Genomic DNA, 114,722 nt, shown 5'->3' on the forward strand with positions numbered 1-114,722 from the left:
AATGGCATCCGTGCTCCCTAAACCGTCCACAAATATCAATTTGCTTCCTTTTTGCGTGCGTTTTATCAACAAGTTTACCATTTGCAAATCGCAAGGGATAATATTGTAACGGTAAATATAACAAAAAAAATCTTTCAAAAGTTGTAAAACCGCTGCTTTTACTTTTTTATCCGTGACATCAGCATCTTTTAGATATTGGTAGAGGGTGGGAGAAGGGGTCCCATCTTCATTCAACACCCTTTCTTGTAAAAAACAATGATATTCCGGTGTCCGTATTTCTTGAAAAAAATGAGGTAGATGCGTAAAAGGGACTTTTTTGTTTGCCAAAAATTTAAAATAATTAATTTCCCTGCGTGTTTGTTTATCAAAATTATCCTTGCTTATTTTTAATACTACTGTTGGATTATTAGGCAAGAAAAAACACAAGCGCTCCGTTCCTCTTCCGATTAAAAAAGGTTCGGAAAAAGATTTAACGGATACTTGTTGTAAAAAAGATAAGGCTTCCTGCAATAATGACATTAAAACCTCTTAGAAAATACTATAGAATCCCACATTAAGAGAATGAGGTAAGGCTTAACATTTCTATTATAACAAAATAAAATTGCTACAATAAACTATGCGACAAAAAATAATTTCTTTTTTGACTCTTTGTTTGCTGGCCCTTCCTTTGGCGGGGCAAGTGAGTGTTATTTCTGTTACGGACGAGGACAAGCACTCCCGCAAAGAAGATTTTTACCATACTTTTGAGTATTATATCCTGCCTCTAAAGGGAGAGGATAGCACTGCCGGTAAATGCCAGGCCACCCGTATCGGGCGGCGTTGGTTTGCCACGGCGGCGCACTGTGTGGAGAAAGCCTGTAAACAAGGCTGTACGATTCGCATGGATTTACTTGAGCAACCCGTTTCGGCCTTTGCCGAGGTTGTGCATACTCTCAAAAAGCCGGCGGTTTTTATACATCCGGCTTATACTTCTTCCCGATTTGTAAAGGATGACTTTGCCCTTATCCGCTTGGATTTGGACCGCACTTCACTTACCTATTACCGCCGTCCTACAGCCAAGCGGGCTTATAATTTGGCCATTTATCCCGCCCAATTTAATGCCTTTTTGGAGCGCAACAAAAAGGCGGCCAGTCAGTGGCATCGTATCAAAAGTCCTTCGTTTCCTTCTCTTGTTTTGTTTGATGAAGGGAATTATCTGCTCGACCGCAAACTGTCCGTCATTTCTATTTTTGACGGGAAACGCGATATCAAGAAAAACCCATACCCCGTACACTATGTTAAAAAATTGGGTTTTGCGTACACGCAGAATTTCGGTATTCGCAAAGGTATGAGCGGATCGGGCGTGATGACCAATACAGGGGAACTGGTAGGTATGATTTCGGCCAATGTGACGGTTTCTTCCAAGCAGGGCGAACAAGAAAAAGTGTCGGAGTTTTTTATGTTCCCTGTTTTTAATAAAAATATTTCATCGTTTATGGAAGAAACGATGGGAAGCGATTTTTATAAATTGGATTGGAAAGATTGTTATCCTTCTTTTGTTCACAAGTCCCGCCGAAACTATGCGGATATTATTTCGGTTGTGGAACAGTCTAATTTGAAAAGCCGATAAAAAACCCCGGGGATTTTCCCCGGGGTTTTTTTATTCTTCTTCTGTTTCGTCTAAAGAATCTTTTTTAGCCTGTCTGCGGGCTTTGCGTTTGGCTAAGCGCTCGGCCTTGGTGGTGCGCCGTTTATATCCGGCGTGTTCGGGCGTGGTGGGGGCTTCTTCGTCAAAGTCTCCGTTCCACTCAAATTCCCGTCCGCCTACAATCAGCGTATCTCCGTTTTCCACTCCGTATTTTAAGAGGGCTTTTTCCAGGCCGATTTTCTTAAAAATGCCGCGTAAACGGGCCACGGCTTCCGGTTGGCTGAAGTTCGTCATGGCGATAAATTCCACAATCTTTTTGCCGGAGATATGGATAATATCTTCCTCGTCGCGGGAAATGGTAAAAATGGGTTCTATTTTGTGGGTAACGGCTGTTTTTTCTTCTACCACGGGCATTTCCACTGGGGTAGTAGCCAAAATTTTTACCACTTCATCAAGCACTTTGTTGATGCCCTCGCCGGTAGCGGCGGACATTAACAGTACTTTTTGCTTTTTGAATTTCTTTTTAATGGTTTCGTAGGCTTTTTGGGCAGCCGGCAAGTCCATTTTATTAACAACAATAATGCGCGGTTTTTCAAACAGTTTTTTATCGAAGGTTTTTAATTCCTTTTCGATTACTTTTACAGATTTTTCCGCACTCATGCCGTCGAACCCATCGGGATCTACCAAATGGAGAAGCACGCGGGTGCGTTCAATGTGTTTAAGAAACTGATACCCAAGGCCTTTCCCTTCGCTGGCCCCTTCAATGATGCCGGGAATATCCGCCGTAGCAAAACTGATGCCTTTGTGAAGGGTAATACCCAAGTTCGGGTTTAAGGTTGTAAAAGGATAGTCCGCAATACGCGGGCGTGCGGCAGAAATGCGACTTAAAAAGGTACTTTTGCCTGCGTTGGGAAAACCGACCAAGCCCAAATCTGCCAATACTTTTAATTCCAAAATAAGCGTTACTTCTTCGCCGGGTTGTCCGTTTTCGGCGATGTGCGGAGCGGTATTATTGCGGGTTTTGAAAGATTGATTCCCTCTTCCGCCCATACCGCCGCGCGCTACCAAAAATTCTTGCCCGGGGTGGGTTAAGTCGGCAATGATTTGGCCGTCTCTTTTTACAATCGTTCCGCAAGGGACGAGAATATATCTATCCTCTCCGGCGCGGCCTGTTTTATTATAAGTGCCGCCTTTTTCGCCGTTTTGGGCTTCGATGTGCGGGTTGTAGGCAAGTTCCAATAAAGTGGTCAGGTTCGGCTCGGCTTTCAAAATAACATCGCCGCCTTTACCGCCGCAACCGCCGTTCGGGCCGCCGAATTCAATAAATTTTTCACGGCGGAAGGAAAGGCACCCGTCTCCGCCTTTTCCTGCGGTAATGTAGATTTTAACACGGTCTAAAAAACTTCCGGATTGCATAAATAGAATTCCTTATTTGAAAATCAAATTTTTTCGTCAGCTATTTCTTGGGCTAACAATTTTTTGGACAAACTGCGTTTGGCCTTCGTTCGCGCTCTTTTTACTTTGGTGCGGGCGGCGGACTTGGTGCAAGTGTAAAGCCACTCATCTTGTTTTACATGCAGTTCGTCTTTCTTCATACTTTAATTGTAGCAAACGGGCGGAATTTTGCCATTTCCTTTTTGGGTACACCACAAAAAAAGCGGCAGGATTGCTCCTGCCGCTTTTTAAACTGTGAAGCTTTTATTTGTCCGCTTTGGCCGTTTTGGCTTTGGCAGGAGTTTTTTTAGCAGCGGCTTTTTTGGCCGGAGCTTTGGCTTCTTTGGTTTCCGCAACTTTGGGGTACACGGAAATTTGTTGTTTGCCTCTTCTTACCCATTCAAAGGTAACAATACCCGACACGCGGGCGAAAAGGCTGTCGTCGCTGCTTCTGGAAACGTTGGTACCAGGCAAGAATTTGGTACCGCGTTGGCGGACGATGATTTCCCCAGCATTTACAAACTGGGAGCCATAGCGTTTAATGCCTAAACGTTGGCCGTGGCTGTCTCTTCCGTTGGAGGAAGAACCTTGAGCTTTTGTATGTGCCATAGTTTAGTCTCCCAATTAGAACTGGATATCCGTGATTTTAATTTGCGTTAAATCCTGTCTGTGGCCGATGGTTCTTTCGTAACCTTTTTTCGGTCTTTTTTTGAAGACGCGGATTTTGGGACCTCTCAAATGTTTTACCACTTGAGCGGTGACCTTAGCCGTGTTAGCGGCTTTGGTATCTGCCGAGGTACCTTCTTCGTTAGCGGCCCAGAGAACTTTAAGTTCTACATTGGCACCGACTTCCGCTTCCAGTTTTTCAACCTGCAGATCTTGACCGGGTTTCACCCAGTACTGTTTTCCACCAGTTTCAATGATTGCGTACATAAGTTTATTATACCAAATAAAGAGACAACACCCCACACCCGTTCCCTTTCGGGCCGGGTGGAAGAGTGCAACTCTCCCTTAATTTGTACATATATTATAGCATAAAAAAGCCCGCAGCGGGAGCCAATGTGCAGGGGAGGCCTAAAATTTCATAAAATATAACAAATAGAAATTTTATTTGGAATTATGCCTACTAAGATGAAAGAAGATTATTATCAAACCCTTGGGGTGGAACGAAACGCCAGTGAAGCGGAAATAAAATCCGCCTTCCGCCGCCAAGCCATGAAATACCACCCGGATCGCAACCCCGGTAATAAAGAAGCGGAAGAGCAATTCAAAAAAGTAAATGAAGCTTTTTCCGTTCTTTCTGACCCGCAAAAAAAACAAATGTACGACCAATACGGCCACGAAGGCATGAACGGCGCCGGCGGTTTCGGCGGGTTTAATGCGGGGGGCTTTGGCGATATCAACGATATTTTCGGCTCAGTTTTCGGGGATATTTTCGGCGGAGGTTTCGGTGGGGCCCGTGCCCGCGGTGGGGCTCCCCGCGCACAACGCGGTGAAGATTTGAAAATGGATGTAACCCTTACCTTGGAAGAAGCCTTTATGGGCAAAGAAGTTCCCGTAGAATATACCCGCTTGGATAACTGCTCCGAGTGCGACGGTACCGGGGCCGCTCCGGGAAGCGCTCGCAAGACTTGCCGTTCTTGTAACGGGACGGGCACGGTTACCTATTCCCAAGGATTTTTCAGCATGCGTCAAGTCTGCCCCGATTGCGGAGGCCGCGGGAGCGTGGTGGAAAAACCGTGTTCGGCCTGTCGCGGAAGCGGCACCAAACGCGTGAAGGAAAATATTACGGTAAAAATTCCTTCCGGGGTACGCAGCGGAATTACGCTGCGCGTATCTAACGGCGGGGATATCGGTACGAACGGCGGCGGCTTTGGCGATTTGTATGTGGAAGTGCGCGTAAAAGAACATAAAATTTTCCGACGGGAAGGGGATAATTTGGCCCTGGATGCGCAGATTTCCTACCCGCAGGCTGTATTAGGCGGGAGCATTAAAGTTCCCACGATTGAAGGTAAAGAAGTGGAACTTGATATCCCGAAAGGCACCCAGTTCGGCTCCGTGCTTAAAATGCAAGGTAACGGTATGCCGAAATTGGGCAAAAAAGGTTTTGGTGATTTGCTTGTGAATATTCAAATCGAGGTTCCCAAAAAGCCGACGGCACGCCAAAAAGAACTGCTGGAAGAACTTGCCAAAGAAACCGGCGGTAAAAAAAGTTTTTTCAAAGAGTTATTTTCTTAAAAACTTTTATTATCTTTCTCTTGACGGACCGCCAAGAATAAAAGAAACATACATTTACAATGTTTATTAGACAAAGAAACAAGCGACTTGTTAAAAGATTTTGCCGCTACACACGGCACTAGCAAAAATGAAGTAGTGATCCAAGCTATAAGAAAATTTATAAATGAGTATTAAACCGTTTTTTACCGGTACTTAAATTAAGGAAATAACAAAATAGAAACTATGAAAAATTTAATATCTTGGATTTCTGGCGGTATAGTTATAGCGATTTTTTTAGGCCTTATTATAAACGAATTATATAGGATAACTGATGACAAGAAAAAGACCAGCAAAGAAAAGGTGATACTTATTTTGGTTGTTATGGTTTGTATTTTATTTACTTTTTTTTGGAAGTAATGTGTTAGGATATAGAAAATGCGAGAAGTACAAAAATTAAAATAGTTAGTGTTAAAGTATGATAGAAGATCTTTTTAACTTTATAGATGAACTATACGCAAGTAATAACGGGGTTAAAGTATTTTGTGCTAACATTATTCTTTTGATTTTATCCCTTATAGAGGTGGTTATTGCATATTTCCTATTAAAGACAATAGGAACTCCCATTTTGAGAATTATTGTTTTGGTTTTTTTTGCTTTTCTTATTTGGAAAACAACTGGGAAAAAAAGATAAATAAAAATAACTATGAAAGATTTTTTAGAAGATATGAAAGGTTTTTTATTTGGCCTAGGGGTTTTGGCTATTTATGTAATATGCCTTGCTATTATTGACCAACTCCCAAGACTTATTATAGCAATATGGCCTATAATTTTTATCGGCTTGATATTTGCTCCTTTATTTTTGAAAGACGAAAAGAAAGATAAAAAGTAGGAAATAAAACAGATATAGCCTATTACGGGCTAAATTAAATAAAAGACCCAGTAAATGAAGTTAAATAAAGTTAAGATCCCGCCAATGTGTGGGGCCTTTTTTTGTGCATACCCCCCGCCCCCCTAATTTATCTAAATAATATCTAAACTTACTGATACAAAAGAAGCCCGGAAAAGTCTTGTTTATGATGTAAATTTGCTTTGGAATACAAGTATAAGATTTAAGAACGGGGATAAGATCCGCTTATTAGGTAAAACAAACGAAAAAGAATTATACAGCCGTGGCTTTGCCACAATACAGCAAGTCGGTAAATAAATCTCGTGCCGCACAGGCACTCCCTGTTATCAAGTCTTTAATGCAAGCCGTGGAAGTTTATTTTATGGCTAATGGGACTGCCCCCGAAAGTTTGGAAGAGCTGGCTAAAGAAACGGGCGGTAAAAAAAGTTTCTTTAAAGAACTTTTTTCCTGAAAATCAAAAAGTTTTTAAAACGGCGTTTTAGGACGCCGTTTTTTGTTATCTTTCTCTTGACGGACCGCCCCTATATAAAGCACAATACAAATATATGCTTTTTAGAGGGGAAAATTATGAAACGCAGTTTACTTCTTTTAGCCGTTTGTGCCTTGTCTTCTGCCGTCTATGCGCAGAGCGGGGCGGAACAATATACGCGCGAGCAGGTGTTGGAAGTTTTTTCCAATTATAATCCTGTCGTGCTGGAAAACGCCAAAAACAACGAGAATTACGAAGCCGTTTTGGAAGCCTTCATTTCTTCTTACGATAAACCGGTTACGGCGCAAAACCGCTTTGAACTTATTGCCGTAGCACGCAACTTCGATAATTCCTTACTGCTTCGCCTGTGGGAAAATTCCTATAAAGAAACCTTGTCCATGGGTTCCTATGCCGGGACGAATATTTCCGCGCAAAAGCAAACAGCCCGCCAAGATTTGCTCCTTATTTTCGGAAGAATCTGGGCCAACTCCGTCCAACTTCGCGAAATGCAACTGCAGGAAGCAAAAGAAACCTTAAAGAAAACTCGCAAAGACAAAACGATTTCCAAATCGCTTAAACAGGAAAAAACGGATTTTCTGAAAGATGAAATTGCCGACCTGAAAAGCGAAATAAAAGCCCTTCGCAAAAATCCGGGTGAGCAAATCCAGCAAATTACGGATAGTTATATGGCTCAACTGGAGCAGGAAGTGGCCGCTGCTTTTTCTTCCCGCAAAACCGAGGAAGAATCCTCTCAAACGGAAAACTTGCAAGTAAAAACCAACCACAAAAAACCCGTTGCCAAATAAAATAGGTTTTGTTTTTCACTCGTAGTTTTACCCTATTTTATTTTTGAGGATTGTATTTATTATGATAAGAACTGCTATAGACAAAATTTTTGGAACCAAAAGCGAACGCGACCTAAAAAAAATTCAACATTATGTAGATTCGGCCAATAAATTTACAGCCGAATTTGAACCTCTTACAGACGAACAATTAAAAGCCAAAACCCAAGAATTCAAAAACCGCTTGCAAGCCGGTGAAACGCTAAACGATATTTTGCCGGAAGCCTTTGCCGTGGTGCGCTTGGCGGCCCAACGCGTAATCGGGCTTCGCCCGTATGATGTACAAATGCTGGGCGGTATTGTGCTTCACCAAGGGAAAATTTCCGAAATGGGCACCGGGGAAGGGAAAACCTTGGTTGCCGTGTTGCCCTCTTACCTAAATGCCCTTACCGGCAAAGGTGTACATGTGGTAACGGTGAACGACTACCTCGCCCGCCGCGATCGCCAATGGATGGGCCCTATTCACGAATTTCTGGGCCTTACCGTCGGTTATATTAACCACGATATGAACAGTGCAGAACGCCGCGAAATGTATGCCAAAGATATTACCTATGTTACTAACAATGAATTGGGTTTTGATTACCTGCGCGATAACATGGTAGTGTCTCGGGAAGAACGCGTGCTTCGCCCGCTTAACTACTGTATCGTGGACGAAGTGGACTCTATTTTAATCGACGAGGCCCGCACCCCGCTTATTATTTCCGGCCCGTCCGACCAAAGCACCGACAAATACTATGTGGTCAACCGTTTGATTCCTGCTTTGAAGATTCGTTTAATTACAGAAAAAGACGAAGTCCGCGCCAAATACGAAGGCGTTAAGTTGGAAGACGGCGTGGATGCGGTTATCGACGAAAAAGCCCACACGGCTACACTTACCGATACAGGTATTGCCAAGGCAGAAAAATTTTTGAACGTTCCCAACCTCTACAATGATGTGGAATCGGAATGGGTACACCACATTAACCAAGCCTTGCGCGCGCATCACTTGTACGAACGCGATGTGGATTATGTGGTAAAAGATGGGGAAGTGGTAATCGTGGACGAATTTACCGGTCGCTTGATGCCGGGCCGCCGCTGGAGTGACGGTTTGCACCAAGCCGTGGAAGCCAAAGAAGGGTTACAAATTAAAGAAGAAAACCAAACCCTGGCCACCATTACTTTCCAAAACTTCTTTAAGTTATACAACAAACTTTCCGGTATGACGGGTACCGCCATGACGGAAGCCAACGAATTTTGGCAAATCTATAAATTAGATGTGGTGGAAATCCGCCCGAATCGTCCTTCTAAACGCAAAGATTTTTCGGACTTGGTTTACCTGAGTGAACGCGAAAAGTTTGCCGCCATTGTGGACGAGGTGGAAACCTTGTGGAAACAAGGGGCTCCCGTCTTGGTGGGCACGCGCTCTATTGAAAAGTCGGAAAAACTGAGCCATATGCTCCGCGCAAAAGGGATTCCCCATAAAGTATTAAACGCCAAATATCACGAAATGGAAGCCCAAATCATCAGCCAAGCCGGGCGTAAAGGAGCGGTAACTATCGCTACCAACATGGCCGGGCGCGGTACGGATATTGTGCTGGGCGGCAACCCGGCCGACCCGAAGGAGCAGGAAGAAGTCGTCAATTTGGGGGGGCTTCATGTAATCGGTAGCGAACGCCACGAATCTCGCCGTATTGATAATCAATTGCGCGGCCGTTGTGCGCGCCAAGGAGACCCCGGTTGCTCCCGTTTCTATATTTCGTTGGACGATGAATTGATGCGTTTGTTTGCCAACACTACCAAAATTGCCTCTATTTTAAGCACTATGGGTATGAAGGAAGGCGAAGCGATTGAATCTCGCTTGATGACCCGTCAAATTGAAGGGGCCCAACGCATGGTGGAAGGACGCAACTTCGATATCCGCAAACAACTGCTGGACTACGATAAAGTAATGAACCAGCAACGCACGGCTATCTACGGATTGCGTAATGCCATTTTAGACGGCGAAAATATGACTGAAAAGTCCGTCCAAATGATGGAAGAAGTGATAGACGATTTGGTAGAACAATACTATCACCCGTCTCATCCGCAACGCTCGGACTTTGATACCCTAAACATCAACTTGCGCAATTTCTTCCCGGCGGAATTTGCCTATACGGCTGAAAATGTGGGCCGTAAGTCGCAAGAGGCTTTGGCCGATGAAATTATCGCCAAAGTAAAAGATTTATACCAAGAACGCGTGCGTTATTTTACCGAACAAGGCATCAATTTCTCCGAAATCGAAAGAATGCTGTTGTTGCAATTGTTGGATAGCGCATGGAAACAAAACTTGTACGAACTTGACCAACTGCAAAGCAGTGTCAGCCTGCGCGGTTATGCTCAAAAAGACCCGTTGATTGAATACCAAAAAGAATCGTACAAACTCTACTCTTCTATGTTAAATCGCGTGCGCGATTTGATGGTAAGTTATATTTTCCGCCTCCAGTTGCCTCCCCGCCGCACCGCGGCCGAACGGGCGCAAGAGGCCGCCGCCAAAAACCCGGACAATAAAGGTAAGCCGCTTACCAAAACCATTGGCCGTAACGACCCTTGTCCGTGCGGAAGCGGGAAAAAGTATAAAAAATGCTGTGGAGCAAATTTATGAAAAATAAAATAAAAGCAGTCTTATACTTGTTAAGTGCGGTGGGTGTACTCGCTTTGGTGCCCGTATTCCTTTCCAAAGATGCTCCGATTGAGGTGGTTATCCCCAGTTTGAGTTTGCAGGAAATGAACGCCCAGGAAGCCAAACAAAAAGAACAAGCTACCCGTGCCGTAGTGCGTCGTATGTATCGTTGCGAAGTGGACGAAGATTGCATCATCGTGGACAAAGACCCGTGCGGTTGTTGGGCCGGCCCGTCCGGCGTAACGGCTATCAATGTGGGATATACGCTTGAGTTCAATAAAATGAACGAAAAATCTTTGGCTAAAGCATGCCCGGATACGGCCCCCTCTACGGAAAAAGAATGTAGCCCTTCCGCTCATGCCGTTTGCAAATCAAAAGTTTGCCGCATTGCCTATTAGTTTAAGATATGCGTCCGTTTCGCCAACGAATTTCCGACCAGGATAAACAGTCCAAAACGCCCTTTTCCGTTCATATGAAAAAATTCTTGCGAACGGTAGGGCGTTGGCTGTTTTTGTTGTTGTGTGCGTTGGGAACGGCTGCGTTGGTGGTAGTAAGTTATCCCAAATACTCCCACTCCTTTTTGGCTTGGTTGGCACTTGCGCCGTTTGTATGGGGGATTACCAAAACCCGTGGCTTTTGGTCTTCCTTTTTTTATAGTTGGCTCACCGGTATCCTTTTCAATGCCGGTGTTTTTTATTGGATTTATTACACCTGCTTACACGGAGGGGGGCTCTCCCAAGGATTATCTTTGGCCGCTTGGTTAGGGCTCAGCGGCCTTTTGGCATTACAGTTCGCTTGCTTCGGCGGCAGTTGTTTTTATTTAAGAAATTCCAAAGGATATTTCCCTCTTCTTGCGGCTTGCGGTTTTGTTACTTGGGAGTGGTTACACCAACTTCTTGCGTTTTATGGGTTGGGGTTTCCGTGGCTTATGTTGGGTTACACTCAATGGAACGCTCCGGAGTTTATCCAACTGGCCTCTTTTACCGGGGTTTATGGTGTTAGTTTTATAGTAGCGTTTACCGGGGCCAGTATCGGTTGGGCTTTTGCCGAACCCAGTATCAAGCGGGCTACGACGCATATGCTCTTGGCTGCCGCCGTCTTTTTGGGAACTTTCATGTACGGGCATTTCTCCCTTCCCGATGAAAAAGACCCGTCCTCCCGCCAATCTTTGTTAAGCCTTTCAACCGCGGTGTTGCAACCTAATATCGACCAATACAAAAAATGGAACGAAACTTTTGAAAAAGAAATTTTGGATACCATTACCTCCATGGGTAACGAATTGGAAGGCAAGGGCGTAATGCTTGCCGTTTGGCCGGAAAGCACCGTTCCCGGAACCTTGACGGAAGAGAAATATAAGCAGTTATTTGCGGGTATTTCTGCCCGTTCCGGAGCCCACCAATTGATAGGTTCCAATATCCCGCAGGCTACTTGGCAGTATGTGGGAAGTTATTTGATGAGCCCCGAACAAGAAAAACTGCAGGATTACCGCAAGGTAAAACTGGTTCCTTTCGGGGAATATATCCCGCTGGAAGATTTTGTTAAATCTCTTTTTCCCGATGTGGCTATTTTGGGTGAACTCGGCTCCTTTACGCCCGGAAATCGCGAGCAAAATTTATTGAATTTGGCCGGCGTTCCCTTGGGTTCTACCATTTGTTACGAATCTATTTTCCCGCAGTTGTGGTTAGCGCAAAACCGCCAAGGGGCTAAGTTATTTGTAAACTCCACTAACGATGCTTGGTTTTTTGATACGGCCGCTCCGTATCAGCATTTGGCGGTAAATGTTTTACGCGCGGCAGAGACGAGCCGCCCGGTCTTGCGCGCGGCGAATACGGGCTTTTCCGCCGTGATAGATTCTTATGGCCGTATTACGCAGAAAACGGATCTTTTTACGAGGGATACTTTGTTTGCATCCGTCCCGCTTTCTACGGGAGATTCGGTTAATTTTTACACCCAATGGGGGGAGTGGTTTGCCTGGGTGTGTGCGATTTTATATTTTACTTTGTTAATCTCTTTAATGGTTTTTTTCTATGAATAATATTGAATTCAAAGATGTAGAACAAAAAGTAGCGGAGCTGGCCGCCCGCGTTGCCAAAATTGAAACGATTGATGATATCCCCGGTAAAAAAGCAGAACTTGCCAAGCTGGAAAAAGAATCTGCCGACCCTTCTTTTTGGAACGATACCAAAAAAGCAAAAGAGGTCAGCCGGCAAATCGATTTTTTGAAAACCGCCATAGAAACCTTTTATGCGCTTCGCAAAAAAACGGACGATGACCAGGCTCTTTTTGAACTCTGCAAAGAAATGCAGGACGAAAGCGAACTGGCCGCGTTAGCGGAATCTTTGCAGGAAACGGAACGACAGGTGGAAAAGAAGGAAGGCGAAATCCGTTTGTCGGAACCGAACGACAAATTAAATGCTATTTTAACGATTCACGCCGGAGCGGGCGGGACGGAATCTTGCGATTGGGCACAGATGCTCGTGCGTATGTACACGCGCTGGGCCGAACAACACGGTTTCAACTTTTCCGTGCTGGACGCACAACCCGGTGATGAAGCCGGCATCAAAACTTTATCCGCCATGGTGGAAGGGCCCTTTGCGTATGGCTATTTGAAAGGCGAAAACGGCGTTCACCGTTTGGTGCGCGTTTCTCCTTTTGATGCCAATGCCCGCCGCCACACTTCGTTTGCTTCGTGCGATGTTTTGCCGGACATTGATGAAGATATTAATATTGAAATTCCGGAAAAGGATATTCAGTTGGAAACTTCCCGTGCCGGCGGCCACGGCGGCCAAAACGTAAACAAAGTGGAATCGGCCGTGCGTTTGTTGCATATTCCCACGGGGATAGTGGTTTCCTGCCGCATTGAGCGCAGCCAGTTGCAAAACCGTCAAACGGCTATGAAGATGCTAAAGGCCAAACTCTACGAAATGGAAATGGATAAAAAGCGCAGTGAAGCCGAAAAACGCTACGGTCAAAAAGGGGAAATCGCATGGGGGCATCAAATCCGTTCGTATGTGTTTATGCCTTATCAGTTGGTGAAAGATTTGCGCAGCGGGCATGAAACTTCCCAAATCAACGCCGTAATGGACGGAGATTTGGATCCGTTCATTTTTGCCTTTTTGAATCACGAAGCCGAAAATAAAAAATAATGAAAACCGGTCTTTATATTCATCTCCCGTTCTGCAAGCAGAAATGCAATTATTGTGATTTCGCTTCTTTTGCAGGGCGGGAATTTTTAATAGACAATTACCTTTCCGCCCTGGAAAAAGAGGCCGCGCTTTCTCCCGTGTCCCGATTCGAAACGCTGTATGTGGGCGGCGGTACCCCCAGTGTTCTTTCCGTAGAACAACTCGAACGCCTGTGTTCCGTTTTAACTAAAAAATTCGGCCCCGTTTCTTCCTTCGAAGAAAGCACCTGCGAGGCCAACCCCGAAAGTTTAACTCCCGAAAAAATTGCCGTACTGAAAAAAGCGGGTTTTAACCGCCTTAGTATGGGGCTGCAAAGTTTTAATGATAAAGAACTTAAAACCTTGGGGCGCGTGCATGATGCGGCCACTTTTTTAACAGCCTATCAAAATGCGCGAAGCGGCGGCTTTGAAAACATAAATGTAGATTTAATTGCAGGCTTGCCCGGCCAAACTTTAGAAAGTTTTAAGGCAAGTTTGCAGAGGCTTATTTCTTTGCAGCCCGAGCATATTTCCGTATATGGATTGCAAATAGAAGAAGGCACTCCCTTTTTTGAGCGGGGGATCGTGTGCGACCAACTTTTAATGCGCCAAATGCTGGAAGAAACGCGCCTGCGTTTGCAAGGGTTGGGATATCATCATTACGAAATTTCCAATTTTGCCCTGCCGGGTAAAGAAGCCCGCCACAATACCCATTATTGGCAGTATGGCGAATATATCGGCCTGGGCAGTTCGGCGGCTTCGTATCATGCGGGAGTGCGCTTTCAAAACACGGCAGATTTGCAGGAATATATCCGCCGGATAGAAAGCGGGCAAAGCCCCGTTTCTTTTCGCGAAAAGTTAGAAGGAAAAGAAAAAGAAGGCGAAAAACTGATGTTGGCTTTTCGCCGGTTAGACGGGGTGGAGTTATCCGCCGAGCAACAAGTATTTTTTGGTAAAGAAATAGAAAAACATCTCAAAAGCGGCCTTCTCTTGCAGGAGGGTAAAAAGGTAAAATTAAGTAATGAGGGGCTGTTTTTGGCAAACGAAGTTTTTTGCAGTTTCGTTGCCCCGTTTGATGAGGACGCATGAACTTAACTCCCGTTAGTACCGAAGTTTTTTCTCCGCGCCAAAACTTAGCGGACTTTATTGTTCGTTATATTCCGTCCGTGGAAGAAGGGTGCGTGTTGGCGGTGGCGTCCAAACTGTTTGCTCTTTGGAAAGGCGAAATTTTGCCTTATCAAAACACAACTCAAAAAGAAGATTTGATTTTGCGCGAAAGTACCCACGCGCTAAAAACACCGCTTGCCTGGTTTACCGTTAAAGACGGCATGGTGATGACCAACGCGGGGATAGATGAGTCCAATGCCGATGGGAAATTATTACTCTTGCCGAAGGATATGTATGCGTTGGCGCAGGAACTCCGCCAAGAGCTGCAAACCCGTTGGGGCGTAAAAAATCTAGGTGTTTTGGTAACCGACAGTATGATTTTGCCCCTGCGTGCAGGCGTAGTGGCGGCGGCGGTGGCGTATGCGGGTTTTAAGGGCGTGAAAGATTTGCGCGGACAGCCCGATATTTACGGCAAACCGCTGGAAGTAACTTTAGTAAATGTGGCCGATTCTTTGGCAACGGCGGCCGCTTTGTGTATGGGGGAAGGAAATAACAAAACCCCTCTTTGCTTGATTCAAAACGCACCTGCGGAATTTACGGACAAAACAAACGAAACGGAAATAAAATATCCCGTGGAAAACGATTTATATACCCCGCTTTTTCAGGCGGTGGGATTTATAAAAAAAGGAGACAAAAAAGCATGAAAAATATGATTGGTGAATTTAAAAAGTTCATCATGCGCGGCAATGTGATTGATATGGCTGTAGGTATCATCATCGGCGGCGCATTTACCAAAATTGTAAACTCCATGGTGGCCGATATTATGATGCCGCCGTTGGGGTTGTTGATGGGGAAAGTAGATTTTTCCAACTGGTTCGTAGTCATTAAACAAGGTGCTACCGAAGGCCCGTACGCTTCCTTGTCGGCGGCTCAAGCGGCCGGTGCTACCACCTTGAATATCGGCACCTTTTTGAACGCCGTTATCAGTTTTATCATCGTAGCGTTTTGTATTTTCCTTCTCATCAAAGGTATTAACAAATTAAACGCTCCGAAAAAAGAAGAAGCCCCCGCTGTTCCCACCACGAAGAAATGCCCCTTCTGCTGCAGCGAAATTGCGATTGAAGCCACCCGTTGCGCGCATTGTACTTCGGAACTCAAATAATAGTTTGTACCAAACTGTTTTTTACGCCCCGATTCTTTTTGAATCGGGGTTTTGTTTTTTGGGCCGTAAAAGAAGGGGTTTCTCGACGAGAGCTTGACCCGTTTTTTTTTTTTCTTACAATGTACCTAATCGGCAGGCAGGAAGAATTGTAGTGTTGTTTGTTTGCCGTAAACCTGTTTATAAGAGGTTTTGTATGAAAAAGGGTTTTACTTTGATAGAACTTTTAGTTGTAGTGTTAATCATCGGTATCTTGTCTTCCGTCGCATTTCCTATGTACGAAAAAGCGGTATGGAAGGCCCGGGCCGCTATTTTACAAACGGCAGTAAAAAATTTGGCCGATGCCCAGGAACGCTTCTATTTAGCAAACGGATATTATGCGCTATCTTTTGACGAGTTGGATATTTCCATGAATTCCTTATCACCTAAAACCTTTCCTAATGTTTGGATGATGTTTTACGCTTTGAAACAACCCCAGGATGGAGCCGCTTTTGGAAATGATGATTTTACTGTAGGTATTGCCGTTAGAGAAGGGACATACCGCAACAGCATGGTATGGTCGGTCGGATGGTTCAACAGAGGCCCCTACAAAATTCTCAACAGGGGAACAGGCTTTGCCTTTGCTCACGAAGATTATCGCATGGGAACCCGTCCTATGAAAACGATGCTTTGTTCGGAAGATGGGTTTGTGCAAGATAGGGGATATTTTTGCAAACGGGTGATGGGAGGAGAAGAACTCGGTAAGTTTCAGGATAGCTACCTTTATTCCCTTTAGAAAAAACCCCGCAAAAAGCGGGGTTTTTATTTCTCTGTTTGCTTCAATTTTACTACAAAATCACTCCACCGCCCAACACAATATCGCCCTGGTATAACACGGCGCTTTGCCCGGCGGTAACGGACATTTGTTCTTCTTCAAATTCAGCCTGTAATTTCCCGTCCGTCACGCGCACTCGCGCTTTGGCGGGATAGTGCAAGTTGCGAATTTTTATTTCACACTCAAATTCTTCCGCCGGCGGATATCCTGCCACCCAAGTAAGGTCGTCCGCCGTGAGTTGTTTGGAATACAAGGCTTCCTTCGGGCCGATAATCACTTGGTTTTTGGCGGCATCAATGCCTACCACATACATCGGCACGGGAAACCCGCTGATGCCGAGCCCTTTGCGCTTGCCGATAGTGTAACCCCAAATGCCGTTGTGGCGGGCAACCACTTTCCCGTCTTGCGTAACCATATCTCCGGGTTTGTTGGGGAAGTTTAACAAATCGTTATAATCGCCGCAGTAAAAGTCCTGGCTGTCTTCTTTATCCGCCACGGAAAGCCCCGCTTGGCGCGCGATTTCGCGTATTTCCGCCTTCTGCATACCACCCAACGGGAAAAGCGCGCAGGATAGTTGTTTTTGGCCCAAACGATGCAGGAAATAACTTTGGTCGCGGGCGATTTCCACCCCTTTTTTAAGCAAATAGGTATCGGTGGCAGCATCATGCACAATTTGGGCATAGTGCCCTGTGGCAAATTTATCAAATAAAATGCCTTGTTTGGCGGCCGCGGCGGGAAGTACACCGAATTTGATTTGGCTATTGCAACGCACGCACGGGTTGGGGGTGCGCCCTCGGGCGTATTCGTCGCGGAAATTATCCAACACTACTTGGCGGTAAGTTTCGCGGCAGTCCACGGCCATGTGTTCAATGCCCAGTTTATCGGCAATGGCTTTAATTTCGCTCATATCTTCTTTTTCGGGAGATAAACAGGCGTTTTTTTGATAAATTCCTTGCGGAACGGGGAGGGAAGGATCCCAAATTTGCATGGTAGCCCCGATCACGCGGTAGCCCTGCTGTTGCAAAATAACGGCCGCGGCGGCGGAATCTACCCCGCCGGAAAGGCCTACTAAAACGGTCTCTTTTTCCATCATAACCTCGTTGATAAAAAATTGTACTTAAGGTTGAAAGCCAAAAGGACACTATATTGTAGTATTTTTGCTTGCCGTACGGACAGATAAAGAAAAACCCCGAAGTTTTCGGGGTTTTTAAGAAGGTTTTTGTTCCGTTACATCAGCCGTTTGGTTTTCCGGCTGGTTAACGGAAATGTGCGCGTAGAGTTTGCGTACGGAAGGATAAATCTTTTTGAAGGCCGCCACGCATCTGGGGTCGAACGACTTGCCCGACTCTCCTAAAATATAGGCGTAGGCATCGTCCGTTTTCCACGCTTTTTTATACACGCGGAACACGCACAACGCATCAAACACATCGGCTACGGTAATAATACGGGCTTCTATCGGTATTTCTTCTTCTTTTAAGCCTTTGGGATAGCCGGCACCGTTCCATTTTTCGTGGTGATACAGGCTCATCTTGTGGGCAATTTTTAATACCTTGGAGTGGGCCCCTTCCAAAATGCGCCCGCCGTAAACGGTGTGCGATTTCATAATTTCAAATTCTTCGGGGGTCAGTTTCCCGGGTTTTAACAAAATGTTATCCGCCAGGGCCACTTTGCCGATATCATGGAGCGGGCTGGCGTTTTTAATCAGTTCCGCATCTTTTTTGCTCATACCCAAGGCAAGCGCCAAGAGGTAAGAAATAATGCTGATATTTTTTAAGTGGGCGCGTGTGTCTTGCTGGTCGCGGTATTCCGCGGTAACGGCCAAGCGGTAAATGGTTTCCAATTGCGCGACATGGACATCTTGGTAAAGTTTGGCAATTTCAATGGCACTGCCGGCTAAAGTAGCGAGCAACAATAAAATGCCTTCGTCTTTTTTATCAAAGGGGGTTCCGTCAGATTTATTGGCCACCTGAAAAACACCCAACACTTTTCCGGAGTTATTTTTCAGCGGAACGGCCAACATGGTGTGGGTGCGGAAATCGGTTACCATGTCCACATCCATGGAAAAACGGGGGTCTTCGTAGGCATTGGCCAGGTTGATGGTTTCCCCGGTGCGCGCTACCATGGAGATAGCACCGCTCCCGTTAAGAGGCACACGAATTTCCGTATGTTCCAATCCGCGCCCTTGGGCGATTTTGGACCATAATTCGTTCTTTTCCACATCTTTGAGGTAAATGGTGCAGCGGCCGACATCGAGCATAGCGGTAATTTGCTGGGCAATAATATCCAGCAGTTTATCTAACCGCAATTCACTGGAAATACGCGTACCGAATTCTACCAACAGGTTTAATTTTTCTTCGGCAGAAAGTTTGGTGCTTTCCGGCTTAAAAGTATGCATGTCGTTACCCGTTTAAGCGTATGATATGTTCGGCCTTGGCGGACGGAAAAAACTTTTTGAGGCGGTAGTCCAATTCCAAAGCGGACAGCCCGGATAATGTAAACACAGTCCCTGTCTGTGTTCGGGCGACCGTACGCACGGCGCTTAGTGCGATTTTTTCATGCAACTCCAATTTAGCCAATGCGTACCCGAACGCGGGTATGTCCGCGTCCGTATAAGAACACTCTACAAAATTTTTTCTAAAAAGTGTTTTTAATATTGCTTCGCTTTTCTGCGCGGGGATACTTTCCCGAGTGAAAAGAGCCGACGGTTCCAACCGCACGGGAGTAGCGAAAGTTTTGGTTTGTAGCGGTTTTTTCGGTAATAATTCGGCCGCAAATGTAATTTTTTTAGCAAAGGCGGTGGCTTTTTTTTGCCAAAATTTATTGCCGGCAAACAGTTGAGGTGCTTTTTGTAAAAAATTATATACATCTATGCTATCGGTAATCAGGGGGAGTTTGGCTTTTTCCGTTTTTAAGTGGCGTACGATTAAACGGCGCACCGCCTTTTTGCTTTGGCGCAAATCTCCGTACACATATTCAAAAAGACCCGAGGACATATTGTGCCATAGAATTGTTCTTTCGCCTGCTGTTTTCAGCACGGACAGGGCCAACTGCGGCATAAAAAATTCGGCTTCCAAAGAAGGCAGATAAATTTTTTTGGGTGTACCTTCCGCAGGAGGAAGTTCTTTTAATAATTTTTTAAGAGAAGGAATTTTTTTCGGCAGCAGTTCGTCTGCGTAGGTTACCCAGTTTAGGCTTTTGAGTCGCAAGATTCCGCTTGCGCGTAATAAACCGATAAATCCAATCTTGCGCAACACAAGGCCCGTGCGCAAAAGACTCCCGAAAAGTGAAGGAGCGGCACTCCTTAAATGAAGAATTGCCTGTAACGGGCGGGGTAATACTCTTTTTTGTAATGCGCGCCGCATTTCCAAGATATGTTCTGCGGTGGGAATTTTCCCCGCGCAGGCCTGTGTGCATCTTCCGCAAAGCAGGCACGAATCTACCGATTGTAAGAGAAGATCCCGGTTGGCGGTAAGTTTCAGTTTCCCTTCTGCCAGTAACCGCAACGCCTGGTTGCGCCCGCGCGGGGAAAAAGTTTCTTGATGAAAGATTTGATAAGTGGGGCAGGCTTGTTGGCAACTGCCACAACGCGTGCAGTAGGCGGAAGAATCATACACGCTTCTTTCTCCGAAAGCGGTGTGCAGTTCGGTTAAATGGCGTTTAGGGTGCAGGGGGTCTATTTGTGGGGTATAAAACTCAGGCATGGGGCTCCTCCTGCAATGCAGGGAATAAGTCTTCCGGGTCTAATTGATGTTTTAGTTTTTTCCACAGAAGATTTGATTTTGCGAGGACAAAAGGTTTTTCCTGCGGAATTTCTTGCGGGGTGGCATAAACCTTAAAGGTGATTTGGGTAACCAGGCCCAGCGTTCCCTGTGCGCCCGCAAATAAGCGCGTTAGGTTGTACCCGGCGGCGTTTTTCATTAGTTTCCCGCCGTATCGTGCGAAAGAGCCGTCCGGCAAAATGGCTTCCAACCCTATCGCCTGGGAATAAAACACGGGAAAACAACCCGAAGAAAACAGCCCGCCCAAAGTCCCTTCTCCCGAGGGGAGCTTCGCATGGACTTGCCTGTCTTGCAAGGCTTTTTTAAGTTCGCTTAATTTTACGCCTGCCTGTGCGGTGACGGTATAGTTTCGGGTATCAATTTCTAAAATTTTGTCCAAGGTTTTTGCGGATACCAAGTTGTGCGCTTGTGTTTGTAGGCGCGTGTTGGCTCCCACTATGGAGGAAGGGAGCCTGCCTTCTCTGCGTTTTCGTATTTTGTCGGCCAAATGTTTTACTTCGGCCGTAAGTTCTGTCTGCTCGCGCGATTTTTCGGTATATCCAAAGGGGATAATTTTAAGGGGGTTGGATAGTTTTTCCGGGTCTATGGCTTGTTTGATGCGGGCCATCAGAGTAAGGGTCGGCTCTTCGTACTGATAAGACATAACGGCGCGTTTTTCCACCCCTACGCCATGCTCGCCGGATACGGTACCCCCGAAATCTACACAAGTTTGCAAAATTTGTTTTAACGCATGAGCTACTTGTTTAGTTTGCAGTTTGTTACGTTCATCGAAAATAATTTGCGGATGAAAATTTCCGTCTCCCGCGTGAAAAAGCAAACTGGCGGAAAGTTGGTGTTCTTGTAAAATTTGACGCACTTTTTTAAGTGCCGCAGGCAGTTCGCTGCGCGGGACGGTGCCGTCTCCCACTGCCACATTGGGGGCTAAACGCGCCATGGCGGCATAAGCGGCACGGCGGCCGGCCCATAAGCGTTGGCGTTCCTCGTCCGTTTTGGCCGTTATAAATTGAGTGGCCCCGTTTTGACGGCAGATTTCTTCCAGTATTTTTTCTTGCGTTTCTATTTGAAAAGGGTTTCCGTCCAGTTCCAAAATCAGCAGTGCGTCCGCTTCTTTGGGATATCCTGCTTTGGAAAAATCTTCTACCGCGTGGATAGTGGTTTTATCTAATGCTTCTACGCAACGCGGAATAATGCCCCGGGCGGTTAGGTCGGTTACGGTTTGCACACTGCTTTCCAAGGAAGTAAAAGTGGCTAAAAAAGTTTTAATATAAGCGGACGCAGGCAGAATTTTTACTTTTAAGCGGGTGATCAGGCCCAGGGTTCCTTCGCTCCCGGCAAGCAGACCCAAAAAATCCGGGCCGCCGTTTTCCCGCGAAAGGTGCACGGTTTCTCCGCCGGGTAAAACCACTTCGGCTTCCAGCACATGGTCTAAAGTGCCGCCGTATTTCATACACCGCGCGCCGCTTGCGTTTTGGGCAAGGTTTCCTCCCAGCGTGCAGACGCGCTCGCTGGCCGGGTCGGGAGCGTAAAAAAAGCCCAGTTTTTCCAGTTCCCGTTGCAAGTCCCCCGTAATCACGCCGGGTTCCACGATAGCAAACCCTTCTTGTGTGTTGATTTGCAAAATTTTGTTAAGCGCACACAGATTAAGAATTACCCCTCCGTGCAAAGTACTGCATCCGCCGGCATGGTTGGTGGCGGCGGCGCGGGGGACAAACGGAATTTTATGTTGATAAAGGGTGCGCAATAAATTGGGGATAATTTCCGCCCGTTGCACTAAAATCAACCCGTCCGGGCGTGTGCGGGAGAGGGAACAATCGTACGCGTGCAACAGCAAAGAAGCCTCGTCCGTAAGGACATTTTCTTTTCCGGCAATCTTTTTTAAGGCTTCCAGGGCGTGGGGGGGTATTTTCATAAATTGTTTGTCAGGTAAAACTTTTTGTATATTATTATTATATTATTTGTGTTAGGTTAAAATCATGCACAAACAAAAGCAAGGGAAAAGGTTGGTTGTAGTAGGAGATGTGCACGGACAGTTTGAACCGTTTGTAAAAATCTTGCGCCATGCGGGATTGATAGACGAGGAAAACAACTGGCTGGGTACGCACGACCGCTTACTGCAAATGGGTGATATTTTTGACCGCGGGCCTTTTTCCCGTAAAGTAGATGATTTGTTAGATAATCTGCAGAAACAGGCTTCTATGACGGACGGGGAAGTAATCCGTTTGGTGGGGAACCACGAGTTGGAACTTTTGCTTTCCAATTTTATTATTTCCGGTTTTAACAAAGAAGAAGCCAAATTTATGCGCGATAAATTAAGCCAACAAGTGCTGGACGGCGCTTGGAAGGCGGCTTATGCGTATAAAGGGTTTTTGTTTACGCACGCCGGGGTAACACGCAAACTCTTTAAGATTTTTCAAATGCAATTGGACGAAGCCACCGAAACCAATGTGGCGGTTCTTATCAATTTAATTTTCAAAGAATCTATTAAACACCAATTTTTTAAGCACCCTATTTTCAATATCAGCATCAGCCGCAAAGGGCCGGATAAATTCGGCGGAATTTTTTGGGAAGATTTGGAAGATTTGGTAAAGTCTTATCCCAAAAGCCCGCTGGTGCAAGTGGTGGGGCATACGCAAGTGGATAGAATTATTTTGGACAGAAGTGCCAATATTATTCCTGTAGATGTGGGCCTGCACCGCAAACTTCAATACTTGGTAATTACGGACGACGGCGTTCCGCACATTGTAGATGTTCCGGAAGAGAAGGAAAAATCTTCCGCGGAATAAAAAACGGTAAGGAGATAAAGGTGAAAAAAGGTTTTACTTTAATAGAACTATTGGTAGTCGTTTTAATTATCGGGATCTTGTCTGCGGTGGCGCTCCCGCAATACACCAGAGCAGTAGAAAAGAGCCGTGCCACCCAAGCCATGACATTGGTCAAAGCCATTGCGGATGCGCAAAAGGTTTATTACTTGGCAAACGGCACTTATGCTACCAAATTTGAAGATTTGGATATCAGTATGCCGTGGACTGAAACCGGAAATTCCGTTGCGTACGGGGACTTTCGGTACTATGCTCTTCTCAGCGCATCTCCCCGTTATTATATCCAGGCCACTTATATCAAAGATTCTTCCGCGGGTTGGTTGATAAACTATTATTTAGATACGAAAACCTTAGCCTGTGTTACCCCTAAATCTAACACGAAGGGGAATCACTTTTGTAAGGGGTTCTCTTCGGTTATTGTTCCATGTGCTACTTCCGGTTATAATTGCTATGTGATTTAACTTGTTATTTAATTAAAAAACCCCCGCTTATTGCGGGGGTTTTGTTTGTGTCTTTCTATTCTTCATCAATCTTTAACATGGCAACGAACGCTTCCTGCGGAATGTTCAAACTGCCGATGCTCTTCATGCGCTTTTTTCCTTCTTTTTGTTTTTCAAGCAGTTTACGCTTGCGGGAAATATCGCCCCCGTAACACTTGGCAATAACGTCTTTGCGGAAGGCGGGGATTGTTTCGCGCGCGATTACTTTGCCGTTAATGGCGGCTTGCACGGCCACTTCAAACTGTTGGCGGCCGATGAGTTCTTTTAGTTTGGCACACAGGGCACGGCCCATGGTTTGGGCTTTTTCTTTATGTACCACAACGGAAAGCGCATCTACGGGCGAGCCGTGGAGTAAAATTTCCATTAGCACCACATCGGAACTTCTAAACCCGGCTACTTCGTAATCAAAGGAAGCATACCCTTTGGAAACAGATTTGAGTTTATTGTAAAAATCAATTACCATTTCGCCCATGGGCATTTCGTATTTGATAATCACGCGCTGATTGGATAAGTGATCCATATTCATAAACACACCGCGTTTTTCCTTCAGCAGTGTCATCACGCCGTCCATAAATTCCACGGGCGTAACAATTGTGATGTGGATAACCGGTTCTTTGATATCAATGATATCGCCGTGCGGCGGGAAGTTGGCAGGGTTATCAATAATCTTATATCCGGGATCGTCGGGGGCGTCCGGCAGAGCGGAAAGTTCCTGCGGGTGCGATTTGCGCGGAGTAAATTTAACGTGATACACCACGTTGGGGCTGGTGGCAATCAGCGATAAGTTAAACTCGCGTTCCAATCTTTCTTTTACGATTTCAATGTGCAAAATTCCCATGAAACCCAAACGGAAACCAAAACCCAAGGCTTTGGAAGTTTCGCTTTGGTAATGGAAGGAAGAATCGGATAAATTTAATTTTTCCAAGGCTTTTCTTAAAAGCGGAAAATCGGTCGTTTCCACGGGGAAGATGCTGGCAAACACAACGGGTTTGGCATCTTCGTAGCCGGGGAGCGGGTCTTGCGCGGGGCGTTCGGCCAAGGTGACGGTATCCCCTACTTTTACTTGGTGAATATCTTTGATGCCTGCTACCAAATAACCTACTTCCCCTGCGGAAAGTTTATCGCATTTGTGGAGTTGTTTGGGGGTCATAAACCCGATTTCTTCCGTTTTGTAAGTGGCGCCGGAAGACATAAACTGAATCGTCTGCCCCGGTTTAACAGTGCCGTCCACTAAGCGGATATACATAATAACCCCGCGGAAGGGGTCGTAATAAGAATCAAAAATCAGGGCGCGAAGCGGAGCGGTGCTATCGCCTTGCGGAGCAGGCACATCAGCGATAATGCGGTCTAGCAAATGTTCTATCCCCATACCTGTTTTGGCGCTTACGCGTTCGGCTTCCACCGGTTCGTGCAAAATGTCCCACAGTTGTTCTTCCGAAGCATCTGCATCAGATTGGGATAAATCCACCTTGTTCATAACGGGGATAATGTGAAGGCCTAAACTTTGGGCCAAATGGGCATGCGCTACGGTTTGGGCTTCCACCCCTTGCGAGGCGTCCACCAAGAGGAGAACCCCTTCGCAGGCACGCAAGGAACGGGCCACTTCGTACGAAAAATCTACGTGGCCGGGAGTGTCAATTAGGTTTAGGATATAATCTTTATACTGAATACGCACCGCTTTGGCTTTAATGGTAATGCCGCGCTCGCGCTCTAAATCCATGCCGTCTAATAATTGCGCTTGCATTTTGCGCTTGGGAACGGTGCCGGTATCTTCTAAAATACGGTCGGAAAGGGTTGTTTTGCCGTGGTCAATATGGGCCACGATGGAAAAGTTACGAATCTTCATGTTTGTCGTTCTGCTCTATTAAATTACGGATTTCTTCCGAACTGCCCATGAGGAGTGCCGCTTGGGCCAGGTCGGAACATTGTTCAAAATTGGAATTGCGGATTACATTTTTAACACGCAAATACATACGCGGTGTAACGGAAAGTGCGTCCACCCCTAAACCCAGCAATAAAGCAAGCATGCGCGTATCGGAGGCTAATTCCCCGCAGATGCTCACTTCTTTACCGCGATTGTGTGCTGTTTGAATAATGTGGCTGAGTGTTCTGCCTACTGCCGGGTGGCAGGAGTCGTACATGTGGGCCACTTCTTGGTTGACGCGATCTACCGCTATTAAATATTGTATCAAGTCATTAGTGCCAATGGAAATAAAATCGAGTTCGCCTATCATGCCGTCCAACGCAATGGCGGCGGCGGGAACTTCAATCATAGCACCCAAAGCAATTTTGTTAATAGGCTTTTTGCCTTGTTGTTCAAACTCGGCCAGGACTTGATTGAAAGCTTTGCGTACATGGCGTACTTCTTCCACGGAAGAAACCATGGGAATCATAATGCGCACTTGGGCCGGTACGGCACAAGCGGTGCGTACAATGGCACGCAACTGCGTAAACAAAAGTTCCGGGTTTTTTAAGAATAAGCGAATCCCGCGGCAACCCATAAAGGGGTTGTCGTCTTGGTCAAATTCGTCTAACGGAAAATCGGGCATTTTATCGGCGCCGAGGTCTGCCAAACGGATTGTGGCCGGGCGCATATCAAAACGCTTAAAGACGGATAAATAAATTTGGTATTGTTCTTCCTCGGTTGGCGGAACAGGCGTGTTCATGAACAAAAACTCGGTACGCAAAAGGCCCAACCCGTCCGTAATTAAGCGTTTATTTTCTTTATTATCGGTACGGGGATCGTAATTGACATAGAGTTTTACTCTCCGCCCGTCCTGTGTAACTACGGGCAAGTGGTTGATTGTTTTTAAGAGAGATTCCGTCTTTTTGATTTCGCGCTGAATTTTTCGGTAATTAGCCAGGGTGTAACGGTCGGGATTGATGACCAGTAGCCCGTTTTCCCCGTCAATAATCAGGGTGTCTCCGGCGCGGACTTCTTTGGAAGCGGTAGAAAGCCCCACCACGGCAGGCAAATTTAAACTTTGCGCCAAAAGAGCCGTGTGGCTTGTTTTCCCGCCGACATCGGTGCAGAAACCGATTACTTGGTTTTCTTGCAGGTTAATCGTGTCGGAAGGGTAGAGGTTATGGGCTACAAGTAAGGAATTTTTTTGAATAGAGGCCAAAAATTCCCGCTTGCCTCCGTCTAAATTATTTACCAAACGCTTGCCGACGTCAAAAATATCGTTTCGGCGTTCTTTGAAAAAGGGGTCTTTGATTTTATCAAATCCGGCGGCCAGTTCCTGCAGGGTAATAAATAAGGCCGCTTGGGCGGAAAGATATTCCCCTTGTATTTTTTTGCATACGCTTTCGCGAAGGGCAGGGTCTTGCAGGATAAGTTTATGGGTGGACATTAAGTTGGCATATTCGGCCCCTAATTCGGTGAGGACTTTTTGTTCGCACTCGTCCAACTCTTCCAGCGTTTTTTGCATGGCGGAATTAAGTTTTTCAATTTCCGCCGGGATTTGGGCCGCATCAACATACTGGCGGGTAAGCGCAAATTTTTCACCCGGCATCAAAACGGCAGGGCCGATGGCTACTCCGGGGCTGGCGGCAATCCCTTTTAATACCAACATAATTAAAATTCCTCGTTAAATTTATTATCAAAAAGTTGTTTGATAGCGTCGAAGGCTTGCTGTTCGTCTTCCCCTTCCGTGGTAAGGCGAAGCGTAGAGCCGAATTCGGCCGCCAACATCATAACACCCATGATGCTTTTGGCATTTACGCGCACGGAGTCTTTTTCCAACAGCACTTCGCATGTAAACCCGGCGGCGGTTTGGGAAATCAGCGCAGCAGGGCGGGCATGGAGTCCTAAGCGGTTTGTAATTTTTAAGTCTTGTTGGATCACGGTTTTTCTCCTGTTTATAAATAACACACAATGTTAAATACTACCACTGCCGCCAAATACAAGTACATGTTCGGCAAGCGTAGTTTGCGCGTAATAAAACTGATAACGACAAAGAATAATACAATCGTAGCACGGGTAAAGAAGTGAACATCTATTAAAGACGAAAAATCTTTTACATAGTGATAGGCTCCCAATAAAAGCATACCGCTTGCAAGCACCAAGCCCGTGCGCTTGGCATAATAAATGGTTTTGTTCCAGTCAAAGCAAGTCAGCCCGTAGCAGGTGCTCTCGTCCGAGCGGAAACTGAGCGAAAGCCCGCGCCATTTAACAAAAAGAGCAATTGTGTTGAACGATAAAAAAGCCGCGAGGCCGGCAATCAGTACGCACCAGGGGGAAGGGGCGGATAAATCGTCAATTTCAAAAAAGTTAATTCCGCAGGCCAGTAAAATAAATAAAGCCAGTAACAGCGTCAGCGGTTTTAAGGTTCCCCAAAAAAGCCTGTCCCCGATAGAGGCCGTAGTAATGGAAAGACCGCGTTTGATGCCGGCCCACGAGGTTACTTTTTCCTTAAAATCGGTAAGAGATTTGGCGTGTGCCACTTCCGTTTCCTGCTGGGCAAGCGCACCAAAGCAGAAGGAAGCCATTACCGGTTGCGTGTTGAAATTTTCCAAATAGCGGTTCAAAACGGAGGGGAGTGCTTCCCGGTCGTCTTTATAAAGTTGTTTCAAAAACGGCAACATAACAAATACCAAGCCGATGTTTTGGTATTTCATGTAGTTCCACCCGGTCTGTAAAAAGAAGGAGCGGAGAAACATATTTAACTGTAGCGTAAATTTCATAAGCCGTTATTTGAATTTCAGTCCAAAAGTGGGTACCAAGGTGGCCAGTCCGATCCAAGGTACAGCCATGTAGGCAAACCTACAGGCGAAATGTGCTTTAAGCGGAATAAGCGGCATTAAAAATACCATAAACTTTCCGCAGACAAGCACAAAAAGAAAAATCAAAATAAAGTTGATTAAAAACGACGAACCGAGTGAAAAACCCACCGTACGATTGATAGCGTTTGGATTTTGCAAGATTTGCTGTTCCCAATACACAAGCCACTTAAAACGTTTTTTGCGCATAAATTTTTCGGCGACGGAAAATAAAATGGCCATCAGCACCCCGAAGAAAAACGCAAAATAAAGTTCCACCCCCATGGCTTTTAGAGCCAGGGTAACCGCACAACACACCACCGCGCTGGGAGGCAAAATCCCGCCCAAGGGGTTCACATCGGAAAAAATAAGTTCCGTAAAAATTCCTACCTGAAGCCCGGCCAGCAAGTCTCCGGTCAAGAGCCCCAAAAGCGGGCCTGCAATAATACCGCGCGAGAAGGTTAACTGGAAAGCGTAAGTGGTATCCAATTCCAGTAAAGCGGCCACGGCAACCAGGGTAAAAATTTCCGGGGTCATAAAAGGGCCTCGCTGATAGAAATGGAAGTGGAATTTGGCACGGCGCGTGTTTCAACTGCAATGCCTAAATCGCGGATAATTTTTAGCAGGCGTTTGTCTTCGTCGTCCAAGAACACATTGTCTGCCAATTTTTGGGCCCCTTCCTTAAAGTGCATTCCGCCGATGTTAAGTGATTTGATTTGCAAACCGTTTGCAATCATTTCTTTGGCTTCCTGCAAATCGGCCATTAAAAGGAAAATTCTTTTTTTGGAAGAGGCAATGTAGCGCGCGGCGGATACAAAATCTAAGATAGACAAATCATATTCGTACGGAAGGCTTAAGCGCAAAAGACCGCGATTCAAGCACGTTTCCTTCCCCTTGTGGCAAGGAATCAGCACTTCGTCAACGGTTAATTCCGGTAGCCAAGCCTGTACGATTTGGCCGTGGATTAAGCGGTCGTCTACCCGCGCGAAAATAATAGGCATTAAAATCCTTTGATTAAAAGTTCCGTTGCATTGATAACGGCGCGTTTGCCGTCTGCTTCGATTTTTTCCGCCAGTTCCTTGGCCGAAAGTTTTTTGCGGCTGTTAATAGCCGTTAAGAGCATGCTTAAATTCAACCCCGTGATAACATGGCAGTTGGAAAAATCTTTGCTGGCCGTAAGCGAAATATTGGTGGCGCTTCCGCCGAAGATATCCGTTAAAATAAGGGCGCCGTCTTCACAGGCAACTAATGTTTCTTTTAAGCGCGCCGCTTCTTTTTCGACAGAAGAAGCCGCCGTTACGGTAAAAGTGGCAAATCCTTCTTCGGAAGGCTTGCCGATGATTTGTCCGGCCGTTTCCAACATTTGTTGGGCTAAATTTCCATGCGTAACCAAAATAATTTTTACCATAATTAAATTCCTATATCCCTGTGAAATTCCGAGGCGCTTAACCCCTGTTTATTTAAGTATTCCGCCAGTGCATGGGCCATAAACACACTGCGGTGATGCCCGCCCGTGCAACCCATGGCAATCGTCAAATAACTTTTCCCTTCTTTGATGTATTGAGGAATCAGGTATTTGATGAAATCGGCGAATTTTCCGGCAAATTCATGCGATTGCTTGAAGGACATGATGTAATCTTGCACTTCTTTTTCCAGCCCTGTTTTTTCTTTTAATTCTGCAATGTAATACGGGTTGGGCAAAAAGCGGACATCCATTACGATGTCGCAATCTTTGGGAATCCCGTGCTTGAACCCGAAAGACATTACGGAAATCTGCATATCTCCGGCGCGCGCAATACCTAACAAACCGGATAATTTTTCTTTTAGTTCTCCCAATTTAAGAGAAGAAGTATCAATTACTTTATCGGCAATTGATTTAATGGGAATCAACAATTCCCGCTCGTGCGCGATAGCGGCCGCTAATTTCTTTTGAATCGGGTGACGATGTTTGGTTTCGGAAAAGCGGCGAATCAGGCACTCTTCGGAGGCGTCCAAAAATACTACTTTTACCGTAAAATCGTCCTTCACCAAAGCATCTAACAACTTGGGCACTTCGCGCAATCTGTCGCCTTCGCGCACATCTACGCCCAGTGCAACATTTTGCATGGTGTCGGTGGTTTTTACATAATCGATAAAATTGCCGAAAAGAGCCAAGGGCAAATTATCCACACAGTTAAAACCCAAGTCGCCGAACATTTTAAGTGCTTGGGATTTTCCTGCCCCGCTCATACCGGTGATAATAAAAACTCTTCTTTTATTGTTTTCCATTTTTATCCCCGGTTCCTTTTTTCATTTTATCCAAAATCTTTTGGCTGAATTCCTTGGCGGAAAAAATACCTTGGCTTTTTAACTGTTGGTTCAGGGAAGCCACTTCAATAAGTACTGCCAAGTTGCGCCCGGGGGTAACGGGCAACCCCAGCGAAGGAATTTCTACCCCTAAAATGTTAGTCGTTTTTTGCTCTACTCCCAAGCGGTCTAAGGGTTGTTTGGACGGAGAGGTAAGTACTACTTCCATATCTATTTTGGCTTCGTCAAGCGTAGAGCCTACGCCAAACAGAAGCGGTACGTCCAAAATACCTAAACCTCTTACTTCCATGTAATGTCTTAACATGGTAGGGCAGGAGCCGACCAAAAAACGGCCACGGCTTTTTTGAATTTCCACCACATCGTCGGCCACCAAAATATGGCCGCGTTTGATAAGTTCCAGTGCACATTCGCTTTTGCCGATGCCGGACTCTCCGCGAATCAGCACCCCGATTCCGCTTACATCTACCATTACCCCGTGCACATGGGTAACGGGCGCCAGTTTTTCGTCTAAAAATCGGGAAAATTCCGCCACGAAAGCGGCCGATTCCATAGCCGTTTTCAGCACCGGCACATCAGCCCCCAAACAGGCTTTTCTGATCGCGGGTAGCGGGTCTAAATCGGCGGTCATAATAACACAGGGCACATTTCCTTCGCTTAACATTTTGGAAACATTGGCCCGCAAGCGCGCTTTGTTTTCTTTTTGGCAGAAGGCATGTTCTCCCCGGCCGAAAACCTGCACCGAATTAGCACGAAAATTATCCAAATGCCCGCCGAGCGCCAGGCCGGGGCGGTTGACACTGCCCAGCGTAATCTCGCGGTGGATATATCTTTTTCCGCAGACTAACTCCAGGTTAAGCCTCTTAACCTGGAGTAGTTCTGCTACCGTAATGGATTTGGTAAATTCCATTTCAGCCCCGTCTTGTGTCATTATTTCTTTTTGATGGGTTTAATCAGGCCGTAGGTGCCGTCCAAGCGTTTGAAAATCAAGTTGATTTGCTTGGAATCTTCGTCTAAGAACATCCAGAAGGAATAACCCAGGCGTTCCATTTCGTAAGCGGCATCTTCCGGATTCATGGGAGATACTTCCACTTGTTTGATGACGGAGAATTTAACATCGTTTTGCTGAATCATAATATGTTCGGCAAAAGTGCTCAAGTCCGCTTCTTTTACGGATTTTTTGCTTACTTTGCGGGCTTTGGCTTTATTTTTAATTTTCTTGGCTTGCGCTTCGGCTTTTACGGCAGCGGCGTCAATGGCTTTGTAAAGGTTGCTTTCCACGGCGCTGGCGCTGATGGTGGTTTTGGCACCGGTGTGCAAAATGATTTCCGCTTTTTGGTTGATTTTCTTTTCTACCGAAATAAGCACTTGGGCGGAAACAATGTTATCGAAAAAGTTTTCCACTTTGCTTACGCGGGTATTGATATATTCTTTGATAGCCGGCGTTAATTTGATGTTTTTAGCCGTAATTTTAATATCCATAAATTCCTCCGTTTAGTGGTTGCGAGAGAGTCCCCCGTAGAGTTATTAAACCATTAAAAATGCCGTCTGTCAATCGTTCGCGCGAACGCGCGCAAGGGGGAGAAAAAAGCCGCCGTAAAGTTTAGGGCGGAAACAGGCAGGAAAAAGAGAAAGAATTATTTGATAATGCCTCCAAGACCGTCGAATACTGTTAGTCTAGGCGCTTTTTACGGAAAATCAAGCCCAAAGAAAAAGACTAATTCTAAAATTTTGTTATCATATAGTTAGGTTAGGTTTTTCTCTGGGAGAAAAGGTCTTTTAACCTGTAAAGCATGTAAAATTCTTCACGGTTGTATAAGAAGCCTCTTACCTCGTTTTTTGCTTCCTCGTTTTGCTTCTTTTGCTGGTGACGGCGTTTTTCGGGAAAACGCGCGGTTGGTTTTGTGTGCACAAACCAAAAGAAAAGGAGCCTGAGATGAAAGTGTTGGATATTTGTTTTGCTGCAGACGATAACTATGCCCCATACATGGGTGTTGCATTGGCTTCGGTGTTATCTTTCAAAAAAGCAGATGAATTTTGCCGTTTTCATATTTTAGATGACGGCATCGGTGCCGAGAACAAACAGAAGTTGTCTTCTCTGCAAAATTATTACAGTAATTTCAGTGTTTCTTATTATCCTATAGACAGGGCCACTCTATCCCGCTTTCCCGTAGTCAATACGCATTTAAGCCACACGGCTTATGCCCGTTTATTTATGGGGAGTTTACTGCCAACGAATATATCCCGCTTGATTTATTTAGATTGTGATGTTTTTGTGCGTAAATCTCTTTACAATTTGTTTTCGGTTGATTTGGGAAATAATCTGTTGGGCGGGGTGGAAGATTTCGGTGTAATGAATCTCGCCCGCCAAAACAAACATTCTTGGCCGTGGCATGAGTATTCCTACATCAACTCGGGGGTGCTGCTTGTGGATTTGGCGCGTTGGCGCAAAGAAAACGCAGAACAGCAACTGCTTGCTTATTTGCAGAATCCTCCTGCTCCTTTACAGTTTGAGGACCAAGATGCCATCAACTTTGTTTTTCGTAAGCAAATCAAAATTCTTTCTTGCAAATGGAACGGACAAATGTATTGGCTAACTTATGCTTGGAACAAATATCCGGAAATAAAAAAGTACCGCAACCTGCTTAACACCTGTTCCGTGGTGCATTATGCCAGCCCTGCTAAACCATGGGTGCGTTATTGCGGTAAACATAAAACTACTTTGGAATATCAAATTTTTATGGCAAAAACGCCGTGGAAAGATTGTTTCCAAAAAATTTCCACACCTGCCTTATGCAAAAGAATTTTTAAGTATTGGGTTAAACATCCCTTTTTCTTTTTGAAGCGAAAGTTTTATCAAAATTTTCGCTATGAAGGGGCTTGCCTTTTCCGCTAATTCGCAAATTTCCACTTATTAAAAAATAAAAACTCCCCCTTTTCGGGTTTTTCTTTTCCGATAAAACCATTTTGCCCGGGAAGGTGCTGATATCTTACTTTGTGTTTTCATCGGGAGGCCTGATGACTTTAGCCACTATAGAAAAATGTTTGGCCGGTCCCACGCGTGACAAAATCAGTGTATGCATGGCAACCGGGTGCTACGCAAAACGAAGAACTGGTAAACGCGGTAAAAAAAGCGGCTGCTCAGCGCAATTTTGATGTAAACCTTACTGCGCTTGTGCAAGCATTTCCTTTTTTGAAGGAAGATTATAAAGGGAAAACTTTTATCGTCTAAAAAGTGTGAAAGGTTAAATCTTTTTGGGGAAGGGGTTGGCTTGGCCGGCCCCTTTTTTGTCGATTAAAATAATGAGGAAGATAGCAGTTAGAAAAACAGGAGGCGCAAAACGCGGAGGCATAGCGTGATGTTGTACAATGCGAGTTGCGCCTCTTGTGCGTCAGGTTAAACCCTGCGCAAAAATTTTGCGTTTAGAAAAAAACAAACACCCCGCAAAAATGCGGGGTGTTAAATTTTGTTGATTATTTGGCGTTAACCATTTTGGCTCTGGAGATATCACCTTTCTTGTCCAAGAAATAGAGATATCCTTTTTCTTTTTTAATGCCGCATTTTTCAACTTTTTTCGGTTTGCCGCCTTTTTTGCCGCCTCTGGCCATTTGCACGCGAGCGATGTCGCCGTCTTTGTCAATGTAGTAGAGGAAGCCGTCTTCGCGGTCCATACCAACTTTAAGTACTTTTTCTGCCATTTGGATAATCCTCCTTTTAAGGAAAACGTCTTACCCCAAAAGTCTAATAAAAAATTCCACACTTTGCAAGCGGTTTTTTCGTCGGGCCTTCCTCGGGTTGTTTTTTGCCCGTACGCGTAAGGGTCTCAAAAAACACCTTTCTCTATATATATTGTATAGGGAAATGGTATAATCAAAGTATATCTACCCAAGGGGACATTATGTATCTAAAAGCGATTGAAATTACTGGTTTTAAATCTTTTGCGGATAAATCCCGCCTGGACTTTGAACCCGGCATCACCTGTGTGGTGGGCCCGAACGGTTGCGGAAAATCAAACGTGATTGACTCCGTGCGTTGGGCAATCGGGGAAATGAGTTGGAAGTCCCTTCGTTCTTCTTCCATGGTAGATATTATTTTTAACGGTACCGCAAAAAGAGCCCCCTTAAATATGGCGCAAGTGAGCATGGTGTTTGATAACTCCTCCCGCCAACTCCCCTTAGATTTTAATGAAATTACCGTTACCCGTAAAATTTTCCGCTCCGGAGAAAGCGAGTATTATTTGAATAAAGTTCAATGCCGCTTGCGCGATATCCGCGATTTATTTTTGGATACCGGTATCGGCGGAGAAGGATATGCTATTATCGACCAGGGGGGGGTGGAAAGCGTACTTTCCGCCTCGGCCGAACAACGCCGTGAAATGTTTGAAGAAGTGGCCGGCGTATCCAAATATAAGTCTAAACGGGAAGAATGTATCAAGCGTTTGGAACGCGTAGATTTGGACTTGGCACGCCTTGCCGACACGGTGGCCCTTATCGGCGAACAAATTAAAAAGTTGGACAGCGAAGCCAAAAAAGCACGCTTATATCAAAAATATCGCGAAGAATTAAAGGAAAGCGAAATCGCCATTTCCGTGTGTTCTATTAAAGAGGCTGACGGGCTTATCGCCAAACATACGGGCGAATTGGAACCGATTGTCCGCCGGCAACAAGATTTAGAAAACCGCATTTCCGCGCAGGAAGGCGCGTGTGCGGCTTTGGACTTAAATTTAACGCATAAACAAAAAGAAGCGGCCGAATTTAACGAAAAAATTTCTGCCAGCAAATATCAGGTAGGTTTATTGGAAGGTGCCATTAAAAACTGCGATAACTTAAGCGCGGAATTAACGGCCCAAGTGGCGGCTTCGGGTGCGGAATCTCAACGCGGGCAAAACCGCTTGCAGGAATTGGCCCCCGCCATCGCCCGCTTAAAAGAACAACTGGCTGCCGTATCGGCTGAACTTACCCCGTTGCAGGAAAATTACAACGCGCAAACGGCCAGTGCACAAAAATTGGAAACCGATTTAAGAAATGCCGAAAGCGAACTTCAACGCGCTTCGGGCGAACTGATGAGTTTGGTGCAAAAACAGATGGAAGTGTCCAACCGTATTTCGTTGGAAGAATCTTCCGTCGCCCGTGAAAACGAAGATTTAATTGTTGCCGAAAAAACGAGCCAAGCACAACAAGAAGGATTGGTCGGTTTAGAGCAAGCCCTAAAAGAAATTGCTTCCCGCGTGGAAGGCGCCAAGTCGGCGGTGGAAAATGCCCGCCGCGAAATTTCCGGGGGGGAAGAAACCCTTAAAAATTTACAGCAAGAGCGTTCTTCGTTGAACGAAAAACTCTCTACCGTTAAATCGGCCCGTGCCGCCTTGCAAGCCAAGTTGGAAATGATTCAAACCCAAGGGAAAAACGACCCTTATTGGGTAGGCGCGCAAGCCGTATTAAAAAGCAGTATTCCCGGTATCAAAGGCACGTTGAGAAAGGCCCTTAAATATCCCGCGTCTTTGGGTGTGGCGGTAGAAGAGGCTTTCGGTAAATACTTAGATGCCGTTTTGTGTGAAAATGAAAAAGCCGTACAGGAATCTTTGGCCTTGTTAAAACAAAACGGAAAAGCTCGCGCTAAATTTATTATTCTTTCCCAAGTTCCCTCCGCCAAAGAACAAGGCGGAACCCTGAAGGAACAACTTTCCTATCCGGCCGAATTGGGCGATTTAATCAACTTCGTTATCGGCGGATATGAATACAAAGACGGCTCTGTAAAAGGAGCGTTCTTCGTGGGAGGCGGTGCCGAAGGAGTGCGCGCCCCCGAAGCCTATTGGGGGGAAGAAGAAACCGTCCGGGCGGAAATGCAAACCAAAACCGAGGAAGAAGAAACCCTTTCCAAACAAATCATTTCCAACTACGAAGCCTTGACCCAAGCCGATAATGCCTTAAAACAAATGCGTAGTAAAATGCAGGAAACGGCCTTGGCTTTGAATACCGTACAAAACGAATATGCCAATAAAGAACGCGAAATAGCGGCTACCAAACAAACCTTGGAACGGGCCTTTGCGCGCAAACAGGAAATCACTTTGCGGGTAGATAATCGCCGTAAAAATGTAGAAAATTTAAGACAACAATTGGAAGAATTAAAAACCCGTCATGCGCAAGCGCAAACCCGCGCCGAAGAAGTAAAAAAATCGCAGGAAAGTTTGCGTGCCCAAGCCGAAACGGTAAAAAGTGCGTTAAACGATGCAAGTGCCAAACTCTACGAAATCCGCATTAAAAAGAACAATGTGGAATTAGATTTGAAATCAACCGAGTTTGAATTTAACAGCCTTACCGAAAACGAAGGCAAACGCAACGAACAGATAGCCTCTTCCAACCTGCGCCTTAAGAGTTTGGCTGACGAAAAACTTTCTACCCAAGCCAAACTTTCTTCCGAGCGAGACGCGCTTGCTCAGTTGGAACTGGCCGAACATAAAATGCGCGAAGAATTGGAAATGCTCAAGAAAGATTTTAACGAAAAAAACGCTTCGTTAAATGCTTCCAAAAAAGAATTTTCCGATTTAACCATTAAAAAGAACGATTTGGAAAACGCCCTTTCCAACGCGCGCCGCCAACGCACCACGGTAGTGAACAACTTGTTTGAAAGTTGGAACATCACTCCTGATGAAGCCCAAATGCACTATGGTGAAAAAACGGTGGATTACGAGCGCGTAAAAATGATGCGTAAACGTATCGAAAACATGGGCGCCGTCAATATGACCGCGCCGGAAGAATACGATGCGTTAACCGAGCGCAATACTTTCCTGCGTTCTCAAATTGCGGATTTGGAAAGTGCCAAAAAAGATTTGAAATCCGCCATTAACAAAATCAACCAAACCACGCGCGAAAACTTCAAATATACTTTCGAACAAGTGCGTATGCACTTTAAGAACATTTATCAAACTCTTTTCCGCGGCGGCGAGTGCGATTTGGTACTTACCCAACCGGACAATCTATTGGAAACCGGCATCGAAATTTTTGCCCAACCTCCGGGTAAAAAACTGTTGAACATTACTTCCATGTCGGGTGGCGAAAAAACTTTAACGGCCATGTCGCTGTTGTTTGCGTTCTTTACGCACAACCCGTCTCCGTTCTGTATTATGGACGAAGCCGATGCCGCGTTGGACGAAGCCAATGTAGAACGCTATGTGAACTTAATTAAAGAGTTTTCCAAAACCACGCAATTTATTGTGGTAACGCACAACAAACGCACGATGGAATCGGCGCGTATGCTCTACGGTATTACCATGGAAGAAAGCGGGGTGTCCAAAGTAATGTCGGTCAACTTGGAAGACCGCAACCCCGAAGAAGTAAAAAAGAAATATGCCATTGAAGCCTTGGCGGAGGAATAAGTGAAAGTAGGTGTTTTTTCTGATGTTCACGGAAACTTGGAAGCGTTAGAGGCTTGTTTGAAGCGTCTAAAGCAGGAAGGGGCGCAATCTTATATTTTCTGCGGGGATTTAATCGGCTATGGCCCGGATCCCGAAAAGTGCGTTCGCAAAGTGATGAATTTGCCTCTAATCGGTTGTGTCATGGGCAATCATGATGCTGTATTTGCTCAACCGGAAATCGAAGGATTCTTCAACCATGACGCCCAACAGGCCCTTGCCCTTACAAAAAGCCAATTAAGCGAAAAAACGATTCGTTTTTTGACGGGGCTTCCTTCTATCCAACAAAAGCCCGGCTATGCGGTGGTGCACGGCACGCCGAAAGACCCGATTAAAGAATACTTTTCCAGTTGTTCCCAATTTCGCACCACATACGATTTGTGGCAAGGCCAGGTTTGCTTTGTGGGGCATATCCATCTTCCCTTCTACATGAAAGGCAACGAAAAAGGCTGTTCTATTTACTTAAATAAGCGTACCGATGCCACCGTGCGCCTGCACGAAAAAAACCGCTATATTATCAACCCGGGTGCCGTCGGCAAGCCTCGCGATAACGATTCCCGCGCTTCCTTCGGCATTTGGGATACCGAAGAAAAAACCTTCCGTTTTCTGCGCCACGAGTACGATTTCAAGCCCACTCAAGAAAAAATGGCCGACTTAAAATTCCCTTCTTTTTTGATAGACAGTTTATCTTTGGGATTATAAAAAAACCGCTCCGGAAGGGGCGGTTTTTTTAAGAGAGTTTTTTGTATTTATCCCACAGGAACGAAAGGGCTGTCCCCGCGGCTATACAAAGCACAAATTCAAACGGCGCGCGAAAGCGTGCGTATGCCCCCGAGAAAACCGAACCGATTGCCCAAAAATAGAGAGAATAAGTGAATAGAAAGAAAGCGGTTTTGCGTTCCTTTTTCCACAAAATCCAAAAACCGATAGCGCAAAAAAGAATCAGCAGACAAACTTGTCCTTCTGCTACAAGAAAGAGAAAGAAGGAAGGTTTTTCGGCATGGAATAACTGTTGCAGGTGGGCGTTGTTGGCTCCCAAAAGGGTTTTAGTCAGCCACCAGGGGGCACGGGATAATTTGTAGAAGAAACTTTCCCGAATAAGCGGTTTCGCCAGTTCTTTATAAAGCCGTACTTGTTCACGCGGAGGGAGGGAGGAAAAACCGGGAGGCAATGCCAGTTCCAATCGATGGCGGGCTTCCAATACGGGCAAATTAAATTTTTTAGCGATATAGTCTTCGTTCCATATGTAGAGATTATAGGCACCCACACCGGTAAAGCCCTTATAGCCTGCTACACGGGCGTTTCTAAAATGCCAGGCCCCAATGCTTAAGAAAAGCGGTAAAACAAAAAATAAGGATATTTTGAGAAAGGAAAAGCGGATCAGTTTAGCGGCGCGAAAAACTAAAAAAAGAACCGCGGCAAAAAACATAAAATAGTAGGTTGCCGGGCGTACATAAACGGCGCCGGCCAAAAACAAAGAAGCGCCTAATAAATCTGCACTTCGCGGATTGGTTAAAAAGCGAACCGCCAAAAAGACGAACCAAGCAAGTAAAAATACGCAAAGTATTTCCGTCAAAACGGCAAACGAAAGGGAAAAATACAGTACGCTTCCCGCACAAAAAACACTTGCCCACCGCGCGGCATTTACGCCGGATAATAAGCGAGTTGTTAGATAAACGGGAATCAAAAGAAAAAGAGAAAGCAAATTTTGCGCGGCGGCTATGGCCCAAGTCATATTTCCGGTGAGGGTTTGGATAAGGGCTAAAAAGAAGGGATAGCCCGGCGTACGCAGCAACATGGGGGTAGCGGAAACAGCTTCCCACATTTGCCCATATGCCAGCCAAGTTTGGGCGGGATATACGTAGCCGACAGAGTCCGGAAATGCCAAAATATTTTCTCCGGCCGGGTGAAAGAAAAACAAAAATACAAAGGCTAATGCTTTGAATATGGCCAGGGTTGCGAAAATATACCAAAAAATTTTATCTCGATACCAACGCATACAAGTATTGTATGAAATTTTAGAAGGGTTCCCATTTGTTTTTTGTGTAAAACCGGGCAATAAAAAACCCACCTTTCGGTGGGTTCTATAATTAAAAAATGGTGGACCTGACAAGGATCGAACTTGCGACCTCCTGCATGCCATGCAGGCGCTCTCCCAGCTGAGCTACAGGCCCTTAATGACTACATATATATTATAACAGTTTTCAAAAAAATACGCAACAATTTTTTGTTGCGTATTAAATTTTTTAAGTAAGGGCTCCCGTAAAGAGAGCCCTTAAAACTTTTTGATTAGAATTCGAAGGAGATGTTTACTTCTCCGCCGAATCCTCTGCGGTTACCCAGTTGCCCGTAAGCGGTGAATACCGTGCGCAAGGGCAAGAAGGAATCGTTGTTTTGATAGGCCAAAGAAATTTGACCGCGGCCGCTCATGCCTTTTAAGGAAGCATCGCTGTTTTTGTTTCCGTCGATTTCTACGGAAGATTCGCCGTCAAATTCGTAAATACCCATCGCGCCCAAGGAGGGAATTAAACCGCCCCAGTTAATGTTGGAGAGGGTGTAATCCGCACCGAAGCGCAAGTTGAGGCTTTGCATGGTGTCAAAGGTAACTTTTTGACCCAAGTTATCCGTGATGTCGTCTTCTCCTTTGCGCAACCAGTTGATGTTGGCAAAGAGGTCTAAGTCTTGCATCAAAGATTCCACAAAGCCGGCAGAAGCACCATAATACATGCCTTTGCTGTCGAAGGAAGAAATCAAGGAAGCGGATTCAAAATCCATATCCATATAGCCCGCTTCTAAAGAGGCTTCCAAGCGGCCCGTTTCGCTGTAGCGGTAAGAAGTCATGAGTCCGCCGCCAAATACATTGGCCGAACCGGTTACTTTAATCGGGTAGGTTTCGTAAGAACCGTTGGAGTATTTGGCAAAGAAACCACCCAACCATTCTTCGTTAAATTTCTTCCAGGCACCCACTTGCACGAGGGCGGAGTCCAAGTCAAAACCGCTGCCCGTTTCGTAGCGGGTGTGGTGATAAGCCCCGTTGAGGAAGGTGCTGAATTCGTTGTCGCTCTTCCAGGCATCGGTCACGGAGTGCGTAAGGAGTTCTCCCCCTTCGCTGGCCAAGGCCAAGCCGACGAGCGGCAACTGACCGTACACTTCCATGTTGGCTTTATCTTTTTTACCGGTTAAAGTCCACTCGACCGTATTTCCGGTGCCTTTGGTCGGGGACAAATCGAAGGTGTAAACACCCAAGCGGTTGTTGTTTAAGGAAATGCCGTTATCGGTCAAGTCTACGATTTTCGCACCTTGTTCGATGTCGGTAAGGTCTTTGGTGGTTTGAGTGGTAACAACCGTTTTGGAAGCTTCTTGCATGGCGCCGGGGGCCAAATTCATTTTGGCATAGACGCCTTCAAAATCGAAGTTCAAGTCGGTGTCAAAGTCGGCATTGATCGTCCAAATATTTTTGAAGTTTTGGAATTGATCCATGCTGTTAAAAGTACTTTTCACACGGTCAAAAACAAGTTCGTTGGTGGAAGCGTAGTAACCGTTGCTGCCCCCGTAAAGAACAGAGGTCGGCGTCAAGGTTACGTTTCCGCGCAAGATAACTTTGTTATTTTTGGTGTGCATATTTTTTTCTTTTAATTCTGCACCGTACACATACCCGCCATAGATGGTACCGTCAAAGCTGGTATTGTCTAACACAATAGTGTTGTTGGAAGCGGAGTAAATGTCATCAATTTTTTCGGCAGTTTGCGGTTCGCCGTTTTCCGTTTTTTGTTGCCATACCCCGCCTTCATCTTTTTCCCAACTGACGGTTGTACTATTGGTAGTTAAGCCGGTTTTAACAACGGTTTCTACGGTAGGTTTGGAAGGATCCTCTTCGTTGGGAGTAATAACTTCGTAATCTACTTCCACGATGTAGGCCGACATACCACCGATGATATTGCCTTCAAAAGAACCGTTTTTAAGAAGGATATTATTTCCGTCGCTGTTCGTACCGGCTACGGCTAATTCTTGGGCTTCAGGGGCTTCTTCTCCTGTTCCTGTTTGAGAGGAATAGTACATGGACGCCCCACCGAACATCAAGCCTTTATCATCGGGAAGATAAAGAAGTTGAGCAGCGGATAAATCAGCAGAATTTAACAAGCCGGACATAAACACTTTGGAGGAATTTCCAAGAGTGAGGGTGGAGTCTTGAATATTGATTTGGTTTCCGTTTGCGGTACCCACCAAGTTCAAAGAACCACCGATTTCCCGCAAGTTTCCCGTCATTTTGTTCAAGGTAAGTTTGCTGTTTTCTACGAGGGCAAGCACCGGGTTGCCGGAGTCAGCCGAAGTGGCCATGCCCATGTTAACGGCATAAACGGCATTGTTGGTTCCGGTAGCAAAAGTGGAATTATCCAAGGTTAAAGAGTTGCCGGACGCATTGATAGATCGGGAATCTACCGCAGCGGCACTGTTAATTGTACTGTTTCTAACGATAACGGAGTTGTTGTTAACATGTACGACGGAGGTATCCGCATCTCGTACCCCGTGGTTATCGGCTACGCCGAGCACGGTGTTAACAGTGGAGTTTTCAATGATAACTTTGTTGTTGTCGGCATAACTGGAGCCGGCGGCGCCGGCAACCGTTCCGTTTACGGTAGAACCAGTTACATACACGGTGTTGTTGTTGGCTTTTGAATCTAAAGCCCCCTCGATTTCCGCTAAATCTTCGAGGGTCAATTGGTCGTCCACCATACCGCCGTACACATTTCCTTCGATTACGGAACCGTTGGTGATATTAACCGTGTTGTTGTTGGCAGAGCCTTTGGAATATTCGGAATAACCGCCATATACGTTTCCGCCGATGGTAGCATTTTCTCCACCAGAAGTTGTAAAAGAATATTCTTTTACAGTAACACCATCTACATTAACAGTGTTATTGTTGGCGGAACCGTATTCCATACGCAGTTGCGGGTCGCGCAAAACAGCGCTACCGCCGTAAGCATCACGGCCCGTTAAAGTGGTACCCTTAATGGTCAGCGTGTTTTGGCTGGCTTCTGCGTTAAGTGCGGCACCCCCGGCAACATAAGCACCAAGAGAGGCACGGGAAGGGTTGTAAGCCTGTTCCGCCGCCGTAGCATCGGAAATGCTGATGTTTTTGCCGTCAACCGTTAATGTGTTGCCGGTTGCGTTCCCTTCAAAAGATCCTCCGCCTACAATGGCTAAAGGATTGTTGGTGTTGGTATCATCTGTAATGGTGCGGTTTTGCCCTTCTACTGCATCAGGTTGCCAGTTAGAATCCAAGTCTTGGGCGGCAAAAAGCGAAACAGATGACAGCAAACAAAAAACTGCCAAGAGAAGTTTCTTCATTATTCCTCCGGTTGTAGAATTAAAAATCTATATACAACCATTATACAGAATTTAGCGCAAAATGGAAGAAATTTTTAAGAGGAAAACAGACCCCTGGGCCCAAGGGTAAAATTTAGGTATAATACCAACTATGCAGAACAGATATTTAGACGGCACTTATTTGGCCCAAAATCCCGGTTGGCACACGCAGGACGGATTTTGGAAACTGACCCATGTAAAACGCGCCCTCAAACGCGCACAATTGCCGGATATTATCGAAACCGTGTGCGACATCGGTTGCGGCAGCGGCGAATTGCTGCGCCGATGGGCCGAAGAAGAACCCGGTGTTTCTTTTTGGGGATATGAACCTTCCCCGCAAGCCTTTGGGCTTTGTCTGCAAAAAAAACCGGACAATGTGGAGTTTGTCCTTTCGGCTACTCCGGAAAAAGGAAAAACCTTTGATTTGGCTCTGGCTTTAGATGTGTTGGAGCATGTGCCCAATCCGCAAGAATTGTTGGAAACCTTAAAACAATCGGCTCCGCGAATTATTCTTCATGTTCCGTTAGAAAAGAATTTGCGGACTTTTCTGTCCCCTTCTTTGCTGGAGCGCGAACGGCGCATGGTGGGGCATTTACATTTCTATACTTGGTTTTCTTTGAAGAAATTACTGCAAGATTCCGGATTACGGGTGGTGGGAAAGCATTATACGCATAAATACTTGGAACGCCCGCCCGTTTTGAAAAATGTTCGCAGTCAAGTGGGTATGTTTATCCGCAAAACGGTTCATTTTTTATTACCGCGTTCTTGGGCCGCGTTGACTGTCGGCGGATATAGTGTGATGCTCGTGCTGGAGCGGGAAGATTAGCCGCGGTACAACTCGCGCAGTAATTTTATTTCCCGTGCGTATCCTTCCAATTCATTTGGTGTTTCCAAACAAAAAGGTAAGTTTCTTAAGGCAGGGTGATTGATAACGCGGGCCATGGTGTCCGTGCCGATTTGTCCTCCGCCGATGACAGCATGGCGGTCTTTATGTGCCCCGCGGGGGTTTAGGCTGTCGTTTAAGTGTACGGCTTTGAGAAGCGAAAGACCGATTTGTTTATCAAATTCGTTTAAGGTTCCGTCCAGCGTTGCCAACGAGTAGCCGGCATCGTGGATATGGCAAGTATCCAAACACACACCCATTTTTTCACTTAATTTTACCCCGTCTAAAATTCGTTTAATCTCATCAAACGAACGGCCGATTTCGCTTCCTTTTCCGGCCATGGTTTCCAAAAGAACAGTGGTGTGCTGGTCTTTGGTTAAAATTTCATTAAGAAGTTCGATAATTAGTTCTGTTCCTTTTTCAATCCCTTGGCCTACATGACTGCCGGGGTGAAAATTGTATAAGTTGCCGGGCACATATTCCATGCGTTTCAAATCGTCTGCCATGGTTTGCAGGGCAAATTCTCTTGTTTTGGGGTCGGCAGAAGCAGGGTTTAAGGTATAAGGGGCGTGGGCTACAATCGGGCCGAACTGATGCTCTTTTAATAGCGTGCACAAATTGGCGGCGTCCTGCGGGTCTATTTCTTTGGCTTGGCTGCCGCGCGGGTTGCGCGTGAAAAACTGAAAAGTGTTAGCCCCAATGGATAGAGCCGTTTTCCCCATGGCTTCAAACCCTTTGGAACTGGATAAGTGACACCCGATATAGAACATATTATTTACCGCCTGCGCGTTTAATATCAGCGGCTAATTGTTCGGCATCTTCTTGGCGGGTAGCCCAACTGCTGCAGATGCGGACAATGGTGCGGTTTTTATCTGCCGCGCCGAAGTGAGCAAAAGCGTATTGCACTTCCAATTTTTTTAGGGCTTCGTTCGGCAGGAGGAAAAATTGCTGATTGGTGGGGGAATCGTTTAACGGTTCCCACCCGGCATCTAAACAGGCCTTGCGGATAAACAGGGCCGTTTCGTTGGCATGTTTAGCTAAAGAAAAATACAGGCCGTTTTCAAAAAGGGCTAAAAACTGTAATCCCAGCACTCTGCCTTTGGCAAGCATTGCACCTTTCTGTTTCATAAAATAACGGAAATCTTTTTGGAGTTTCGGGTTGGGAATAACCACCGCTTCCCCTAAAAGAGCCCCTAATTTGGTGCCGCCGATATAAAAGGCATCGCAACAGGCGGCAATATCGGCAAGAGAAAGGTCGTTCTGTGGGGAGGCTAAACCGTAGCCTAAGCGGGCCCCGTCTATAAACAGGTAAAGGTTATTGGCATCGCAAACGCGGCGAATAGCGGAAAGTTCTGCTTTGGAATAGAGCGTTCCGTATTCCGTGGGGAAAGAAAGGTACACCAGTTTCGGTTGGGGGGCAAATTCGGGGTTGTCGTCCTGCCAATGTTCTTGGCAAAGGCGATCGATTTGTTCGGCAGTAATTTTGCCGTCTTTGGCCGGCGCGGTAAGCACGCGGTGCCCGGTGGCTTCGATGGCCCCGGTTTCATGCACATTGATATGGCCCGAATCTGCCGAAATAACGCATTGATACGGGCGCAACATCGCCGCGATAACGGTTAAATTGGTTTGGGTTCCTCCGCACAAAAAGTGAACTTCGCTTTGCGGGGCCGCGCAGAGGTTTTTGATTAACTCCGCCGCTTGATGGCAAAAAATATCTTGCCCGTAGCCGGGGGCTTGTTCCAAATTGGTTTGAGCCAACTTTTCTAAAATGGAAGGGTGTGCGCCTTCGCTGTAATCGCAATTAAATCGAATCATAGAAACCTCGCTTGCAAGGTAGTGTTATCCCTATTATAACTTTTTAAGTCTTTTTTCGTCCTAAATGTTGGAGTTAAAAAAGGGAGTTTTTTTCTTGGTCTAAAAGAGGGGCGGAGGGCTCTTCTTTCAGGCGGTTTTTCAAGGTTTTTTCGTGTTTAACGGAAAGATTTTCCAAATTAACAGCCGATTTGATGATGCCTTTTTGTCCCGTTAAAGTGGTTTCCGCGTCTTGATATGCCCCTTGGAGTTTGGCAATTCTGTCGCGGATATCGTCCATTTTTTTAGTAAACAAATCTACCCGGTGGTGCATTTCGCTCCCCACTTTCAAGATTTCGTCCAACATTTGGTTGGTTTTTTCCATGCGCCACAGTTGTTCTACAATTTGCATCACCGCAAACAGGTTCGACGCCGTAACAAGCGCAATGCTTTTGTTTTTGGCGTAGGTGTTTAAGGTCGGGTCTTTTTGTAAAGCCATAAAAAAAGCATGTTCGTTAGGAATAAACATAAACACAAAATCTAACCCGTTTTTGTGGAGTAAAGTTTTGTAGTTTTTACCGGAGAGATTATCAATATTGGCTTTAATGGCTGTTACCAAATCTTTCAGGTGTTGTTCTTTTTCTGCTTCATCGGTGGCAGTAGCCCAACGGGTGTAACTGTTGAGGGTCATTTTGGAATCAATTACAAAATGACGATTATTAGGTAAATGAATCACAAAATCGGGCAGTTGGCGGGTGTTGTCTTCCGTTTTGAAAAACACTTGTTTATCGTAATCTTCCCCTTCTTTTAATCCTGCGGACGCAAGGACATTTTCCAAAATAAGTTCTCCCCAGCAACCTTGTTGTTTGGGGCTTTTCAGGGCCGTGGCCAGGTCGGCTGCTTCTTTGGAAAGATTTTCGTTTAATTCAATGGTTTTATTGAGTACATTTTGTAAATCGCCGTGTCGGGTGGCGCTTTCGGTGCGGAAATCTCCCAACTGTTTGGTAAACTCCACCATTTTTTCTTTAATGGGGCTGAAAATATCGGCGTTTTTGGTAACGAGTTCATTGCGTTGTTCTTTCAAGGATTCGGCGGCAAGTTGCTTGAAGGCTGCTTGGGATTTTTCTTGTAATGCGGCAAATTTACTTTCTTGTTCCTGCATAAGTTTGCTGATATTTTCTTTATGTTCGGCCTGCATTTTTTCCAAAGCATCTTTGCGTTCGGTTACTTTTACTTTTTCCTGTTCGGCTTGCTGAAGGGCGGATTGGGTGTTCTCCAGTTTTTGTTGAAGAGAAACAATTTCTTTTTTTTGTTCGTCGGTAGTTTTTTCCAATTCGGCAACGCGCCCGACGGCTTGCTGGCTGGCAATAAGCGAGTGTTGCGTTTCTTGTAATTTGGCAGAGAGTTCTTTGTTCTCGGCGGAAAGTTCTTCAAATTTTTTAAGTTTGAAGGAATCTTCCGGCTTGGCAGACGGTTTAAGAAACCAAACGGCTAATCCGGCAAGAACTCCACCGGCAAGAGTGGCTAAAATAACGGAAAGAAAAAAAGTAGTATTCATAAAAGTCTCCTTGTTTCTTTATTAAAGCAAAAAGGCAAAAGAGTTTACAAATGGGTTTATCATAAAATAAAAAACACCCTTTCGGGTGTTTTTAAATGGTGCCCAGTATAGAGTTTGCCTTCCGGTCATTTTGCTAACTCAAAATGCCTGCAGGCCGGACTCGCGGTTTTTGCCTTTCGCCGTAAGGAACCATATTATCGGCTCAAACAAAAACATCGCTCCGTCTTTCAAATCCTACCGCACATAAAGCAGTTTATGTGCTTACAGGGCACAAAAAAACACCCTTTCGGGTGTTTTTAAATGGTGCCCAGTATAGGATTTGAACCTATGACCTTTCCCATGTCAAGGGCGAATAGGATTTTTGCTTGCTAATTTTCCGACGAGAAAATGAGTTAGCGTTTGCCCTTTTTTACCATTGCCAAAATATTGACAATAGCGGTTGTTTAATGCCGTGTTAACTTCTCTACAAGCATGTAAATGTTGGTATAAGGGTTTGCTTTTAATAAATTGGCTTTTTGCTTCATATGATGTTGTTCAAGTTTTTTAGCATGATTGATTGCGGTGATTTGGTGTGGTGCCAGAAGTTCAAAGTAATCTTTGGTTTTCTCATATGGAAGATCTAAATAAGAGGAAAGTCTATTAATAGCCTGGGCCGGCGTCATTGATGCTGAAGTATAGCAAAAATGAAGAAGAAACCAAATTTCAACACTTGGAATGGAGTAAGCGAAGTAATATTTTTTTGCCTTTGTAAGTGCTGCCGCTTTTTCAATCGGGAAATTGTCTTTATCTACCACAAGCCATATTTCAGGAGAGCTCCCTCGCAGATGAACCCCTTGAAGAATATTTGAGACTTGTCTGGGCAGATTTTGAGGTGCTGAGTTTCTCCTACGTATGTGGAGCACATAAGAAGAATCTCTATCCTTAAATCCATTAAAATATATTTCTTCAGTTTCTCCATTCGTAATGATTACGATAGGTTTTTTTGTTTGGCGAAGATTAATTCTTCTAATCAGAGACCTATTTCTTTTCATTTGGCTATATCCTAAAAGTTTTTAATACAGGGATTGCACCATACATGCCACCTAGATAACGGTCTTCCCAATTTACATCCTGACGTGCTTCTTTGGCATAATCCACTAATGAATATAGACAAGACTCTCCATATTTGTTCTTATCAACAAAGTAGATCTGGTCTTTTCGGAATAAATTAGGATGCAATAAGTTTGTATTATGAGTTGTAAAAATAAGCTGTATATTCTTATTTGTTTTGTTATTGCATTTTTGTATTAAATTTTCTACCAGTAAAGGATGCAAAGATTGCTCTAATTCATCTACTAAAAGTACTCCGCCAGTTTTTTTGAGATCGAATAAAGAGCGTACTAAGTCCATGTAGCGCATTGTCCCATCGGATTCTTCAAATCTCGAAAATGTAATTTCTCCCATAGGCGAGCGTTCTTTGTTATATTTGATATGTTTGAATTGTAATTCGAATATTTCTTGTTGCGTCGCTGCCAATTCAGATAATGTATGAATCCCTAAACCACTAACCCCAACGTCAGCATTTTGAAGGGCCAATGCAATATCTTGAAGTTCAGTTTCGCTTATTTTAGTTGTTAATCCTCTACGAAAGTTTGAATTGCCACGAGTAATTTGTCTGAAGAATTTCACAATTTCTTTACTAATTGGACCATTAAGTAAAAACGATATGGATAATACAGATACATCTTTACGTAGCAATTTCAAAGAGTTGATGTTCTTCCCTTCAGGGAATTTCTCTGGATTAGAATATAAGATCTTTTCCTTTTCTCGTTGGAACAAAACGACGTCTTTTTGCCCTAATATACTAAGGGACTCGGAAACAATTTCCTTGGCGGATATGGAAAACTCATAATGAAAAATTGTTTCTAATTTTTGAAGATAAAAATCTATAAAAAACGATGTTGGAGCATTCTCGGTTTCTGTCGATAGTTTAAATGGAATATATAATTTCGTCAAAATTGGAATATCCTTTTCACCCACACTTCCAAATAGTGAAGTAAGAGCCATGAGGCTTTGGATAAGATTGCTTTTTCCACTAGCATTAGCTCCATAGATACAAGCAACTTTTAATACATTAGTGTTATTAACGGTCACCAGGGCATCTCTGTTGGTCTTTAACTTATTATATGCCACTAATGAAAGCTGCGCTTTCTCTTTAAAAGAAGTCATATTTTTAAAACCAAAATTAATTAACATTTTTACCTCTTATTTTATTTGGGTGGAAAAACCTCTCGAATAAATCCTATCACAAAAGAGATCTATTTATCAAGTGAATTTTTTCATTAATATATATATTAATGAAAGAGTTTTTATTTGAGTTTTAATCGGTAATGTGTTGTTCTGCCTGCCCCAATCTGCCCTAAAATGCCGCGCTGTTGTAAGTCGGCTATGTCACGGGAGGCAGTATCGTGGGAACATTTGCAAATTTTAGCCCATTTGGTACTGGTTAAATGACCTGTAAAGCCATCAAAGAGCATATTGAGCATCTTGCTTTGGCGGTCATTAAAAGTTTCGCCTTGATGCTGTTTCCAAAAGGTCGCTTTAGCCAGTACCGTTTTTAAAAGTTCGTCCGAATCTTTGATGGCCTTCTCTAGTGTCTGCAAGAACCACTCTAGCCAATCGGTAATATTCAAATCGCCCTGCTGTGTAATTTCCAGTTGCTTATAATATTCTTTACGCTCTTTGGCAATTTGGGAAGACATAGAATAGAACCGATTAGCAGAAGATTCGCTCCGTGCCAGTAATAATTCCGTCAAAGCACGGGCAATACGTCCGTTTCCATCGTCAAACGGGTGCAAAATAACAAACCATAAGTGCGTAATAGCGGCTTTGAGAACGTTGTCAGTTTCGTCCATATTGATAAATTCAAACAATTTCTCCATTTCGCCGTCCAGTACAGTTGCGGCAGGGGCTTCATAGTGTACCTTTTCATTACCCATTGGTCCGGAAACTACTTGCATAGGGCCTAGTTTATCATCCCGATAATCACCTGCTTTAATGGTATAAAATCCGCTCTTGCCTTCGGGGAACATATGTTGATGCCACGCACACAAACGCGCCTTGTTAGTAGGAGCATCATAGTGCTGAATAGCATCTAGCATCATTTCTACTGTGCCATCTACATTGCGAGCCACGGGAATATCCTCATTAGGCAACCCCAAACGTCGTGCAATAGAGGAGCGAACCTGTGCTATATCTAACAGTTGGCCTTCAATTTGGTTAGATTTTAAAATTTCTTCCGTAAGCGCTTGAAGCAAGGCATTATCCTGCATAGCAAACCCGATGTTTTGCATTTTACCCAATAACAACCCTTGCGACAGTTTTACCTGTGCAAGCTGAGATAAAATCTTTGTTTTGTTCCACGTAAAGTGCGGCCAGTTTTCATTTTGATAGATATACATAATTCGCTCCTATGAAACTATTATAACATAAACTACGCACAAAATACGCATATTTTGCGTAGTTTATGCGTAGATTACGGATTTCCCCTATACAATGTTAAGTGGAATCATTCCATCCATTACCATCATCTTGCTAGCAATTTCGCCCGTTTTGAACCGCAAATAGCGTTGTGTGGTTGTAATTTTACTATGCCCAAGGAGCCTTTGTAAATGTTCCAAAGTGCCGCCACGGTTTAGAAAATTCACCGCAAATGAGTGTCTCATATCGTGCGGTCTTATATGGCCGATTTCTGATTTTTCACAGGCCTTATTGAGTTGGTATTTTAATTTGTCTTTAGTTATCTTTTCAAACACAAGGCCACTTTTTTGTGGATTGAGTCCTTGTAAAATTCGCTCTATATCTGAGGTTAGTCCCAAAGTGCGAGGGCATTCTGTTTTAGTTTTAGGAATAAAAATTGTCTTACGGGTAAAATCAATATTTTCCCAACGTAGGCCCAACAATTCTTGCCGTCTAAGTCCCGTATAAAACCCAATAGTTACGCAAGGCCGTACTTCATCGCTAATAAATGGTAAAAGTTTTTGAATCTCCTGTTCATTAATTGGATGAGGTTCAAAAGGTTCTTCATCGTGTTGTTTTTTAACTTTGTGGCAGGGATTGGGTCCGCTGTATTTGTCCCAGTCGCTTAAGCAATTAAAAAACTTGCTGATAATGCCAAAGTAGCGGTCAGCATTTGCGTAGGAGGTTTCTAAGGCCTTTTGATTGTAAAAACTTTGTACTTCTAATGGAGTTACTTCCTTTAGGGTATAGTTACCAAAGTGACCTAAAATTTTCTCAAACATTGCCATATAGGTTTGTTTAGAAGGACGCAGTTCTATATGATGCTTAATAAATAAGGGAGCCATATCTTTGAATAGTTGGCTTTCTTGCATTAAACGTGGGTTATTTTTTGCTTTATAGAAAGAATTGGTGCGTTTAGCCAATTCTTCCTTAGCGGCTGATTCATTGGTAGCAACAATGTGACGATGTCTTTTGCCCGTCTCATCATAGTAATCAATTCCGTAAAGTCCTTTTTCATTTTGATAAATTTTCATATCTAATATTCTCTAGTATTATAATATCATATTACATAATAATATATGATATTGTCAAGTATTATATTTTCATATCTAATCAAATTTGCTATTATCTATATATGTCCGAACAAGATAACGAACAAAAAATTAAAACGATAAGTTTTACACTTCCCGACGAACTTTTGAAACAAGCCAAAGATTATGCCCATCGGGAAGACCGTAACTTATCTTCGGTTATTCGGTTGGCTCTGAAACGGTTCTTAGAGTCCGAGCAAGCCAAATAACCGAGTCCCGCTTAAGAGTGGCTGAAGGAATCTTCTGTAGCATCTTCTACCATTTGCTCTATCTTCGCCCGTTTAAAGAGAAGTCTCCCAGATAACTTAACTATAGTTCCTTTAGGAAATTCCGCACGAGTCCTTTTTGAGTAAATGGTTTTTGGGGAAAGATGTAAATATGCGGCCACTTCATTTACATCCATTAAGGGATTTGTATTGTTAAACATTTGTATTGTTCTCCTTCTATTTTTGATGAATGTGCCTGGTTCTACCCCTTCTAAATGATTTAAGATGTTGCAATGTTTTGTCCTCTTTAATAAAATAAATCGGTTACTCTTTATGTTTTGTGTAATATGTGCTCCATATATAGGGACAAAACATTTACACAAGTTAAATCATTATTTTGTGTTGAATAAGAATCTAGTACAATTCATCTGTTATTAATTTCCTTCTTAAAGGTTACCTTGTAACCTTGTCAAGTCTACTTCGTACCCTTGACGATATTCACTTCCTTTCTATGTACTTGTTATTGCTTTCTTACTTATTCTCACATAATATACATCCTCATTTATCATTTACTTCCTGAGTCTTTACCAGTTGTTCAATTTGGTAAATTTGCAACTTTTGGGGTTGCGTATGCTCGTTAAGCCATTTGTTGACGGATACACAAGATACACCTAACTTTTTGGCTAATTCGTTCTGTGTAAGTCTGTTTTTAAGTCTATACTCTTCTAGTTGTTTAATTAAGTCCTTCATTGTTACTCCTTTAAATATTTCTGCTAATCTTCAATTACTTCATTGGTTTGGTCATCTACCCGAATAGGTCTAAAATTATTTACAGTTCGTACTATTCGCTTGATTAAATATTCCCGCCTAGGTTTAAAATGTTCACTTAGTTTTTTTTGTTTGTTTTTGGCTTCTGCATACTGACCATACTGTGCTTTCTGCCCGCCATATCTCTTTTCTACGGGATTAAAAATTTCTTTAATGGTATATGCCCCGTGTCTTCTTTCTAATGAAGTAAGCCCTGTATATTGCAAAATATCACTAGCAGATACTCCTTGTTTAATTGCCTGGTTTATCTGCCTAAGTTCTGTCTCTTTAGAACAGCCTGCGGGAGGCAGATTATTCACTACGTCTCCCAGGCAACTTACTAAAACCTGGTGAACCAATTTACTATCCCACACATCACGTAAAGTAAATTTCCCATCACATTTTTTAAACTTCGATAGGTAACTATTAACGGCAGAACTACCATAAAAAGAGACCTCATATCTAAGCACCTGCTTTCCTTCCTTCAGCAAATTGCAATAGATTTCTTTATTTAAATTATTATGCTTGCTTTTACTTACAATTTCCTTGTTTGTTTTATCGTAGAAACCAATATCTTTTCCCTCATTACTTACACCAACCTTATAACCATTCTGTCTACCTTTTCTATAGTGATGAAATGCAGGGGCGTTATATCCTTTGGTTAAACATTTCCCTAGCCTCTTAAACAAGGCAAGCAAGCACACATTGATAGGTAAAATAATGTTCTTGCCGTACTCTAAGTAATAAATCCCTGCATTATAGATGGCTTCTTTCGACACGTCTAATCCCTTATATCTGAATGCCTCTTGAATTTCCAACACAATTTTATCTAAGTCTGCATCTGTTGCTTCTGCTAGATTATTTCCAAATAAGCATCTAGGTACGGCTACATCAAAAACAAACTGATGTTTTTGGCGATGATAATACACAACGGGTTTATTTTTCGGATTCATAATTTGGTCTTCTTTCAATAACTCTATACTTCCTGTCCATATTTCTTTTACATCTTGTGGTTCAATTCCACCTTTCATTCGGTCAATCATATTTGTTGACACCTCTTCAGTTAAAATCCAGACTTTTGCTCTGGGAACCTTTTAGTGTTCAACAAATATACAAGTGTAAACCTTTTTTAATTTTTCTTTAGAAAGATAGATAATTTTAAACGTTATTTGCTCTCTGTTTGGCATTATGAAATGATTTTAGTTTCCACAAAATTCATTACAATCTTCTATCTTGTCCTTCTACTTAATATATAAGTGTAAACCAAACTCAACTTCTATTCACAAATACTGCGTTTATTATCACTTTTCACCTTATACTTCAGGGGCTTTTTAGACAAAAAAATCCTCTATCCGTTCTATGTAATACTAAAACGTAAATTATTTTAAACTGCTAGTTAGAAATATAACATCAGGTAAAATTCTTGGGAGTACACGACATACTTCACGAGGAACTACACGATGATTATTACTTTCAGTATTCCTATTATGGCAAATATAATTTTTGTGAAATAGGGCCAATGGACCTACTCCAGCGGGACATAAAGTCCTATTTTTGCCATCAGCTAATTTGCCATCCTACCTTCTAATCTTATATGTTAAAATGTAAGCAAGAAACAAAAAAACACTTTACAGGGGCGGTTATGATTACAGGAGACGTTAAAAACAAACTGGATAAACTTTGGAATGCTATGTGGAGCAACCAAATGACGAACCCGTGGATAGATATTCAGCAGATTACCTATCTTATTTTCATTAAAAGTTTGGACGATAACCAAATCAAGCAAGAGCGTATCGTAAATGACCAAATCGCCCACGGTATTAAAGCCACCCTTAAAGACCCCATTTTTAAGTCAGGCACTTACACGGATAAAGACAATAAAATTTCCGTTCCCTATAAGGATTTACGTTGGTCTACTTTCAAGCATTTTGAACCTAAAAAAATGTTTGATAACCTTAAAAACAACGTGTTCCCGTTCATCAAGCAGTTAAAGTCGGACAAGGCCACCGCATTTGCTAATTTTATGGAGAAGGCAGAATTTGCCGTTACTACGCCGTATATTTTAAGCAAGATGGTGGATTCTTTAAGTGATGAAACCCTCGGCTTTAGTAATAAGGACTTAATGGGTGACTGCTATGAATACCTGCTATCCAAAATGGCAACTAGCGGAGATAACGGGCAATTTAGAACGCCTCGCCACATTACGCAGATGATGGTGGAACTGGTGCAACCCACACTTAAAGATACCATTGTGGACCCTGCTATGGGTACGGCGGGCTTTTTAACTTCTGCCGCTCAGTATATCCAAGCCCATTATTCAAAGGAACTTTTTAACAAAACAAATAAAACTCATTTTCATAATGAGATGTTTACGGGGTTTGATACAGATACCGATATGCTCCGTATCGGCTGTATGAATATGACCTTGCACAACGTGGATAACCCTACTATTAAATACAACAACTCGCTTTCCCAAGATTATGATGAAAAGGGCAAATACTCGTTGATTTTAGCCAACCCACCCTTTTCAGGCAGTTTAGAGCCATCCACCGTGTCCAACAGTTTAAATGCAATTAGCGGCGGTACAAAAGCAACGGAACTCTTATTTTTGGCCCTGTTTTTGCGGTTGTTGCAAGTAGGTGGGCGTTGTGCTTCCGTTGTGCCTGTGGGCGTACTTAATAACACTAATGAAAAAGCCTACACTATCCTGCGTAAAGAATTAGTAGAAAACCAAAAATTGGAAGCCGTTATTTTTATGCCTTCTGGGGTGTTTGAACCTTATTCAGGCGTACAAACGGGCATTTTGATTTTTACTAAAACTAACTCTGGCGGAACAGGTAAAGTATGGTTTTACAATATGGAAAATGACGGCTTGACCCTCAACAAAAAGCGCGACCCTATTGACGATAACGACATCCCCGATATTGTGGCTCGCTTCCATAACCTAAAAGGGGAAGCCAAACGTACCCGCAAAGATAAATCGTTCCTAGTGGACAAAGATGAAATTGTTAAGAACGATTATGTGCTTAGTTTCAATAAATACCACGAACGGGAAATTGTTCAGCAAGAGTTTCGGCCCGTACAAGATATTTTGAACTCCATTACCACGCTTGAGAAACAGTTTAAAGACGTGATGGCGGAAATTGGCAAAGGAATTTAGAAATGGAATATATAGAACTTTCAGAGTTATGTACTCCTCATACTAAAAATATTGCTGTTAAAGATGTTGCCAATCAAAAAGGCAAATATCCTGTGTTTGGAGCCGCGGGTTTAGTTGGATTTATGGACTCTTACCAAATGCCCAATGAGTATGTAGGCATCATCAAAGATGGGGCTGGAATTGGGCGAACCAATACCTATCCTGCAAAATCTTCGCTTATTGGTACAATGCAATGTCTACTTCCAAAAGACGGAGTCAATGTTAAATATTTAATGTATCTTGTACGGTCTTTGAAATTAGGTTCTTCCTATTCAGGGGCAACTATTCCACATATTTACTATAAAAATTATAAAAATACAAAAATTCCCAAAAGAGAATTAAAACAACAACTTGAAATAGCCAATATTTTGGACAACATAGAACAAGGAATAAAGGTAAAGCAAGAGCAATTAAAAGCATTAGATGAACTCATTCAATCTCGCTTTACTGAAATGTTTGGTACGTTAGATATGAGTAAAGCTTCAGACGATTGGCAATCTTTAGGATTATTGGCCAAAATACACACAGGTACAACACCTTCAACTACAAATGCCGATAACTGGAATGGTGATATTCTCTGGATAACGCCCGCTGAAATAAAATCTGATTCATATTACATTTATGATACTACCCGAAAAATTACCAAACAAGGCCAGTTATCAAAATCGTTGACCATAATGCCACGTGATACCGTTTTGTTATCCACACGTGCACCTATAGGAAAAGTTGGCATTGTGGGAAAACCCATGGCCTGTAATCAAGGGTTTAAAAATTTTGAATGTGGTAAAAAATTAAATCCGATTTTCTTATACGTCTTACTAAAATACAATACAACTTATTTAAATTCGTTAGGTACAGGCACTACATTTAAAGAAATTTCTAAATCAAATGTAGAAAAGATAAAAATTCCCGTTCCTTGTGTAGAGAAACAAAATCAATTTGCTGAATTTGTGCAACAAGTGGAAAAGGCAAAAGAAATTGTTAAAATACAAATCAAGGACTTACAGGAATTGTTAGCCCTAAAGATGGACGAATATTTTAAATGAAAAACTTTGATTTTCTAAAAGAACTGACGGACTTTAAAGCACTTTACTCTTTATGCGCGGGGGCAGAGGAATATGTTGTTTCCAACCCCACAATGAGTGCTATTTTTGCCCGTAAAGCGTTGGAAAATCTGATAAAGTCCTTCTATACTGCCAAATACGGCGGGTATCCAGAGGGTAGCAACCTATTTTCGCTGATTGAAGATGCACAATTTAAGGCCTATTTTGATGAATCGTTAATTTCTTGCGTGCATTTTGTGCGTAAAGTGGGCAATAACGGCGCACATCAGGAAGAGGTCTATCCTAAACTAGCGCGTGGATGCTTAAAGGCCTTGCACGAAGCCGTCAAACAAGTGCTGTTTTTAATGGGGGCGTGTAAAGATGTGCCCGCCTTTGATTCGTCCATTTATAACGCTAAACCTCAAACAGAAAAGGCTACCCAATTACCTAAAGAAGAACCCACGCCAGACGTACAAACCCTGACAAAATACAAAAATAACATTGTGCAGGGTATTGAACAAAAGTCATCCATAGATTTTACTGAATACGAGACCCGCAAACTCTATATTGACGAAGCCTTAAAAGAAGCAGGTTGGCAGATTTGTCAAACCCCAGGCGCAACTACAGCGGGACTAGCGTGTATTGAAGTTAAACTGCTAGGGATGCCCAACAAAGAAGGTTTTGGGTTTGCTGATTATGTACTTTTTGATAATGACGGTGTGCCTTTGGCCGTGGTAGAAGCCAAAAAAACCTCTGTGGATGAAGTGGCAGGTTCCCAACAAGCGCGGTTATACGCCGATTGTATTGAAAAGAAATGGGGCAGACGGCCTGTTATCTTCTATACCAACGGCTATTCTACCCACGTGGTAGATTGTGCAGGGTATCCTGCCCGTAAAGTGTATGGGTTTTATAGCAAGCAAGAACTACAATCCCTGTTAAACAGGCGGGATTTGTCGGACATAAAAGACACACGGGTAGACAAAAACATTTCAGACAGACCTTTTATCCAACAAGCCACCACCGCTGTATGTGAAACGTTTAATAAAAAGGCCCGTAAAGCCCTATTAGTGATGGCTACAGGTACGGGTAAGACAAGATGTGCTATTTCCATTGTGGACGTGTTACAGCGGGCAAAATGGGCCAACAAAGTGCTATTCTTGGCAGACCGCACAGCCCTTGTAAAACAAGCCGCCAATGCTTTTACGAAACATTTACCCGATAGCCCGCTTTGTATCTTATCTGAAGAAAAAGAAGATACACGGGATTATAATGCCAAAATCACTTTATCAACGTATCAAACAATGCTTAATATCATTGATAAAGAAGATAAAAAGTACGGCATTGCCAACTTTGATTTAATTATATTGGACGAAGCCCACCGCTCTATTTACAACAAATATAAAGCCATTTTCCATTATTTTGATTCTCTTATTTTGGGTTTAACGGCCACCCCGCGCGAACAGATTGAAAAATCCACGTATGAAGTGTTTGATTTGCCCAAGGGCGAACCTACTTTTGCTTACGACTATAAAACTGCCGTCAAAGAAGGGTTTTTGGTAGATTTCCACGCATTTGAACGTACTACAAACATCTTAAAAAATGGGCTTAAATACAAAGACCTTTCAGACGAAGAAAAAGCACAGTATGAAACGTTGTTTACAGAAGAAGGTACTTTCCCTAAAGAAATAGATGCTAAACTCTTCCAAAAAACCATTTTAAATCAAGATACCATTGACCGCGTATTGCAAACCCTAATGACAGAAGGATTAAAAACACAAGGCGGCGACAAACTGGGTAAAACAATTATTTTTGCCTATAACCACCGCCACGCAGAAGAAATTGTAAAACGGTTTCATATCCTGTACCCAGAGAAAGGCAACGACTACTGCAAACTGATTGATAATTACATCAACTATGCCCAAACGTTAATTGATGAATTTGCCAACCCTGAAAGTGATTTGACGATTGCCGTGTCTGTGGATATGTTGGATACAGGGATAGACGTACCCGAAATGTTAAACCTGGTATTTTTTAAACGTGTATTTTCTCAAATTAAGTTTTGGCAGATGATAGGGCGCGGCACGCGTACACGCAAGGATTTAGATGTGTTTTCGCCTTCCCGTGATTATTTTGAGAAAGGAGCCGAACCTGTCTTAACACGCCATAATGATAAACAGGGCTTTTATATCTTTGATTTTTGTGATGTGTTTGAGTTCTTCCGCTTAAATCCCGACGGGCGGGAACCTAAGGCGGCTTTAACACTTAGCCAAAAACTGTTTGAATTAAAGTTAGATTTAGTTTGCGAGTTACAAAAATATCAGCATCAAGAAAATGAAGAACAAAAAAGTTTTTACGCAAAGTATAAGGCCGAACTCATTGACAAGATTAAACACTTAAACAGAAATCTTATCAACGTAAAATTAGTCCTTAAATACGTAGACAAATATTCTATTGAAAAAAGTTGGGAATATATTAGTTTGTTGGAAGCCAAAGAGATTAAAAAGCAACTTACGCCCCTTATAGCCCCCGATGACCCCGACGAGAGTGCAAAACTTTTTGATTTGTGGGTATTCAATATGGAACTTTCCCAATTGGCGGGCGACAAAGATTATTCCCAGGCCGTTCAGAAAGTAACGAAGATTTGTTCGGAATTACTGGAACATTTGACTGTACCTGCTATAGCGGCCAAAAAAGATTTTTTGGAAAGCGTGTTGCAAGTTGGTTTTTGGGAAGGGGTTACTTTAACCAAATTAGAACAACTCCGTCAGGAAGTACGCACATTATTACAATTTTTAGATAAGAACAAGCGCGAAATAATTACGTCTAATTTCTCGGACTTTGTGGTTACTAAAAAAGATGGGCAATCACCTATTCCACAATTCAAAGATTACCGCAAACGGGTAGAGGATTATTTGGCGGATAACGTAGACAAAGGGGCTATTGCCAAAATCCATAACTTAGAGAAACTAACTGAGCAAGATATTGAAGAACTTCAAACCATTTTATGGAAAAAACTGGGTACAAAAGAAGAGTATGACGAGGTTGCAAACGGACTAGATTTAGGGGCATTTGTACGTCAAATTGTAGGGCTTGATAATGAGGTAATATCTAAATTGTTTAACGACTATATCAACCAGTATAATTTTAATTCGGCCCAACAAGAATTTTTACAGTTAATCGTCAATTTTGTACGTGCCAATGGAGATATTGAACCACAAGACCTTCAAGATGAACCATTTTCTTATCACGATTACACATCTATTTTCGCGAATACAGGACCATTGTATGACTTTGTAGACCGATTTCATTCCAGTATTCACATCTAAACAGTACAGTTAAATTTAAGGAGAAACAAATGGCCTCTCAAGATAAAGAATTAAAAGAGTTATTAAAAGAATTAAAAGACGGGTATATACAATTGCCAGATTTTCAAAGAGATTGGGTCTGGGATGATAATAGAATTAAATCTTTGATAGTAAGTTTGGCCAATGGTTATCCTGTCGGCGCAATTATGTTTTTAGCGACTGGCGGTGAAATAAATTTTAGTTATAGACCATTTACGGGGGTCGAAAACAAAGATGTAAGACCTACAAGCCTGACCTTAGATGGACAGCAACGATTAACGTCTATATTAAATGCTATGTTTTTAAAAAAACCTGTTGAAACACAAACAGAACAAGGTAAAAAGGTAAAGAAATATTATTACTTTAATCTAGATGAAATATCGAAAGACCATATTGATTGGGACAATGCTGTAATAAGTGTTAATGAAAAGAAACAAATAACAAGCAATTTCGGGAAAAATGTTGATTTGGATTTATCAACAACAGAAAAAGAATATAGCGAAAAATATATTCCCGTAAATATTATTTTTGATGAAATAATTTATTCTAACTGGAAGAATGCATATATTAATTATTACCAAAGCAAAGATTTAACTAATCTAACAACATATTTTGATATTATTCAGAAGTTCGAAAACAAGGTAAGAAACAAAATATATAACTATCATATACCAGTTATTACTCTTTCAAAAGATACTCCCAAGGAAGCCGTCTGTCAAGTTTTCGAAAATGTCAATACAGGTGGCGTTGCTTTAAATGTTTTTGAGTTAGTAACGGCACTATTTGCTTCTGATGGATTTAAGTTAAGAGAAGATTGGGAACATCGGAAGACAAACTTTAAAAATAGCAATGTGCTATCTTCCGTAACAGCAACTGATTTTTTAACAGCAATGACACTATTTACCAAATATATTGCATATTCAAAAGATAATAGTAATGCTGTTCTTTGTAAAAAGAAAAATGTCTTGGAATTACGTCTGAATGATTATAAAGAAAACGCGGATATACTTGAAAGAGCATTTATTGAAGCGGCTAAATTTTTAAATGAATTATGCATATATAGCAGTAGAGACTTACCTTATTCAACTCAACTTATTCCTTTGAGCGCGACGATTGCGGCATTGGGAGACAAGTTCCATTATCAAAATGTAAAAGAAAAAATTAAACAATGGTTTTGGTGTGGGATATTTGGTGAATTGTATGGCGGAGCCAATGAAACTAGATATGCTCAAGATATAGTAGGACTTATGGATTGGATAAATGGCTCTAATAAACCCCCAACAACAATAGAAAGAGCATATTTTGACCCTTGCCGCTTACTGTCCCTGCAAACAAGAGGTTCTGCCGCATACAAGGGAATAATGGCTTTGTTTATGAAAAATGCTAAAGATTTTATATCTGGCTCTAGTATGAACCTAACATATTTTATAGATAAAGCAGTAGATATTCATCATATCTTTCCTAAAGATTATTGTTTAAAAGAACAACTCGGCTTGCAAGATGACAAATGGAATTCAATAGTAAATAAGACTCCCTTATCTGCTAAAACAAACAGAATGATTGGCGGAAAAGCACCTAGTGATTATTTATCAAAAATAGAAGAAACTATGACAGACCCTTCTAAATTAAATGAAAATTTACTATCTCATTGCATTTCAATTGAGGACATAAGAACCAATAATTTTGATAGTTACTTTATTAAACGAACAAAATCAATATTAAGTTTGATAGAAAATGCAATGGGAAAGAAAATGTCAGGATTGGATTCTGAAAATGTCATTCAAAAATATGGAGTTTCATTACTTTAATCTACTATCTCTTTAGGTGGGTTGATACGTAATTTTGGTTAGTGCTAAACTATAAAAACCATAAAGAGTGTACGAGGGGCAAGCCTGATGACTACACAGCAACCTACCAAAGGGCAAGGTGCTAATGCTTGGAAGATGGGAACTAGAATCAATTTAAACCCGTCCTCGTGATGGGTTTATTCGTTTTATATACTCCTGTGGTAAATTAAGAACAGGAGTATTATTATGAAAAATGAAAAAACTGCCGATAACCTAGCGTATGATTTAATTTTAGGAAAATTTATGTATCGGGTATTAGAATCCGCCGAACTTATATCCCAAGATGCTTTTAAAAAGTATTTTAATCCTAGAGGCATAAAGTTTCCCATTGAAATGACCGTAAAGTTGTCTTTTGCCCAATTACAAAGTGTTAAGGTATATTTATCCAAAAATGGCACGAAGGATGTCCGAAATTGATTTGGGACCACCTTAAAAGAATCTAAACAATATCAGGAGCTGAAGAGACACTATTTAAACCTCCTTACCAAACAGCTAAAAGAAATACAAAGCAATGAAGGGGTATATTAAGTTTGAGGAGTCAGAGAAACGAGTTGTAATGCTTTTCTATAATTACAGCTCTAAAAGTGTATGTGGAAATTGATGTAAGCAGGGACGAATGTATAATTTGCCATATTATCATCCATTTGAAAACAAAAAATCATTAAAATATAAGTATAATTTTAACAAGATAGCTCCGTAAAATTTTTCAAAAAATTTTTTGACCTAGATATTTTTTTGGAATCCAGATTTTTGTTTTTGCAATGTTATCATCTAAACTTAGTCGCTATCCTTCGCTAACCTTATTTTCGCCGAGCCAATTATAACGGCCTATAGCCGCTAACTTTTGCTACACTTCGCTAAAAATGGCCAATAAACGCCTCTTTTCGCCTTTCCCGTGGCGGATTGCACTCTCAGACGTAGGCATTTTGCCAAATTGCCAATTAAAACAATCCAAATGCTCTGTTTGTATTGCAAAAGTCCATTGCCAAAATATTGACAATAAAACTACAAAAACCTGCAAAAACGCGCAAAAAACGGCCCTTTGGGGCGCGGGCCTAGACAGACCATAAAATCAGTATAAAATAAGAAATCCTCGTCGTAAAACGAGGACTTTTAAATGGTGCCCAGTATAGGATTTGAACCTATGACCTTTCCCATGTCAAGGGAACGCGCTACCCCTGCGCCAACTGGGCTAAAATGGGTTTTGACTACTTATTTATTATAGCAAATAACCCAGCCAATATCAATTTTCTCGTCGGAGAGGTGCTAAATAAGAGGAGAGGATAAAACAAGCAAAGTGTTTTTTTAAACATACCTTTTTGCTTTTTTTGTGGATTTTGGACACAATCTGAACGTTTTTTTAGACAGTTTGTTTTGCTCTATAAATAGGCAAATTTTGGATAATTTTTAAAATAGTTAAAAAGATGGTTTTCTTGGACAATGTTATATTGGAGTTACCAAAGCTCTAACGGGTGTTGAAAAATTGTATTATCTGTGGTGGGACGGGCAGTTTCTATTATATAGATTAAATATATATAGTTTTATAACTATTGCTCACAATAAACCCCGAGCTTACACCCGGGGCCGTTTCATCTCAGTTTGTTAATATCCTGATTCAGGAGCCGGACCGTATTGGTTATCGCCTTGCGTTCCGGGGATAAATAACAATATAATTGATAAAATTTGCCCTACCCCTGTAAATAACAGTAAGGACAAAAGCCCAGGCATTCCGCAATCATGTAACCGTCTTACGGTAATACAAATATGGGCTACCATGCCCCAGAGAACGGCACTAATAAGAAACAAAAAGGGTGCTATTATAAACACAGCATTATTAGAGTCTGCGGCCAAAACGAACGAACCGAAAATGAGTAAAAAAAACACTATCATTAGCAGCATCAAAACAATAGACCATTTCAAATATCCGATTCTGGACAAACGTCCTTGTAATGTAAATAACTTTGGCATATCTATACCTCTCTGTTTACTTATGATATCTACATCATAATAACATAAAACTCAGCTAAAGACAACTTATAATGTAATGGGGTAATGAGGAAAATAAACGATTTTATTGGAGGGAAAAAGGGGAAAAAATAAAAGGACTTGACCTGTTTTTTGATACGATAAAGGTAAGATAATTTGCATTTTACCTGCCTTGTTTATGTTGTTGTCAGTTAAGCCGTAAAAGCCATTGTAGAAATTTTTATTTGAAAGTTACTTAAAAAAGACTGTACTAATCAACTTTCTTAGGAGGATTGTTGTTACGCATGAAAAAGGTTTTACGCTAATAGAATTATTAGTGGTTGCTCTTCTTATTGGATAGTTCTTCAAGGTCCTTGGATGAGGAGAGACCTTGATTTTAAATTGCTGTCTAAAAAGTAGAAATTGGGTCCTAAAAAATAGACATTAATAAGCAAAGAGTAGGCATAGGCAGATTTTCGCCTTTATGCGATGAGTACGGAAGGAACCCTCATACTCGCGTTAGACCGTTTGTTTTACAAACGCTATTACCCGCTAGTTCCCTATGTAAATAGTATAGTGGATAAATAGGCTTTTTAAGGGATTAAATGAAAAATCAGTGAAGGCGAAGAAAATTAATCTAAAATGCTTAATTATTCTAATCTAAATTAAACCAAAATCTTTCCAAAAAACCCGAAAAAAATTTACATAAAGGTTCAAAAAAACAGCAAAAAACTGCAAAAAACGAGGAATCGGGAAGAGAAAGGATAAACGTTGAAGGGTTTTAGAAAGGAAAAGGAGACGAACTTTGTGTTGCTACCCCTGCGCCAACTGGGCTTAAATGGGTTTTGACTACCTATTTATTATAGCATAATAAAGGGGAAGGGAACAAGGCGTTCTCTTCTCCTATCCAAAACCAAACGAATTTACTTAAAACTCCAAGAAGTTCCCAACTCGTTTTCCACAAAGTCTAGAAGACTCTTGTGTAAAATGATGCGTTTACTGGTACGAATGCGGTGCATCTTTTTGGGATTTTCCTTGGACGGCACTTCTAAATAGACGGCAGTGGCGCCGCGGGTCATTTCCAAGTAATTTTTCAATTTTTCCAATTGGTTTTTCGTGTAATCAGCCGGTAAACTGACGGTAAATTCCTTGGCGCGGTTAGCAATCAAGTCCGTTATGTTGCTGACATCTTGCAGGTTGATTTCAATGCGCGCGCTTTCGTCATCTACGCGTACATTTCCCATGAAGTTCAAAATGGCATTGGGGCCCAATTTATGACTCATATTTTCATAGGCTTTGGGGAAAGCATTTACCATAATGGAACCCGTGCAATCTTCAATTACCATTTGCGCCCACTCTTTTTTCATTTTGTTTTGGCGTTTTTTGAAAAGGGTTACAATTCCCAGCACGCTAAGCCTTCCTTCTGCGCGGCCTTCCAAAATATCGATAATGGGGGTGCAATTTAATTGTTTCAAATTGCTTTGGTATTTTTCCATGGGATGTCCGCTGAAAAATAAGCCGAGGACTTCTTTTTCGTAATTTAACAATTCGCTCATGGTCAGCGGCCGTACTGTGGCGGTGGCTTTTTTCTTGAAACTCAATACCGAGGAAAAATCGTCCCCGAACAGGTTGCCCATGTTCTGTTCTTTTTCTTTAGCAACCAAGTGGGCGGTGTCGATGGCATCGTCTATATTTGCCAAAATGTTTGCCCGCGTGATTTTGGGGTCTTGTCCCGGGGCCATGCTGTCCAAGGCGCCGGCTTTAGTTAAACTTTCAATCGTTTTTTTGTTCGCTTGGAACAAATCAATTCGTCCGCATAAATCTTCCAACGATTTGTAAGTCCCGCCTTTTTTGCGTTCTTCTACAATAGAAATACAACCTTCTTCTCCGGCATTTTTAATGGCTTCCAATGCAAAGCGGATACACTCTTTCCCATCTTTCTCTTCTACGGAAAATTCGGGTTGGGAGGCGTTCACATCAGGCGGTAAAATTTCAAATCCCATGCTGCGGGCTTCTTCCAAATAGGTAACGATTTTATTTTCTTTATCGTCTGCCCCGATAGCATTGTGGCCGATTTCGTTGGTAAGTGCCGAACACATAAATTCAATGGGATAGTTGGCTTTTAAGTAGGCCGTTTGATAGGAAACAAGGGCATAAGCGTAGGAGTGAGATTTGTTAAAACCGTAACCTGCAAAAGCCTTCATCTGTTCGTAAATATGAGAAGCGGTTTTTTCGGGAATTTTTTGTTCCTTACATCCCTCCACAAATTGTTTACCGAACTTTTCCATGACGTCGATTTTCTTTTTCCCCATGGCCTTACGCAAAGTGTCGGCTTCGCCGGGCGTGAAACCGCCCAGCCGTTTGGAAATTTCCATGATTTGTTCTTGGTAAAGCATACAACCGTAGGTATCTTTCAATGGCTCTTCCAAGAGGGGGGTTTCGTATTCGATTTTTTCCTGTCCGCTTTTGCGCCGCACAAACATATCCATCATGCCCGATTCCATCGGCCCGGGGCGATAGAGTGCCACCAAGGCGGACAGATCGCTAAATTGCGAGGGTTGAAGCCTTTTGATTAAATCGCGCATACCGCCACTTTCTAATTGGAAAATACCCAATGTTTTGCAGGCGGAAAGCATATCGTAGGTTTTTTTATCGTCCAGCGGGATTTTGTTAATATCAAAATGGGGGTCATGGCGTTCTCTGATCATTTTTTCCGCATTGTCGATAACGGTAAGGGTACGCAGCCCCAAAAAGTCCATTTTCAAAAGCCCTAAATTGGAGCAGGGTTCGCCTTCAAACTGAGTGGTAATAGCATCTCTTGCGCCGCGCGCCAAAGGCACATATTCGGATACGGCATCTTTGGTAATCAGCACCCCGGCCGCATGGATACCTGTGTGACGCTTTAACCCTTCTATTTTACGGGCCATATCAAACAGTTTTTTGCTTTGGGGGTTTTTGTCGATTTCGTTTTTCAGTTCCTGAATTTCCAACGCTTTTTCCAAGGTCATTTTGGGGTCGTTGGGAATCATTTTAGCAATGCGGTTTGCTTCGGCCACGGGCACTTCCATTACGCGTGCCACATCTTTCAGGGCCAATTTGGCTTTCATGGTTCCGAAGGTAATGATTTGGGAAACTTTATCATGCCCGTATTTCCCGCGCACATAGTCGATGACGCGTTCGCGCCCGGCATCGGACATATCGATATCCAAGTCCGGCATGCTGACGCGGTCGGGATTCAAAAAGCGTTCGAAAAGCAGTTTGTTTTGAATCGGATCCACGCGGGTAATATCCAAACTGTAAGCCACCAAAGAGCCCGCGCCCGAACCGCGCCCCGGCCCTATCGGGATACCGTTTGCGCGTGCCCAGTTGATGAAGTCCTGCACGATGAGGAAGTAACAATCGAACCCCATGGTGATAATAACATTAAATTCGTATTCCAGTTGTTTCCAGTATTTTTCGGGCACTTGGCCGTCCATTTTTTGGGTGAGGCCTTTGCGGCAGAGGTCTTTGAAGTATTCGGAAGAGGAAGAAAATTCCGGCGGGATATCAAATTTGGGCAAGATAAACCCGTGTTTGGGAAATTCCAAATTACATTTCTCTGCGATTTCCAACGTGTTGGCGCAGGCTTCCGGCGTGTGGGAGAACAGGGCATGCATTTCTTCGGGCGATTTGAAATACAATTCGTGCGACATTTGCATACGCTTGGGGTCGTTGAGGGTTTTGCCCGTGGAAATGCACACATGCACATCGTGGGCTTCCCAATCTTCCTTTTTTTCGTAGTGGCAGTCGTTGGTGGCCACCACGGGGATACCGGTGCGTTTGGAAACATCTTTAAGTAGAGGGATAGATTCCACTTCCTCGCGGATACCGTGGTCCATGAGTTCAATATAATAGTTTCCCTTACCGAAGATATCTTCGTATTCCTTGGCAAGCGCACAGGCTTTTTCAAAACCGCCCTCTTCGCGCACATATTGGGATAAAAACCCCTTCAAGCAACCCGATAAACACAAAAGTCCGCCGCTATGTTTGGCTAAGAGTTCTTTATCGATACGCGGGTGATAATAGAACCCGTCCACCCATGCGTGGGAGTTTAGTTTCATGAGGTTTAAGTACCCTTCGTGATTGCGGGCCAGCAGAGTTAAGTGCCCGGTGCGGGATTTGTCTTTTTCGGTATATTTCCCTTCGGTAATGTAGAATTCGCACCCTACAATGGGCTTGATGCCCGCCCCGCGTGCCGATTCGTAAAAATCAAGTGCGCCGTACATATTCCCATGGTCGGTCATGGCAATGGCCGGGATACCCTGTTCCACCAAACTTTTCAAAAATTTGGACGGTTTATGATTTTCGGAAATGCGGAGCATACCGTCGAGCAAAGAGTATTCTGTGTGGTTATGAAGATGTACAAATTGGGCCATAATAAAAATCCTTACAAAATGGAAAAACGGCGGCTGATGCGCAGGGCCACGGCTTGCGGGACGGGGCCCAAAGTATTAAGATATTTATATGAAACATTATAGTAAATTAAAAGAAACAAAAATTTCTTCCAAAACGCTCTTCAAAGGGGTTTTGGGAGTGAAATTAGACGAAGTAAAATTGCTAAACGGGCATACCTCCACCCGCATCTTTTTTGACCACCAAGGCGCCAGCGGCGTATTGCCGATAGAGGGGGAAGATGTATATTTGGTGCAACAGTACCGCTACCCCATTAAACAAGCCACCTGGGAAATCCCTGCCGGCAAACGCGAGAAGGGGCAAAGTTTTTTGGCTTGTGCCCGTGCCGAACTAAAGCAGGAAACGGGCCTGCGTGCCAAAACCTTAAAGGAAATTTTGGTATTTCACCCCTGTAATGCCTTTTCCAATGAAGAACAACACCTTTATTTAGCCACAGGGCTTACCCGCGGGAAAGATTCCCCCGATGAAGACGAATTTTTGAACTTGCAAAAATTTCCGCTCAAAAAAGTGGTTCGCATGATTGAAAAAGGCGAAATTACGGACGCTAAAACCATTTTATCTATCCAATGGTATTTGCTTCATAAAAAATAAAAAACTAAAACGAATTAAAATAAATAAGGGCCCTGCGGGCCCCTTTTTTGAGTTTGTTAAAAATTACTGATAACGGGAAGATTTTTTCCCGCCTTCGTAGGAATAGCCCAGGTCCTTTTTAATGAGTTCTTGGGCTAAGTCTTTTCCTTGTCCGTTGGTTACATCGCATAACAGGCGGAAGTATTTGTCCCTCCCGCAGTTCGTCAGCAAAACAGGGCTTTGGGCTAAAAAATTTTTTGTAAACGCTTTGGCTTTTTGGGCCAGGCGTTTTTCTTTGGCGGTTTTACCTTTTATTTCGGGTGTGTCCACCCCCAACACCCGCACGGGTACTTTTTCGCAATAAACGGCTACGGAACAGTTCAGGTTTATTTTGAAGGTGTCCCCGTCATAAACAGAGGCAACGGATACATTTTCAAAGGCTTGGGTTTCCGGGGTGTCGCTTGATTGGGAAAGGGGTTTGCCTTGTTGTTGCAACAGACCCACAATGACGGCCACAATTAAACTCGCCCACCATTTGGCCGATTTTTTGGTAAGTTTGAAAGTTGTTTTTTTGCGTTTTGCCATGGTTATTTTTCCGGGAATAAAACAAGCAGGGCTTTTTCTTCCAAGGTAATTTCCAAACGGTCAGCAGTTTGGCGCGGCTCGCCGTCTAAATGATACACCAATTTGCCCGGCTTGGTAATCAGGGCTTTTTTGATATGCGCGGTTTGCGTCAACCCGAACGGGCGCCACTTGTCCGTAAAAAAGGAAGGCGCCGCCAAGGCGAGTTTCCATTTCGGGGCATCGGCTACGGCTACCATATCCAACAGCCCATCGGTCAGGCTCGCTTGGGGAGCAATTTTGAAATTACTTCCGTATTGGCGGCCGTTGGCAAACACCAAAGTAAGCGGAGAAGAGGTTTGTGTGTGCCCGTCGGTTTCTACCGTCAGCACTTCGGGTACATACGAAAACACCGTTTTAGCCCCCAATTTGAAATAAGGCCATTTTCCGCGTTGGCCTGTTTGGCCGTGTTGCATAAATTGCCAGGCAATTTCGGCTTCAATGCCGACCCCGGCTAAATTCAAAAATAGTTCTCCGTTTGCGCGGCCGATATCGCAAGGAACAATATGTCCCTTTTGTAAGCGCATAACGGCTTCTTCAAACAGCATCGGCATGCCGATTTCGCGCGCAAAGCCGTTGCCGGAACCGCGGGGAATAACCCCCAAGGCCGTTTGTGTGCCCACAAGCCCGCGGGCCGTTTCGTTAATGGTGCCGTCTCCGCCGATAGCCACCACCGCCTCGAAGCCCTGAGCAGCGGCTTCTGCGGCCAGTTCGGTAGCGTGATTGGGGGCTTTTGTCAGGCGCATATCCGCACCCGGGAAATTAAGTTGTATGCAACGGGCCAGGTGTTCCGTGTCGGTGGTATTTTTACCGCTTTTGGGGTTTAAGATAAAACGAATTTTCATAATTTTTTCAAGGTTTCGTCTTCTATTTTTTGTCGGGAAAGAAGCAGCGCTTCGCGCAAGCGTTCCATTTTAATCATATTTACGCCTACCACGGCCACTCTGCCGCCCGCACCCAAAATAAAAAGCATAAAAACGGCAAACAACCCTACATTGGCCAATGTATTAACCGCCTGCATGGGAATTTGCATCGGGCCGTATTGGGTAGCAATTTGCATATCTTTCATTTGCACCACCGGGGCGACAGGTTGGCGGTCTGCAAATACTTTATACATACTCAAAACGGAAAAAAATATCATCAAAAGTCCTACGCACAACAACAAATATCCAAAAATTTTGTTCATATCGTTTGCTCCTCTTTTAGAAATTATAACAAAAGAAAGTTTTTTTCGGGGGCTCTTTCGGTCGGCTCTGTATTTGATATAATTTAACTATATATGTTTATTGATAAAGAAGGTCTTATGAAAAAAAGCACAGAAATCAGAAACGGTTATTTACAATTTTTCCACTCCAAGGGGCTCCCGGTAGTTCCCTCGAGTTCCCTTATTCCTCACTCGGATCCTACCTTACTCTTTACTTCGGCGGGCATGGTGCAGTTTAAGCCCAACTTTTTGGGAATTGATAAATCGCTCAAAAATGCTACCACTTGCCAAAAATGTGTACGCACCACGGATATCGACAGTGTAGGTTTTACCGAACGCCATTTGACCTTCTTTGAAATGTTAGGCAACTTCTCGTTTGGTGATTATTTCAAAACGGAAGCCATTGCCTGGGCTTGGGAATACTTAACAAAAGTGTTACAAATCCCGGCCGAAAAACTTTCCGTCAGCATCTACAAAGGCGGCATCGCGCCCCGCGACGAAGAAGCCTACCTGGCTTGGCAAAAATATGTGCCGGCCGACCGTATTTTTGAATTGGGCGAAGCCGACAACTTCTGGACGATGGGCCCCACCGGGCCGTGCGGGCCGTGTTCGGAAATTTATTACGACTTCGGGGACAAAGGTTGCACCAACCCTAACTGCGACATCACCTGCAACTGCGGGCGCTACGTGGAAATTTGGAACTTAGTTTTCACTCAGTTTGACCGCCAAGAAGACGGCACCTTGAACCCGTTGCCGCACAAAAACATTGATACGGGTATGGGGTTGGAACGCTTGTGCATGGCTATGCAAGATGCGCGCAATGTGTTCGAAACCGACCTGTTCACTCCGCTTACCAAACAAGCCCAAAAAGATTTGAATATCAAAGGCGAAACGAAGGAAGAAATTTCCGCGCTTCGCATCATTGCCGACCATGTCCGCAGTTCCAGTTTCTTGATTGCGGAAGGCATTTTGCCCGCCAACGAAGGCCGCGGTTATATTTTGCGCCGCTTGATTCGCCGTGCGGCTCGCTATGCTAAATTGATGGGCAACGAAAAACCCTATCTCTATACATTGGTTCCCGTGGTGCAAGGTATTTTTGACGGCTTGTATCCGGAAATCGATAAAAACCTGCAACATATCCAAGATGTGTTGAAACAGGAAGAAGGAACCTTCTTAAAAACCTTGGTAACCGGGGAAGAAAAACTGGCCGCGTTGCTTGCGGACGGCGTAAAGACCTTGCCGGGCGAAGAAGCCTTCCACTTGCATGAAACGTATGGTTTCCCGCTGGAACTGACCAAAGAAATTGCCGCCGCCAAAGGCGTAACGGTAGATGAAGCAGGTTACGAAAAAGCCAAATCGGCCGCGCAGGAAAAAAGCCGTTCTTATGCCGATGAATTTTCCAAAGAAAAAGCTGTTATCTTGCAAAAGGTGGAAAACGGCTATCCCGTCACGGTGTTTGTGGGCTATAACGATTTAACGGCTCCTGCCACCGTGTTGGCTTTGTTAAACGAACAATTTGAGTTTGTAGATTCTTTAAGCGGGGAAGGCTATGCCGTATTCAACCAAACTCCTTTCTATGCCGAGTCCGGCGGTCAGGTAGGCGATACGGGTTGTGTGTTGGCAAACGGGGCGGAAGTTGCCCGCGTTACCGATACGCAAAAACCGCTTGGAAAGGTATTTTTACATAAAGTAACCGGTGTGCTTCAAAAAGGCCAAGAAGTTACTTTATCCGTAGATGCCGCCCGCCGCAAACGCTGTATGGCTAACCACAGTGCCATTCACTTGGTGAACGCGGCTTTGCGCCAAGTGTTCGGTTCTACCGTTCACCAAAGCGGTTCTTTTGTTTCCCCAGAACGCTTCCGCTTTGACTATACCCTTTCCAAAACTCCGTCTGCCGAAGAACTTAACAAGGCTTGGAAAATTGCCAATGCGGCCGCGGAGGCCTCTTTGCCCGTTGCGTGTGAAGAACGCCCGTTGGCCGATGCCGACCGTTTGGGTGCGGTAACCTTGTTGGGCGAAACTTATGCCGACCCGGCCCGCTTTGTGCTTATGGGCGGCAGTTTTGATAAACCCGAAGATAAATACAGTTTGGAACTCTGTGGCGGAACGCACGTGAAAAATACGGCCGAAGTAATGACTGTATTGGTGCTGAAGGAAGGCTCCGTTTCTGCCGGGGTTCGCCGTATTGAAGGGGTTGCCGGATACGCGGCCTTAGATTATTTGAAAAATGTAAACGCACAGGCCGACGAATTGGCCTCCCGCCTGGTTGTTCCCGCCAAAGATGTTTTCTCTCGCGTTAATGCCATTATGGACGAACTGAAAGATGTGAAAAAACGTTTCACGCAATTTAGAGAAAAAACCTTGGCGGCCGGTGGCGTCAATGAAACTTCCTTCACCATGAACAACGGAACCACCTTAGTGGTGCGTAATGCCGAAGGGGCCGAACCGAAGGAACTGCGCAATATCGCCGATACCATTGCTCAAAAATACCAGCAAGCCTTAGTGGTGGTGGCTTGTGATAAAGACGGCAAACGCTCCTTTGTAGTAAAAATGGCCGGTAAGTTACCCAATACCGATGCGGTAACCGTGGCCAAGATGATTGCGGCCGACTTGAACGGTCGTGCCGGCGGTCGTCCGGACTTTGCTCAAGGCGGCGGCGAAGCCAAACGCCCTCTGTTGGACTTAATCGGCGGATTAAAAGAATCTCTGTAAGTTCGATAGAAAAGTATTTTGTGTAAACACCCCGGTTTCGGCCGGGGTGCTTTTTTGAGGGGAAGTTGGTGTTTCTTTCCTACAATAAAAAACCCCGCGGCCACGCACTTAAGCGCTTTGCCGCAGGGTTAAATGGTGGTAGGAATAGGATTCGAACCTATGTAGGGCGTAGCCCGACGGTTTTACAGACCGTTGCTTTTGACCGCTCAGCCATCCTACCGAACAAATCGCTGCCGGAGCATTGCCCCGGCGTTTTTACTTAAACAACTAGGTACAAATATTATAACAAAAAATAATTTTTCTGTCATTATTCTTTCTAAGGCCGCCTGATAAAAAGAACAACAAAATGGCCAGTTTTTTCGTCGGGCACGAACGCGCGAAAATTGCTAAAATATCCCTATGCAGAAAACAACCACTACCCCCTTAATGAGACAGTACAACGAGATTCGGGCCAAACACCCGGGCATTGTTTTGTTCTTTCGATTAGGCGATTTTTACGAAATGTTTGGCGACCAGGCCAAAGAAGTAAGTGCCATTTTAGGGCTTACGCTTACGGCCCGCCACGGTGTGCCGATGTGCGGGATTCCGTATCATGCGGCGAATAATTACATCGTGCGTTTGCTTAATGCCGGTAAAAAAATCGGCATTTGCGAACAAACCAGTTCCGTGATGGATAAAAATACTAAACTTTTCGAGCGCAAGGTTACGCGGGTTATTACGCCCGGAACTTTAATGGAAGATTCTTTGCTGGATGCCAACCAATCCAACTATTTAGTGAGTGTTTCTGTGTATGCAAAGGGGTGGGCGCTTTCTTGTGTGGAAGTTTCCACCGGGGAATTTTGGGTCAACCAAAACGATAAAGATGATTCCCTTACCAATTTGGCTTCTGTTTTGGCTGCTATCAACCCTTCCGAAATTATCGGGGATAAAGAATCTCTTGATACGCTTAAAACCAAAGTCGTTTTACCCGGTACGCTGACCCTTACCGAGCAAGCACCTTTTGACGGGGACTATACCCTCCCGGAAAATTGGCCTGCGTTGGCCGCGTGGGGGGAACACAAAAAAGCTTTATCTTGTGCGTTACAAATCATGAAGTATTTAAGTGTAACGGAGCCCAGTTTCAAAGCCGTTTTGATTCCTTCTTACCGCGAATTGAAAGACAGATTGCAAATTGACGAAAATGCCGTAGCTTCCTTGGAACTTGTCAAAAGCCAGGAAGGCGGACGGGCGGGAAGTTTGTGGGCGTTGCTTGATAAAACCAAAACGGCTATCGGCAGCCGCAAATTAAAAGAATGGATTTTGCACCCGTTAATGGATCCCGGTGACATTGCTCAACGGCAGGATTGCGTGGAAGCCTTTGTGAACAATCAATCGGCCTTGGCGGATTTAAGTGCACTATTGGAAAACATTTCCGATGTGGAGCGCATCATGACGCGCACCGCAACGGGCACCGCTTCTCCGCGTGATTTGTCCGGCTTGCGCCACTCTTTGCTGAGTGTAGACCCTATTTCCCGTTGGTTTGAAAATTACGGCGAAATATCCCCTCATTTGTGCGAACGTTTTAAGCATCACTTGTCTGTTTTGTTGGATATGGCGCGCACTTTGTACGATGCCATTGATGAAAACCCGCCTCTTCGCCTGTCGGACGGACATGTAATTCGCAAAGGGTATAATGCCGAATTGGACGAACTTCGTTCCTTAAAACAAAATGGCAGTAAATGCATGGAAGAAATCTGCGCTCGCGAGCGGGAAAAAACAGGCATTGCTACCTTAAAAGTAGGGTTTAACTCCGTTTTCGGCTACTATTTCGAAGTTACCAAAAGCCATATCGAAAAAGTACCGTACAACTATGTCCGCAAGCAAACACTGGTAAACGCGGAACGCTTTATTACCGAAGAATTAAAGGCGTTGGAAGATAAAATCTTAAATGCCGAACAAAAAATTATCCGCTTGGAAAGTGCCCTGTTTGATCAAGTACGCAAAACGCTGGCTGTTCAAATTGACCATGTAAAAGCCTTCGGGCAGATTGTGGCGGAATTAGATGTGTATATGTCACTGGCGTTGTGCGCGATGAAGGAACATTATGTAAAACCGACCGTAGATAACAGCACTTGTATAGAGTACGAACAAGGCCGTCATCCGCTGGTGGAAGCCACTTTGCCCGCGGGTAGTTTTGTGCCGAATCGTTTACAAATCGGTACTCCCAAAAACCAAATCATGCTGATCACCGGCCCCAATATGGGTGGGAAAAGCGTGTTCCTAAAACAAACCGCTATCGTGGTAATTATGGCTCAAATGGGCAGTTTTGTGCCGGCAGCTTCGGCGCATATCGGTATTGTGGATAAAATAATGACGCGTATCGGTGCGCATGATGCTTTGGGTCGCGGCAATTCCACCTTTATGGTAGAAATGAACGAAACCGCACATATTTTGGCGTCCATGACTCCGCGCAGCCTTATTTTGCTTGATGAAGTCGGCCGCGGAACCTCTACCTTTGACGGGATTTCCATTGCCTGGTCGATTGTCGAGTATCTTTATAAACCGCAAGGCGGGCCGAAGGTATTGTTTGCTACCCATTATTTTGAACTGATTGACTTGGAAAACAAGTACGAAAGTGTGCGCAATTACCATGTAGAAGCAAAAGAATACAAAGATGCCGGTGGCGAAACCCGGTTGGCTTTCCTGTACCAAATTTTACCCGGAGCGGCGGATCAATCGTATGGTATCCATGTGGCGGAATTGGCAGGTTTACCTGCCGCGTGTACTTTGCGTGCCAAAAAAGTGCTTAAAGATTTGGAAGCCAAAAAAGGGGCAAAAATATCCGCTAAAGAACAGGATATGGTCAAAGATTTATTTTCTTCGCCTATTGTGGAAGAAATCAAACTGGCCGACCCGGATAAATTAACCCCCATGCAAGCCTTGCAGTTAATTTGCGAATGGAAGAAACGAATCAATGAGTAATATACGCATTTTAGATGAAAAAACAGCCGGAAAAATCGCCGCGGGCGAGGTAATCGAGCGTCCTGCGGGAGTTCTCAAAGAACTTTTAGAAAACGCGGTAGATGCGGGAGCCAGTTGTATTAACATTACCATAGAAGGCTCCGGTAAAGATTTAATTCGCATTAACGATAACGGCTGTGGCATGAACGAAGAAGATTTGGCTTTAAGCGTATTGCGCCATGCCACCAGCAAAATCGGTTCGTTTGGAGATTTGGAACACTTAAATACTTTCGGGTTTCGCGGAGAAGCCTTATACTCCGTGGCGGCCGTGTCCCGCATGGCCCTTACCAGTTGTACGGGCGAAGGCCCCGGTAACCGTTTGGAAATTCACGCAGGCAAAGTGGTTTCCAAAAGCCCGGCTCCTTCCATTAAAGGAACCACGGTGGAAATTCGCGACCTGTTTTTCAATACACCGGCCCGTCTTAAATTCTTAAAAAGCGATTCGTATGAACGCGCTTGTCTCTTAAAAGTAATTGAAGAAAGTGCCCTGGCCAATTTGCAGGTTTCTTACCGCGTAACAGTCAACGGGCGCGATGTGTACGATTTGCCCGCCCAAACAGGTTCCTTGCCTCAAGCTGCCGTACAACGCGCCAAAGATATTTTGGGAGAAGAGGTAGCCCAATGTTTGTTATATAAAGAGTTCGAAGAAATGGGCTTACGAATTTTGCTGACGCCTGCCGATAAACTCGTCAATGTGCGGGATATGCAATATGTGTTTGTAAACCGACGGCCGATTGATTCCAAAATTGTGCAACAGGCTATTTATAAGGCCTATCAAAATGTCCGGCCGAAAGACCGCCACCCCGCTTTTGTGGCTTATATGACGCTTCCCCCGGCTGATTTTGATGTGAATATTCACCCGCAAAAACGCGATATCCGTTTCGTAAATGAAAACAGAGTGTTCGGCTTTATTATGCACGCGGCCGGAGAAACCGTTTTTCAAAACACCCAACCTATTGAAGTGTCCGTAGAATCTCCGGCAGTTTCCCTTCCTGCGGCGGCGCAACCCGCGGCAGAGCAACTGTTTACCCGGGCCCCTTCCCCAATAACACAAACGCAAACCTCTTCGTTTCTGGAACAGGCTTTTCCCGCTCAAACGGATTTCCCGCATAATACCGGGTATTTGTTACGGGAAACGGAGGAACCGGTGGACTATACAGCCAAACCGCTTACTGTTCCCGCAAAAGAAGAAATAGTGAAGGAGGAAAGCCAAGCCTTTGTATTGCCCGTCGAGGGGGAACCTTCTTGGTACCAGGGGCCGTATCACTATTTGGGGCAACTTCAGCGAAGTTATTTGTTGTTTGAAAATCCGCAGGGACTGGTGCTTATCGATCAACATGCCGCGCAGGAACGGGTGTTGTTCGAACATTATTTGGATGAATTCGAACGCCATAGCGTAAAAGTGCAGAAACTCTTGTTTCCGATTCGGGTAGATTTACCTCCGTCTAACTTGGAAACGCTCCTTTCCTGGAGTGATTTCTTAAAGACGGCCGGTTTTGAAATAGAACCTTTTTCCGCCCGTACCGTGCAAGTGCATACTTTGCCGTATATGATTCGGTTTAAGGAAGATGATATGAAGGAATTTATCATTTCTTTAGCACAGGTTGTGGGAGATCCAACCAAATCTACCGAAACACTCAAACGGAAGATGGTAGCCATGCTTGCTTGCAAAAAAGCCATCAAAGCGCACGATCAAATTTCCGCTGCGGAGGCCGAAACTTTGCTAGAGGATATGAAAAAGTGCAAAGACGGTATGCATTGCCCGCATGGACGACCCTGTGTAGCGCAACTGAAAATGAAAGAAGTAGAAAAACTCTTTGGCCGCTAAACAACAACCCCCGAGTTTAACCTCGGGGGTTTTAAAAATCATGCAAAAACAGCTATTCTGCCGGAAGAACTACTAGTATGTCTTTTGTAGAGGTAACTTCGGGCGAGCACCTTTTCATATCATCCAGCCATTCTTGTGTTATTTTGTCCTTATTTTGCATAAGAAAAGTCTCTTCTTTCCTATCATCAGCAAGAATCCAAAAAGGCGGGGTATTTTCTTCCCATACTTTTTCAAATACTACCAAACTCTCTTCGATAATCCTTTTTTCTAATTCTTTAGCGAATTCACCATTCTGGAGATAACCGTTTTCTTCAGCCACTTTATCCCTTTTGGCATACTGTTCTTGTATTTCTGGTGGTAAACTTTCCAGCGGAGATAGCGATATATTCATGAAAGGTTTTGCCCCCACCAAGGGTTGCAAGTCAGTAAAGTAGGTAAAATCAAGATGTCCGTCGCCTGCGTAAACAAGTACAACATCATACTCCGGCAGAACGGCCTTTATACGTTGGGCCCAGTCTCGGGTTCTTTCGAATACTCCCCACGAAGAAACCTTAAGAAGGTTTGACAAGTCTTCTTCTCTGTCGGAAGTTATCTGTGGAATGGAAACTTTTTTGGGGACCTCTACCCAAAATTTTCCAACCTTTACTCCGATGTCGCCTTGTTGTGTTGTTTCTATTACATGGTCATCTAAAGCCAATAAGTCAATTCGTTGTTCGTCTGCCGTTTGAAACACGGGGGCATATTCTTTATTGCTAACAAAATAGAATGGATCCCTCGCTTTTTTTAGAAGAGGCGCGGAAGAAAAGGGTGCTAAAAACTCTTTCTCTTCTTTAAGATAGCGGCCAAATTCTTGGCAGTGCTTTTCCACTTCTTCTATTGATAGTTTTTGTAGTTGGCAGTATTCTGCTTTTTTTTCTGGAGTCAGGGACTTAAAATAACCGCAACAAGAAGAATAGTATTCAAGATGTTCCTGCAGGAGATTGATTTCATTCAAAGGAAAAAACCATCTTGCAAATTCCGCCGCCAGTAAGATTTTTGCTGTTGGGTTAATTTTGCGCACAGCTCGTAAAATTTTAGCGACCTCTTGCGGGGCACTTTTGGTATCGTGGTTATTGCTTTCTGCAATATAAATCAGTTTTTCGTTTTGAAGTAACTTTTCATAGTCGGGGTATCCGGGGGTCGTAACGAGAAATTCTTCCCACGGAATAGGTACGGGGCATTGGGAGGCTTTTTCAGCAAAGCGCGTGTCCAGCCTGCAAGAACATAATTCTCTTTCTTTGGCACGTTCATTGAGTTTCAAGAAATCTTTCCAAGAAATATGTTCCCAGGTGTCTCGGTTTTGAAGCTCTTTCAATTTTTGGAGAGCCTCTGCGCTTGGAAAAGAGTCTGGAAAAGGGCATTGCGCGGGCAGATTAAACTTCTTTTTCAGGTTTTTTATCAGCTGTTGCTCCATATCCTGTCGAGGAGGAACGGCAAAGGGAGACCGTTGCGCAAACAACGGCTGAAAACCGAGCAATGAAAGGAGTAAAATCAAACAAATTCTCATAAAAGTACCTCCGATGCATACTTATTATCATTATAATTCTTTTTTCTGCAGAAACAAATTGCTTTTAAAGTGTTTTATTTCCCCCTTCCTTTTATGGAGGAAAAAAGGTATCCTATATGTATATTCTCTATTGGAGGGCTTATGCCTGAAAACCCCATTTTGGAACGTGTTTTATTTTCGGAAGAACAATTATCTAAAAGAGTGGCCGAACTGGGCCGCCAGATTTCTGCGGATTACCGCGGCAAACAACCGTTGTTTGTGGGTATTTTGCGCGGCTGCATTTTGTTTTACTCTGACCTGATGAAAAACATCAGCGTAGATTGCAATATGGACTTTATGTGCTTGTCCTCCTATGCCGGCACTTCCAGCACGGGTCAAGTGCGCACCATGCTCGATTTGCGCGAAAGTATCAAGGGACGCCATGTGGTAATCGTAGAAGATATTGTAGATACCGGGCTTACCTTGGAATATTTGATGGGTAACTTAAAAAGCCGCGGTGCTGCCAGCATCGAAATTTGCTGCTTGCTTGATAAACCCTGCAACCGTAAAGCGGATGTGCATGCCAAATATGTAGGGTTTACTATCGAAAACGAATTTGTCATCGGGTACGGGTTGGACTACAACGAACTGTACCGCAACTTGCCTTATATTGGAGTATTTAAGAAATAATGAAGAACAAAAATCCGAACAACCGCAAAATTGTTTCCTTCGGCCAAATTTTAGGTTGGCTGATTATTTTCGCTTTGGCTGTTTTCTTTTTCAACAAGCCGGGAGTGAAAGAAGCCGTTTTGGACTATTCCGAATTCAAACATAAAGTGGCCGCGGCGGAAGTGTCGGATTTAACAGTAGCCCCGGGTATGATTTCCGGTATGTACAAAAACGAACAGGGCCAGTTTGCTCCGTTTAGAACGGTGCGCATGGAAGACCCGAATCTTGTGCAAGAACTGACTGCTGCCAATGTTAAATACAAAGCCCAACAGGATAGAAGTTGGATAGGCAGTATTCTTTTCAATGTTCTTTGGATTGTTCTTCTTATCGGGTTGTGGTGGTTCATTTTTATCCGCCCGCAAAGAAACGACGGCAGAAGTGCAATGAACTTTGCCCGCTCCAAAGCCAAAATGCAGGATCCTTCCAAACAGTCCGTTACCTTCAAAGATGTTGCCGGGTGCGACGAGGCGAAAGAAGAACTGCAAGATGTTATTAAATTCTTAAAGAATCCTAAAAAATTCCAAAAATTGGGCGGAAAACTCCCCAAAGGGGTGCTCCTTTACGGGGCTCCCGGTACGGGTAAAACCCTGCTTGCCAAGGCCGTCGCGGGAGAAGCCGGGGTTTCCTTCTTTTCCGCATCCGCTTCCGAATTTGTGGAAATGTTCGTAGGGGTGGGTGCCGCCCGCGTGCGCGACTTGTTTGACCAAGCCAAAAAGAATTCCCCCGCCATTATTTTTATCGATGAATTAGATGCGGTGGGTCGTCGTCGCTTTGCCGGTATCGGCGGCGGGCATGACGAACGCGAACAAACCCTCAACCAACTGCTTATTGAACTGGACGGTTTTGAAAGCAAACAGGGTATTATTTTAATGGCCTCTACCAACCGTCCCGATGTGTTGGATCCGGCTCTTATTCGCCCCGGTCGTTTTGACCGTCACATTTCCGTGCCTGCGCCTGATTTGAAAGGGCGCGAAGAAATTTTGAAAGTACACGCCAAAAAAGTGAAACTTTCCGCGGAAGTAGATTTGAAAACAGTGGCCAAAGGGACGCCCGGTTTTGTGGGGGCAGATTTAGCCAATGTTATTAACGAAGCCGCCATTTTGGCTGCCCGCGCCGATAAAGATGCCGTTACCAAAACGGATATGGACGAAGCGGTGGAACGGGTCATTGCCGGCCCGCAAAAAAAGAGCCGTATTATCTCTAAACACGAACAACGCATCATTGCCGCGCACGAGGTGGGGCATACGGTGGTTGCCCGTATGACGAACCACTCCGATCCGGTTCACAAAGTAACCATTATCCCTCGCGGTCAGGCATTGGGTTATACCTTACAACTTCCTTTGGAAGACAAATTCTTAACCAGCAAATCCGAATTATTGGATAAGTTGTGCATCTTGTTGGCCGGCCGTGCGGCGGAAGAAATCGTTTTTGGCGAAATTACTTCCGGTGCCAGTGATGACCTCAACAAAACCATGGCCTATGCCCGCAAAATGGTTACCGAATTGGGTATGAGCGAAAAATTGGGCCCGGTGGCACTTCCTTCCGGGGAAGAAGGGGAAGTGTTCTTGGGGCGCGATATTTCCCGTCACAACACCTATTCGCAAGAACTCGCTAAGACCATCGATGAGGAAATTTTGAATTTAATTAAGTCGTCCTACACGCGTGCGAAGGATATTATTACCCGAAATCGCGCCGCGTTTGATAAATTGGTGGAAACCCTCTTGGAAAAAGAAGTGGTGGAATCCAACGAAATTGACGAAATCCTGGGCTTAAAACCCGTCGCGAAAGAGGACGCTCCGCTTGAGCCCGCAGCAGAAGAAAACCCCCAAGAAGAAACGCAGGAGCCCAAAGCCGAACAGGCCGAGCCCCGCCAGCCGGAACTTTTTGAGTAAGTTATCTTCTCTGTAACGGGAAATTACCGTCCGCTCGCCTGTTTGGAAAAGGCCCGCGTACAAAAGGAAGTTTCTACATGGCAAAGTATTTTGGAACCGATGGAATCCGCGCCGTTGCCGGTCAGTTTCCGTTGGTGGATGATTTTATTCAAAAATTGGGCTACGCCGCTCTTCGCGAATTAAAAGAATATGCCCAAGCCGAGCACCTAAAACCCCAAGTAATTATTGCGCAAGATTCCCGCGCTTCGGGCCCGGCCATTTTAGCCGCTTTGGAAAAAGGTATCCGTGCGGCAGGCGTAAATGTAATCAGCGTGGGGATTGCCCCCACTCCGGCTGTAGCCTATTTAGTCAAACACACCGGCAGTTTGTGCGGGGTTGTTATTTCCGCCAGCCATAATCCGGCCGAATTTAACGGCATTAAATTTTTTACCAATCACGGTACTAAATTGCCGGAAGAATTGGAAAATTCCATTGAGGCCGAAATAGAATCGTTGTCTTCCGTTCCCGCTCCTACGGGTACTTTTACGGAAGATGAATCTTTGGTTAAATTCTACGAACAATTTTTAATGTCCACGGTTGATGCGTCGCTATTTAAAGGAACCAAAGTGGTGCTCGATTGTGCCAACGGGGCAAGTTATAAAGTTGCGGTAAATGTATTTGCCGGTTTGGGTATGAATCTAACCGTTACCGCCGCCAAACCCAACGGCACAAATATCAATCATAATGTCGGGGCGCTTCACACTCAATTTATGCAAGAACTGACCGTAAAAGAAAATGCTTTTATCGGGTTTAGTTTCGACGGAGATGCAGACCGCGTAATGGTCAGCGACGAAAAAGGCCGCCAATTGGACGGGGATAATATCATCGCTTCTTCCGCTCTTTGTATGAAAGAAGAAGGTTCGCTCCAAGGCAATAAAGCAGTCCTTACCATTATGGCCAACTTGGGTTGTATAAACTACTTAAAAGAACATGGTGTAGATGTGGAATTGACCACTGTGGGGGATAAATATGTTTCCGAAGCCCTTGAAAAAGGGAATTTATCCATCGGCGGGGAAACTTCCGGCCATATCATCTTCCGCCATTTCGCCAATACCGGGGACGGCATTTTGTCAGCCCTTCAATTTCTGCAGTATGTAAAGCGTTCCGGAAAACCGGTCAGTTATTTTGCCGACCAATGGAAACGCTACCCCAGCAAATTAAAAGCCATTTCCGTCTCGCAGAAACCTGCCTTGGAAAGTTTGGACGGATTCTTGCCCGGGGTGAGCGAAATCGAAAAAATCATGCACGGCAAAGGCCGTGTGATTGTGCGTTATAGTGGTACCGAGCCGAAACTTCGCATTTTGGTAGAAGGAGAAGACGAAGTGTTGGTAGATCGTGTGATGCAGGAAGTGGAAGATTTGTATAAACAAAAAACAGAGGTGCTTTAATGAGTTTGAAATTGGGAGTAAACATAGACCATGTAGCAACTTTGCGCCAGGCTCGCCGTACCCCGTACCCGGATCCGGTAGATGCCGCGTCCCTCTGCTTAAGCACGGGGGCGGACTATATTGTAGTGCATCTTCGCAAAGATGCCCGCCATATTAACGAAAAAGATGTTTCCCGCCTGTGCAAAACGTTTCCCGGTAAAATTCATTTGGAATGTTCTTACACCCCGGAATTGGAAAAGGCAGCTCTTAAGCACAAACCTTTCTCCGTTTGCATCGTACCCGAAGAACCGGGTGAAGTAACCACTACTGGCGGTCTTAAATTTACCCCGAAGGTAACCAAACGCCTGATGCAGATGATTGAAAACCTGCATAAAAAGAAAATTTTAGTCAGCCTCTTTGTCAGCCCCGTGGCGGCGGATATCCGCACGGCGGCTAAACTCGGTGCGGATATTGTGGAACTCTGCACGCGCGATTATAGCGAGGCTACCACCTCTAAAAAAGCCCAAAAATGCCTACAGGATTTGGCTTTGTCCACCCTGCTGGCCAACGAACTCGGCTTGGAAGTACACGCCGGGCACGGGCTTGATTACCACAATGTTTTAGCCGTGGCGGATATCGGCGGAATGACCTGTATGAATATTGGTTTTTCCATTATTACCCGTTCGCTTTTTGCGGGGCTTCCTACCGCAGTAAGCGAGATGAAAGGTCTTTTATAAAAGGAGCGTTCTATGTGCGGAATAATCGGCTATGTAGGAAACAACAACAGTGTTCCCTATATCATTGACGGTCTGAAAAAATTGGAATATCGCGGTTACGATTCTGCCGGGATCTCTATTTTGCAAGACGGTAAATTGGTAACGGTTCGTGCAGTAGGAAAAGTGAGCGAGCTGGAAAGAGCCTCTCTTTTAGTCAGCCCCAAAGGCTACACCGGTCTTGGGCACACCCGTTGGGCTACCCACGGGAAACCCAGCGAAGAAAATTCCCACCCTCACACCGACTGTTCCGGCGAAATTGTGGTGGTTCATAACGGAATCATCGAAAACTATCTTTCTCTTCGTGAAAAATTGGAATCGCTCGGCCATCGTTTCAAAAGTGAAACGGATACCGAAGTGATTGCCCACCTGATAGAAGAAAACCTGAAACATGTTCGCGCTTCCAAGGAAGCCGACCTTCTGTTAAAAGCCGTTCAAAAAACCAACAAAGAAATTTCCGGTGCGTTTGCCTACAGTGTATTGTGGACGAAAACCCCGGGTTTTTTAATTGGCGTGAAAAACCAAAGCCCGCTTGTGGTGGGGGTCGGTAAAAACGAAAATTTTTTGGCGTCCGATGTTCCTGCTTTTTTGAAACATACCGATAAAGTTATCTTTTTGGAAGACGGCGAAATAGCACTTTTGCGTGTGGATAAGGTAACTTTGCTCGATAAAAACGGCAAAGAAAAGAAACCCAAAAAGGTAAAAATTTCTTGGGACCAACAAACGGCGGAAAAGGGCGGTTATGCGCATTTCATGCTCAAAGAAATTTACGACCAACCCCAAGCCATTGAAGATACTCTCCGCACGGCCCGCACAGACTTCGGAAAAATTTTGGGTTTGGATACCGAAGCCATGCGCCAACTCAAAAATATTCACATCATTGCCTGCGGAACGGCCTATCATGCAGGGCTTGTAGGTAAGTATTATTTGGAACAATTTGCCGGTATCCCGGTGAGCGTAGATTTAGCCAGCGAGTATAAATATCGCACCGTACCGGAAATCCCCGGAACGCTGGCAATTGCCATCAGCCAATCGGGCGAAACCGCTGATACTATCGGCGCGGTTAAAAAAGCCAAAGAGTTTGGGTTCCGTACTTTAGCCATTTGCAATGTGCTGGGTTCTAGCCTTACCCGCACGTGCGACAGCACTTTCTTTACGCATTGCGGGCCGGAAATCAGCGTGGCTTCCACCAAGGCATTTACCAGCCAAATTACCTCGTTATACGCGTTGGCTATTTTCCTGGGAAAAGCCAATGGCAATTTAGGCAAGACCTCTTTTGATAAACTCTATAAAGAGTTGATGCATCTTTCCAAAGCCATGAGTGAAACCGTAAAAATGGAATATGATGTGCGCCACTTAACGCGCAAAATCTACAAAGCGGATCGCTTTATTTTCTTGGGAAGAAATGTAAACTTCCCGATTGCTTTGGAAGGGGCCCTGAAACTGAAAGAAGTTTCTTATCGCAGTGCCGAAGGCTTTGCCGCCGGCGAAATAAAACACGGCCCCATTTCCGTGATTGATAAAGGAACGCCTGTTTTTGTGTTGATGCCCAAAGACCGTCTGTTTGAAAAAATGCTTTCCGCCTGCCAGGAGTGCCGCGCGCGCGGGGCTTATGTGGTAGCCATTACCACCCCGGACTCTGCTGCCAAAGCAAAAGGCGTGGCGGACAAGGTGTTTTTAGTGCCGCAAGTCAGCGAGTTTTTACAACCGGTTCTTAATGTTGTTCCCATGCAGTTCTTAGCGTATTGGATTGCCAAACGCTTGGGGTGCGATATTGACCAACCGCGCAATTTAGCCAAAAGCGTAACGGTGGAATAAAATGGAAATTGTCGGCATTGGAACGGATTTGGTGGAAGTGGCGCGTATCAAAGCGTTTGCTGAGAAACAAAACGCTTTGGAGCGTATTTTTTCCGAGGAAGAAATTGCTTACTGCCGGGCCCGCAAAAATTGCTACCAACATTTAGCCGTTCGTTTTGCCGCCAAAGAAGCCGTTTACAAAGCCCTTCCGTTTGACGGGTTTGCTTTTAAGGATATCCAAGTGGCCAATTTGGAAAACGGCCGTCCGCAAGTGCGGGTAAACGATAAACGCATGGACGGATTAGCCGTTCAAATATCTCTTTCCCACACGGACGAATATGCCTGTGCCATGGTGGTGGTGCAACGATGAAAGAAATTACACGCGAATGGGTGCGTTCATTATTACCGATTCGTCGTCCCGAGGCCCACAAGGGCTCTTTCGGGCGGGTGTTGGTGGTGGCAGGTTCGCGCGAAATGTGCGGGGCCGGATTGTTATGCGCCAAAAGCGCACTTTTAGCAGGGGCCGGACTTGTTTTCTGGGCATTACCCGAAAGTATGCAACCTTCGTTTGCCGCTGCCTTACCGGAGGCCATTACACTACCTTTGCCGGAAACCGAAAGCGGGAAAATTTCTGCGGAAGGTTGGCCTGTATTAAAAAATTTTTGTTCCAAGCACGGCCCCTCTTTGCTGGTTGTGGGGCCGGGTATGGGGGAAAGCCCCCTGTTGCCGATTTTGTTTCGGGAAAATACTTTGCCCACAGTTATAGATGCTGATGCTCTTAATTACTTGGCCGGTGTGCAGGAATTTCCGCGTGTGCCCGCTATTTTTACTCCGCATCCCGGAGAAGCCGCCCGTTTGTTGGGGCAAGATTTCACTCCTGCTAAGGAAGAAGAAAGACTTTCGGCTTTACAAGGCCTGGTTGCTTTAACGAAAGCGGTATGCGTTCTGAAAGGACGGCAGACCTTGGTCGGAGCACCTCATCAAACGGAAGTGTACCGAAACACTACGGGCGGGGTGGCTTTGGCAAAGGGCGGAAGCGGAGATGTTCTGTCCGGCGTGATAGCCGGTTTGTGGGCTCAACTGGGCTCAGCGGAAAAATTTGATATTTCCAGTGCGTTAAAGGCCTGCCTATGTGGAGTTTATGTGCATGGCTTGGCGGGCGATTTGGCCGCCAAAATAAAAACGGATTATGGCGTGCTTGCAGGTTTTACGGCTGAAAATATACCGTCTGCGATAAAAGAAATAGTAGAATAGATACTGGAGGAAAAATGAATTCCGTTTGGTATATTATTTTTGTCATACTCGGTTCGATTGCGGTAATTGCTTTAACTACCGTATGGTTTTGTATGCGCGCGGCGCGGAAGGTTCTTCATCCTGCTTCCAAACGCAAACCCCTCACCATTTGGCCGGATCAGTATGGTTTGCCCTACGAAAATATTTCCTTCAAAACGCAAGACAATGTGCAAATTAAAGGGTGGTTTATCCCTTGTGCGGAAGAATCGGTTAAAACCATTATTCTTATGCACGGGTGGGGCATGAACCGCTCGGATATTTTGAAGAACACTTACTTTCTGCGCGATTTGGGTTTTAACTTGTGTTACTTCGATTTTCGCGCTTTGGGTGAGAGCGGCGGTAAGACCAGTTCTATCGGCTATTTGGAAGTAAACGATGTAAGTGCGGCTATTAAATTTTTGAAGGAAACCCGCCCTCAACTTTGCCAAAAAATAGGGTTGTATGGTTTGTCCATGGGAGCCATGGTAGCCATTTGTGAGGCCGCCCGAAACCCGGAAATTATGTGTGTGGTGGCGGAGGCTTCTTATTATTCGTTCCGACGGGTAGTTTCCCGTTGGGCATGGGTGCGCCACCGGGTGCCTTATTTCCCGCTTATTCCCATTATTTTGCACTATATCCGCAAGTATTTGGGAGCCAACCCGGAACGCTATAGCCCTAAATACAATATCCCTAAAATTTCCCCGAGGCCGGTTTTTATTATTCACGGCCGCCGCGATAATATAGTGCCCGGTTCTCAAGCCAGGATGCTTTATAAAAAAGCAAAAGACCCCAAAGAAATGTGGATTGTTCCCGGGGCTACTCACAATAAATGTGCCGAAGTCGGCGGGTATGAATACAAACAACGCTTGGCAGATTTTTTCCGTGAACATTTATAAATCAGCACCGCCCGCTTTCAAAACGGGCGGTATTTTTTAGGAGCATACATGAAATTAGCAATTTTTGATTTGGACGGAACTTTGCTCGACACCATTGCCGACTTGGAAGGCGGCTGCAATACGGCTCTTACCGCAATGGGTTTTGAAAAATTAAAAGAGGGCGAGTGTGTTACTTATGTGGGAAACGGAGTGGTAAAACTGCTGGAACGTTCCCTTCCGCTTTCTCACCGAAGCACCGAAAATGTAGCGCGTGCAAGAAAGATTTTTTTTGAGTATTACGATTCTCACTTATGGGATTATACCCGCCCTTATCCGGGCATTTGCGAAATGTTAAAAACCTTTCAGGAGCGCGGAGTATTGTTGGCGGTAGCGTCCAATAAATATCAAAGTGCTACGGAAAGGTTGGTAAAACATTTCTTTCCCGAAATAAAATTTGTATCCGTATTGGGGCAACGCGAAGGAGTGCCGATAAAGCCCGACCCGACGATTGTGGAAGAAATTTTGAACTTTGCCCAAGTGGCCAAAGAAGATGCCTTATATGTGGGCGATTCCGACGTGGATATGATGACGGCACAACGGGCAGGGGTGCGTTCCTGCGGGGTAACCTGGGGTTTCAAAAGCCGTGAAGTGTTGGCTTCTTATCACCCTGCTTTTTTGGCGGATAAAACCTCCGATATATTAGAGATAATTTAATGTTTCCCCATAAAAAAGCCCCTTGCTAAAAGGGGCTTTTAATTTTCTTAATCTATTTTACTGACGATTGCTTCCATTAGTTTATGCCGCCTGAATTTGCGGGTTTCGAGCAGTAAACCGTTTGCCCGAATCCGTTCGTTTTTGGTGGGGGCATGGTCTAATTTTTGTTGTACCCATTGTTCCAGGGTAGTGTTAGAGGGCATATCGGCCGGAAGGGGTAAGTTGAGCCGTTCGAAAATATCCGCCATTTTAGCACTTGCGCTGACGATATAAGCATTGCCGAACGGACGGATATAGGCGGGGAAAAAGTCGTACTCGTCTTCTATTTCGCCCACCATTTCTTCAAAAATATCTTCCAATGTTAAAATACCCGTTACGGTGTTCCCTTCGGTTACCAAACAGATATGCTGTTTGTTTTTCATCAGTTTTTCAAGGGCCGCGGAGATAATGGTTTCGGCTTCCAATCGCAAAATAGGACGGACGATGGAACGCGCCGTGGAAGTGGTGCCGGCCGTCATTTTGGTGGAAAGGAAAATATCCTTAAAGTTGAGGTAGCCGATAATATCCTGCGAGTTTTGCGGATTGGCCCGTACGGGGAAGCGGGTGTGCATATCCAAGTGCGCTTTTACAAAAGTATCGGCAATGGAATCATCGGCCTCAAGCATATATACCTGTTCAAGCGGAACCTGTATTTCCCGAATTTTGCGAATACAAAAGCGCGCACTGGAAAGCACAATTTTTTCTTCCGTTTTCCCAAATAAACGGGAAGAAGAAGCAATCGCCGCGGCGGTGCGTAAGTCGGCCATGGCGGCTTTTTGGGCTTCTTTGGGGTCGGGAGTTTTGGTAAAAGTTTTGTGGGTAAAAAAGCGAACCAGTGTTTCCATTATTTTAACAATGGGATATAAAACGGAATACATCACACGCATCAACGGGGAAAGTTTTAATACAACCATTTCCTTGTTTTTAATGGCGAAAGTTTTAGGGGTAAGTTCACCAAATACAATGGTAATAAAACTAAGCGGAACAACCACAAAAGCCATGGCCAGTAATTCGGCGATGCTCTTGGATACACCCAGCCAATTTTGCAAAATCGGAGCGAAGGCTTCGTCCGCGCTGGCCCCGCCGAAAGCGGCGGCAATGGCTCCCACCAAGGTAATACCGATTTGCACCACGGCCAAACTCCCTTCCATGTGGTCTTTCATAAAAAGGGCGGCATCTGCGCCCAAGCGTTTTTCTTGGGCTAAAATGGAAAGTTTGGTGCGGGAAACGGAAGCCAAGGCCATTTCGTACGCGGCTAAAAGGGCGTTGAAGCCCAACATTAACAGGATAATAAAGATTGTCATAAATATATTATAGTGTAGCAAATTGATAAAAAAAATGCCCCCTTCAGTGAAGGGAGCATTTTGTTGGGTTTACTTCTTAAAAAGCCCGTTCTTTGAACTCTTCTTTCGGGTTTTCGTCCAGCGAAGTGACCGTGTATTTAACCGTATCAAAGTTGATTTTGGTTAAATCTACTTTGCGAATTTGCGAGTTGTACATCGTGCGGTAGTAGAAGGTCGGGTGTGTGGTATCGCTGACGCAGGTAACCTGGGTAGCACTCGGGATATCCGGAATTTGTTGGTTCGGTGCAAATTCCGCGCCAATCGGGATATCAAACGCATTTAAGATATGAAATGCCTGCGTGACGGCTCCGTATTGGTCTAACGGTTTACGCGAACCATGCAACCAAAAGAAAGCACGGATAAACCGAGAGGGCGGTGTGAAATCGCCCGGAATACCTAATAAAGCCGAGCCGGAACCCAACGAAAACAAATTAGCCCCGCCAAAGGTTTTTTCGGGCACGGTTCCGGGCATAAGGTTAATGTAGTTGTTTAAGTTGCCCAAATGCCAAGCAAAATCGGGCGAGTTGGTCAGCACGCCGATTTCGTTTTCGTACACCTTGCGTTCTCCTCGGTTGGTAATTTCCAAAACTACACTCCTGCCGCTGGCATCGGCAATACGCCAATGGCCCGTGTTATAATTCCCCTTTTTATCGGGCTTGGCGATAGGAATAATGTCTATTTTCTTAAGATGTTTTAACACTTCATCTACCGTGGCAAAGTTAGTTAATATCCACGGTACAAGTTCCGCATCACTGACCGATTTTTTTGCTTTGTTCGGGTTGTATGGCGCTAAACTCCCGTAATGCGAAAAGAAGAAAATACCTGCCGAGAGGCCTTTTTCGTTGATGCCTTCCGTGATAAACTCGTCCATGACGGTGGTGGCCCCTACTACCCCATAGCGGGTCGTCCAGGTAAGTCCGTTTTTCCCATCCGGTGTGTAGGAAGTTTTTTTTATATTGCGCGGCCAAACCGCCAGTTTGGCTTTTAAGTCGTATCCGCTCCACTCAATGGTGCGCGCTTGGATACGGGTGCCGTCTTTGGCGGTAAGCGAGATGCCCGTACAAGCCGGTGCTGTGGTAACTGCCGTGGCGGTTAAGGTTGCGGCGGCCAATAAGGCTGTTATTTTTTTCATACTGCTTTTTAAGAGCGGGTAAATATAGTCTGTCCGCCCTTCCCCCTGTACGGCTAGTGTGGCGTATGAACGGTGCTTTGGGTATGGGTAAATTTAGATTAGAAGAAAGGAATTCTTGCGGGTATGACGGCGGCCTCCAAACCGTGATGAGTAAATAGAAAAGCACTTGAAAATATTAGAAAAGCGCAAGAGTAAATAAAAAACCCCGGGATAAAAAGCCCGGGGTTTTGAACGGGTATAAGAAGAATTATTTTTCTTCGTCCAATTTTTTAAGAGTCGGGAACAAGATGATTTCGCGGATAGAATCTTGCCCGGTCAGCATCATAATAATACGGTCGATGCCGATGCCCATGCCTCCGGTCGGGGGCATACCGCTTTCCATGGCTTCGATGTAGTCCATGTCCAAAATATCGGCGTTTTGCGCATCTTCGCCTTTGGCAACCGCTTTGGCTTCGGCTTGGTCCTTCAAGCGTTGAAGTTGGTCGGCCGGGTCGTTCAACTCGGTATAAGCGTTGCCGAGTTCTTGGCCGTTTACAAACACTTCAAAGCGTTCCACCAGTTCCGGGTCGCCGGGTTTAGTTTTGGCAAAGGGGCTTACCGCGGTGGGATAATCCATAGCGATTACCGGGTTGTGGTATCCGGCTAACAATTTCCCTTCAAAAAGTTCGTCAAAAATCGCCGAGTCGGAATCGTCCGCGCTGAATTTAACGCCTTGTTCGCGGGCGACTTCTTCCAATTTTTCGCGGTTGAACTGACGGCCGTTAAGTACTTCGTGGATATCGCGGCCGAATTTTTCCTTCCAGGCTTCGGGGATATAGAGGCGTTTGTACGGCGGGCGCAAATCTACATCGTATCCGCGGAAATGGATAACTTCCGCTCCGATAGCCTTGGCGGCGTTTCCTAAAATTTCGTCAAACAAATCAGCCATGGTGTTTACATCGCCATACGCTTGGTACAGTTCCATCATGGTAAATTCGGGGTTGTGGGTGGTGTCGATACCTTCGTTGCGGAACATATGCCCGATTTCGTAAATCTTATCCATGCCGCCGATGATTAAGCGTTTGTGGTGGAGTTCCAACGCAATACGCATGAAAAGCGGCATTTTAAGAGCATTGTGGAAGGTTTCAAACGGGCGGGCAATCGCACCGCCGGAAGAGGGGTTCAAAATAGGCGTTTCCACTTCCAAAAAGCCTTTGTCGTCCAAAGTGCGGCGGATAGAGGAGATAATTTTGGCGCGTTTGATGAAAATATCTTTTACATCTTCGTTAGCAATCAAATCCAAGTGGCGTTTGCGGAAACGGACTTCGGTGTCTTGAAGGCCGTGGTATTTTTCCGGCATGGGGCGAATCGCTTTGGAAAGTAAGGTTAATTTAGAGGCTTTGATGGTTTTTTCGCCCGTTTTGGTTACAAAAATATGACCGCTGACGGAGACAAAATCTCCCACCGCGATATGTTTTTTGAAGAAGGTATAAGGTTCTTCGCCAAGTTGGTCTTTAGCAATATAGAGTTGTACGCGGCCGGAGAAATCGCGCAAGTGGGCAAAAGCGGCTTTACCCATTAAGCGCAGTTGCACCAAGCGGCCGGCGGTAACGGCTTCGGCTCCTTCTTCGGCGGCTTTGGCTTCGGCGCAGGAAATTTGTTTTTCGCAACGGTTGGGATAGGGGGTTACGCCTTGGTTTTGAAGTTCTTGTACTTCGGCGTAGCGTTGGGCAATGATACCGTCTAATGCATTGTTATGCTGCGGTTGTTGATTGTTTTCGTTAGCCATCTTAAGTAAACCTCGTAAATAGTATTAAGTATATTTTAGCAAAATTAGGCCTTGGAGCGCGCGCACGGGAATTGATACAATAAACGGTAGGTATTAAATATGAAAAAAGTAACTGTTTTTTGGTTTATTGTTGTTTTGCTTATGTTAGGCGGCGGGTTGTACTACCGCTACTGTTTCCACCGGGTAGATGAGCGCGGGGCAACGTTGCTGATGCGCGGATTTGAAAGCAGTGCGTCCAATAAAGATATGTTGCGCCTGCTTAAACGCAGCGACGACTTAAATGTGCAGGATAAAAGCGGAAGAACCGCCCTCTTTTATGCGGCGCGTTATACGAAAGATGCGAATATCTTGCGTAAAATGCTTTTGGACGGGGCTGATGTGTTTGTAACGGACAACAACGGCCAAACCGCTTTGATGCAGGCGGCCCGCTATAACGAATCTGCGGAAATAGTATCTTTGCTCTCTCAAGTGGGCGGCACGATAAACACAACGGATAAGATGCAAAATACCGCACTGTTGTTGGCGGCTCGCCATAATAAAGCGGCGGTTATCAAGGAACTACTTCGGCACGGAGCCGACCCCGATCTTGCCGGACAAGACGGCCGCACCGCGGCGCAACTGTTGGCGGAAAACGAATATTTAACAGACCAAGAAAAAACGGACTATCGCCAAGCCATGTTGATAGTTTCTATCTTGCGCCCGGTAGAAAAATAGTTTGAAATAAAAATACCGCTCTCGTAAAAGAGCGGTATTAAATTTTTCCGGGACTAGGATTCGAACCTAGAATTAATGCTCCAGAGGCACCCGTGTTACCATTACACCATCCCGGAGTAACATAAATATTCTACCACATTTTTTAGAAAGAGAAAACTGCCCGCCCAGTTCTTTCCCTTCTCATAATTTGTTATAATAAAAATAGATTTAGCGCCTATAGCTCAATCGGTTAGAGCAACCGACTCATAATCGGTGGGTTCCAGGTTCAAGTCCTGGTGGGCGCAGTAAAATTTGCCTCTGCCTTTACGGCAGGGGCAAATTTTTATGCCCAAGCAAGCAAACTGCTTTGCTTGCGACGGGACTTGAAAGGCGGAGCGATGTTTTTGTTTGAGCGTGCGTAAGCCGCGAAAGGCAAAAACCGCGAGCCCGGCCTGCAGGAAAATTTCGTCAGGAATTTTACCGGAAGGCAAGTCCTGGTGGGCGCAGTAAAATTTGGGCTCCGCAATCGCGGGGCCTAAATTTTTCTCATCGACGAAATCAAATTTCCCGCGCAATTTTAGGCACTAAAAACCGCCCTTTTTTACTGAACCACTCTCTTTTATGCTTTCTCGTCGAGAAACTGAAAATTTTATTAACAAAAAATGTCAAAAAAGGGAAAGTACTCGGCAGAAAAATGGCAGAAAGTAATTCTGACATATCTTGGCAACATATCTTTTTCCTACTAAAATTCCTTCTTCCATTTTACATGCTTTTTGGCAGAAAAGTACTGACTGTTTTGACAATGCTATAATAATGGTAATAATCACTATGCCTAAATACATCAGCGAAAATGAAGAACTAATGAAAGAATGGGATTGGGAAGCCAACAACAAAGAAGGCCTTGATCCCACCCAGCTATCTGCACAAAGTAGCCAAAAAGTTTGGTGGAAATGTTCTAAATGTAGCTATAAATGGCAAACAGCTATTAATAAAAGGACTTACAGAAAACATGGGTGCCTGAACTGTACGGGACAGGTCGCCTTTCCAGGAGTTAATGATCTCGCAACCTTATATCCCGAAGTAGCAAAAGAATGGCACCCAACAAAGAATGACTCTTTAACTCCTAGAGATATTAGACCTAAAAGTAATAAAAAATATTGGTGGAAATGCTCGAAGTGCGGATATACTTGGCAGGCAAGTGGTAGTAGCCGCATTGGACACAAATCGGGATGCCCGGCTTGCTCTGGGCGCGTTCCTAGGGTTGGGATAAATGACTTGTTTACAGTTTGTCCCAACTTGAAGCAAGAATGGGATTTTGAGAAAAATAAACATTTAGATCCCTCTTGTTTAAGCAGAGGTAGCAATGCTAAAGTATGGTGGAAATGCAATTTGGGACACTCTTACGAAATGGCGGTAAAACGCAAATCTGCTGGGGCCGGTTGTCCTTATTGCACTTCGCATAGAGTTCTAACGGGATTTAACGATTTCCAAACTTCATTTCCGGATTTAGCCAAAGAATGGGATACTAAAAGAAACGACGGCAAATCTCCTGACAAATGTATGGTCCATAGTAATCAAAAAGTATGGTGGATATGTCCAAAGGGACACCACTATGAGATGACAGTAAACCATAGAGCAAGTGGTGGAAATTGCCCTATTTGTTCCAATCATAAACTTTTAGTGGGCTATAATGATTTAGCAACCTTATATCCAGACCTCGCCAAAGAATGGGATTACGAAAAGAATGCTTCCCTAAAACCTACTGATATTATTCCCAAAACAAAGAAAAAAGTGTGGTGGAAATGCCCTAAATGTAATCACCGTTGGCAAACTAGTGTTATAGAGAGGGTATATGGAACAGGGTGTCCAAAATGCCTGCCGGAACGACGACAAAAAACCCTTAGACAAAATATAATGCAAAAAGGTCTGGGTATAAAGGATCCGACTCTCCTGCGAGAGTGGAACTATGAAAGAAATAAAGGGCTTAAACCAGAGGAATATTCTGCACACAGCAATAGAATTGTATGGTGGGAATGTTCTAAAGGCCATGAATACCAATCAAGTGTGCATGATAGGACTTCCGGTCAAGGATGTCCAATTTGCTCGAATCATCAGGTTTTAACTGGATTCAACGATTTACAAACCCGATTTCCAGATATAGCAAAGGAATGGGATTGTGAAAAAAATAAAGATCTAATTCCATCAAAGGTAGTGGCCACGAGTACAAAAAAAGCCTGGTGGATATGCTCTGTTTGTCACAAGAGTTGGCAAGCACAAATTTTAGCAAGAACTAAAAGAGATACGGGATGCCCCCAATGTGGTATAAAAAAACGTATAGAGCATCATAGAGCCACCTTCGTTAAAAAGAATGGGTGTATTACCGATTCGTTACTTTTGCGAGAATGGAATTATGAAAAAAATTATCCGCTAACTCCTCAAGATTTTCCGCCGGCCAGTAACAAATCCGTGTGGTGGAAATGTTCCAAATGCGGATATGAATATAAATCAAAAATCGGCAATAAAAATATTTTGAAAAGAGGTTGCCCTTGCTGTGCCAATCATGTGGTCGTAAAGGGAAAAAATGATTTTGCAACTACTCACCCACAACTAGCTAAAGAATGGCATCCTACGAAAAATGTTTTTTCTCCGGATACAGTGGTGTACGGAACTAGAAAAAAAGTATGGTGGATTTGTTCTAAAGGGCATGAGTATCAAGCTAGTATTTTGCATCGTTCTCATGGAACAAATTGTCCTATTTGCAATAGTGGAAGACAGACCTCTTTTGCGGAACAAGCCGTTTTCTATTATGTAAAACAGGTTTTTCCAGATGCAATCAACCGTTATAAAGATATTTTTTCAAACGGAATGGAACTAGATATCTATATTCCCTCTATTAAAACCGCTGTGGAATATGATGGTGTGTTTTATCATAAACGAGAGAAATTGCAACGTGAAAAGAAAAAACATGATATTTGTAGAGAACATCACATAAAACTCATTCGTATCAAAGAAGCTGATATTACCCAAGATAAAGAACAAAGCAAAACTGCCGATTTTGTTTTACATGTTCCGGGGTTAGGAAATGCCAAAAAGGCATTAGATAAAGTAATCCATATTTTATTATCTGAAATAACATCAAAGACAGCATTATTTCCAACTTATGTTTATGCTCCTCTAGATGTAAATACAAAACGTGATCAATATGAGATTAGAAAATACATAACCAAACTGAGAAAAGATTCTCTTGTGGATTTGAGACCAGATTTAGCCAAAGAATGGCATCCTACTAAAAACGGCCATTTTAAACCAAGAATGGTTTCCTTACATGCAGACAAAAAAGCATGGTGGTTGTGTCCAAAATGTGATTATGAATGGGAAGCAACCGTTGGACATCGCGTAAAGGGTATCGGATGCCCAAAATGCAGAATTAAAAAATCTACCCTATCCAAATGCAAAGCCATTGAAATGCTGGATCCAAATACGGGAGCTGTAATCCAAGAATTTTCTTCAATTACTGATGCTAGTAGAAAAATGAAAATCAATCATTCAAATATAGCCATGGTTTGCAAAGGTATTCGCCCAAATGCGGGCGGCTATAAATGGCGTTATAAAAAGTAAAAGATTTTTCTGTGCTACTGTAAGTTGAACCAGGACAAGTGTAAAAACCTCGTGCAAATTTTCGCAAAGTTAACAATAAAGAGCTATAAAAAAATAGGGAACTATTTTGGTCACTCCCTCATCGGTAGAACACCGCTTGGTGGGCGCAGTAAAATTTAGCCCTGCCCGTAAGTGCTTAAATGCGCGGTGGCAGGGTTAAATTTTTCCATACCATAAAAGCGTTTGAGCCTCTGCTTTGGGGAATTTTCTTAAAATTGCTACAATATAATTAGTTCGGGGCATGGCTCAAGTGGTAGAGCGCCCGCTTTGGGAGCGGGAGGTTCCCGGTTCAAGTCCGGGTGCCCCGATTTTTTATTATGAACCAGACCAATTTTTACCGCCAAAATGCTTTTCTTATTTCGCATTCTCCCGCCGATACCGCGGAAGAACAGCGCGACGACGGAATCGTTACCGAAACTACTTTTCCGTTTTTCACTCCCTTTTTGTTTGACCGCTTAGTTTTATCGGCCAATTTTCGGGCTGATATGGAGGGGGATATTTTGCTGGAAGTACAGGTATGCTCCCAAGGGGAGTGGAGCCGTTATTATAAAATGGGCCTTCTTTCCAGTAAATTCAAGCGCAGTTTCCCGGAGCAGGCCGATGCGTTCGGTAAAGTGTTGGTGGACGAGTTGTGTTTATCCCGCCCGGCGGAGGGATACCGTTTCCGGTTGAAATTCAGCGGACGGGTGCAACTGCTAAACTTAATGGCTTGCGGGGTGCGCGCTCCTTTCGTGTATGATGAATTTTATGCCTCACAACTTCCCGCCGGTGAAAATATGATAGGGGTGGAACCCTTGTCGCAAATGGAACTGGCAACGGAAGAACACTCCCGCGTATGCAGCCCCACTTCGCTTTGTATGGCACTTAACACTTTGGGTTACTACACAACACCCGAACTGTTAATGGAACAAGTGTTTGACCAAGCCGCCGCTATCTACGGTAACTGGATGTTTAATGTGGCCGCGGCGGGCCAGTTGGGCGCGGAAGCCTTTGTGCGCCGTTTTTCTTCCCTTTTGGAACTTGAGGAGTGGATTTCGCCTTCTTCGTTGGTGGTGGCGAGCATCGGGTATCAAAAAGGGGAGTTGGAAAATGCCTGTTTGGAACAAACCCCCGGACATTTGGTATTGATACGCGGTTGGCGCGACGGGAAAATTTTAGTGGCCGACCCTGCCGCCCCCGCCAAAGACGGTGTACTCCGCGCGTATGATGCCAAACAGTTTGCCCAAGTATGGTTGAAAAATAAAAAGGGTGTGGCCTATGTAGTGAGGAAAAAATGAAGAAAATAATTTTTGGTTTAATGGCTCTGTTTTTGCTGGGCGGTTGCGCGCAGGAATCGTTGAAGGACAGTTTGATTGTTGCCCACAAAGGGGAAATGGAATCTTTGGATCCCGTTTACTCTTACGACGGGGTAACGCACGGCATGTTAATCAATGTGTACGATACCTTGTTGAAATTCAAAGGAAGTTCGTTGACCGAGTTGGAACCTTCGCTTTCTACGCAAGTGCCTACCAAAGAAAACGGTTTAATTTCGCAAGACGGTCTTACCTACACATTTCCTATCCGTACGGGAGTTAAATTTCACGACGGGAGCGAATTAACGCCCGAAGATGTGCGCTATTCTTTACTGCGTTTTTTGCTTGCTGATGTATCGGGCGGCCCCTCCAGCCTTTTGTTGGAACCTATCTTGGGTGTTTCCTCTACGCGTGACGAGCAAGGCAATATTTCGCTTGATTTCAAAGACGCGGAAAACGCCGTTCGGGTGGAAGACGATAAAGTAATCATCACACTCAAACGCCCTTTTGCTCCGTTCTTGTCTATCTTGGCGCGGTGGAGTTATGTGATGAGCAAAAATTGGGCCGTTCAAAACGGCGCGTGGGACGGTACCGAAGCCACTTGGAAACAATTTAATAATTTTGCTAAAGAAGATTCCCCTTTGTTCCAAAAAACTAACGGCACAGGCCCTTTTGCCGTTGCCCGTTGGGATATTGCCGCCAAGCGTTTACTGCTCGTAGCGAACGAAAACTATTTTGCGGGGGCTCCCCGGTTAAAAAGTATCCACATGATGACGGTGGACGAACCCAGCACCTTGCGCCTCATGTTGGAATCGGGTGATGTTGATGTGGCGGAATTATCGCCCAAGTTTATTTCGCAATTACAAGGCAACGCAGAAGTAACCTTGTATGACAATTTACCTCGCTTGCGCACCGACCCCACCATTTTCTTTACGCTGGATATCAATATGCAGGCCAACCCCGATGTCGGTTCCGGCAAATTGGACGGGGCGGGTATTCCTGCCGACTTCTTCGCCGATAAGAATCTTCGCAAAGCCTTTGCCTATGCGTTTGATTATGAAGCATTTTTGCGCGAATCTATGGAAGGCCGTGCTACTTTGGCAATAGGCCCCGCTCCGGAGGGGCTTGTGAAATACAACAATTCCTTCAACCGCTATCATTTTGATTTGGAAAAAGCCAAAGAACATTTCCAAAAAGCATGGAACGGCGAAGTGTGGGAAAAGGGTTTTAAGTTTACCATTACCTACAACACCAGCGGCGAAATGCGCCAAATTGCCAGCGAAATCTTAAAGCGCAATGTGGAAAGTTTGAACCCCAAATTCCAAATAGAACTACGCGGTGTTACCTGGCCTGCGTTTTTGGAAAAAACAGCCAAACGCCAAATGCCCATGTGGGCGCGCGGTTGGGTGGCGGACTATGCGGACGCACACAACTTCTATTTTCCGTTTGTGCATAGCCAAGGGCGTTATGCGTTATCGCAAGGATATAAAAATGCTCAAGCGGACGAATTGATTGAAAAAGCCGTTGCGGAAACCGATTTTTCCAAACGCAACGCGCTTTATCAAAAAGTACATAATTTAATGCACGAAGATGCCATGCAAATCTATACCGTACACCCCACGGGTTTATGGGCCATGCGTTCGCGCGTGAAAGGTTTTGCGGATAACCCCGTGTACATGGGTATTTATTTTTACCCGATGTTCAAAGAGTAAAAAAGTTTTTGAAACATAAAACAAAAACAGATAATTCTTAAATAGTTTTGCAGATGCGGCGGATAAATTTCGCCGCATTTTTTTGTGTTTGTTCGGGGGAGGCAAAGTCGGTAAGGACGGCAATTTTTTGAGGGGAAAGCGGTTCGTTTTTAAGGGCTTTTTCTTCCAATTTTCCGCACACAAATAAAACAGGTTTGTTTCGTTTTTTAGCCAAAGTCAGCACGGCTAATGGCGCCTTGCCGTAAAAAGTTTGTTTGTCCAGTTTCCCTTCGGTGGTAATTACCAGGTCAGCCCATTTAATTTCTTTTTCCAAATTTGTTTTTTTAACCAAAAATTCGGAGCCTAAGAGCAGTTTTGCATCGAAGCACCCCAGAAGCCCCGCCCCTATTGCACCTGCCGCGGCCGTGCTGGGTTGACGGGAAATGTTTTTTCCCGTCTCTTTTTTTATCATACGCGCCCAAACACTCATGGCTTTATCCAATATTTTCACTTGCGCAAGAGATGCACCTTTTTGCGGCCCGAAAACCTTGGCAGAACTTTTGGGGCCCAGTAACGGGTTGGTTACATCGGCTACCCCGATAATCTTAATACCCTTAAATTGTTTTTTCAGAGGGGAAAGATCGAGGTTTTTTATGTTTATAAGCGGTTGTGCGCCGAGCGGGAGGGGGGAGTTGTCTTTGTCTGAAAGGACCGCACCGCATGCCGCAGCCATGCCGGCACCGCCGTCGTTACAGGCTACTCCGCCCAATCCTACATAAATGGTTTTGGCTCCGGCTTTAACGGCTTTAAGCAGCACTTCTCCTACCCCGAAGGAAGACGCGCGGAGAGGGGCTAACTTATGGGAGGGGGTGTTGCCCAAGCCGCACACGCGGGCCGTTTCCACCACGGCGGTTTTGCCGTCGGGAAGCATTAAAAAATGAGTGCGTGCTGTTTTTAGAAAAGCGTTTTTTGCCGAAACACGAATCAACCGCGCTTGGGGACTTAATGTTTTGAAAAAATCAATAAACCCGTCTCCCCCGTCTGCGATGGGATAGGCTCGTACGGTGTGGCGTTTATCCAAGGCACGCGAAAAAACACGCGCGGTTTCCCGCGCGCTCAAAGAACCTTTCAGGGCATTGGGTAATACTAAAATTTTCATTCAAATTTCCAACTTAACTGCGCTTGGATAACGGTGTTGGACTCGGCGGAATCTTTCAGGGCTCCGCTTCTTTGGGCAAATACTTGGCGAGCTTCCAAACCGAGCATCACATCATCTACCCAGGTTTCCACCCCAATCCCCACGGCACCGGCAAATCCGTTGGATTTAACGGAGTGGCTTTGAATTTCACCGCGGTAGTTCAGTTTCAACATTTCGTACATCGCAGAAGCCGTTAAATAAAAAGCCAAAGGGCTGTTAGGTGTTAGATAATAATGGGCGGCCGCACCGACTTGAATAATTTGTCCGCTTGTTTTTACTTGCGGATCGGGATACGGCAGGTCTTCCCCCGGAGTTACCGCATTGTTGGCATCAGCCACATTGGGGTCTTTATCCACAAAAGAGGAATTGGAAATGTTGCCGATTGTTAAAGTGGGGCCCAGCCAAAAGTTGCTTTCTTTCAAGCGCCATAAATACTTGCCCGACACCATCACACTCGTTCCGCCTACATCATAGGGTTCGGTTTCGCTTTCGTAACCGGCTTCGGCGGAGTTATCCAACATCAAATCCAACGGCATGGCGCCTGCCTGTATGGCAAAATACTTGGAAAAGTTTTTCTCGTTAAATTTTGTTTTCTTTTTGGCAGGTTTGCTTTTTTCGGCCGGTTGAGTTTGAACGGTTTTTTCGGTTGCTTGTTCGCCTTTGATAAAGGCTTCTTCATCCGTCATTTTTTGCGGAGCGGTTTGCTCTACGCGTGCTTCGGGCGTGATGACTTTTCCGTTTACTACAGTGGCATTTTGCGCCCCGAATACCTGGTCGATATCCGAATCGAAGGTTAGCCCGCCGGCCGCTTCCACTTTACCTGTTTGGGCAACCGTTTGTGCGGTCTGGGCGGCGGTTTGTGCGGCTTCTTGGCGTTGCAAGTTTTCCTTCACATATTCTTTTTGGGCTTCTTTACCTTGGTCGTAATCGTAATTCTCAATGGAAACGATTTGGGGCATATCCACATTTACTACGGCTCCGTCGTCGGTTTGCAATTTAAGGTTAAATTCGTCCAAATCTAAAATAACCCCGATGAGTTGCGTGCCGCCTTTTAAGACAAGGCGGTGCTTGTCGGGCAGGATTTGTTCGATTTCTCGTTGATTTAATGTAATGGTTCCGTACGAGGTAGCCAAGTTGAGGGTGTATTCCGTTTGAGCAACAATAGAACCACTGATTAAATTGCCGTCTTTCATTTTAATGGTTTCGGCATTTAATACGGCGGCTACTAATAAAATAGAAAGTACAACGAACGCTCTTTTCATACAACCTCACTTAATAAAAGGCAAAACGAAAGCGGTGCGCAAAACTACGCACCGCTTTAGACTATTTAGATTCTTCTTCTACTACTTTTTCAATGGTGCTTTCGGCCGGTTTTTCTTGCGTGCAGCAGCAAGGGGCTACCGCTTTTTTAATTTTGCGGAGTACACCCAAGATTTTGGCAACGGTTAAGAAGCCGAGGGCGGCGGCCAAGTCGCTCAAGATATAATAAGCGGCGGCGGCCCACATTTCTTGTCCGCTAAGTACCGGATGCGTGAACACGGCATAGGCTTGGAATACACCAAAGGCTAAGGCCAAGTAGAAAAGCACTAAGAAAATAATGCGAAGGCCTTTCAAGCAAAGCCAGTTATGCGGAAACCATTTTGCACATTTACAGCATTTAGACATAAGTTTCACTCCTTTTGTAAGTATGGGGAAAATTTGTTACCCCCCTATACTGATATTGTAGCAAAGAATATACCTTTTAAGGCAATTTCCTTGTCTTAAAAGGCTATGAAAGCGAAAACGAAAAAACAAGATGAGAAGAAGGCTAGTATTTCGAAAGATAATTTTTAGTTTTGCGCAAAGCCGAACAAATCTTGGCAACGGTCAGTTCCGCCACGCAAGCAAGCGCGGCCTGCAACGCCGCAAAGCCGTAGAGTTTGCGTGCCGGGGCAGAGTTTTGTGCCAAGGTTTCGGGAGAAACAAAAAAAGTGTAAATCAAACACCCTAACGCATAGATGCCTACGGCCAGAGTAGCATAGAATAAAATCAGGCAAATTACTTCTACTGTTTTAAGCCCAACCCAACGGTGGGGAAAAAATTTCTTAAGCACGCTTGGCCTCCTGTAAGAGTTCTTGCGCGTGGGTAAACGCGGCTGATTTTCTATCCGTATTGCCCCCTAACATACGGGCGATTTCCTGAGTCAAATCTTCGCCGAAAAGCGGCTTAATGCTTACTTCGGTAGAATTTTTGTCTGCTTGTTTTTCTACACGAAAGTTTTGATGGGCTTGCGCGGCTACTTGGGCCAAGTGCGTTACACAGAGCACCTGTCTTCCTTGGGCCGCCAAATGCAATTTTTGCCCGACCAAATGCCCTGTTTCTCCGCCGATGCCGGCATCTACTTCGTCAAATACCATAACGGGCACGGTGGGGGCCAGCACGGTTTTCAGGCCCAGCATGACGCGGGAAATTTCCCCGCCGGAAGCAATATTTTTAAGCGGGCGCAACGATTGACCCGGATTGGGAGAAAATAAAAATTCCACTTTATCCGCTCCGGTAGAGGTCAGGTTTTCCTCGTCCATTTCCACCGCCACCGCAAAGCGTACGGAATTAAACCCGAGCGGACGGATTTGCTCCGTAATAAGAGCGGAAAGTTTTTCTGCGGCAGTCATGCGTTTTTCGTGCAGTTGCCGTGCTAATTTAAGCAGGTGTTTTTGCGCTTTTTCCAGTTGCATTTGCAATTCTTTTTCCTGCTCGTCGGCATTTTGCAGACAGTTGATTTTATTTTGTAAATCTTCGGCACAGGCTAAAACATCGCTGATTTCCGGGCCGTATTTGGCCTTTAAGCGTTTGATTTTTTCGTGACGGGAAAGCATTTTATCCAATGCGTCCGGCTCCAGTTGGATATCGTCTTTATAGGCGCATAAAGAGGAAGAGGCTTCTTCCAGGGTTAACAAGGCTCCGTTCAATTCCTGCGAAAGGGAAGATAAATTTTCATCTAAGCCGGCCATGTTTTCCAGCAATTTGGAAGCCCGCGCCACACGGGTGGTGGCGGCATTTTCTTGTGCGTACAATTCCCCGTAGGCTTCCGCCGCCATTTCCAAAAGTCTGCCGGCGTGCTTCATTTTGGGAAGGGCTTGTTCCAGTTGCAAATCTTCGTCGGCCGTCGGGTTTACTTTTTCAATTTCCTGTAACTGATAAGTGTACATATCCAACAGCCGTTCTTTTTCCTGCTCGCTCATTTGTGCGGCTTGCAACTGTTCTTGCAAAGATTGCATTTGTTGGTAGGCTTGGGCGGTTTCTTCACGTAGTTTATCGTGCTTGGCAAATTTGTCCAGCAAAGAAAGATGTACGGAAGTATGGAGTAAACTTTGGTGTTCGTGTTGCCCGTGAAAATCTACCAAATGGCGGCCGATTTGCGCCAAGGTGGTTACGGTTACGCTTCGTCCGTCCACAAACGCTTTGCCTTTTCCCTTGCGGTCCAGTTCGCGGCGCAGGGTGAAGGTGTCTCCGGAAATTTGTTGTTCGCGGCGTAAGGATTCAGGTAGTAAATCGGCGGAAAAATCGGCCGATACGCGCAAGCGTTCGGTTCCGTCTTTAATCAGGGAAACATCTCCGCGAGCACCCAACACAAACCCCAAGGCTTCAATAACAATGGATTTCCCGGCTCCCGTTTCCCCGGAAAAAACATTGAGCCCTTGGGAAAAATCAAGCGACAGATGCGAGATGATGGCAAAATTTTCTACGGTGAGGTTTTTTAACATATCAGCGCGAACCCCATTTTAATTTGCGGTTTAGAATCGTGAAAAAATCTCTTTCTTGGGCACAAAACAGTTTGGCTTTGAGGGGGCTTCTTGTAAATTGTACCCGCGCATTACGCGGCAAAGTAAGGTTGATTTGTCCGTCAATGCTTAAAACGGCCAATTCTTCTTCGTTCTTAAATTCGGGGATAAGTTCCAGGGTTCCTTGCGCCGGCAGAATAAGGGAACGCTGATTGAGCGAGTGAGGACAAATGGGGGTAACCAGGTGTACATCTACCCCGGGTTCCACGATAGGCCCTCCGGCCGCTAACGAATAAGCGGTAGAACCGGTAGGGGTGGCTACAATAACTCCGTCACCGAAATAAGAAGGAATTTGTTTGCCGTTGAAAGAGGCGTTTAAGGTGAAAGCCCGCGGATGTGCGGCTCTTAATACGCAATCGTTAAAAGCCAAAAAATTTTGTTCTTCGGTGCCGGGGGCAAAAGTTTTTACCTGTAACATGAACCGTTCGGCAAATCGGCAGGAGCCGTCCAGGGCTTGTTCCAGGGCCGTTTCGAAATCCTCTTTTTCGCACGAGGCCAAAAAACCCAAAGTTCCGCAATTGATGCCGAATACGGGTAGCCCAAGCGGTGCCGTGGCGCGCGCAGAGCGTAACATGGTGCCGTCTCCCCCTAAACAGATTAAGAGACGAAAGGCTTGGGCCGAAAGCGTTTCCAAGGAAGTTAAAAAAACAGTTTCCAAGCCGCGTTTTTGCAAAAAAGAACCCACTTCCTGCGCCAACACACGGGCCAGGGGTTTCTGTTCATTAAAAAAGATAGCAAAACGGTTGGAATTCATAGTACTTTTATTGTAGCAAAAAAGACTGTGGGCGTGCCGCTGGGGAACTAATCTTTTTTCTCTGCTTTGTTTTCTTCCGTAAAGTGTTCAAAATGATATAATAAAGTATACAAGAAGGGGGAGTATTTATGTGGGACTATACCGATAAAGTAATGGATCATTTCAAAAATCCGCGCAATGTGGGAGCCATTCCCAACGCCGACGGCACGGGCCAAGTCGGCAGCCTGGTGTGCGGAGATGCCTTAAAATTGACGATTAAAGTAAACAAAGAAACGGAAGTAATCGAAGATGCTAAATTTGAAACCTTCGGTTGTGCCAGTGCCATTGCGTCTTCTTCTATTTTGACGGAGATGGTAAAAGGCAAAACCTTGGAAGAAGCCTCTAAAATTACCAACCAAGATATCGCTGATGCGCTGGGTACTTTGCCTGCCGAAAAAATGCACTGCTCCGTGATGGGCATGGAAGCCTTGGAAGCGGCTGTAAAAAGTTACCGTCAAGGTGGTGCGCCGGTGGTATTTGAACAGGAAGAAGAAAAAATCGTCTGTCATTGTTTCAATGTTTCCGAAGAAACCATTATCAAGGCGATTCGTTCCAACCATTTGAAAACGGTGGAAGATGTTACCCATTTTACCAAAGCAGGCGGTGCCTGTGGCAGATGCAAAGGGGAAATCCAAAAGATTTTAGATAAAGTAAATGTCGCGTGCGAACTCCCTTCCGCCCCGGCTAAAAAAACTTTCTCGCAAATGACGATTGTGGAAAAAATCAAAGCAGTGGAAACCGTGCTGGAAGAAGAAATTCGTCCGCGCCTTAACATGGACGGCGGTTCTGCGGAATTGGTCGATTTGGCGGGAAATACGGTGAAAATTCGCTTAATGGGTATGTGCAGCGGTTGTGTGAACGCGCAAGCAACCCTTAAAAACTTTATTGAAAAAACGCTGAAGGAAAAGTTGGACGAATCTATCAGCGTGGAACAGGCTTAATCTATGAAAGAAGTGTACTTGGATAATAACGCTACTACCCAGTGTGCCCCTGCCGTGGTGGAGGCGATGCTCCCTTTCTTTACCGAAAATTATGGTAATGCCTCCAGTATGCACACCTTCGGCGGTTCCAACCGCCGCCCGGTAGAAACGGCCCGTCAGCAAGTGGCCGCTTTGTTAAATGCCCGGTACGCCGACGAAATTATTTTTACTTCCTGCGCCACGGAAAGTGACAACACGGCCTTATTTTCTGCGGCGCGCTGTTTCCCGAATAAAAAACATATCATCACCTCTGCCGTGGAACACCCGGCTATTATGGAGCCCTGCCGTTATTTGGAATCTCAAGGGTGGCGGATAGATTTTATCGGGGTGGACGAGCATGGTCGTTTTGATATGGAAGAATTTAAACGCGTAATTGACGACCAAACGGCAATTGTGTCCGTCATGTGGGCCAATAGCGAAACCGGCACCATTTTCCCGATTGCCGAGATTGCCCAAATCGCCCACGAACACGGCGCATTATTTCATACTGACGCCGTACAAGCAGTGGGGAAAATTCCCGTAGATGTGCAGGCCGCGCAGATTGATATGCTTTCCCTTTCCGCACACAAGTTTCACGGGCCTAAGGGAGTGGGGGCGTTATATGTGCGCCGCGGAACCCGTTTTGTACCTTTTATGATGGGCGGCCATCAAGAAAAACACCGCCGCGCCGGTACGGAAAATGTGCCATACATTGTAGGCCTCGGTAAAGCGGCCGAACTGGCTAAAATTCGCTTAGCGGACGGCAGTATGACGCGTGTGGCAACTTTGCGCGACAAATTGGAACAAGGTATTTTAAGCCAAATTGCCGATGTAAAAGTGAACGGCGATACGGTCAACCGCGTGCCCAATACCACCAATGTCAGTTTCGGGTATATCGAAGGAGAATCTATTTTGATGTTCTTAAACGATTTTGGTATTTGTGCCTCTTCCGGTTCGGCGTGCACTTCCGGCTCGTTGGAGCCTTCGCACGTACTGCGTGCGATGGGCGTTCCGTTTCAATTTGCGCACGGGTCTATTCGTTTTTCGTTGTCGGATCAAACCACGGAGGCAGAAGTAGATTTGGTGCTTAAGGAACTTCCGCCCATTATCGAACGGTTGCGCAAAATATCGCCTTTTTCGCGCTTAAATGCCTGATTTTGTATCCGCGCCTTGAACGGGCGCGGTGTTTTTGTTAGCATAAATTGAACAAAGCCCAACAAGGAGAATTACAACCATGAAACGCCTGTTACTTTTAGCCGTTTTGTTGCTTCCTGTAGTGTTGTTTGCCAAAACCACTACCATTTATCACACCAGTGATACACACGGTTTCTTTTACCCCAAAAACGGTCAGGGCGGGTTTGCTGCTTTGGCGGCCGTTCTTAAAAGCGGGCCGAAAGATTATTTGCTGTTGGACTCGGGTGATTTTTCCAACGGCACTGTAGAGGCCAAAAATTCAAAAGGTCTTAAAGCCGTGGAATTTATGAACGAAATGGGGTATCATGCTTCTACCATTGGTAACCACGAATTTGATTTTTACGAAGAAGCGGTGCCTGCTATTTTAGCCAAAAGCGAATTTGCGGTATTGGCGGCTAACTTCTTCGAAAAAGACACCCAAAAACACCCCGCGGGTGTGTTGCCTTATAAAGTGTTCGAAGTGGACGGCACCAAAATTGCCGTCATCGGGCTCGGCAATCGCAACCCTACCAAAAAAACGGTTAAGTATATGTTTACCAAGCCTTTGGTGGCCTTGGAAAATGCTTTGACTAAGGTAGAAAAAGAAAACCCCGATGTGGTAACCGTTATCGTGCATGATTCTTTGCAAGACGATAAACACGGTATCGAATCTTATGTGGGGGATATCGGTCGTCAATTTTCCGGGCGCGTTCACATTGTATTTGGCGGTCATGCACATAAAATTTTTCAAAATACTTATGAAAAAGAAGTTCTCTTCGTAGAAAGCGGAAGCAATATCCAATATGTCAGCCAAGTAACCGTAACCACTGAAGACAAAACCGGTAAATTTGTGTCGGCTACGTCTCAGCTGATTCCGTTGGAAATCGCCAAAACGGGGCAAGACGAAAAAATCTTGGCTGTGGGCGAACGCCTGCGTGAACCTGGCGTAGATGAAGTGGTGGGACAATCACCAGCAGTTCTTACCAAAAAACCTGCCACGCAAGGGCATCGGGACGGCTCCTTAGATAACTGGATTGCTGATTTGGGCAAACAATATACAGGGGTAGAAGTATTTATCCATAACACAGGCGGCACGCGTGTGGATATGCCCCAAGGCCCCATTACCAAACGCGATTTAATTGATATTCACCCTTTTGATAATACCGTTACGGAAATGACTGTTTCCGGCCGCTTCTTAAAGAGTGTTGTTTTAAGCGGACTTGTTCCGTGGAGCCGTTTTGCTTTTTCGGGTTTAACGGTTACCTACCAAGTAAACAAAAAAGGAAAAGTAAAAAACTTAAAAATTTGGGTAAACGGCAAACGCTTGAAAAACCGCAAAATGTATAAGATTGCCACCAACTCTTACATTGCCGGAGGCGGAAGCGAAGGGTATTTGTTTAAGCAAATTCCGGACGAGGACAAAAAACAAGTCGGCACCAAAACGATTCGTGATATGATGGAAGACGGCTTGCGCGCCGGTATTAAAGAAGTTCCCGCTACCGGAAGAATTCTAGAAAAATAATATGTTTTGGCGCAGAATAGCGGTTTTATTTACACTTGGTTTGTGCCTTTGCGGTTGCGCAAAGGAAGAATTAAAACAAATTGATGTGTTGTTTACGGCGGACGCGGAAGGTTTTTATTGGTCGCGCCCGGAACCTCGTTTACAAAACCGTGTAGCCGGCGGATATGCCGTGCTTAAAAATTTTCTGCAAAAACAGGAAGGAAATTTTCTGCTTTTTGACGGAGGAAGTTGGTTCGGTACGGCTCCGGAAGGTGCTTTAACAAAAGGTACTTATGTGGCGGAACTGGCAGGATCTCTTCCTTTTTCGGTTGCTACCGTAACGGATAAAGACTTTATTTACGGGTGGCCTTCTTTGCGCGGTATTGTGCGGGAACTCCCTTATCCTTTTGTCGTTTCCAACTTAAAATTGGACAACCAAATTCCTTGGCCTCTTCACGATTATCAAATTCGCACGGTGGACGGTATAAAAATAGCCGTTTTCGGTTTGGTAAACCCCGGGGCCATCAATAAAAATAAATCTCGCTTGCCCGGTTTGCGCGCGGAAAATGCGTTAAAATCGGCCCAAGAAATGACTGCTCTGCTGAAAGAAAAAGGCGTGGACTATATCATTTTGCTCAGTTCTTTGGGGGAAGCGGACGCTTCGGGGATGGGAGATACGGCCCTTGCCGAAGAAGTGGAAGGAATTGATTTGATTTTAAGTTCCAATAAATCTCGTGAGAAGCCGGAAACGGAACAAATCAACCAAACCTTAATTGTATATCCCGGTTCTAAGTTGGACAGTGTGGCCCGTGTACGGTTGTTATTTGATAAAAACAATCGCTTTCACAGCAGTCAATTTGAAGATATCCCGTTACTGAAAGAAACTTATGGAGAAGATGAAACTCTCGCTTCGTTGGCAACCGAACGGTTGGCGGCTACGCGTCAAAAAATGAACGCCCGATTAAGCGAAGTGGAGCAAGAAATTCCCCATGGGTTGGCGCAAGAATCCGTGTTGGGGAATTTGTTGGCGGACTGCTTGCACCGTTGGGCCAAATTGGACGGAGTTGTACTAAATGCCGATTCTATCCGCAGTTCTTTCCCTGCCGGGATCTTGACGGAATATGACCTGTACAAAACTTATCCGTACGGGGATAATATTACTTTTTTAACGATGAAAGGTCGCGCCTTTGAGCAAGCACTGGAATCTTCATTATCGGCGGAAGATAACTTCCCACAAATTGCCGGCTTTACCGTTCAATACAACCCGAAAGCCCCTGCCGGTAAAAAAATCAAACGCATTACTTTAACGAACGGACGCATTGTCCGCCCCGGAGAAACTTACCGCTTTGCCGTAACCGACCATGTGTTGGCGGGCGGTTTCGGGCATGATGATTTTATTGATTCATTGGAATTTAAAAGCACTTTTGTAGAAGCACGGCAAATTATGCGTACCTGTTTAATTCGGCAGAAGAAAGCGCAAGTTCCCTCTTTGGGCCGCTGGAAGGAAACAAAATGACGATTCTTTCTCCTTTGCAAATAGGTCAGGTAAAATTGACCAATAATTTGATTTTGGCTCCCATGGCGGGCATTACCGATTCGCCTTTTCGGGTGCTTTGTTTGCAGGGAGGAGCGGGGCTTGTCTGCGCGGAAATGGTGTCGGCGCATGCGCTTCACTACGGAAACGAAAAGAGCGGCCGCATGTTGCAGGTTAACCCCAAAGAACACCCCGTTTCCATGCAAATTTTCGGTTCGGACGAACAAACCATTGCCGAGGCCGCCAAAAATGCCGAGGCCGCCGGGGCCGATATCGTAGACTTAAACGCAGGTTGCCCCGTTAAAAAAATCAATAAAGCCGGAGCCGGGTGCGTGTTGATGAAAGACGAAGCCAAACTGGCACGCCTGTTATCGGCCGCGGTAAAAAGTGTTAAAATTCCCGTTACGCTTAAAACGCGTATTGCCTTGAATCACAAAGAATTATTGGCAGTCCGTCTGGCCAAACTGGCCGAAGATTGCGGCGCGGCCGCGGTTACTTTGCATGCGCGCGCGGCGGCAGATGTTCACAGCGGGCAACCCAATGTGGCGGCGGTGGCTGAGGCGTGTGCCGCGGTTAAAATTCCCGTTATCGGAAACGGCGGCATAAAAGATGCTTCGTTGGTAAAAGAATTTTTACAGGCCGGGTGTTCCGGCGTGATGATTGGCCGCGGAGCCGTTGGAAACCCTTTTATTTTTCAAGATATTACAGATGAACTTGCCGGCAAAAAACCCGCCTCGCAAGACCCCAAAAAGCGCTTGGAAATTTATTTAAGTTTAGTAAAGGAAAATGCTTCCTTTTACGGGGAGCGCATCGGTGTAAACCGCAGCCGCAAAACCGCCGGATATTGGATAAAAGATTTTCCCAATGCTTCCGAAGTGCGCGGAAAATTTGTTCGTCTGGATTCTCTATCGGAGATAGAAACCCTGTTTGCCGAAACTTTGGCAACGCTTTAGTGGTTTATTTTGTCCAAAAATGCTATCCTGGTAGCGGAGTAATTTTTTATCTTCCATTTTTCCCTGCAAAAAAACTTTCTATTTTATATAATATATAGGAAACCACGAGTCATTAAGACAGCGGCCACCACTCCGCTGCGCGTTAATTACAAAAGGTAGAAATAAAACATGACAAAAACTTTTTTGCCTTCCGTAAAGGAAGTTGAAACCACCCGCAAATGGCACCACATTGATGCCACGGGTCAAACCTTGGGCAGATTGGCTACTCAAATTGCCGTTTTGCTTATGGGTAAACACAAAAGAACCTATACGCCCCATATGGACTGCGGCGACTTCGTCGTAGTAACCAATGCTGGCAAAGTGAAATTGACCGGTAACAAAATGGAACAGAAAGTGTATTTCTCCCACTCCGGTTATGCCAAAGGCGCCAAAGAAACCCCGGTTAAAAGAGTGTTGGAAAAAAACCCCACCAGAGTACTGGAATTGGCCGTTAAGAGAATGTTGGACGAAAACAAACTCCGCGCGCCCAGAATGAAAAGATTAAGATTATTCGCCGGCGAAGAACATTCCTTCACCGAACGCTTTGGTAAATAAGAGGGATAGAAATTTATGAACAATACAAAAGAACTCAAAACCGGTAGAAGAAAAACCTCCGTTGCGCAAGTGAAACTTGCCAAAGGTCAAGGTGCCATCACCGTTAACACCAAATCTTTAGATGAATATTTTGGTAACAATGCCCGCTGCAAAGCCGCTGTAAAGGCTCCGCTCGTGGTAACCAACTTGGAAAAAGAATACGATGTAACCGCTAAAGTAGTCGGCGGTGGTATTTCTTCCCAAGCCGGTGCCTTGCGCCACGCGATTGCCCGCTCTTTGGCTGCTATCAGCGAAGATTTGAAAAAAACCGTAAAGAAAGCCGGCTATCTTACCCGCGATCCTCGTATGGTGGAAAGAAAGAAACCCGGTCAACCCGGTGCCCGCAAACGCTTCCAATTCTCCAAACGTTAATCGTTGGTTTTTGGAACTTGCAGGAAAGATGTTTTGCAAAACCCCGCGTCTCACATACGCGGGGTTTCTGTGTTTATACAGGCTTTATTACAAGGGTTTGCTCGGGCGTATTTTAGCGAACAAAAAGGCCTCACCGTTCCCCTCGGTAAGACCTTTTTAATTGTGTCCGGGTTAGCGCAGTTCCCCTTTCTGCTCCGGATCGGATAAAATCGTTTTCAAAAAGCCCCGGGGATTTTCGGCCCTGCCGGGGCT

The 114,722-nt window shown here is 44.6% G+C and carries 97 protein-coding genes and 6 tRNA genes (1 of these 103 only partly in view); 53 read left to right on the forward strand and 50 right to left on the reverse strand.

From position 1 onward, the window contains the following. On the reverse strand, nt 1-519 hold the 5' portion of the coding sequence (locus tag E7027_03010; protein MBE6421090.1) for a hypothetical protein. The gene continues 156 nt to the left of window position 1, outside the view; 519 of the gene's 675 nt are visible here — the first part of the coding sequence; its start codon is at nt 517-519; its stop codon lies off the left edge, out of view. 97 nt (nt 520-616) lie between these two features. Here E7027_03010 and E7027_03015 point away from each other — a divergent pair, with 97 nt between their 5' ends. Beyond that, entirely contained in the window at nt 617-1,609 is a 993-nt protein-coding gene (locus E7027_03015) for a trypsin-like serine protease (GenBank protein MBE6421091.1), read from the forward strand. A gap of 30 nt (nt 1,610-1,639) precedes the next feature. On the opposite strand, the gene obgE is transcribed toward E7027_03015, so the two are convergent. The 3 genes from obgE to rplU form a co-directional block, all read right to left on the reverse strand. Beyond that, nucleotides 1,640-3,043 (reverse strand): GTPase ObgE, encoded by a 1,404-nt coding sequence (obgE, locus tag E7027_03020; GenBank protein MBE6421092.1) that lies wholly within the window; start codon nt 3,041-3,043, stop codon nt 1,640-1,642. Nucleotides 3,044-3,325: 282 nt separating this feature from the next. After that, a complete protein-coding gene (locus tag E7027_03025; GenBank protein MBE6421093.1) occupies nt 3,326-3,670 on the reverse strand; it encodes a 50S ribosomal protein L27 in 345 nt (114 codons plus the stop codon). 15 nt (nt 3,671-3,685) lie between these two features. Next, nucleotides 3,686-3,994, reverse strand: coding sequence for a 50S ribosomal protein L21 (rplU, locus tag E7027_03030; protein ID MBE6421094.1), 309 nt, complete (start codon nt 3,992-3,994; stop codon nt 3,686-3,688). Between the two features lie 186 nt (nt 3,995-4,180). Here rplU and dnaJ point away from each other — a divergent pair, with 186 nt between their 5' ends. The 13 genes from dnaJ to E7027_03095 all read left to right on the forward strand — a co-directional run bounded on the left by dnaJ (nt 4,181) and on the right by E7027_03095 (nt 16,338). Continuing rightward, nucleotides 4,181-5,299 carry a molecular chaperone DnaJ gene (dnaJ, locus tag E7027_03035; GenBank protein ID MBE6421095.1) on the forward strand — a complete coding sequence of 373 codons (1,119 nt, stop codon included), beginning with the start codon at nt 4,181-4,183 and terminating at the stop codon, nt 5,297-5,299. A 454-nt stretch (nt 5,300-5,753) separates the two neighbouring features. Then, entirely contained in the window at nt 5,754-5,969 is a 216-nt protein-coding gene (locus E7027_03040; GenBank protein MBE6421096.1) for a hypothetical protein, read from the forward strand. Nucleotides 5,970-5,981: 12 nt separating this feature from the next. Beyond that, the gene (locus E7027_03045) at nt 5,982-6,167 is read left to right on the forward strand and encodes a hypothetical protein (protein ID MBE6421097.1); all 186 of its coding nucleotides are present in this window, start codon (nt 5,982-5,984) and stop codon (nt 6,165-6,167) included. A gap of 280 nt (nt 6,168-6,447) precedes the next feature. After that, nucleotides 6,448-6,636: a hypothetical protein gene (locus E7027_03050; protein MBE6421098.1), complete on the forward strand. Its 189-nt coding sequence runs from the start codon at nt 6,448-6,450 to the stop codon at nt 6,634-6,636. A 116-nt stretch (nt 6,637-6,752) separates the two neighbouring features. Then, nucleotides 6,753-7,460, forward strand: coding sequence for a ribosome-recycling factor (locus E7027_03055; GenBank protein ID MBE6421099.1), 708 nt, complete (start codon nt 6,753-6,755; stop codon nt 7,458-7,460). Between the two features lie 61 nt (nt 7,461-7,521). Continuing rightward, the gene (gene secA / locus E7027_03060; GenBank protein ID MBE6421100.1) at nt 7,522-10,116 is read left to right on the forward strand and encodes a preprotein translocase subunit SecA; all 2,595 of its coding nucleotides are present in this window, start codon (nt 7,522-7,524) and stop codon (nt 10,114-10,116) included. Further along, entirely contained in the window at nt 10,113-10,532 is a 420-nt protein-coding gene (locus tag E7027_03065) for a hypothetical protein (protein MBE6421101.1), read from the forward strand. The genes secA and E7027_03065 overlap by 4 nt, the downstream gene beginning before the upstream one ends. A gap of 8 nt (nt 10,533-10,540) precedes the next feature. Beyond that, nucleotides 10,541-12,169: an apolipoprotein N-acyltransferase gene (gene lnt / locus E7027_03070; GenBank protein MBE6421102.1), complete on the forward strand. Its 1,629-nt coding sequence runs from the start codon at nt 10,541-10,543 to the stop codon at nt 12,167-12,169. After that, entirely contained in the window at nt 12,162-13,280 is a 1,119-nt protein-coding gene (locus E7027_03075; GenBank protein ID MBE6421103.1) for a peptide chain release factor 2, read from the forward strand. The genes lnt and E7027_03075 overlap by 8 nt, the downstream gene beginning before the upstream one ends. Beyond that, on the forward strand, nt 13,280-14,386 hold the full coding sequence (gene hemW / locus E7027_03080) for a radical SAM family heme chaperone HemW (GenBank protein MBE6421104.1): 1,107 nt from the start codon (nt 13,280-13,282) through the stop codon (nt 14,384-14,386). Before E7027_03075 ends, hemW begins: the two co-directional genes overlap by 1 nt. Further along, entirely contained in the window at nt 14,383-15,108 is a 726-nt protein-coding gene (locus tag E7027_03085) for a hypothetical protein (protein MBE6421105.1), read from the forward strand. The genes hemW and E7027_03085 overlap by 4 nt, the downstream gene beginning before the upstream one ends. 5 nt (nt 15,109-15,113) lie before the next feature. Beyond that, nucleotides 15,114-15,566 carry a large conductance mechanosensitive channel protein MscL gene (gene mscL / locus E7027_03090; protein ID MBE6421106.1) on the forward strand — a complete coding sequence of 151 codons (453 nt, stop codon included), beginning with the start codon at nt 15,114-15,116 and terminating at the stop codon, nt 15,564-15,566. Between the two features lie 193 nt (nt 15,567-15,759). Next, nucleotides 15,760-16,338 carry a prepilin-type N-terminal cleavage/methylation domain-containing protein gene (locus tag E7027_03095; GenBank protein MBE6421107.1) on the forward strand — a complete coding sequence of 193 codons (579 nt, stop codon included), beginning with the start codon at nt 15,760-15,762 and terminating at the stop codon, nt 16,336-16,338. 52 nt (nt 16,339-16,390) lie between these two features. Here the strand turns inward: E7027_03095 and mnmA are convergent, their stop codons facing one another. From mnmA to E7027_03115, 4 genes are all read right to left on the reverse strand, one after another. Then, nucleotides 16,391-17,470 (reverse strand): tRNA 2-thiouridine(34) synthase MnmA, encoded by a 1,080-nt coding sequence (gene mnmA / locus E7027_03100; GenBank protein MBE6421108.1) that lies wholly within the window; start codon nt 17,468-17,470, stop codon nt 16,391-16,393. A 114-nt stretch (nt 17,471-17,584) separates the two neighbouring features. After that, entirely contained in the window at nt 17,585-18,772 is a 1,188-nt protein-coding gene (locus E7027_03105) for a GAF domain-containing protein (protein ID MBE6421109.1), read from the reverse strand. A 4-nt stretch (nt 18,773-18,776) separates the two neighbouring features. Beyond that, nucleotides 18,777-20,078 carry a (Fe-S)-binding protein gene (locus E7027_03110; protein ID MBE6421110.1) on the reverse strand — a complete coding sequence of 434 codons (1,302 nt, stop codon included), beginning with the start codon at nt 20,076-20,078 and terminating at the stop codon, nt 18,777-18,779. Further along, entirely contained in the window at nt 20,071-22,065 is a 1,995-nt protein-coding gene (locus tag E7027_03115; protein MBE6421111.1) for an FAD-binding protein, read from the reverse strand. The genes E7027_03110 and E7027_03115 overlap by 8 nt, the downstream gene beginning before the upstream one ends. A 64-nt stretch (nt 22,066-22,129) precedes the next feature. Between E7027_03115 and E7027_03120 the strand changes: the two genes are divergently transcribed. Continuing rightward, nucleotides 22,130-22,939: a hypothetical protein gene (locus tag E7027_03120; GenBank protein ID MBE6421112.1), complete on the forward strand. Its 810-nt coding sequence runs from the start codon at nt 22,130-22,132 to the stop codon at nt 22,937-22,939. Nucleotides 22,940-22,959: 20 nt separating this feature from the next. Beyond that, nucleotides 22,960-23,436, forward strand: a complete 477-nt coding sequence (locus E7027_03125; GenBank protein ID MBE6421113.1) for a prepilin-type N-terminal cleavage/methylation domain-containing protein — start codon at nt 22,960-22,962, stop codon at nt 23,434-23,436. 55 nt (nt 23,437-23,491) lie between these two features. On the opposite strand, the gene lepA is transcribed toward E7027_03125, so the two are convergent. From lepA to raiA, 10 genes are read right to left on the reverse strand one after another with little or no spacing between them, the layout of a single operon-like run. Beyond that, the gene (lepA, locus tag E7027_03130; protein ID MBE6421114.1) at nt 23,492-25,321 is read right to left on the reverse strand and encodes an elongation factor 4; all 1,830 of its coding nucleotides are present in this window, start codon (nt 25,319-25,321) and stop codon (nt 23,492-23,494) included. After that, nucleotides 25,308-27,050 (reverse strand): phosphoenolpyruvate--protein phosphotransferase, encoded by a 1,743-nt coding sequence (ptsP, locus tag E7027_03135; GenBank protein MBE6421115.1) that lies wholly within the window; start codon nt 27,048-27,050, stop codon nt 25,308-25,310. The genes lepA and ptsP overlap by 14 nt, the downstream gene beginning before the upstream one ends. Before the next feature lie 2 nt (nt 27,051-27,052). Next, nucleotides 27,053-27,322, reverse strand: a complete 270-nt coding sequence (locus tag E7027_03140; GenBank protein ID MBE6421116.1) for an HPr family phosphocarrier protein — start codon at nt 27,320-27,322, stop codon at nt 27,053-27,055. Between the two features lie 14 nt (nt 27,323-27,336). Next, nucleotides 27,337-28,161, reverse strand: a complete 825-nt coding sequence (locus tag E7027_03145) for a hypothetical protein (GenBank protein MBE6421117.1) — start codon at nt 28,159-28,161, stop codon at nt 27,337-27,339. Between the two features lie 6 nt (nt 28,162-28,167). After that, nucleotides 28,168-28,773: a hypothetical protein gene (locus tag E7027_03150; GenBank protein MBE6421118.1), complete on the reverse strand. Its 606-nt coding sequence runs from the start codon at nt 28,771-28,773 to the stop codon at nt 28,168-28,170. Further along, on the reverse strand, nt 28,770-29,237 hold the full coding sequence (locus E7027_03155) for a PTS sugar transporter subunit IIB (GenBank protein ID MBE6421119.1): 468 nt from the start codon (nt 29,235-29,237) through the stop codon (nt 28,770-28,772). The genes E7027_03150 and E7027_03155 overlap by 4 nt, the downstream gene beginning before the upstream one ends. Continuing rightward, complete coding sequence (locus E7027_03160; GenBank protein ID MBE6421120.1) at nt 29,237-29,644, reverse strand: hypothetical protein; 408 nt, start codon at nt 29,642-29,644, stop codon at nt 29,237-29,239. The genes E7027_03155 and E7027_03160 overlap by 1 nt, the downstream gene beginning before the upstream one ends. A gap of 2 nt (nt 29,645-29,646) precedes the next feature. Continuing rightward, entirely contained in the window at nt 29,647-30,504 is an 858-nt protein-coding gene (gene rapZ, locus E7027_03165; protein MBE6421121.1) for an RNase adapter RapZ, read from the reverse strand. Then, a complete protein-coding gene (gene hprK / locus E7027_03170; protein ID MBE6421122.1) occupies nt 30,491-31,471 on the reverse strand; it encodes an HPr(Ser) kinase/phosphatase in 981 nt (326 codons plus the stop codon). The genes rapZ and hprK overlap by 14 nt, the downstream gene beginning before the upstream one ends. Further along, entirely contained in the window at nt 31,471-32,022 is a 552-nt protein-coding gene (raiA, locus tag E7027_03175) for a ribosome-associated translation inhibitor RaiA (GenBank protein MBE6421123.1), read from the reverse strand. Before raiA ends, hprK begins: the two co-directional genes overlap by 1 nt. 454 nt (nt 32,023-32,476) lie before the next feature. On the opposite strand from raiA, the gene E7027_03180 reads away from it, so the two are divergent. Then, nucleotides 32,477-33,436: a glycosyltransferase family 8 protein gene (locus E7027_03180; protein ID MBE6421124.1), complete on the forward strand. Its 960-nt coding sequence runs from the start codon at nt 32,477-32,479 to the stop codon at nt 33,434-33,436. 578 nt (nt 33,437-34,014) lie between these two features. On the opposite strand, the gene E7027_03185 is transcribed toward E7027_03180, so the two are convergent. Further along, complete coding sequence (locus E7027_03185; GenBank protein ID MBE6421125.1) at nt 34,015-34,239, reverse strand: hypothetical protein; 225 nt, start codon at nt 34,237-34,239, stop codon at nt 34,015-34,017. A 200-nt stretch (nt 34,240-34,439) separates the two neighbouring features. On the opposite strand from E7027_03185, the gene smc reads away from it, so the two are divergent. Continuing rightward, the gene (gene smc, locus E7027_03190) at nt 34,440-37,913 is read left to right on the forward strand and encodes a chromosome segregation protein SMC (protein ID MBE6421126.1); all 3,474 of its coding nucleotides are present in this window, start codon (nt 34,440-34,442) and stop codon (nt 37,911-37,913) included. After that, nucleotides 37,914-38,651 carry a metallophosphoesterase family protein gene (locus E7027_03195; protein ID MBE6421127.1) on the forward strand — a complete coding sequence of 246 codons (738 nt, stop codon included), beginning with the start codon at nt 37,914-37,916 and terminating at the stop codon, nt 38,649-38,651. It begins immediately after the preceding gene. 28 nt (nt 38,652-38,679) lie between these two features. Here the strand turns inward: E7027_03195 and E7027_03200 are convergent, their stop codons facing one another. From E7027_03200 to E7027_03210, 3 genes are all read right to left on the reverse strand, one after another. Beyond that, on the reverse strand, nt 38,680-40,092 hold the full coding sequence (locus E7027_03200) for a glycosyltransferase family 39 protein (GenBank protein MBE6421128.1): 1,413 nt from the start codon (nt 40,090-40,092) through the stop codon (nt 38,680-38,682). Continuing rightward, a tRNA-Ala gene (locus E7027_03205) sits at nt 40,048-40,123 on the reverse strand. The genes E7027_03200 and E7027_03205 overlap by 45 nt, the downstream gene beginning before the upstream one ends. A gap of 115 nt (nt 40,124-40,238) precedes the next feature. Beyond that, the gene (locus E7027_03210) at nt 40,239-43,298 is read right to left on the reverse strand and encodes an autotransporter outer membrane beta-barrel domain-containing protein (protein MBE6421129.1); all 3,060 of its coding nucleotides are present in this window, start codon (nt 43,296-43,298) and stop codon (nt 40,239-40,241) included. 130 nt (nt 43,299-43,428) lie between these two features. Here E7027_03210 and E7027_03215 point away from each other — a divergent pair, with 130 nt between their 5' ends. Next, nucleotides 43,429-44,142: a class I SAM-dependent methyltransferase gene (locus tag E7027_03215; protein ID MBE6421130.1), complete on the forward strand. Its 714-nt coding sequence runs from the start codon at nt 43,429-43,431 to the stop codon at nt 44,140-44,142. On the opposite strand, the gene E7027_03220 is transcribed toward E7027_03215, so the two are convergent. From E7027_03220 to E7027_03250, 7 genes are all read right to left on the reverse strand, one after another. Then, nucleotides 44,139-44,969, reverse strand: coding sequence for a deoxyribonuclease IV (locus E7027_03220; GenBank protein ID MBE6421131.1), 831 nt, complete (start codon nt 44,967-44,969; stop codon nt 44,139-44,141). The two genes, E7027_03215 and E7027_03220, sit on opposite strands and share 4 nt — an antisense overlap. A gap of 1 nt (nt 44,970) precedes the next feature. Beyond that, nucleotides 44,971-46,014 carry an aminotransferase class I/II-fold pyridoxal phosphate-dependent enzyme gene (locus E7027_03225; protein ID MBE6421132.1) on the reverse strand — a complete coding sequence of 348 codons (1,044 nt, stop codon included), beginning with the start codon at nt 46,012-46,014 and terminating at the stop codon, nt 44,971-44,973. A 73-nt stretch (nt 46,015-46,087) separates the two neighbouring features. After that, nucleotides 46,088-47,548, reverse strand: coding sequence for a DNA recombination protein RmuC (gene rmuC, locus E7027_03230; GenBank protein MBE6421133.1), 1,461 nt, complete (start codon nt 47,546-47,548; stop codon nt 46,088-46,090). A gap of 443 nt (nt 47,549-47,991) precedes the next feature. Further along, nucleotides 47,992-48,579 (reverse strand): RloB domain-containing protein, encoded by a 588-nt coding sequence (locus E7027_03235; GenBank protein MBE6421134.1) that lies wholly within the window; start codon nt 48,577-48,579, stop codon nt 47,992-47,994. 4 nt (nt 48,580-48,583) lie between these two features. Then, nucleotides 48,584-49,783: an ATP-binding protein gene (locus E7027_03240; GenBank protein ID MBE6421135.1), complete on the reverse strand. Its 1,200-nt coding sequence runs from the start codon at nt 49,781-49,783 to the stop codon at nt 48,584-48,586. 113 nt (nt 49,784-49,896) lie between these two features. Continuing rightward, nucleotides 49,897-50,988 (reverse strand): Fic family protein, encoded by a 1,092-nt coding sequence (locus E7027_03245; protein ID MBE6421136.1) that lies wholly within the window; start codon nt 50,986-50,988, stop codon nt 49,897-49,899. An 87-nt stretch (nt 50,989-51,075) separates the two neighbouring features. Next, a complete protein-coding gene (locus E7027_03250) occupies nt 51,076-52,080 on the reverse strand; it encodes a site-specific integrase (protein MBE6421137.1) in 1,005 nt (334 codons plus the stop codon). A gap of 101 nt (nt 52,081-52,181) precedes the next feature. Here E7027_03250 and E7027_03255 point away from each other — a divergent pair, with 101 nt between their 5' ends. Then, nucleotides 52,182-52,346, forward strand: a complete 165-nt coding sequence (locus E7027_03255) for a CopG family transcriptional regulator (protein MBE6421138.1) — start codon at nt 52,182-52,184, stop codon at nt 52,344-52,346. An 11-nt stretch (nt 52,347-52,357) separates the two neighbouring features. Here E7027_03255 and E7027_03260 read toward each other — a convergent pair whose 3' ends face one another. The 3 genes from E7027_03260 to E7027_03270 all read right to left on the reverse strand — a co-directional run bounded on the left by E7027_03260 (nt 52,358) and on the right by E7027_03270 (nt 54,193). Next, nucleotides 52,358-52,564, reverse strand: coding sequence for a helix-turn-helix domain-containing protein (locus E7027_03260; GenBank protein MBE6421139.1), 207 nt, complete (start codon nt 52,562-52,564; stop codon nt 52,358-52,360). Between the two features lie 337 nt (nt 52,565-52,901). After that, complete coding sequence (locus E7027_03265) at nt 52,902-53,093, reverse strand: helix-turn-helix transcriptional regulator (GenBank protein ID MBE6421140.1); 192 nt, start codon at nt 53,091-53,093, stop codon at nt 52,902-52,904. A gap of 23 nt (nt 53,094-53,116) precedes the next feature. After that, nucleotides 53,117-54,193 (reverse strand): hypothetical protein, encoded by a 1,077-nt coding sequence (locus E7027_03270; GenBank protein MBE6421141.1) that lies wholly within the window; start codon nt 54,191-54,193, stop codon nt 53,117-53,119. Between the two features lie 599 nt (nt 54,194-54,792). Between E7027_03270 and E7027_03275 the strand changes: the two genes are divergently transcribed. The 5 genes from E7027_03275 (at nt 54,793) to E7027_03295 (ending at nt 63,000) form a co-directional block, all read left to right on the forward strand. Then, nucleotides 54,793-56,310 (forward strand): SAM-dependent DNA methyltransferase, encoded by a 1,518-nt coding sequence (locus tag E7027_03275; GenBank protein MBE6421142.1) that lies wholly within the window; start codon nt 54,793-54,795, stop codon nt 56,308-56,310. Between the two features lie 2 nt (nt 56,311-56,312). Further along, nucleotides 56,313-57,395, forward strand: coding sequence for a restriction endonuclease subunit S (locus tag E7027_03280; protein MBE6421143.1), 1,083 nt, complete (start codon nt 56,313-56,315; stop codon nt 57,393-57,395). Further along, nucleotides 57,392-60,718 carry a DEAD/DEAH box helicase gene (locus E7027_03285; GenBank protein MBE6421144.1) on the forward strand — a complete coding sequence of 1,109 codons (3,327 nt, stop codon included), beginning with the start codon at nt 57,392-57,394 and terminating at the stop codon, nt 60,716-60,718. The genes E7027_03280 and E7027_03285 overlap by 4 nt, the downstream gene beginning before the upstream one ends. Before the next feature lie 29 nt (nt 60,719-60,747). Then, nucleotides 60,748-62,544 carry a DUF262 domain-containing protein gene (locus E7027_03290; GenBank protein MBE6421145.1) on the forward strand — a complete coding sequence of 599 codons (1,797 nt, stop codon included), beginning with the start codon at nt 60,748-60,750 and terminating at the stop codon, nt 62,542-62,544. 225 nt (nt 62,545-62,769) lie between these two features. Next, entirely contained in the window at nt 62,770-63,000 is a 231-nt protein-coding gene (locus tag E7027_03295; protein ID MBE6421146.1) for a hypothetical protein, read from the forward strand. 701 nt (nt 63,001-63,701) lie between these two features. On the opposite strand, the gene E7027_03300 is transcribed toward E7027_03295, so the two are convergent. Continuing rightward, a tRNA-Val gene (locus E7027_03300) sits at nt 63,702-63,776 on the reverse strand. Nucleotides 63,777-64,185: 409 nt separating this feature from the next. Further along, nucleotides 64,186-64,551 carry a DUF805 domain-containing protein gene (locus tag E7027_03305; protein MBE6421147.1) on the reverse strand — a complete coding sequence of 122 codons (366 nt, stop codon included), beginning with the start codon at nt 64,549-64,551 and terminating at the stop codon, nt 64,186-64,188. A gap of 271 nt (nt 64,552-64,822) precedes the next feature. Between E7027_03305 and E7027_03310 the strand changes: the two genes are divergently transcribed. After that, a complete protein-coding gene (locus E7027_03310) occupies nt 64,823-64,909 on the forward strand; it encodes a prepilin-type N-terminal cleavage/methylation domain-containing protein (GenBank protein MBE6421148.1) in 87 nt (28 codons plus the stop codon). A gap of 562 nt (nt 64,910-65,471) precedes the next feature. On the opposite strand, the gene dnaE is transcribed toward E7027_03310, so the two are convergent. Further along, a complete protein-coding gene (dnaE, locus tag E7027_03315; protein ID MBE6421149.1) occupies nt 65,472-68,963 on the reverse strand; it encodes a DNA polymerase III subunit alpha in 3,492 nt (1,163 codons plus the stop codon). 88 nt (nt 68,964-69,051) lie between these two features. Between dnaE and E7027_03320 the strand changes: the two genes are divergently transcribed. Next, nucleotides 69,052-69,591 carry an NUDIX hydrolase gene (locus E7027_03320; protein MBE6421150.1) on the forward strand — a complete coding sequence of 180 codons (540 nt, stop codon included), beginning with the start codon at nt 69,052-69,054 and terminating at the stop codon, nt 69,589-69,591. A gap of 63 nt (nt 69,592-69,654) precedes the next feature. Here the strand turns inward: E7027_03320 and E7027_03325 are convergent, their stop codons facing one another. Genes E7027_03325 through E7027_03335 form a run of 3 tightly spaced genes read right to left on the reverse strand, consistent with a single transcriptional unit; the run spans nt 69,655 to nt 71,377 of the window. After that, nucleotides 69,655-70,155 carry a hypothetical protein gene (locus E7027_03325; protein MBE6421151.1) on the reverse strand — a complete coding sequence of 167 codons (501 nt, stop codon included), beginning with the start codon at nt 70,153-70,155 and terminating at the stop codon, nt 69,655-69,657. A 2-nt stretch (nt 70,156-70,157) separates the two neighbouring features. Beyond that, on the reverse strand, nt 70,158-71,036 hold the full coding sequence (locus tag E7027_03330; protein MBE6421152.1) for a YegS/Rv2252/BmrU family lipid kinase: 879 nt from the start codon (nt 71,034-71,036) through the stop codon (nt 70,158-70,160). Next, nucleotides 71,033-71,377 carry a hypothetical protein gene (locus E7027_03335; GenBank protein MBE6421153.1) on the reverse strand — a complete coding sequence of 115 codons (345 nt, stop codon included), beginning with the start codon at nt 71,375-71,377 and terminating at the stop codon, nt 71,033-71,035. The genes E7027_03330 and E7027_03335 overlap by 4 nt, the downstream gene beginning before the upstream one ends. A gap of 93 nt (nt 71,378-71,470) precedes the next feature. Here E7027_03335 and alaS point away from each other — a divergent pair, with 93 nt between their 5' ends. Further along, nucleotides 71,471-74,107 (forward strand): alanine--tRNA ligase, encoded by a 2,637-nt coding sequence (gene alaS, locus E7027_03340; protein ID MBE6421154.1) that lies wholly within the window; start codon nt 71,471-71,473, stop codon nt 74,105-74,107. A gap of 133 nt (nt 74,108-74,240) precedes the next feature. Here alaS and E7027_03345 read toward each other — a convergent pair. Next, nucleotides 74,241-74,327: transfer RNA gene (locus tag E7027_03345), tRNA-Tyr, on the reverse strand. A 179-nt stretch (nt 74,328-74,506) separates the two neighbouring features. On the opposite strand from E7027_03345, the gene mutS reads away from it, so the two are divergent. Further along, entirely contained in the window at nt 74,507-77,068 is a 2,562-nt protein-coding gene (gene mutS / locus E7027_03350; protein ID MBE6421155.1) for a DNA mismatch repair protein MutS, read from the forward strand. Beyond that, nucleotides 77,061-78,935 carry a DNA mismatch repair endonuclease MutL gene (gene mutL, locus E7027_03355; protein MBE6421156.1) on the forward strand — a complete coding sequence of 625 codons (1,875 nt, stop codon included), beginning with the start codon at nt 77,061-77,063 and terminating at the stop codon, nt 78,933-78,935. The genes mutS and mutL overlap by 8 nt, the downstream gene beginning before the upstream one ends. Before the next feature lie 52 nt (nt 78,936-78,987). On the opposite strand, the gene E7027_03360 is transcribed toward mutL, so the two are convergent. Continuing rightward, nucleotides 78,988-80,481 (reverse strand): hypothetical protein, encoded by a 1,494-nt coding sequence (locus E7027_03360; protein ID MBE6421157.1) that lies wholly within the window; start codon nt 80,479-80,481, stop codon nt 78,988-78,990. Between the two features lie 141 nt (nt 80,482-80,622). Here E7027_03360 and hpt point away from each other — a divergent pair, with 141 nt between their 5' ends. The 9 genes from hpt (at nt 80,623) to E7027_03405 (ending at nt 89,918) form a co-directional block, all read left to right on the forward strand. Beyond that, nucleotides 80,623-81,150, forward strand: coding sequence for a hypoxanthine phosphoribosyltransferase (gene hpt, locus E7027_03365; protein MBE6421158.1), 528 nt, complete (start codon nt 80,623-80,625; stop codon nt 81,148-81,150). Further along, the gene (locus tag E7027_03370; protein MBE6421159.1) at nt 81,147-83,081 is read left to right on the forward strand and encodes an ATP-dependent metallopeptidase FtsH/Yme1/Tma family protein; all 1,935 of its coding nucleotides are present in this window, start codon (nt 81,147-81,149) and stop codon (nt 83,079-83,081) included. Before hpt ends, E7027_03370 begins: the two co-directional genes overlap by 4 nt. 77 nt (nt 83,082-83,158) lie before the next feature. Continuing rightward, nucleotides 83,159-84,508 carry a phosphoglucosamine mutase gene (gene glmM, locus E7027_03375; protein MBE6421160.1) on the forward strand — a complete coding sequence of 450 codons (1,350 nt, stop codon included), beginning with the start codon at nt 83,159-83,161 and terminating at the stop codon, nt 84,506-84,508. Further along, nucleotides 84,508-85,224 carry a pyridoxine 5'-phosphate synthase gene (locus E7027_03380; protein ID MBE6421161.1) on the forward strand — a complete coding sequence of 239 codons (717 nt, stop codon included), beginning with the start codon at nt 84,508-84,510 and terminating at the stop codon, nt 85,222-85,224. The genes glmM and E7027_03380 overlap by 1 nt, the downstream gene beginning before the upstream one ends. Before the next feature lie 12 nt (nt 85,225-85,236). Further along, the gene (gene glmS / locus E7027_03385) at nt 85,237-87,078 is read left to right on the forward strand and encodes a glutamine--fructose-6-phosphate transaminase (isomerizing) (protein ID MBE6421162.1); all 1,842 of its coding nucleotides are present in this window, start codon (nt 85,237-85,239) and stop codon (nt 87,076-87,078) included. A gap of 1 nt (nt 87,079) precedes the next feature. Then, a complete protein-coding gene (acpS, locus tag E7027_03390; GenBank protein MBE6421163.1) occupies nt 87,080-87,427 on the forward strand; it encodes a holo-[acyl-carrier-protein] synthase in 348 nt (115 codons plus the stop codon). Beyond that, the gene (locus E7027_03395; protein ID MBE6421164.1) at nt 87,424-88,311 is read left to right on the forward strand and encodes an NAD(P)H-hydrate dehydratase; all 888 of its coding nucleotides are present in this window, start codon (nt 87,424-87,426) and stop codon (nt 88,309-88,311) included. Before acpS ends, E7027_03395 begins: the two co-directional genes overlap by 4 nt. 14 nt (nt 88,312-88,325) lie before the next feature. Next, a complete protein-coding gene (locus tag E7027_03400) occupies nt 88,326-89,225 on the forward strand; it encodes an alpha/beta hydrolase (protein MBE6421165.1) in 900 nt (299 codons plus the stop codon). A 48-nt stretch (nt 89,226-89,273) separates the two neighbouring features. Then, the gene (locus tag E7027_03405) at nt 89,274-89,918 is read left to right on the forward strand and encodes an HAD family hydrolase (GenBank protein MBE6421166.1); all 645 of its coding nucleotides are present in this window, start codon (nt 89,274-89,276) and stop codon (nt 89,916-89,918) included. 47 nt (nt 89,919-89,965) lie between these two features. Here E7027_03405 and E7027_03410 read toward each other — a convergent pair whose 3' ends face one another. From E7027_03410 to lysS, 3 genes are all read right to left on the reverse strand, one after another. Continuing rightward, nucleotides 89,966-91,261, reverse strand: a complete 1,296-nt coding sequence (locus E7027_03410; GenBank protein MBE6421167.1) for an HlyC/CorC family transporter — start codon at nt 91,259-91,261, stop codon at nt 89,966-89,968. A gap of 76 nt (nt 91,262-91,337) precedes the next feature. Next, entirely contained in the window at nt 91,338-92,432 is a 1,095-nt protein-coding gene (locus tag E7027_03415; protein MBE6421168.1) for a choloylglycine hydrolase family protein, read from the reverse strand. A 247-nt stretch (nt 92,433-92,679) separates the two neighbouring features. Continuing rightward, nucleotides 92,680-94,200: a lysine--tRNA ligase gene (gene lysS / locus E7027_03420; protein ID MBE6421169.1), complete on the reverse strand. Its 1,521-nt coding sequence runs from the start codon at nt 94,198-94,200 to the stop codon at nt 92,680-92,682. 99 nt (nt 94,201-94,299) lie between these two features. Here lysS and E7027_03425 point away from each other — a divergent pair, with 99 nt between their 5' ends. Then, on the forward strand, nt 94,300-94,914 hold the full coding sequence (locus E7027_03425) for an ankyrin repeat domain-containing protein (protein MBE6421170.1): 615 nt from the start codon (nt 94,300-94,302) through the stop codon (nt 94,912-94,914). Nucleotides 94,915-94,959: 45 nt separating this feature from the next. Here the strand turns inward: E7027_03425 and E7027_03430 are convergent. Beyond that, nucleotides 94,960-95,030: transfer RNA gene (locus E7027_03430), tRNA-Gln, on the reverse strand. A 94-nt stretch (nt 95,031-95,124) separates the two neighbouring features. On the opposite strand from E7027_03430, the gene E7027_03435 reads away from it, so the two are divergent. The 5 genes from E7027_03435 to E7027_03455 all read left to right on the forward strand — a co-directional run bounded on the left by E7027_03435 (nt 95,125) and on the right by E7027_03455 (nt 101,554). Then, a tRNA-Met gene (locus tag E7027_03435) sits at nt 95,125-95,198 on the forward strand. A gap of 508 nt (nt 95,199-95,706) precedes the next feature. Then, entirely contained in the window at nt 95,707-98,511 is a 2,805-nt protein-coding gene (locus E7027_03440) for a hypothetical protein (protein MBE6421171.1), read from the forward strand. 274 nt (nt 98,512-98,785) lie between these two features. Next, a tRNA-Pro gene (locus E7027_03445) sits at nt 98,786-98,858 on the forward strand. A 9-nt stretch (nt 98,859-98,867) separates the two neighbouring features. Then, nucleotides 98,868-99,827: a hypothetical protein gene (locus E7027_03450; GenBank protein ID MBE6421172.1), complete on the forward strand. Its 960-nt coding sequence runs from the start codon at nt 98,868-98,870 to the stop codon at nt 99,825-99,827. After that, nucleotides 99,824-101,554 carry an ABC transporter substrate-binding protein gene (locus E7027_03455; GenBank protein ID MBE6421173.1) on the forward strand — a complete coding sequence of 577 codons (1,731 nt, stop codon included), beginning with the start codon at nt 99,824-99,826 and terminating at the stop codon, nt 101,552-101,554. The genes E7027_03450 and E7027_03455 overlap by 4 nt, the downstream gene beginning before the upstream one ends. Before the next feature lie 37 nt (nt 101,555-101,591). On the opposite strand, the gene E7027_03460 is transcribed toward E7027_03455, so the two are convergent. The 6 genes from E7027_03460 to E7027_03485 form a co-directional block, all read right to left on the reverse strand. Then, entirely contained in the window at nt 101,592-102,692 is a 1,101-nt protein-coding gene (locus E7027_03460; protein MBE6421174.1) for a glycerate kinase, read from the reverse strand. Next, the gene (locus E7027_03465; GenBank protein ID MBE6421175.1) at nt 102,689-103,993 is read right to left on the reverse strand and encodes a hypothetical protein; all 1,305 of its coding nucleotides are present in this window, start codon (nt 103,991-103,993) and stop codon (nt 102,689-102,691) included. The genes E7027_03460 and E7027_03465 overlap by 4 nt, the downstream gene beginning before the upstream one ends. A gap of 61 nt (nt 103,994-104,054) precedes the next feature. Continuing rightward, a complete protein-coding gene (locus E7027_03470; GenBank protein ID MBE6421176.1) occupies nt 104,055-104,396 on the reverse strand; it encodes a hypothetical protein in 342 nt (113 codons plus the stop codon). Nucleotides 104,397-104,538: 142 nt separating this feature from the next. Next, nucleotides 104,539-104,823, reverse strand: coding sequence for a hypothetical protein (locus E7027_03475; GenBank protein ID MBE6421177.1), 285 nt, complete (start codon nt 104,821-104,823; stop codon nt 104,539-104,541). Next, a complete protein-coding gene (gene recN / locus E7027_03480; protein MBE6421178.1) occupies nt 104,816-106,474 on the reverse strand; it encodes a DNA repair protein RecN in 1,659 nt (552 codons plus the stop codon). The genes E7027_03475 and recN overlap by 8 nt, the downstream gene beginning before the upstream one ends. Nucleotide 106,475: 1 nt before the next feature. Then, nucleotides 106,476-107,306: an NAD(+)/NADH kinase gene (locus E7027_03485; GenBank protein ID MBE6421179.1), complete on the reverse strand. Its 831-nt coding sequence runs from the start codon at nt 107,304-107,306 to the stop codon at nt 106,476-106,478. Nucleotides 107,307-107,434: 128 nt separating this feature from the next. On the opposite strand from E7027_03485, the gene nifU reads away from it, so the two are divergent. From nifU to rpsI, 7 genes are all read left to right on the forward strand, one after another. Continuing rightward, nucleotides 107,435-108,286, forward strand: coding sequence for a Fe-S cluster assembly protein NifU (gene nifU, locus E7027_03490; protein ID MBE6421180.1), 852 nt, complete (start codon nt 107,435-107,437; stop codon nt 108,284-108,286). Between the two features lie 3 nt (nt 108,287-108,289). Then, nucleotides 108,290-109,459: a cysteine desulfurase NifS gene (gene nifS / locus E7027_03495; protein ID MBE6421181.1), complete on the forward strand. Its 1,170-nt coding sequence runs from the start codon at nt 108,290-108,292 to the stop codon at nt 109,457-109,459. A gap of 79 nt (nt 109,460-109,538) precedes the next feature. Further along, nucleotides 109,539-110,999 carry a bifunctional metallophosphatase/5'-nucleotidase gene (locus tag E7027_03500; GenBank protein ID MBE6421182.1) on the forward strand — a complete coding sequence of 487 codons (1,461 nt, stop codon included), beginning with the start codon at nt 109,539-109,541 and terminating at the stop codon, nt 110,997-110,999. Nucleotide 111,000: 1 nt separating this feature from the next. Beyond that, a complete protein-coding gene (locus tag E7027_03505; GenBank protein ID MBE6421183.1) occupies nt 111,001-112,494 on the forward strand; it encodes a bifunctional metallophosphatase/5'-nucleotidase in 1,494 nt (497 codons plus the stop codon). After that, nucleotides 112,491-113,465, forward strand: coding sequence for a tRNA dihydrouridine synthase DusB (dusB, locus tag E7027_03510; GenBank protein MBE6421184.1), 975 nt, complete (start codon nt 112,491-112,493; stop codon nt 113,463-113,465). Before E7027_03505 ends, dusB begins: the two co-directional genes overlap by 4 nt. Before the next feature lie 168 nt (nt 113,466-113,633). Continuing rightward, nucleotides 113,634-114,059 (forward strand): 50S ribosomal protein L13, encoded by a 426-nt coding sequence (gene rplM, locus E7027_03515; GenBank protein MBE6421185.1) that lies wholly within the window; start codon nt 113,634-113,636, stop codon nt 114,057-114,059. 15 nt (nt 114,060-114,074) lie between these two features. Further along, a complete protein-coding gene (gene rpsI, locus E7027_03520; protein ID MBE6421186.1) occupies nt 114,075-114,470 on the forward strand; it encodes a 30S ribosomal protein S9 in 396 nt (131 codons plus the stop codon). Nucleotides 114,471-114,722: the final 252 nt, after the last annotated feature.

Origin of the sequence: Elusimicrobium sp., assembly GCA_015062115.1 — a bacterium.
In the GTDB taxonomy this organism is placed as follows: domain Bacteria; phylum Elusimicrobiota; class Elusimicrobia; order Elusimicrobiales; family Elusimicrobiaceae; genus Avelusimicrobium.

Coding starts and splice junctions, on each gene's coding strand:
- E7027_03015 (MBE6421091.1), top strand. CDS start 617: ATGCGACAAAAAATAATTTCTTTTTTGACTCTTTGTTTGCTGGCCCTT.
- obgE (MBE6421092.1), bottom strand. CDS start 3,043: ATGCAATCCGGAAGTTTTTTAGACCGTGTTAAAATCTACATTACCGCA.
- E7027_03025 (MBE6421093.1), bottom strand. CDS start 3,670: ATGGCACATACAAAAGCTCAAGGTTCTTCCTCCAACGGAAGAGACAGC.
- rplU (MBE6421094.1), bottom strand. CDS start 3,994: ATGTACGCAATCATTGAAACTGGTGGAAAACAGTACTGGGTGAAACCC.
- dnaJ (MBE6421095.1), top strand. CDS start 4,181: ATGCCTACTAAGATGAAAGAAGATTATTATCAAACCCTTGGGGTGGAA.
- E7027_03040 (MBE6421096.1), top strand. CDS start 5,754: ATGATAGAAGATCTTTTTAACTTTATAGATGAACTATACGCAAGTAAT.
- E7027_03045 (MBE6421097.1), top strand. CDS start 5,982: ATGAAAGATTTTTTAGAAGATATGAAAGGTTTTTTATTTGGCCTAGGG.
- E7027_03055 (MBE6421099.1), top strand. CDS start 6,753: ATGAAACGCAGTTTACTTCTTTTAGCCGTTTGTGCCTTGTCTTCTGCC.
- secA (MBE6421100.1), top strand. CDS start 7,522: ATGATAAGAACTGCTATAGACAAAATTTTTGGAACCAAAAGCGAACGC.
- E7027_03065 (MBE6421101.1), top strand. CDS start 10,113: ATGAAAAATAAAATAAAAGCAGTCTTATACTTGTTAAGTGCGGTGGGT.
- lnt (MBE6421102.1), top strand. CDS start 10,541: ATGCGTCCGTTTCGCCAACGAATTTCCGACCAGGATAAACAGTCCAAA.
- E7027_03075 (MBE6421103.1), top strand. CDS start 12,162: ATGAATAATATTGAATTCAAAGATGTAGAACAAAAAGTAGCGGAGCTG.
- hemW (MBE6421104.1), top strand. CDS start 13,280: ATGAAAACCGGTCTTTATATTCATCTCCCGTTCTGCAAGCAGAAATGC.
- E7027_03085 (MBE6421105.1), top strand. CDS start 14,383: ATGAACTTAACTCCCGTTAGTACCGAAGTTTTTTCTCCGCGCCAAAAC.
- mscL (MBE6421106.1), top strand. CDS start 15,114: ATGATTGGTGAATTTAAAAAGTTCATCATGCGCGGCAATGTGATTGAT.
- E7027_03095 (MBE6421107.1), top strand. CDS start 15,760: ATGAAAAAGGGTTTTACTTTGATAGAACTTTTAGTTGTAGTGTTAATC.
- mnmA (MBE6421108.1), bottom strand. CDS start 17,470: ATGATGGAAAAAGAGACCGTTTTAGTAGGCCTTTCCGGCGGGGTAGAT.
- E7027_03105 (MBE6421109.1), bottom strand. CDS start 18,772: ATGCATACTTTTAAGCCGGAAAGCACCAAACTTTCTGCCGAAGAAAAA.
- E7027_03110 (MBE6421110.1), bottom strand. CDS start 20,078: ATGCCTGAGTTTTATACCCCACAAATAGACCCCCTGCACCCTAAACGC.
- E7027_03115 (MBE6421111.1), bottom strand. CDS start 22,065: ATGAAAATACCCCCCCACGCCCTGGAAGCCTTAAAAAAGATTGCCGGA.
- E7027_03120 (MBE6421112.1), top strand. CDS start 22,130: ATGCACAAACAAAAGCAAGGGAAAAGGTTGGTTGTAGTAGGAGATGTG.
- lepA (MBE6421114.1), bottom strand. CDS start 25,321: ATGAAGATTCGTAACTTTTCCATCGTGGCCCATATTGACCACGGCAAA.
- ptsP (MBE6421115.1), bottom strand. CDS start 27,050: ATGTTGGTATTAAAAGGGATTGCCGCCAGCCCCGGAGTAGCCATCGGC.
- E7027_03145 (MBE6421117.1), bottom strand. CDS start 28,161: ATGAAATTTACGCTACAGTTAAATATGTTTCTCCGCTCCTTCTTTTTA.
- E7027_03150 (MBE6421118.1), bottom strand. CDS start 28,773: ATGACCCCGGAAATTTTTACCCTGGTTGCCGTGGCCGCTTTACTGGAA.
- E7027_03155 (MBE6421119.1), bottom strand. CDS start 29,237: ATGCCTATTATTTTCGCGCGGGTAGACGACCGCTTAATCCACGGCCAA.
- E7027_03160 (MBE6421120.1), bottom strand. CDS start 29,644: ATGGTAAAAATTATTTTGGTTACGCATGGAAATTTAGCCCAACAAATG.
- rapZ (MBE6421121.1), bottom strand. CDS start 30,504: ATGGAAAACAATAAAAGAAGAGTTTTTATTATCACCGGTATGAGCGGG.
- hprK (MBE6421122.1), bottom strand. CDS start 31,471: ATGACACAAGACGGGGCTGAAATGGAATTTACCAAATCCATTACGGTA.
- raiA (MBE6421123.1), bottom strand. CDS start 32,022: ATGGATATTAAAATTACGGCTAAAAACATCAAATTAACGCCGGCTATC.
- E7027_03180 (MBE6421124.1), top strand. CDS start 32,477: ATGAAAGTGTTGGATATTTGTTTTGCTGCAGACGATAACTATGCCCCA.
- E7027_03185 (MBE6421125.1), bottom strand. CDS start 34,239: ATGGCAGAAAAAGTACTTAAAGTTGGTATGGACCGCGAAGACGGCTTC.
- smc (MBE6421126.1), top strand. CDS start 34,440: ATGTATCTAAAAGCGATTGAAATTACTGGTTTTAAATCTTTTGCGGAT.
- E7027_03200 (MBE6421128.1), bottom strand. CDS start 40,092: ATGGCATGCAGGAGGTCGCAAGTTCGATCCTTGTCAGGTCCACCATTT.
- E7027_03210 (MBE6421129.1), bottom strand. CDS start 43,298: ATGAAGAAACTTCTCTTGGCAGTTTTTTGTTTGCTGTCATCTGTTTCG.
- E7027_03215 (MBE6421130.1), top strand. CDS start 43,429: ATGCAGAACAGATATTTAGACGGCACTTATTTGGCCCAAAATCCCGGT.
- E7027_03220 (MBE6421131.1), bottom strand. CDS start 44,969: ATGTTCTATATCGGGTGTCACTTATCCAGTTCCAAAGGGTTTGAAGCC.
- E7027_03225 (MBE6421132.1), bottom strand. CDS start 46,014: ATGATTCGATTTAATTGCGATTACAGCGAAGGCGCACACCCTTCCATT.
- rmuC (MBE6421133.1), bottom strand. CDS start 47,548: ATGAATACTACTTTTTTTCTTTCCGTTATTTTAGCCACTCTTGCCGGT.
- E7027_03235 (MBE6421134.1), bottom strand. CDS start 48,579: ATGAAAAGAAATAGGTCTCTGATTAGAAGAATTAATCTTCGCCAAACA.
- E7027_03240 (MBE6421135.1), bottom strand. CDS start 49,783: ATGTTAATTAATTTTGGTTTTAAAAATATGACTTCTTTTAAAGAGAAA.
- E7027_03245 (MBE6421136.1), bottom strand. CDS start 50,988: ATGTATATCTATCAAAATGAAAACTGGCCGCACTTTACGTGGAACAAA.
- E7027_03250 (MBE6421137.1), bottom strand. CDS start 52,080: ATGAAAATTTATCAAAATGAAAAAGGACTTTACGGAATTGATTACTAT.
- E7027_03255 (MBE6421138.1), top strand. CDS start 52,182: ATGTCCGAACAAGATAACGAACAAAAAATTAAAACGATAAGTTTTACA.
- E7027_03260 (MBE6421139.1), bottom strand. CDS start 52,564: ATGTTTAACAATACAAATCCCTTAATGGATGTAAATGAAGTGGCCGCA.
- E7027_03265 (MBE6421140.1), bottom strand. CDS start 53,093: ATGAAGGACTTAATTAAACAACTAGAAGAGTATAGACTTAAAAACAGA.
- E7027_03270 (MBE6421141.1), bottom strand. CDS start 54,193: ATGATTGACCGAATGAAAGGTGGAATTGAACCACAAGATGTAAAAGAA.
- E7027_03275 (MBE6421142.1), top strand. CDS start 54,793: ATGATTACAGGAGACGTTAAAAACAAACTGGATAAACTTTGGAATGCT.
- E7027_03280 (MBE6421143.1), top strand. CDS start 56,313: ATGGAATATATAGAACTTTCAGAGTTATGTACTCCTCATACTAAAAAT.
- E7027_03285 (MBE6421144.1), top strand. CDS start 57,392: ATGAAAAACTTTGATTTTCTAAAAGAACTGACGGACTTTAAAGCACTT.
- E7027_03290 (MBE6421145.1), top strand. CDS start 60,748: ATGGCCTCTCAAGATAAAGAATTAAAAGAGTTATTAAAAGAATTAAAA.
- E7027_03295 (MBE6421146.1), top strand. CDS start 62,770: ATGAAAAATGAAAAAACTGCCGATAACCTAGCGTATGATTTAATTTTA.
- E7027_03305 (MBE6421147.1), bottom strand. CDS start 64,551: ATGCCAAAGTTATTTACATTACAAGGACGTTTGTCCAGAATCGGATAT.
- dnaE (MBE6421149.1), bottom strand. CDS start 68,963: ATGGCCCAATTTGTACATCTTCATAACCACACAGAATACTCTTTGCTC.
- E7027_03320 (MBE6421150.1), top strand. CDS start 69,052: ATGAAACATTATAGTAAATTAAAAGAAACAAAAATTTCTTCCAAAACG.
- E7027_03325 (MBE6421151.1), bottom strand. CDS start 70,155: ATGGCAAAACGCAAAAAAACAACTTTCAAACTTACCAAAAAATCGGCC.
- E7027_03330 (MBE6421152.1), bottom strand. CDS start 71,036: ATGAAAATTCGTTTTATCTTAAACCCCAAAAGCGGTAAAAATACCACC.
- E7027_03335 (MBE6421153.1), bottom strand. CDS start 71,377: ATGAACAAAATTTTTGGATATTTGTTGTTGTGCGTAGGACTTTTGATG.
- alaS (MBE6421154.1), top strand. CDS start 71,471: ATGTTTATTGATAAAGAAGGTCTTATGAAAAAAAGCACAGAAATCAGA.
- mutS (MBE6421155.1), top strand. CDS start 74,507: ATGCAGAAAACAACCACTACCCCCTTAATGAGACAGTACAACGAGATT.
- mutL (MBE6421156.1), top strand. CDS start 77,061: ATGAGTAATATACGCATTTTAGATGAAAAAACAGCCGGAAAAATCGCC.
- E7027_03360 (MBE6421157.1), bottom strand. CDS start 80,481: ATGAGAATTTGTTTGATTTTACTCCTTTCATTGCTCGGTTTTCAGCCG.
- hpt (MBE6421158.1), top strand. CDS start 80,623: ATGCCTGAAAACCCCATTTTGGAACGTGTTTTATTTTCGGAAGAACAA.
- glmM (MBE6421160.1), top strand. CDS start 83,159: ATGGCAAAGTATTTTGGAACCGATGGAATCCGCGCCGTTGCCGGTCAG.
- E7027_03380 (MBE6421161.1), top strand. CDS start 84,508: ATGAGTTTGAAATTGGGAGTAAACATAGACCATGTAGCAACTTTGCGC.
- glmS (MBE6421162.1), top strand. CDS start 85,237: ATGTGCGGAATAATCGGCTATGTAGGAAACAACAACAGTGTTCCCTAT.
- acpS (MBE6421163.1), top strand. CDS start 87,080: ATGGAAATTGTCGGCATTGGAACGGATTTGGTGGAAGTGGCGCGTATC.
- E7027_03395 (MBE6421164.1), top strand. CDS start 87,424: ATGAAAGAAATTACACGCGAATGGGTGCGTTCATTATTACCGATTCGT.
- E7027_03400 (MBE6421165.1), top strand. CDS start 88,326: ATGAATTCCGTTTGGTATATTATTTTTGTCATACTCGGTTCGATTGCG.
- E7027_03405 (MBE6421166.1), top strand. CDS start 89,274: ATGAAATTAGCAATTTTTGATTTGGACGGAACTTTGCTCGACACCATT.
- E7027_03410 (MBE6421167.1), bottom strand. CDS start 91,261: ATGACAATCTTTATTATCCTGTTAATGTTGGGCTTCAACGCCCTTTTA.
- E7027_03415 (MBE6421168.1), bottom strand. CDS start 92,432: ATGAAAAAAATAACAGCCTTATTGGCCGCCGCAACCTTAACCGCCACG.
- lysS (MBE6421169.1), bottom strand. CDS start 94,200: ATGGCTAACGAAAACAATCAACAACCGCAGCATAACAATGCATTAGAC.
- E7027_03425 (MBE6421170.1), top strand. CDS start 94,300: ATGAAAAAAGTAACTGTTTTTTGGTTTATTGTTGTTTTGCTTATGTTA.
- E7027_03440 (MBE6421171.1), top strand. CDS start 95,707: ATGGTAATAATCACTATGCCTAAATACATCAGCGAAAATGAAGAACTA.
- E7027_03450 (MBE6421172.1), top strand. CDS start 98,868: ATGAACCAGACCAATTTTTACCGCCAAAATGCTTTTCTTATTTCGCAT.
- E7027_03455 (MBE6421173.1), top strand. CDS start 99,824: ATGAAGAAAATAATTTTTGGTTTAATGGCTCTGTTTTTGCTGGGCGGT.
- E7027_03460 (MBE6421174.1), bottom strand. CDS start 102,692: ATGAAAATTTTAGTATTACCCAATGCCCTGAAAGGTTCTTTGAGCGCG.
- E7027_03465 (MBE6421175.1), bottom strand. CDS start 103,993: ATGAAAAGAGCGTTCGTTGTACTTTCTATTTTATTAGTAGCCGCCGTA.
- E7027_03470 (MBE6421176.1), bottom strand. CDS start 104,396: ATGTCTAAATGCTGTAAATGTGCAAAATGGTTTCCGCATAACTGGCTT.
- recN (MBE6421178.1), bottom strand. CDS start 106,474: ATGTTAAAAAACCTCACCGTAGAAAATTTTGCCATCATCTCGCATCTG.
- E7027_03485 (MBE6421179.1), bottom strand. CDS start 107,306: ATGAATTCCAACCGTTTTGCTATCTTTTTTAATGAACAGAAACCCCTG.
- nifU (MBE6421180.1), top strand. CDS start 107,435: ATGTGGGACTATACCGATAAAGTAATGGATCATTTCAAAAATCCGCGC.
- nifS (MBE6421181.1), top strand. CDS start 108,290: ATGAAAGAAGTGTACTTGGATAATAACGCTACTACCCAGTGTGCCCCT.
- E7027_03500 (MBE6421182.1), top strand. CDS start 109,539: ATGAAACGCCTGTTACTTTTAGCCGTTTTGTTGCTTCCTGTAGTGTTG.
- E7027_03505 (MBE6421183.1), top strand. CDS start 111,001: ATGTTTTGGCGCAGAATAGCGGTTTTATTTACACTTGGTTTGTGCCTT.
- dusB (MBE6421184.1), top strand. CDS start 112,491: ATGACGATTCTTTCTCCTTTGCAAATAGGTCAGGTAAAATTGACCAAT.
- rplM (MBE6421185.1), top strand. CDS start 113,634: ATGACAAAAACTTTTTTGCCTTCCGTAAAGGAAGTTGAAACCACCCGC.
- rpsI (MBE6421186.1), top strand. CDS start 114,075: ATGAACAATACAAAAGAACTCAAAACCGGTAGAAGAAAAACCTCCGTT.